The sequence below is a fragment of the Bradyrhizobium sp. AZCC 1588 genome (assembly GCF_036924735.1).
In the GTDB taxonomy this organism is placed as follows: domain Bacteria; phylum Pseudomonadota; class Alphaproteobacteria; order Rhizobiales; family Xanthobacteraceae; genus Bradyrhizobium.
The window spans coordinates 4,137,672-4,253,014 of sequence record NZ_JAZHSC010000001.1 but is presented as its reverse complement, the minus strand read 5'-3'; the positions used below and the strand labels follow the sequence as shown (position 1 = coordinate 4,253,014).

The window sequence follows — 115,343 nt, the reverse complement described above, 5'->3', positions numbered from 1 at the left end:
GGCCGGCGGTCTCGAGCCTTTCTTGGCAAGACCCTTGGCAAGATCCTTGGCAAGACCGCCTCCGGCGTGCCCGGCACTATGCCTGCACAATTCGGACCAAAACAGATTTAGCGCCCGTTGGCCATCATGCATTCGGCCCCTGAATGCGACTAAAGACAAAGGCAACGCCCATTTGTCGCCGCCGATCGGGACCAGCCGCTTCCGGCCGGAAGCCGCCACAGTCCCCTCCGTTAACCAAGCCACACCGCGTCCGCTGAACGCCATCCCGCACAGCACGTCGGACATGTCGCTTTCAATGACCCGCACGCCGAAAATGGGGGCGGTCTCCAGGATGAGATCGACCAGCCGGGCGAAATAGACGCCGGGCGAATACATCAAAAGGGGGACCGGATGCGACGCCCGGCCGGGCAGCGACGCGCCGCCCTTCGCCACCAGCGCCTCGCTGGCGTAGGGCCGCAAGAATTCGGTGCCGAGGGTGACGCGTTCGTAGCGATCCGGATCGAGATGGATCGGCTGCTGGGCGTGGTGGTAGCAGATCATCAGGTCCACGTTGTCGGAGACCAGCGAGGTGACGAGATCGTGGATGTTGCCGACGACCACCGAGCAGCTCAGCCGCCGCTCCTGTGACCAGGCTTGCCACCAATGCGGCAGCCGCGCGGTGGCCATCGCGAACGGCAGGGCGATGCGGATATGTTCGTTGCGGTGAAGCGGCTTGCCGCCAAGCTCGACGCGGCTGTCGAGCATCTGCCGCAGCAACTCGCCGGCATGCTCGCGAAAGCGCTCGCCTTGCGGCGTGAGCTGCGTCGGGTACACGCTGCGGTCGATCAGGTCGAAACCGAGCCAGGCTTCGAGCGATTTGATCCGTCGGCTGAACGCGGCCTGCGACGTGTTTCGTTTTTCGGCGGCGCGGGTGAAATTGCCGGTCTCGGCCACCATCAGGAAATCCTGAAGCCAGCGAAGCTCCATCAAGCCCCCCGCATTGCAAGCGATCGCGGCGTCGCCGCCACGATAGCCGCTCTGGGGCAACGCGTGGCTGCGGACGCAAACCGGCGCCGGTTCTCGATAGCAAATGTGAAGCTCCATGCCGGTAAACGTAGCGGGTCGCCGCCCGGGATGACCAATGCAAGCTTTGCATCGCCTCGGCTCGCCTTCGCTTCTGCGGCAGTCCCCGTCAAATCTCGCCCGTTCATGTCAGCCGTTCGACATTCGCCCATGATCGCATCTTCCTTAGCCTGCCACGCCCCCGGCAGGTTATGCAAATTTTGCATCATGCAGACTTGGCATCAAGGGCGGCGTTCGGTGGCCTTAAACCTGGTGAGCAACACCCCTTCGTCCGATCGATTCTCACGCCTCGATCGGATGATCACCAAGATGAGACCTCGAAATGAAAATCTGCGTACTGGGCGCCGGTGTCATTGGACTGACGACCGCATGGTGCCTCACTGAGGCCGGGCACGACGTCATCATAGTCGACCGGCATGCCTCCACCGCGAAAGATGCCAGCGCCGCCAATGGCGGCCAGCTCTCTTACGCGTTCGTGGCGCCGCTGGCGTCTCCGGCAACACTCAGGAAGCTGCCGTCGCTGCTGCTGTCGTCGACTTCGCCGATGCGCATCCGCGCTGGCCTCGATCCGGCCTTGATTCCCTGGGGCGCGCGCTTCCTGCTCGCCTGCCGGCCGGCAGCCGTGCGCGAGACCATTGCAGCGCAACTTGCGCTCGCCGCCTTGAGCCGGAGCGAGCTGGCGCGGCTGACGCAAAGCCTGATGCTCTCATTCGGATTGCGAACGGCCGGCAAGCTGGTGGTGTTCCGAAGCCGGAACGAGTTCGATATCGCGCGACGCGCGGTCACCGCGAAAGCCGGCGAGGACGGCCAACAGGTGTTGACGCCGGCGGAATGCCTGGCGCTGGAGCCTGCGCTCAGACTTGACGCGCACGAATTCGCGGGCGGCATCTTCACGGCCTCCGAGCAGGTCGGCGATTGCGCGGCCTTTTGCGCAGGACTGACGTTCCGCCTGCGACAGCGACGCAACGTCGAATGGGTACTCGGTACCGAAGTTGCCGGGCCGGTCCGTTCGGGCGGCCGGCTGGTCGCCGTCGACACCGGCAAGGGACATGTGCAGGCGGACCAATTCGTTTTGTGCATGGGCGCGGCATCGGGCGCTTTTGCGAAGGCGTGCGGATTCTATCTGCCGATCTATCCGCTCAAAGGCTACAGCATCACGCTTTCACCGGCGCCGGAGGCGCCCCTTCTTCGGCACAGCATCACGCATATGGAACGCAAGCTGGTATGTGCGCCGCTCCTGCGCGACGGGCACACAGCCATACGGGTTGCCGGCATCGCCGATCTCGAAAGCGACACCACGATCGACGCAGGACGCGTCGAAGTCCTGCGACGCGCCTGCGCCGAGCTGCTTGGGATCGACGCAGCCGGCGACATCGAGCCCTGGTGCGCGCTTCGTCCCATGACGCCAGACAGCCGGCCGATCATAGGCTGGTCGCCGCTTGACGGCCTCTTCATCAATTCAGGACACGGTATGCTCGGCTGGACGCTGGCGTGCGGCAGCGCGCGGCTGACGGCGGACTTGATCGGTTGCAAGCCCTCGGTCACCGCGACCGGAGCGTTTGCCCTGCGCCGCGCTGCTTAACGAGCGGTGACGTTGCGAACGAGCGGGCCGACAATCCAGACTAGTCGTGACTGCCCGAATTCGCATGGTGCGGCGGCGGCCAAATTCCGTAATCCGGGATGCCGCGGCAGACCGATTGTCGCTGGCGTCATTTCCAGCTTGTTGCGACGCGGACGGCGCGAGCCCCCAAGCCGCCAACACGCTTTTCTTCCTCGGCGATTTCAGGGATGATCGAGCCCGGGAAGAAACAAGCGGCCCTCGTGTCAAGAGAAGCTGCAGGGGAGTGTTGCATATGTTCAGACGTAGCCATTTGGCGACCGCCATTGCTGCCTTCATGCTGATATCCGCAGCCGCCGGCGCGCAAGAATATCCCACCAAGCCGATTACGCTGATCGTCCCGTGGCCGGCGGGCGGTTCGACCGACATCTCGATGCGCGCGATCGCCGAAAGCGCTTCCAAGGTGCTGGGACAGCCGATCGCGATCGACAATAAGGCCGGTGGCTCCGGCACCGTTGGGCCCGCCACGATGGCGGCAGGCGCCAAGCCAGACGGCTACACCATCGCGCAGATTCCGATCACCGTGTTCCGCCTGCCCCTGATGCAGGAAGTTTCGTGGAATCCGGACAAGGACTTCACCTATATCGTCCACCTCACCGGCTACACGTTCGGCGTTACCACCAGCGCCGAGTCGCCCTTCAAGACGTGGAAGGACGTTGTCGACTACGCCAAGCAGAATCCCGGCAAGGTGACCTATGCGACGCCGGGCGCCGGCACATCGCTGCATATCGGCATGGAGCAGATCGCGTCCATGGCCGGCATCAAGCTCACCCAGGTGCCTTTCAAGGGCGGCGCGGAAACCAACGCTGCGGTGCTGGGACAGCACACCATGCTGCAGGCGGACTCGACCGGCTGGCGCCCCTTGGTCGACGCCGGCAAGCTGCGGCTTCTGATGGTGTGGACCTCGGCGCGTTCGCCGAATTATCCCGACGTGCCGACGCTGAAGGAGCTCGGCTATCCCATGGTCTATGACTCGCCATTCGGCATCGCCGGACCGAAAGGCATGGACCCGAAGATCGTCGCCAAGCTGCACGACGCCTTCAAGAAGGCGCTGGACGATCCGGCCGTGATCGCGACGCTGGCGAAATTCGACATGGTGCCCAGTTACAAGAGCACTGAGGACTACAAGAAGTTCGTCGTCGAGGTTACCGAGTCAGAGCGCAAGGTGGTCGACAAGCTCGGTCTGGCGAAGAAGACGAACTAATTGTTGCCTAGCACGTGTCCCGGACGCGGTGCAGCGCGTTTGCGTTGCTCCGCAGAGCCGGGACCCACTGCGCCCGCAAACGCCCGCAAACATATGGGCCCCGGCTCTGCGGCGCACCACTTCGTGCTGCGCCGCGTCCGGGGAACGGCTGAAAGAGACAGATGAACGACAACGCCAACGTCAAATTCCGCCTCAACAATTCCGAACTGTGGGGCGGGCTGATCGGGCTCGCGCTCGGCGGCTTCGTGATCTGGTCCGGGCTCAAGCTCAAGCTCGGCACCATCAACGATCCCGGGTCGGGCTACGTCCTGTTCTATACCGGCATCCTGATGTGCCTGTTCGCTGCAGCGATTATCGTCGCGGCGCTCACCGAGGGCGGGCCGACCTTCGGTTCGCGTTGGCAGAATGCGCGCTGGACAAAGCCGGTGATCGTCATCGCCTGCCTCGCCGCGTTCGCCTTTGCGCTCAATCCGCTTGGCTTCCTGCTGTCGTCGATCCCACTGATGGTGCTGCTGTTGCGGCTGGTCGATCCGGTGCGCTGGCAATTGACCATTCCAATCGCTCTGTTGGTGCCGCTCGGCATGTGGTGGATCCTTAAGCGCCTGCTGCTGATCCAATTGCCCTCGGGCATCTTCGAAATCGGCTGATCGCACCATGGACACGCTCATCAACGTCGCGCATGGCTTCGGCGTCGCCCTTCAGCCAATCAATCTGATCTATTGTTTCATCGGCGTCTTTATCGGAACGCTGGTCGGCGTGCTGCCCGGCATCGGCCCGATCTCGGCGATGTCGCTCTTGCTGCCGATCACGCTGTCTGGGACGCCAGAATCCGGCATTATCATGATGGCCGGCATCTATTACGGCTCGATGTATGGCGGCTCGACCACCTCGATCCTGGTCAACATTCCCGGCGAGGCCGCTTCCGTCGTCACCTGTATTGACGGGCACCAGATGGCGAAACAAGGCCGCGCCGGTCCAGCGCTCGGCATCGCCGCGTTCGGCTCGTTCATCGCCGGCACCTTCGCGCTGATCGCGCTGATGCTGGTGGCGCCGAAGCTTGCCAGCGTCGCGATCGCGTTCGGACCGGCTGAATATTTCAGCCTGATGGTGCTCGGCGTCGTGGTGCTCACTTTCCTGACGCAGGGCTCGATGGCGAAGGCGCTGCTGATGGCTTGCACCGGCGTTGTGCTCGGCCTGATCGGTCTCGACAGCATCACCGCGCAGCCGCGCCTGACCTTCGGCCGGATCGAGCTAATCGACGGCATTGGCCTCGTCCCGGTTGTCATGGGCCTGTTCGGCGTCGCGGAGGTGCTGCTCAACACTGAACAAATCATCAAGCGCGACATCATCAACACGAAGATCACGCACCTGCTGCCGAGCAAAGCAGATTGGAAGGCCAGCGCGGGCCCGATGTCGCGCGGAACGATTATGGGATTCCTTCTCGGCATCCTGCCGGGCGGCGGCGCGGTGATCTCTTCCTTTGCGTCCTATGCTCTGGAAAAGCGGCTGTCCAAGACACCGGAGCGCTTTGGCAACGGCGCGATCGAGGGCGTGGCGGGACCCGAAGCCGCCAACAACGCGGCCGCCGGCGGCGCCTTCATTCCGCTGATGACGCTCGGCATTCCGCCGAATGTGGTGATGGCGCTGTTGCTCGGCGCCTTCGTCATTCACGGCCTGCAGCCCGGTCCCTTGATGATCACGCAGAACCCGGGTCTGTTCTGGGGCATCGTCGCCAGCATGTATATCGGCAATTTGATGCTGCTGGTGCTAAACCTGCCGATGATCGGCATGTGGGTCCAGCTCCTCAAACTGCCCTACAACATTCTGTTCCCGCTGATCATCCTGTTCACCATCATCGGCGTCTATTGCTCAAGCAACAACGTGTTCGACGTCTATGTGATGATCGCGTTCGGCATTATCGGCTATTTCATGCGCAAGCTCGGCTACGAGCCGGCGCCATTGGTGCTGGCCTTCGTGCTGGGACCGATGCTGGAGAACAATCTGCGCAAGTCGCTGATCCTCTCCCAGGGCAATCTGATGACGTTCGTCGAGCGGCCGATCTCGGCCGCCTGCCTTCTGTGTGCAGTCGTGCTGCTGGTCGCGCCGTTGCTGCCGTCACTTCGCAAGAAGCGAGAGCTGGTGGCGCTGGATGAAGAGGTGTGAGGGGCCGGAGCAGTGCCGCGCCCCGTGTCCCTGCTGCTAGTCGCCCGCTTGTTCCGCCGCTTCGCGGCATGATAGGCACCAACCATCCTCGTGTAGCCAGCAATTCTCCTCTTGTTCATGAGGGTCGCTGCGCAGCGACTTGACGCCGGCGCCGCGATCACGCGACAACGCTTCAGCGAGCCGCTTACTCACCTCAGCATCGCGTGCACCCGCGAATTCATAGAATAGAACCTGACACAAGAACCGCGCGCTGAACTTGTCAGCGCGGAGGCGCGTGACCAGCAACATGCCGCCGAAACCTTCAGCTGGTGTCATGGGAAACAATAGGCGTCCGCCGGGCTTCAATGCGTCCAGCCAGGCCGGAAGCGGATGCGTCGCTCCAGCACTGGCGACGATCACGTCCGCGGGCGTGAGAGGATGACCGGTGCCGTCGCCATTCGCGACCATGACCTGCGGCCATGGTGCGAGGGCCGCACGCGCCAGCTCCGCAAGTCGCGGCTCGATTTCGATCGCCTCCACGGCGCCATCACGACCGACCAGCTCGGCCAGGATCGCAGTGTAATAGCCCGTGCCGCAACCGAGATGCACCACATGTTCGTTGGCCGCGACATCAAGCTTGTCGAACACGAAAGCCCAAAGGCTGGGCTGGCCGTTGTTGAGGCTGCGGCTTTCGTCGAGCGCGATCAGCACATCATGATAGACGTGACATGGATCGTCATCGGGTGTGGTTCGATAGTCCGCCATGTTCCAGAAGCTTTTGATCCGCCAAGGCCCGGGGCCGACGAACCCCTCACGCGGCACGGCCGCAAAGGCCGCCTTCACCGCGGCTGAGCGCATATCGGCGACAAACCAGAGGTCTTCTGCATAGTGTCGGCGCTGGACTTCTACAGAATCGGACATCAGGGCCTCTCAACCATGGGATGAGCGGCCAGCGTAGCACATCAAGGATGCAGCCGCTGTAGCCTCATCACACTCCTGCTCGCCCGGATTGAGCTGTGGCCTATCTGTTCGTGATGCACCCGGGCTTGTCCCGGGGCGTCCACGTTCTTTGTCATCCCGCGCAAGGGCGTGGATGGCCGGGACGAGCCCGGCCATGACGCCAGGTGAGGCATTTTCGTTCAAGCCTTGCGCTTCATCTCGCCAAGGTCCCAGAACAGGCCGGCCATGATGGCGAGCGCCTCTTCGGTCACCGGCAGCAGGATGTGCTCGTCCGGCGCATGCTGCGAGCAGCCAGGGTAGGAATGCGGCACCCAGATTGTCGGCAGGCCAAGTCCCTCGGCGAACACGTCATTCGGCAGCGAGCCGCCAAAGTTCGGCAGGATCGCCGGCGACTTGCCGGTGGTCTCCCTGATCGAGTTCGCGGTCCAGTTCACCCAGGGGCTGTCGACATCGGTGCGTGAGGCGGCGAAACGTTGCGTGCCGCAGACTTCCACCATCGGAAAGCCGTTGGCGTGCAGGTGCGCGCGCACGGCGTCGATGACCTCTTCATATTTGGTGCCGACGACGAAACGAAGCTGCAGCACGGCATTGGCGCGTCCGGGAATGGCGTTGGCTGGCTTCTCGATACTGCCCGACGACATCGCCAGCACCTCCAGCGTATTCCAGGCAAACAGCCGCTCAGCAGGCGATAGCCCCTCCTCGCCCCAGTCGGGCGCCAACGCCGGTTCGTCCGCGGTCGGCTCGATCTTCACATCCGCAAGCGCCGCGCGGACGGCATTCGAGATCCGCGGCGGTTTGAGCGCGTCGAGCTTCATCCGCCCCTTGCCGTCGACGAGGCTGCCAATGGCGTTGCAAAGGATCGTCGCGGGATTGGCGAGCACGCCGCCCCAGTTGCCCGAATGGTGGCCGCCTTCGCGCAAATTGACATCGAGATGGATGCGATTGCCGCCGCGGCAGCCGAGGAAGATCGTGGGCCGATCGGCCGAGAGCCGCGGCCCGTCGGACGCCAGGAACAGATCGGCTTTCAGTTCCTCGCGATGGGCTTCGCACACCTGCCGCAGATCGGGCGAGCCGATCTCCTCGCCGGTCTCGATAATGAATTTGGCATTGAAGCCAAGCTTGCCGCCGCGGGTCTCGCGTACGGCGCGCAATGCCGCGAGGTTGATACTGTGCTGGCCCTTGTTGTCGGCGGTGCCGCGGCCATAGACGCGCTCGCCCTTGGTCGTGACCTGCCACGGATCGAGATTGTCGCGCCATTCGCCTTCCATGCCGTCGACGACGTCGCCATGGCCATAAGTAAGCACGGTCGGCAGCGAGGGATCCTCACGATAATCCGCCAGCAGATACGGCCCCTTGCCGGTCGGCGATTCGATCAAGCGGGTGGAAAAGTCGAGCGCGGCAAAGGCCGGCTGGAGGTCGTCGACGAGATAGGCGCGCAACGCCTCGCCGCTGCCGGGATTCTGGCTTTCGGTCCGATATCCAACCCTGCGGCCGAGCTCGGCGAGAAACGCGCCGGAATGAAGATGCTCGCGTACCCGCGCAACCGCGTCGGCTCTATCAGCCATATTTCTTTCCTTTGTTCGCAAACGTGTTGGGCCGCAACCTATCGGGATAAGCCGCCCGCTGGAAGAGGCAGGGCCTGTCGAATGGGCCTTGCTAAACGCAGCGAGGATGCAACAATTTCAGGCAACAGCCCGGCGTTTAACCGGGCAAATGCGCGAGGGAACTGCGCGCTGCGAGGTTCGCGTCATGACAAAACAAATCCGGCTCAACGCCTTCGCCATGAACTGCGTGGCGCATCAATCGCCGGGGCTTTGGACCCATCCGCGCGACCGCACGCTGGACTACAACCGCCTGCCCTATTGGCTCGATCTGGCAAAGACACTGGAGCGCGGCCGGTTCGACGGGCTGTTTCTCGCCGACGTGCTTGGTGTCTACGACGTCTTCGGCAACAGCCCGGACGCTGCCCTGCGCAATGCTGCACAGACGCCGGCCAACGAGCCGCTGATGCTGATCCCGGCGATGGCGGCGGTGACGCAGAATCTCGGCTTCGGCGTCACCAGCAATCTCTCTTTCGAGCCGCCCTACCCGTTTGCGCGGAGAATGTCGACGCTCGATCATCTCACGGAGGGACGCGTCGGCTGGAACGTGGTGACCGGCTATCTCGACAGCGCTGCCCGCGGCGCCGGCAAGGACAAGCAGACCGCGCATGACGACCGCTACGACATCGCTGACGAATATATGGAGCTGGTGTACAAGCTCTGGGAAGGAAGCTGGGAGGACGAGGCCGTGCTGCGCGACCGCGCGCGCGGGATTTTTGCCGATCCTTCCAAAGTGCATCGCATCCAGCACGAGGGCCGTAACTACCGGCTCAACGCCATCCATCTTAGCGAGCCGTCACCGCAGCGGACGCCGGTGCTGTACCAGGCCGGCACCTCCCCGCGCGGTCGAAAGTTCGCGGCCCAGCATGCCGAATGCGTGTTCATGTCGGGACCGTCGGCCAAGATCATCGGGCCGCGGGTGGCCGCGATCCGCGCGCTGGCGCAGGAGATCGGACGCACCCCGGCTGAAATCTTGATGTTCTCCATGATGACCATCATTCTCGGCCGCACCGAGGCCGAGGCAAAGGCGAAGTACGCGGACTATCGGGCGCACATCGCGACTGAGGGCGCGCTGGCCTTGATGTCGGGCTGGATGGGCGTCGATTTCTCGAGCTACGACCTCGACCAGGAAGTGCGTCACGTCCAGAACGACGCCGGCCGCACCGCGCTCGACAACGTCACGCGCGCCGATCCCGACCGGGTCTGGACCGTGCGCGAAGTTGTCGAGCATGTCGGCATCGGCGGCGCCGGACCGGTCGTGGTCGGCGCGCCCGAGAAGGTTGCCGACGATATCGAGGCCTGGTTCGAGCAGACCGACGTCGATGGCCTCAACGTCGCGTTCGCCACCTCGCCCGGCGATTTCGAGGATATCGCCGACATGCTGGTGCCTGAATTGACAAGGCGAGGACGGTACAAGAGCGAATATGCGAAGGGAACGCTGCGAGAGAAGTTGTTCGGTGCGGGGCGCGCGCGGCTGACGGAGCAGCATCCGGCGGCGAGATTTCGCCCGCATGTAGCGGCGGGGTAACTCGTAGGGTGGACAAAGGCGCACTTTGCGCCGTGCCCACCATTTATCCACATCGCGCTTCTGAATGGTGGGCACGCGGAGCCTGTCATCGGGCGCGCGTTCGCGCGACCCGTTGGCTTTGCCACCCTACGATTTCGCAATGACGGCTCAATTCACCGCGTTACTCACCATCACCTCGATCAGCTTCGCGCCGGGGCGGCTGAAGGCCGACGACAATACGGACTTCAATTGAGAAGGATCGGTCACCTTCGTCGCCTCCAGACCAAGCGATTTCGCCACGCCGGCAAAATCCACCGGGGGATCCACAAAATCCATGCCGACGTAATGATCGTCGCCGTGGAAGGCGAGCAGCCGTTGCTTGATGATGCGGTAGCCGCCATTGTTGACGATGACGAACGTCAGCGGCAGCTTGTGGTTTGCGGCCGTCCACAGCGACTGGATCGAGTACATCGAGCTGCCGTCGCCGGAATAACAGACCACTGGCCGCTGCGGATTGGCGAGGCTGACGCCGACAGACGCCGGCAGTCCCCAGCCGATGCCGCCGGAGGCGAGCGCGTGATAGCCGTAGCGGTCGCGGTGCGGACGCAGCGCGATGATCTGCCGCGACGACGTCAATCCCTCGTCGACCAGAATGGCGTTGTCGGGCATCGCCTCGACCACCTGCAGCGCCAGCCAGTCCGGATCTATTGGTAAAGTCTTGGCATGTTTCGCAATCTGTTCGATCAGCGGCTTGCGCCGCGCCGTCCAGTTCTTCGAGGCGAGTGCGTCCAATCCTTGGCTCGCGCGTGCCTGGAGCGCGCTGCCGCCGGCGGCCTTGAGTGCCGGCACCAAAGCGCGCAAGGTTTCCCGCACATCGGCCTTGAGCGCGATTTCCGCGCCATAATTCCTGGCGAGATCGTTATCGACCAGGCCGATCTGCACGATCGACAGCCCGTCCGGCAACGGATCGACTTCGCTGTAGACCGACATCCGCAAGGGATCGCCGCCGAGCGCGATGATGAGATCGTACGGCGACAGCGCGTCACGGGCGATCTTCTGGATGCGCGCCAGCGCACCCATGAAGCACGGGCTTTCCGACAGGAAATGGGCGCCATAGGGCGTCGGCGACTGGTAGGCTGGGCAACCCAGCGTTTCCGCGAGTTGAGCGGCCTCCTGCAGCGCATCGCTTTTCACGATCTCGTCGCCAACAATGATCACCGGCCGCTCTGCCTTGAGAATCCGCGCCGTGAGCGCCTGCAACGATTCGTCCGATGGTTTGACGCGCGTATCGACGCGGGTCGAGCGGCCAAGCTCGATGCCGGCCTCGGAGTTGAGGATGTCGCCCGGCAGCGAGATGAACACTGGCCCCGTCGGTGGCGTGGTCGCGATCTTGGCGGCGCGGCGCACGATGCGCGGCAGATCCTCCAGCCGCGTCACCTCCACCGCCCATTTCACCAGCGGCGCGGCCATCTGCACCAGCGGACCGTAGAGCACCGGCTCCGTCAGGCCGTGGCCCTGCTCCTGCTGGCCGGCCGTCAGGATCAGCGGCGTGCCGGTGAAGCTGGCGTTGTAGAGCGAGCCCATCGCGTTGCCGAGGCCGGGCGCGACATGGACGTTGCAGGCGACGAGCTTGCCGGAGGCGCGGCTGAAGCCGTCGGCCATCGCGACAACCAGGCTTTCCTGCATCGCCATCACATAGGTGAGGTCGGGATGGTCCTTCAGCGCGTGCATGATCGGAAGTTCGGTGGTGCCGGGATTGCCGAACAGATGCGTAACGCCCTCGTCCTTCAGCAGCGCCAGGAATGCCGAACGGCCGGTGATCTTGTTTTTCATTTTTCCTCCCGCCCGCCGCTTCGATGAAGTGCGGGGAGGAAACAGATGACCAAACTTGACGCGTGTAAGCAATGGAGCGCGGTCATGGCTGCTCTGCACAGACATTTTCCGTGTCCCGGACGCCCTGTAGCGCGGCAGTGGTACACTGCGGGACCCGGACACAAAATCGCGAAAACAACCCCATGCAAAGTAGAACGGGACCCGGCTCGCAGCACTCAGGCCGCTTGCCTCCGAAGCACGAGATGGTCCGTCGTCACGGCCTCATCCCGCTCTAGGCCGTGCACTTATTAAGCGACTGACTGATGTCCGCTCAACGCTCAACAGCGGCGGAATAGCGGACATAGCCCGATGTCGCAGAAGGGGCCACAAGCCGACATACGCGGGTGCGCAGAAATTCCGCTCTAATGGAATGGCCCGGCCGTGCTCCGGCCCCGCCAGCATCGACAAGGAGCGGGCGCAATCGGGCTGCAATCCGCACCGAGTTTCCGTTCACTAGGGTTTGTCATCGCGTTACCATTCCTCGAACGGCCCAGGCACTACTTGCAAAACTGCGCGGGCCGTCCGGAAGGCCGGCCAGATAAGCTGCCCTGACGCTTGACTGGATCTGCCGCCGTGTCGGCTCAGGCAAACCAGCCAAGAACTCACTGTGGGTCCCTTGGCCGAAAACAGCCGGGATCCAAAAGTCTTCAAAGTTCTCGAAGTCCATCCGAATAGTGAGTAGTGTCGCAGCCACGTCCGAGAGGCCAGCATGCTGGAAGGCGGTCTGCAGCTCATTCGGCCGTGTCATCGGACGGATCAGTAGACCTGACCTTCGCTGCTCCGCCGGCGGATGGATCGCTGCAACCGTGTCCCAGAACATTCGCCGGCTTGGCATTCCTCCGAAAGTATCCCAGACCGCTGCGGCAACGATACCGCCCCGCTTCACAACACGAACCATCTCAGAAATGGCTCTGACCGCGTCGGGCACGAAGTGAAGAACCAGAAGAGATAAGGCCATTTCGAATTGAGCCGATTCGTATGGCAAAGCCATCGCATCGCCTTGTCGTACATTGATCGATGCTGCTCCCTTCCGGGTGTTTAGCGCCTCCACAAATTCCGACGCATAGTCCAAAGCATCGATCGATGCGGCTTTTCGCCGGGCGGCGATTTCGAAGGTCAAACTTCCGGTCCCACAGCCTACGTCCAGAACCGCCCCACCCTCAACGAGCCCCGCGAAGTCAAGGAAATCTGAAGCAAGTCGTTTGCTCCACCGTCCCATGTAAGAGTCATAAGCCTCCGGATCGCGCGCCACAAAGTTCGAGGGCATTGTTCACCGCTTTTCCGTAGTTCAGGCGGACTACGCTCTTGGCTGTGAGCATCATCCAACCTCTTCAATGGCATTCGTTTTGGCATGCGTCCGCTGTGATAAGCGCCTACTCCAATTTCGCGCCGGAGCGCTTCACGACATCGGCCCATTTCGCCGATTCCTTCTTGATGAGCGCTGCGAACTCCTCTGGCGTCCCGCCAGCCGGCTCGTCGCCGATTTGCTCATAGCGCGCTTTGAAGAAGTCAGATTGGATTGCACGGTTGATGGCCGCGTTGAGTTTATCGGCGATCGGGCGAGGCGTGCCGGCTGGTGCCGCGACGCCAAACCATATCGGCGCTTCATAACCGGGAACGCCGGCCTCGGCGATCGTCGGCAGCTCGGGGAAGCCGGCCGAACGCTTCGGACCGGTGACGCCCAACGCCCGGATAGCCTTCTGCCTGGCATGCGGCGCGATGGACGTGAGGCTCTCGAACATGAGATCGACGCGCCCCGCAATGAGGTCCGTGATGGCGGCGGTCCCGCCCTTGTAGGGCACGTGCACGATGTCGGTGCCGCTCATGAATTTGAATAGCTCGCCGCTGACATGGCCCGGCGAACCGCTGCCCGACGACGCGTTCGAAAGCTTGCCGGGGTTCTTCTTGGCGTACTCGACCAGTTCGACGACGCTGTGGATCGGCAGCGAGGGCGCGACAGCAAGCAGGAGGTGCCCGGTCGTGACTAGCGCGATAGGCTGGAAGTCGCGCTCGATATCGTAAGGCGGCTTGGCGACCATATGCTGCGCGATCGCGAACGCACCGATACTGGCGAACAGCAGCGTGTAGCCGTCGGGCTGCGCCTTTGCGACCGCGTCATTGCCGATGACGAAAGCGCCGCCTGGCCGGTTCTCGATGATGATAGATTGGCCGAGCTCCTTTGACAGCTCCTGCGCGAGAATGCGTGCGCCATTGTCTGTGGCGCTGCCGGGGGCTTGCGGGACGACGATCTTTATGGCGCGCTCGGGATACTGCGCTTGAGCGGTTGTCGCAAAGGCGGCAGCGCATGTCAGGCTCGCGAACAAAAGCTGTTTTATGCACATCGGCTTTCTCCTTCGCTTGTGGTTTCACCTTCGGGGGCATGTTGAAAGATCAATGCATTATCGCTCAGCAAGGCCAGGACGACGATTGATTGCTCGCCGCCGCTGAAGGTTCACGAGCTTTGACGGCATGTGACGTCGCTTGGTTCCTCTCTCCTCGGCTGCGCGGTTCCCACCTAGTGCGTCGCTCAGCGGTCAGTGGCATGCGTGAGCCATCTTCCAAGCTGTGTGAACACTGCCGCCGGACCGAACGCTCGTCCAATGCATAATTGTGCTAGTAAAGCATGCCGCCGCGGAATAGAAATGCCACCATGGATCTGAGGCGCCTGAAAACTTTTGTTACCATTGCCGAACTTGGCACGGTGTCCAAAGCGGCGGTGCACCTGCGCATTGGGCAGCCCGCGCTGTCGCGCCAAATCAGCGATCTTCAGCAGGAGCTCGAGCTACGTCTCTTTGATCGTGTAGGACGCCGCTTGGTTCTAACGGCCCAAGGCGAGCAGCTCCTCGTGGATTGTCGGCGCGTCCTAACCGACCTCAACAGCGTGCACGAGCGGGCAGCGGCGCTTCGGCGCGGCGACAGCGGCAGGCTGAAAGTCTTAGCCCCGCCGCACACGATTGAAAGCGTGCTATCCGGGTTTCTACCGCGGTATGCTGAGAGCTTTCCGCAGGTTCATGTCGAATTGACTGAGGCCCTTGGGCCTGAGCAAGCCGCCCTACTCGAGCGCGGTGAAGCTCATGTCGGCATCAGAATTGACCCAGGTGATGATCCTCGCTTCGAGACGCGCGTCCTACAGTCCGCGGATGTGTTGGCTGTCAGTGCTGCATCCGTCGAACTCGGCAAAGCCGGTGTCGTAACGATCGAGCGGCTTATCTCATACCCGCTCCTGTTACCGTCGGGCTATTCCGTCCGCCGCCTGTTCGAGGCGGCTTGCCGCCTGGCAAAAGTCCATCCCAAGGTAATGCTGGAGAGCCGCGCATCGCATACGCTATTGACCTTGGCAGAGGCTGGGCAAGGTGTGGCGATCGTCCCATCCCTTCAGCGAACTGATCGCTACAAAGTGCGCGTCGCCCGAATAACGCACGGGGGCAAGCCCATTCGAGAACGCGTTGCGGTTCAGTGGGACAGGCGCCGTCCACTTCCGCCGTACGCCCTCACTTTTTGCGAACACCTGGCCCGCTACATCCACACCGTCTTCCCTGTCACAAAGCCTACCAAGACCAATCGCTCCGTGGGTCTTCGTGCGCGCTAACGTCAACAGTTTCGTGGTCGAATTTTTAACCGTACCCCGTGATCCCCGCGTGACGTTATGTCTTCAAAAGGCACGCATCATGGTCCGAGAAGGGTCAAGAACGACAAAGCTCAGGGTGAGCATAATAGGTCCGCTTTCGGGTGCATAGCGTCCGACCCGCTCCTTGGCGGGCCACATTGAGCCGGACTGTCTTGCCGTGATTCAAGCCCCTTATCGCCTTCGTCCAAGTCGCGTCCATCCGGCTATGGCTGGCTGCGCGTAGTGGGTCCACGCTCTAGAACATCCCTTCACGATCCGTCCGCTTCTTCTTTTTCGAGCGCTGCCAGACCACGCCGGGATATCCCTTCAGCGGCACCAAGGGCTCGCCGGTGTAGGCCCATTCCTGCAATTCCTCGATCGCGATGTGATAGAGCGGCTGGCGGCCGGTGCGGCCGGAGAACAGCGCGCGGGGGATGTTGACCATGTGCGGCGAGCGCGGACGCTCATAGACGACAGGCGTGCCGCAACTGGAGCAAAAACTGCGTACCGTTTTGGTGGCCTCGTCTTCGTACCGTGTGAGACTGGCCTTGCCCTTGGTAATACGAAAACGCTTGCGCCAGCTTCCGACATAGGTCGCGTAGGCCGCGCCATGCGCGCGGCGACTGGCCGGCGAATGATCGTGCCAGGCCCAGCGCGCCGGCACGTCGATCTCGAAGGCGACCTTGCCGCACAGGCATTGGCCCGCGGCGGGTTTGCCGAGTGAGACGGCCTTGGTTTTCTTTTTTTCTTCCAGCTCCGGTTCAGGAAACATTGTCGGCCTCTGTCCTCACGTTTCGTCATTGCGAGGAGCGAAAGCGACGAAGCAATCCACCTATCCGTTATGCCGCTCTATGGATTGCTTCGCTTCGCTCGCAATGACAGCGGGGCTTCACGCCTGCTCCAGCTCGTTATGCTCCGGATAATCCGTATAGCCTGTCACATCGCCGCCGTAGAACGTCGCGCGGTTATAGGGCGTCAGTGGGAAGCCGCGCTGCAGCCTGCGCGGCAGGTCCGGATTCGAAATGAAGATGCGGCCGAAAGCGACCGCGTCGGCATGGCCATCCCTGATCGCCGCATCGGCGGTCTCGCCGGCGAAGCCGCCGGCCGTGATCAGCACGCCCTTCCAGATCGGGCGAAACAGTACCATCGCCGACGGCACGTTCTGGTGATTGACCTCGGCGCGGCCGGCGCCGGAGGAGCGCGGCTCGATGAAATGCAGGTAGGCGAGGCCAAGCGGATTGAGCTGTTCAACAGCATAAGTGTAAAGCGGCATCGGGTCCGGCTCGCCGCTGCCGTTGGCGACACCATAGGGCGACAGCCGCACGCCGACGCGGTCGGCTCCCCATACCTCGACCACGGCCTTGGTCACCTCCATCAGGAAGCGCACGCGGTTCGGGATCGAGCCGCCATATTGATCGGTGCGCAGGTTGGTGTGCGACTGCAGGAACTGCTCGATCAGGTAGCCGTTGGCGCCGTGCACCTCGACGCCGTCGAAGCCGGCGGCAAGCGCGTTCTTCGCGGCCAGACGATAGGCGTCGATCACGCCGGGAATTTCCGACGTCTCAAGCGCGCGCGGCGTCTCGTAGGGCACCGCCTTGCCGTCTGCCGTGCCCGTCTTCAGGTCGGCGATCGGCACCGCCGATGGCGCGACCGGCAACACACCGCCCGGCTGGAAGGAGGAATGCGAGACGCGCCCGACATGCCAGAGCTGCAGGAAAATGATTCCGCCCTTGGCGTGAACCGCATCGACCACCTCGCGCCAGCCTTCGATCTGCGCTTCCGTATAGATGCCGGGAACGCCGGGGCTGCCGAAGCCCGTCGCCATCACGGGCGAGGCTTCGGCGATGAGCAATCCGCCCGGCGTCGCGCGCTGCGCATAATATTCCGCATTCAGCGGCCGCGGCGCGAGGCTCGGCTTCGCGGCTCGCATCCGCGTCAACGGCGCCAACGCGAGACGATGATTGAGCCGATAGGGGCCGACCTTGAGCGGCGAAAACAACGATGGATAATTCATGTCTCTTCCAGAACCCCGGGGTCGATACGGATATGTAACCGCTTCAGCTTGTTCGTAAAAGGTTTCGGACGCAACGTGTAGCCTCGAGGCGAGCGAGCACATCATCCAGGACAACGGCGGCCGAAGCCGCCGCCATCGCATCCGCCGACCCGAGAATGTCTCAGGCCGTCTTGATCCAGACCGCCTTGACGTTGAGATATTCCTCGACGTGCTGCTTGCCGGACTCGCGGCCGTAGCCGCTCATCTTGTAGCCGCCGAACGGCACGGCCGGGTCCATCGCCTGATAGCAGTTCACCCAGACCGAGCCGGCGCGCAGCGCCTTCGCGACCTGGTGCGCCTTGCTGACATTGGTGGTCCAGACGCCTGAGCCCAAGCCGAAGGTGGTGGCATTGGCGCGCTTGACCAGCTCGTCGGTATCCTTGAAGGAAATCGCCGAGATCACCGGGCCGAAGATTTCCTCCTGCGCGATCCGCATATTGTCCTGCACGTTGGCGAACACGGTCGGCTGCACGAAGAAGCCCTTCGAGAGCGCGCCTTCGGTCAGTCGGCCGCCGCCGGCCACTGCTTTGGCGCCTTCCTTCTGGCCGATGTCAAGGTAACCAGCGACGCGGTCCATCTGCTGCTGTGAGACCAACGGCCCGATCTGCGTGCCCGGATCGAGGCCGTTGCCGACCTGCAGCTTCTTGCCAAATTCGGCGACGCGGCCGACGAATTCGTCATAGACTTTCTCTTCGACGAACAGCCGCGTACCCGCGCTGCAGATCTGCCCGGAATTGGCGAACACGGCCATTGCGGCGCCCGGCACCGCCGCGTCGAGGTCGGCATCGGCGAACACGATATCGGGCGACTTGCCGCCGAGCTCGAGCGACACGCGCTTGAGGTTGCCGGCGGAGGCGCGGATGATCGACTGTCCCGTGACGTGAGAGCCGGTGAAGGCGACCTTGTCGACATCGGGATGCGAAGCGAGCGCCGCGCCGGCGGTCTCGCCGTAGCCGGGCACGACGTTGACGACGCCAGGCGGGACGCCGGCTTCCATGCAGAGCTCGGCGAGCCGCAGCGAGGTCAGCGGCGCCTCCTCGGCGGGCTTCAACACGACGGTGCAGCCGGTTGCGATCGCGGGACCGATCTTCCAGACGGTCGCAGCGAGCGGACCGTTCCAGGGAATGATCGCCCCGACCACCCCGACTGGCTCCTTCAACGTGTAAGAGAAGATATCGCCGGGCAACGAGTTCTCGATGGTCTCGCCGTGCAGCGCCGTGGCCTGCCCGGCGTAATAGCGGAGCATGCCGAGCACGCGCAGTTTGTTGCCGCGGGTGCGGCTGATCGGCGCGCCCATGTCCATCGTATCGAGCTGCGACAGCTCCTCGAAATTCTTCTCGACGAGATCGGCGAGCTTCAGCAACAGGCCTTGCCGCTCATACGGCCTGACCTTGCTCCACGGTCCTTCGAAGGCGCGGCGGGCCGCCGCCACGGCGCGGTTGATGTCCTCCGCGTCACCTTCGGCGACGGTCGCCAGCAATTCGCCGGTCGCCGGATTGTGGGTCTCGAACTGCTTGCCGGAGGCGGCGTCGACCCACTGGCCGTCGATCAGCATCCTCTTGTAGGAACCATCCGCGTAAGGATGGCGCGTGATCGGAATTGCCTGCGTGACTGCCATGTTTACACTCCCTTGAAGTCGGTTGGTCGCAGCTATGTTGCACATCTATAACCGTGGCATGAAACTTAATGCGGCCGAAGGATTGCGGAAAGCAGCCGATGCGAAAACCTCCCATGCCCGTTCGTACATGGTAGTCTAGGCGTCTGCCTGCGAACACATAGCTCATCTGCCCGGAGAATGACGATGCCCCATCCCGCGATGTCGCCAAATCATGTTGCCGTGATCACGGGGGGCGCCTCCGGCATCGGGCTCGCCGCCGCGATGCGTTTCGCCGGCTTCGGCATGAAGATGTGCATCGCCGACATCGGCGCCGAGCGCCTCGCCGAGGCCGCGGCCAGACTGGCAGCCGTCGCCAAAGGCGGCGCGGCCGACATCATGACGGCATCGGTCGACGTCAGCCGCTTCGATGAGGTTGCGGGCCTGGAAGCCGCGGTGCAAAAACGGTTCGGCGGTACCGACATCCTGATGAACAATGCCGGCATTGGCCCCGACAGCAACAGTTTTGGTCCGCTGGAGAACTGGCAGCGTATTCTCGCGGTGAACCTGTGGGGCATCATTCACGGCACGCAAGTTTTCGTACCTCACATGGTCGAACGCGGACGGCCCGGCCTCGTGATCAACACCGGCTCCAAGCAAGGCATCACGACGCCGCCCGGCAATCCCGCCTACAACGTCTCGAAGGCCGGCGTGAAAGCGCAGACAGAAGCGCTGCAGCACGAATTGCGGAACCTGCCGGGCTGCAAGATCAGCGCGCATCTGATGATCCCCGGTCACGTCTTTACTCCCCTGACCGCGCGCGGCCGCACCGAGAAGCCGCCCGGCGCCTGGACGCCGGAGCAGACGATCGATTTCATGATCGAACGCATCGACGCCGGCGACTTCTACATCCTCTGTCCGGACAACGACGTGCCACGGCCGCTCGACGAGCGGCGCATGCTGTGGGCGATCGGCGACATCGTAGAGAACCGCCCCGCACTGTCGCGCTGGCATCCGGATTATGCGGAGGCGTTCGCGAGATTTGTGAAGGGGCAATGAGTACCCTCTCCCCTTGTGGGAGAGGGTGGATCGAATGAGCGAAGCTCATTCGAGACGGGTGAGGGGTTCTCTCCGCGAATCGTGCACGCGGAGAGAACCCCTCATCCGGCGCTTCGCGCCACCTTCTCCCACAAGGGGAGAAGGAAGAAGCATGCCCACCATCGCGAGCGCGGCATTAAAATGGTGGGCACGTCGCTATGCTCCTTTGCCCACCCTACAAACCGAGCGCTACAGCGTTACCTGCTTGTCGCCGCATTGCTTGCAGGCGTATTTGACGCGGGTCGCGCCCTTCTCGGCCTGGACGCGGTTCGGCGCGCCGCATTTGCCGCAGACCGCCTCGATCCTGGTCTGTCCTTGCTTGACGACGATGGTTTTCTTTTCCATCGTCTCGCGGATCAGGCGTTCGGCCTCCTCACGCATCGCTTGCTTCGACATTGGCCTGCCCCGTCATGAACCCAATACGGCGGCGTCTTATCACAGTCACGATGCATTTCGCACCTCGCGAGTGAAAAATCTCGTGACTGAATATCACGTCGCCTCCGGCGTCAGCGCCAGCAGGCGCCGCAGCAGGGCCAGCGCGGTTTCGGTGGCCGGGTCGGCTGAAATCACGGGAACCGCCAGTGTGATGACGTCGACCGGATCGTGCGATAGCACGATGAGGTGCGTTGCGCTGTTGGCCGCCAGCAGCGACACCACGCGTTCGACGGCCGGATCGGACGATGTCAGGCCCCACGGCGCATCGGGCCGGCGCAGTACCCGCCGGGTCGAGAGAAAATCACGCAGCAGTTGCGGATCGTAGGTGGAGAGTTCGCTCTCCCGATGACGCCGGGCACTCTCGAAGATCGGATGACGCGCGAGTTCCGCGATCAGCGCGTCGCGCGTTCTGGCTGGCGAGGCCGCGACGGAGTTGAGAACACCGGGCACCTGGGATTCGAAATGGGCGCGCAGCGCGTCCACCATCAGGGCGATGGTGAGAACGCCCGCGATCGCAATCGCGCAAAATCGCATGACCTGCGCCGCATCGGCGTCCGGCGCGACAAACGCTGCGGCAATACCGAGAAGCGCCGAACTCGACAGCCGCAATGCCGTCATCATCAACGCCTGACGCTGCGTCTCGGCGCCGCGTTCAGCGATCAATATCGCGGTAACGACGAGCAATGCTCCCAAATGCCCCCAGCCTGACCGGGATATCCGGAAACAGCACCCTGAAATCGGTGATGATGAAGGGAATGACCAGGATCGCGCCGACGGCGAGACGGCCAACGATACGATTCTCCGATACCATCAGTGTGGCGCGGTCGCGGGTCGCCAGCAACCAGGCGCAGATGGCAAATCCAGCAAGCTGAAACAACGCGAGCAGGATGGCGGCGGGCGTCGCGAGGGTTTCCAACCCGGCAGCGCCGGCGAGACCGAGCGCGATACCGCCACTCAGAAGCGCGATCTTGGCCGGGCGCGGGGCATGACGCCGCAGGATACCTTCGGTGACGATCAATGCGCCGAGCGGGATCAGCGCGGCCGGAATCGCCGACAGGTTGTTGAGCACCACGCTGCCGATCCACCACGCGGTGCCACGCACCAGGAACAATGACGCGATAATGCCAAGCGCGACCAGAAGACGCCGCGTCAGCGGGCCCGTCGGATCGCGCCGGTGGAGCGTGATCATGGCGACGCCAAGCCCGATCGCGCCGCAGAGATTGACGATGGAATCGGCGATCATGCCAGATGTCATTTCACCCGGTGTCATCGGCCGTTCCCTCGCCACGGCCGCAAGCTGCCGAACGGACGCGTATCGTCGAGCCAGTAAACCGCCGGCAATATCAGCCGCTGCAACGCCAGCACGGCGGAGGCTGCGAGCAGCGCCGGCAGTGAACCGGCCGGCACATCCCGCTGGATGTAGCGGCGGGCGCCGGCGAGATCGATGCGGCCTAGCTGAAGAACGTCGTCGCCCCTGGCGTAATCGAGCTCGCGCGCGCACCAGGCGTTATATTGCTCGTCGCGATGTTTCGGCGCGGCTTCGAAGGTTTTCTTTAGCGCGTCCGATCCGCCGGTATAGGCATTGGTGATGACAAAGCGCGCCTCATCGAAGCCGGCTTCCTCACCTACGCCGAACACGGCGCGATGACGGGACATGATGCCGCGCGCCAGTTGCAGGTGCGCAAAGCTCTGGCGCGAGTCCGGATGGGGCGACGGAAAGACATCCGAAAAGGTCTGGCTGACCATGCCGACGACCGATGGCACCTGGGTGACGTTCGAGATCCATTTTGGACGCAGGCCGTCGCGGGCAAACAGGACGAGCGCCGTCAGGCCGTACAGCACCCAGGAGAGCCCTTGCCCCCGCTCATCGGGATCGACCATGACCAGACCGAGATGCGTGACCTCCACCGGCTCGCCGTCGAGTTCGACCTTCATGACCGACAGCGCGTTGAAGGCAATCGGCCGGCCCGTTGCTTCCTCCGAGATCAGCGTGACGATGGCGCGCGACAGCCGTTCGCGCTCGCCGGAGAAGATGCCGTAGGTGAGGCTCTCCTTCGGCAGTGTCTTGGCCGCCACGACCCGCAGTTGCGAGACCAGCTCGTCGAGTTCGATTTCGGAAAGCGACAGGCCGGGTGCTTCGACGATTCGCGTGACCAGCCCGGTATGGGTGCGCAGGGTGAGATCGATGGTCGGCTGGCGCAGCGCCTTCAGCCAAAAGGCGGCACAACCGCCGAGGCGCCCGGCCGCGGAGCGAACCCGCCCCAGAGCATGACGAATCGCCGAATTGCCGCTTGAGAAAGACACCATACCACTTGCCCGCACTCGGTCCGGATCTGTGCGCGGGGTCCGTTAAGGAGCCATGAGTGCGACACTTTTAAGGTCGCCGCAGGGTAAACGATGTGTTGGCTGCGTCAAACCTTCCTGCAAGACAGGCAAGCGGCGGCGAATGCCGAAGCATCCGCCGCCCGCCTTCACCAGCACCGCGTCACAGGCTACGCGGCCTTGGAAACTATGCAGCCTAGATAACTAAGCCGCCTTGGTAACTTCCATCAGCAGCCGTTCGGCCTTGGCATCCTCGATGCGCTTTCTGCGCCCGTGTCAGTTAATGAGTTGTGATTTTATCACCTTCAGGTTGTGGCAGAGTAAACGATACATTGAACGCCGGCATCAAATAATGATGAGAGGGAACGGTGGGGCGCCCGCCAGATTGGCCCAGCACCTTATTTATTTCATAGGCCAGCCGGTCCGGTGGATGTCGGTCGCTGGCGGCCATGATCGTGAGACAATAACGAGCAGCCGCCCATAACGACAGCGCAGCTGACGGTGAACGAGATCAGCACCGATGGCGGGGGCAAAAGTCGGAACGCAATGAAGGCGAAGCCGCAGCCCACCGTTGCTCCGGCCATCGCGCCGACGATAGTTGTCAGGGGCGCCCGCAAAACTATTGGCAAAGAGCGGGCCAGATATCCGTCGACCGGCCCAGTGATCGCCGAAGCAGACAGGCTGAGGAAGGACCACACCATGGCAACGAATGGTAGGAAGCCCGGAGATTTTGCGTTCGGATCGGCGTGCATAAACCAGGCGATGAAGAACATCGAGGCCGGAGCCAGCAGCAGGAACACGAGTGTTCTTTTCATCGAAATTAGTCCTTTTGCAACGCGAAGCTCGTGCGATCGTCAGTCGAGCGGCTAACGGACAAGCAAATGGCGAATGCTGCCGCGTGGGCTGTCTTCACGCACCGGCCTGCTCAAAGCGATGTCCTTGCCGGCCGCCATAGTCATTCGACAGCAACGAACATGCGGCCGTGACAATGGCGCCGCCGATGGCCAATGTCATCACGATTGATGGCGGAAACAGACTGCTGAACACAGCGAGAGTCTCGGCGGTGGCAGCCGTCGCTCCGACCATCGCGATCAGGTACACCCGCAAGGAAACTGGAAACGCGCTGACCAGAAATTCATCCGATATCCAGCTGATCGCCGACATCGGCAAGGTGAGGATAGATAGAACCACCGCCACGACGCATGCGAAATCAAGGTGTCTCGGGCCATCTGCAGCGACCCATATCATCAACGCCGCGAAGAACACCGTTACTGGAGCCAACACCAGGAATACGAACGCTCTTTTCATCGAAGTCATCCTTTGCCTGCCGGCGTGAAATCGGTCCCCGGTAACGGGCGACGGGTGCTGCCGAAACACCCGCCGCCCGCCCTCGCCAGCACCGCGTCACAGGTTACGCGGCCTTGGAAACTAAGCAGCCTTGGAAACTAAGCGGCCTTGGAAACTTCCATCAGCAGCCGTTCGGCCTTGGCATCTTCGATGCGGTTCACCAGCTTGCCGCTTTCGTGCATGTCGCGCACGGTCTTGGTCAGGGTGACGCAGGACTGCACCAGCATGACGATGCCCATTGCGAGATAGCCCTTGATCCAGAGATCGAGCGGCAGGAAGAACACGCCGACGGCGACCATGAAGGCCGAGGCGGCGAACGAAACGTAGGTGAAGGTGACCCAGGCACCGCTGTGGGGTTGAACATTCTGGTTCATGATAATCTCCTGTTGATATGAGTTAATCGATCAAGTTCAGTTTTAGGCAGCTTGCGTGCGTTTGGCGTTCAGCCGCGCGAGCACGTCGTCCGCGGTTGATTTCAGGCGTGGCCCAAAGCCCTGTTCGGCGAGCTTTTCGGCGGTCGCCAGCGGGCCGCTGGCGACATCGAGTTCGATCAAGGCGTCGGCGGCGGCCTGGGCCTCGATCTGCCGGTCGCGCAGACGCTTCAGCGTGTTCTCCGCTTCCGGCAGCGTGGATTCGTAAGGCCGCGCCGCCTCGACCCCGCCCCTTCGCAGCGCGCGAACCGCTTCTGACGCGCGGGCGATGCGACGGCCGCGATCAAGCTCGGTAATCCGCGCCTCGGCATTGGCAACCTGGCGCTTCATGCGCGTGATTTCAGACGCAAACAGCGTCCGCGCAGTCATCGCGGCATCGCGGTCGGCCTCCAGATTGGCGATCGCCTGCGCCGCTTCGCGGGCGAGATCTTCCCTTCCGCCATCGAGCGCGGCGGTGGCGCGGACTTCGAGATCGGCGATCCGGGCATTGGTGGCGTCGAGACGGCGACCCTCCTGCTGGTCGCCCGCAATCGCCAGCGCCAGCGAGCGCTTGGAACGTTCGACAGCCGCGGCGGCGTCGCGCATCTGCTGATCGAGAATGAGAAGCGCCGAGCGGTCTTCCAGTTCTTCTCCCGCAGCAGCCACGCTGCCCCGGAAAAGCGTCAAAACAGTTTTGAACATTGGTAGCTCCCTGTGTTATGAGCATTGCTCATGAAATGGTTGTAGCATATTTTGAGCGTTGCTCAAGAATTATTTTGAGCGTTGCTCAGGATCGGAAAATGATGTCTAAGGCATTGGAAAGACGAGCCAAACTTCGGGAATCCCTGATTGAAGCGGCGGAGCGACGGATTGCCGCAGGGGGTCTAGCGGGTCTGAAGACACGCGATCTGGCGCGGGACATCAGCATCGCCAACGGCGCGGTCTACAATCTCGTTGAAGACGTGGACGAACTGATCCTGCGGGTGGGGTCGCGCACGCTGGCGCGGTTGGACGCCACACTCACGGCTGCCGAAGACGATGGACCGTCCTCGCCTCGCGAGACGCTAGTCCGCATCGCGGTCGCCTATTGCGATTTCGCCGCCGAAAATCTCGAACTGTGGCGTGCGCTGTTCGAACACCGCATGGCGTCAGGCAAGCCGGTGCCGGATTGGGCAATCAGCGAACAGATGAATCTATTCCGCCATATCTATCAGCCGCTGGCCACGCTGTTTCCAGAACGAACGCAGGGCGAACTCGGCGTGACGGCACGCAGCCTGTTCTCCGCTGTGCACGGCATGGTGCTGCTCGGCCTCGAGCAGAAGCTGATCGCGGTGCCAGTCGAGGCGTTGCGCAAGGAGATTGCGACCATCGTCGGCGCGATGGTGGATGGGCTGGCTGCTTAAGCCTCTCAGGCTGACGGATCACATGCCGCGCCGCACGTGGAGAATCGTAGGGTGGGCAAAGCGAAGCGTGCCCACCATCACGAGCGGAGTCTTCGATGGTGGGCACGGCGCAAGTGCGCCTTTGCCCACCCTACAGAGCATCACGTCTCGATGATGACGTAACTGTCCTCGACATGCACCGGAAACGTCTCGGCCACGTAAGGCCCCTTCTGCAGCTCCCCGCCGCTCTCGACCGCGACCGGATAGGAGCGCACCTTGACCCGTTGCGGATCGAACCAGGACTGGCCGTTGCGCATGTCGAATTCCCAGCCGTGCCACGGGCAGCGCAGGAGCTCGCCGACGCGGGAGCGCTGGTAGATGCCGGGCTCCGGCGAGGTCAGCCGCGCCACGCAGGCGGCCTTTTCCAGCGGCGCGCCCTCGTGCGGGCAGCGATTGAGCAACGCGAAGAACTCGCCATTGACGTGGAATACGACGATGTCGCGGCCCTCGACGCCGAAGACCTTGTTGCCGCCGGGCGGGATATCGGACGTGCGGGCGACGATGTGGCGGGCCATGTGATCCTGTCGTTACTCAGAGCTTGTAGAGCGCACGCGCGTTGCCGTTGAAGATTTTCCGGCGCTCGGTTTCGGTCAGCGGCGTCTTGAAGGCGTAGCGTGGATCGTCGAAATCCCAGTGCGGGTAGTCCGACGAGAACAGCAGGCGATCGGCGCCGACCCATTCGATCAGGGAGCGCAGATGCTTTGCTTCATCGGGCTCGTCGATCGGCTGCGTCGTGAACCAGAAATGCTCCTTCACATATTCGGACGGACGGCGCTTGAGATGCGGCACCTCGCTGCGGAACGCCTCAAAGTGCCGGTCCATGCGCCAGGTGGCAGATGGAATCCAGCCGAAGCCGCCCTCGATGAAGACGATCTTCAAGTTCGGGAAGCGCTCTGGCACGCCTTCGAGCACGAGGCTCGTAAGCTGCGCGGCCATGGTGTGCGCGTTCGACTGGTGCTCCTCGACGTAATAGGACGGCCAGCCGCCGCCGGTCGGCGCATGCCCGCCATAGCCGCCGACATGAATGCCGAGCGGCAGCCCGAGCTCCTGCGCGCGGGCATAGATCGGCCAATAGCGGCGGCGGCCGAGCGGCTCGTTGGCGCGCGGGCAGACGTTGATCTGCACATAACGGCCGATTTTCGCGCAGCGCTCGATCTCGGCGATCGCGAACTCCGTGTCGTCCTGACCGGCGAGGATCGAAGCCTTCAGCCGCGGCTCGCGATCGGACCAGAAGGCGAGCTGCCAGTCGTTGATGGCGCGCTGGATCGCGGCGCCGAATTCCAGATTCTGCTGCGAGAAGATGAAGAGATCGAGCACCTGTAAAATGCCGAACTCGATATCGAGCGGATCGAGGTGTTGCTTGCGCATGAAATCGAGATCGGAGCCCGGCGGCCCGCCGGTCGGCGGCCAGGCGTCGCGGCGCGCGATCAGCGGCGAGGAGCGCGGATAGGGTGTGGTGCCGATATAGGGCGTGCGCAGATGGCTGCCGTAGGTGCGTAAGTACTCCTGCCAGCGCTTCGGCATGAACTGCTCGATATCGGCATGCGCATGAATGCTCGGATGCACGTCGCAATCGATGATGCGCAGCCGGCTTTGCGCGGCGACTTGCTCGGCGAGGATGGGGCGGTCGATGACGTCACTCATGCGATCCTCCTTGCGTAGACTCTTTGTTTGAGCATGATCTTTTCGGAAAACCGGTGCCCACTTTTCCGGATCATGCTGTATTCACGCGGCGAGCTTCAGCCGCGGAAAGGTCTCCAGCGGGTTGTCGGCACACATACGCGAGACAATGCTATCAGGCAGATGCGGCGGCATCGGATCGTCACCGTCGAACTGCCAGTGCGGATAATCGGATGCGAACAGGAACATCTTGTCGGAACCGATCTGTTCGATGATGTCGGCGACGCCAGCCGCATCGGGCGGGCCATCGAACGGCTGCATGGTGACGCGGACATGGTCGCGGATGATTGAGGCCGGCTCGCGCTCGACCCAGGGCACCTCGACGCGGACGCCGCGCCAGGTCTTGTTGGCGCGCCACATGAAGGCCGGCAGCCAGCTCACGCCTGACTCCATCAGCACCACCTTCAGATCGGGAAACTTGCCGAACACGCCCTCATAGATCAGGCTGAGCACCTGGGCCTGGAATGCCTGCGCTTCGGCCAGATAATATTCGTAGCGATAGGACGGCCAGCCGATCGAACTCGGCGCGGTGCGATAGGCGCTGCCGGCGTGGATCGCGACCGGCAGCTTGTGCTTCGCGGCCGCCTGCCACACCGGCCAGTAGTGCCGACGTCCGAGCAGCGTTTCGCCCTGCGCCAGCACCAGCACGGAGACGAAGCGGTTGTCGCTGGCTCTGCGCTCAATTTCTTCGACCGCCAGATCCGGCGCCTGCAAGGGCAACACGATCGAGGCGCTCAGCCTTGAATCCTTCGAAAGCCATTCGGCCGCGATCCAGTCGTTGATCGCCTTGCAGAAACCGGCCGCCATGTAGGAATCGAATACCGCCTGTGCGCCATAGACCACGTTGCAGATCGCGTGGCTCGAACCAAGCTGGTCGAACGCGCCGCGCTGCACCATCTTGAGATCGCTGCCCGGCTTGCCATTGGCCGGCCGCCAATCGGCGCGGCTGGAGAACGGCATGTTGGGCGGATAGGAGTTGAGATCGAGGCCATCGATGGCGCGGCTGACCACCTGCTCCTTCCAGTGGTCGTCGAGATACGGCAGCAGCGTGGTGCGGGTGCCGCCCACCGAGGGATGGATATCGCAGTCGATCCGCGTGGCCGCCATGGAGGTTCCTCGGATACTGGTTCTTGACGAATTCTTGGCGATCTTGATGTCGCACCGACAAATGTGCCGCCGATGCTCGGTCGGGGCAAGCGCTTTACCGAAAGGCCGCCCTGCTCTGGATGCACGCCGTGTTTCCCTTCTCCCCTTGTGGGAGAAGGTGGATCAATCGCGCAAGGCGCGATTGAGACGGATGAGGGGTCTGTCTCCGCGGAGAGAACCCCTCATCCGCCTTCGCTGCGCGAAGGCACCTTCTCCCACAAGGGGAGAAGGGAAGTGCCCGCGATTGACAGGTCAATCGATCCCAACCCAAATGTCCGCCCGAGAACAAGGAAGCAAGGACGGATCGCGTGGCCGGCAACGAACAAGAGACCTACGAATGCGACGCGCTGGTGGTGGGCTCCGGCTGTGCCGGGATGTCGGCAGCGGTCACCGCGGGGCATCACGGGCTCAACGTTCTCATCGTCGAAAAGGAGCTGCGCTTCGGCGGCACCACTGCCCGCTCCGGCGGCTGGCTATGGATTCCCGGCACTTCGCTGGCGAAGGCGTGGGGCATCGAGGAAAGCCCGGAGCAGGCGAAGACCTATCTACGCCACGAGGCCGGCAACAGTTTTGATGCCGCGCGCGTCGATGCGTTTCTCTCCGCCGGTCCGGAAGCGGTGGACTTTTTCACCAGCAAGACGGCCGTCCAATTCGACATGCCCTTGACCTTTCCGGATTACCACGCGGAAGCCCCCGGCGGCGCGCAGGGCGGTCGCTCGATGGTGACGCGGCCGTTCGATGGCCGCGAACTGGGCGAGCATATCGAGGATCTCGGCAATCCCCTCCCCGAACTCACCGTGTTCGGCATGATGCTGGGCTCCGGCAAGGAGATCATCCATTTCATGCGGGCGACCAAATCGCTGACCTCGGCGATCTACGTCGCAAAACGCCTGTCGAAGCATTTGATGGACGTGATGCGCCACGGCCGCGGCATGACCTTGACCAACGGCAATGCGCTGGCCGGACGGCTGGCGAAATCCGCGCTCGACTTGAAAATTCCCCTGTGGCTGTCCTCGCCCGTGCACGAACTGATCGTCGAGGATGGGGCGGTGCGCGGCGCGATCGTCGAGCGCCATGGCAAGCTGGTGCGTATCATCGCCAAACGCGGCGTGGTGCTCGCCTGCGGCGGCTTTCCGCATGATGCGGCGAGGCGCAAGACGATGTTTCCGCACGCGCCCACCGGCGCCGAGCATTTTTCGCCCGGCCCTGTCGGCAACACTGGCGACGGATTGCGCCTGGCGGAGACCGCCGGCGGCCGCATCGAGGATACGCTGCCGAACGCGGCTGCCTGGGTGCCGGTCTCCATCACCGAACGCAAGGACGGCTCCAAGGGCGTGATGCCGCATTTCATCGATCGCGCCAAACCGGGCGTCATCGCGGTGATGCGCGACGGCAGGCGCTTTGCCAATGAAGGCAATTCCTATCATGACTTCGTGCAGGCAATGGTGAAGGCTGCAAAACCCGACGAGGAGATCACCGCGTTCCTGCTGTGCGATCACCGCGCGCTGCGAAAATACGGCCTCGGCTGCGTGCCGCCGTTTCCGATGCCGCTGCGCCATCATCTCGCCACCGGCTACCTCAAGCGCGGCGCTACACTGGCTGAACTGGCCGATAGAACCGGCATCGATCGACAGGGGCTCGAAGCGACGATCGCCGAGTTCAACGCCTCGGCCGCGGAGGGGCGCGATCCTGCGTTTGGCAAGGGATCGCGCGCCTATAACCGCTACCAGGGCGATGCGCTGCACGGGCCGAACCCCTGCGTCGCGCCGATCAAGGACGGACCGTATTATGCGATCAAGCTGGTGGTCGGCGATCTCGGCACCTATGCCGGTATCAAGACCGACGCGCATGCCCGCGCGCTCGACGAACGTGGCCAGCCGATCACCGGCCTCTACGCCGCCGGCAACGACATGGCGAGCATCATGGGCGGCAACTATCCCGGCGCCGGTATCACGCTCGGCCCCGCGCTGACGTTTGGATATATCGCGGGCAAGCACCTCGCGGCAAATGCTTCCGAGACCGCCACGCGATGAACGGCCCTACCGGCGGGATCTGATGAGAAAAGGCGCAGCGACAGTCGAAGCCCCTGCAGCAGCAGAGCTGCAGCACACGTCGGACGCGCCGGCTCCATGTGTCGGCAAAAAAATTCCGGACCAATGTGTGCGACACCACATTGACAATCAACATTTCATGGCGCTCAATTAAAAGAATTATTCTTTATAGATACAACTGCGCACCATTTCATTTGGTAGTGGGGCAGGTAATTCATGCTCCTTCCGCGTACACACAGCCACGCGATCTCATCCGGCAAGCGATCGGGCATGCGCGCGCAGAATTCCGCTCCACGTTGCCCGCTTTGTGATTCAGGCGACGCGACGTTGAATCGCAGTGCATGGCAGGCGGCGACCACCCGCTGCGCCGTCCTATCGATAGCACCAAACTTTAGCAACCCGAAAACCCGAGGGGCTGGCTTCGATGGTAGACGAACCCGTACAATCCATTGGTGACGAAGCGGCCGAGGGTGGCCCGCAGGACGGCACTGCACTCTGCCTTTCGGGCGGAGGCTATCGCGCGATGATTTTTCATATCGGCGTGCTTTGGCGCCTCTATGAGACAGGTATCCTTCACAAGGTGAATCGCATATCGAGCGTCTCCGGCGGCTCGGTCACCGCGGGGCTGCTCGCCCTCAAATGGAATAGGCTTACCGGGAACCAAACCCCGGACATGCCACTCTTTCGTCAGGAATTCGTCGAGCCGCTGCGCGCGCTCGGGCGAACGACCATCGACGTCAAGGCCGTCATCCTGGGCCTGCTCCTGCCCGGGCGCGTGAGCGACCGTGTCGTTGCAGCGTATGAGAAGCACCTGTTCGGTTCGGCCACGCTGCAGGATCTTCCGGACAAGCCGAGTTTTGTCATCAACGCGACCAGCGTGCAGTCCGGCGCGTTGTGGCGCTTCACGAAGCCGTACATGCGCGACTACCGGGTCGGCGAGGTCCTGAAGCCCACCATCAGACTGTCGAAAGCTGTTGCGGCTTCCTCCGCGTTTCCGCCCGTGCTGTCTCCCGTCGAGATCAAGCTGAACGATAGCGCATTCACGCCGAAGTCGGGATCCGACCTGCAGCGACCTCCGTTCACAACGAACGCCGTTCTCTCGGATGGCGGCGTCTACGACAATCTGGGTCTGGAGACCGCCTGGAAGCGCTACCGCACAATCCTGGTGAGCGACGCTGGCGGAAAACTTCAGGCCGAAGAAAGCCCGAAAGCCGATTGGGGCAATCACGCCTATCGCGTGCTCGATCTCGTCGATAACCAGGTGCGATCCCTGCGGAAACGTCAGGTGATCGATTCCTTCAAACAACATACTCGTTCAGGAGCCTATTGGGGAATTCGGACCAACATTCTCGATTACGGACTGGCAGACGCCCTGACTTGTCCGTTCGATGCGACCATGCGGCTCGCCGAAACGCCCACCCGGTTGCAAGCTATGGACGATCAATTGCAGGAGCGATTGATCAATTGGGGCTATGCAGTATGCGATGCCGCGATCCGGAAACATTTCCAGTCTGCGTTGCCAACACCTGACGAGTTTCCCTTTCCAGCATCAAAGGTCTGACCATGACGGTGCTCATTCCGAGGACCTTGGCCGAATACATTCTGCTTGGACCGACCGGTGATCGCCGTCAGCTGCAGGACTCGCCGATTCTGGGCGATGTCTGGATCGCGTATGCAAGCGAGGCTGGACCGCGGGAGCTGCTGATCACACCGTACAAGACGAATACAGCAGGCCTCGTCGCAAACTGGATCGATGACGAAGTCGATCACGATCGACTGATGCATAACGCGAGTGGTCGCGAGCCTCGAAAAATCGCCTATCTGCAGGGTGTAATCGCCGCACGGCTGTACTTCGACGAGGTGCTGCGCGTCATCGTACCGACGACGAACTGGTGGAGCAGCGCGCGCATTCAAAGCGATATGGCGGTCTATCTGCAGGCCGCAAGCGGCAGTCAACGCATCAACGCCGTTCTGGATACAGTTCAGGAAATGGCGGAACACTGGAGCGATCCCAAGACAACCAAGAAATCGGCCGGAATGCTGACGGCACTCGATCGCTACGCCGCACTCGCCGGCATTATTCTTTGGGCGGCCCAAACCACCACGATCGGACCTGATGCAAAACCGGCGGAACTGGCTGCCGCGATCAAGGCAGGAAAAGGCGACATTGCGCGCCTGCTGACCGATTTGTTCTCCGAGATTCTCAGTCGCCAAGAACAGAACGATGCAAACCAGCGCAAGCAATGGAAAGATTCGCTCGTCTATCAGGTTTCGCTCAATCGGCGCGCCGATATGGGCGGTCGCTCGATCCGTCCCTTCAGTCAAGGCGGACGCCGCCCGCCTGCTCTTCACGGTCAATTGCGCAGAGATCGCGTGGGCCGTCATCGATTCCGGGATTCAGGGCGATCACATATGCTTCAAGGATGCGACCGGGAAGGAATCCAGGGTCGTTGCCAGTTTCGATTTCAGCAACTTTCGCAAGATCGTCAACCTCGACAACCTCAGGATCTTCAACGAAAACGAAGATCCGGAAGTACAGCAGGCTAAGCTCAAGCAGCTTCTGCCGGACGGGCACAAACTGCCCGAAGGGCAGAAACTGAAACAGGCCGGCGCCAAGCTGATCTCGAACCTCGTTCAATTGTCCAGGGATGCAAGGGCGCAACGCCCGATTCATTGGGAGCTGGTCGAGCCGTTCATCGAAATCAAGGTCGACACGCGCCCATCGGTAAGCGATCACGGCACGCACGTCGCCGGCATCATTGGCGCCAGGGCACCTCAAAAGCGAACCAAGGCCGTTGCGGAAGACGACAGGATCGACGGGATGTGTCCTGATATCCAGCTGTACGATTTCAGGGTGCTTTCGCAAAACAGCGACGAGAAAGATACCGAATTCGCGATTATCGCCGCCCTGCAGTACATCAGGCATCTGAACGAGCGCCACGACTATATTTCAATTCACGGCGCAAACCTCAGTCTTTCGATCAAGCACGATGTGCGGAATTACGCCTGCGGCCGAACGCCGATCTGCGAGGAATGCGAGCATCTGGTCGAAAGTGGCGTGGTAGTCGTCGCGGCTGCCGGAAACTACGGCTTTCAGAGCTTTACGACTACCGATGGTGCGTTCGAAAGCTATGCCGCGTTCAGCATCACCGATCCCGGAAATGCCGACGGCGTGATTACGGTCGGATCGACGCATCGATCCCTGCCGCATACCTACGGCGTCAGCTTTTTCTCGAGCCGCGGTCCGACCGGGGATGGAAGATTGAAGCCCGATCTGGTCGCGCCGGGCGAGCGCATCCACGGTCCTTTCCGGGACGGCTGGGGCGACCTCGACGGAACGAGCATGGCCGCACCGCATGTCAGCGGCGCTGCGGCGATGCTGATGGCGCGATATCCGGAATTCATCAAGCAGCCGCGCAAGGTCAAGAAGATATTGTGCGAAACCGCGACCGACCTCGGCCGCGAGCGCAGCTTTCAGGGCAGCGGGCTGCTGGATGTGCTCAGGGCTTTTCAGAGTATTTGAGGAGGCTGCCCATGATTTTCAGTCTGGACGTCCGGCGGGCACTTAAGGGCGATTGCCTGCTGCTGCACTTCGGCACCGAGCAGGAGCCCGGGCTCATCATGATCGACGGCGGACCCAAGTCGGTCTATGCGCCGCATCTCAAGCCGAGATTGATAGAAATCCGCAACGCACGCAAGATCAAGAAGAACGATCCGCTGCCGATCGACGTGCTGATGGTAAGTCATGTGGACGACGATCATATCCAGGGAATTCTGGATTTCACCAAGGAAGAAATCGCCAATGTGGAGACGCACAAGCCGCGTCTGCTGAACGTGTTCAGCCTGTGGCACAACAGCTTTGACGATATTATTGGCGGTCAGCCGGCGGAATTGACGGCGAGGGTGAACGCGACATTCAAGACGGAGGCCAGCACCGGAGCGGTCGAGCTGTCCGACGAAAAAGTCGGAAACGTGGAAGATATCTTCATCGACCAGAATCCCGGAGGCAATGACGCCGCGGATGCGGAACTGGTTGGAAGTTCCCTGAAGGTACTCGCCAGCATCGCGCAGGGCTTTCGGCTGAGAAAGGACGCCCAGCGGCTCGGCTATGGGCGCAACGCCGAGTTCGGGGGGAAACTCATCGTCGCGCCACAAGGCAAGGCGCCGATCAGGATAGCCAATTCGCTGGACGTCACCGTCATCGGCCCCATGCTTGAAGAGATTCAGGCGCTGCACAAAGACCATCAGAAATGGCTTGATGATCTCAAGAAGCAAGGAAAGACGGCCGAAGAGGCTCTCGCCGCCTATGTCGACAAATCCGTTCCCAATCTGTCGAGCATCGTAGTGCTCGTGGAGGCAGACAAGAAGCGGATGCTGCTGACCGGGGATGCGAGGGGCGACAAGATTCTCAAGGGGCTGCAACTGGCGGGCAAGCTCGACCAGGACAACGGCACGAAGATCGAAGTCGATCTTCTCAAGGTGCCGCATCACGGAAGCTCCAATAATCTCGACAAGGATTTCTTCAAGCGCATCATCGCGAAGCATTATGTGTTCTCGGGCGACGGCCAACACGGAAATCCGGAACGGGAAAGCATCGAGATGCTGCTGAAGGCGCGCAAGGATGGCAATTACCAGATACACCTAACGTATCCGTTGAAGGAAATAGACCGGCTGCGCGAAGATGACTGGAACAAGGAACGCAACAAGCAGATCGCGCGTAAGAAGAAGAGCGGAAAAGGTACGGTACGCGAGGAATGGTCGGCGCAAGATCACAGTCTGTTGGCGCTTTTCGATGCCGATCCACAATTCAAGGAGAAACTCAGGATTGTCGACGAGAAGAAGCCGCATATTATCGATCTAGGCGATCCGCTGGCGGCTTCCTGGCCGGAGCTGGCCAATTGACCCGCCCACGCGGACCCGAGCGATGAAGCTAGCGGCTAACACCGTTCCGGCTTCGCCGGCGTCAGAACCCGAGGGCCACACAGCGGAACGGAATATCGCAGGCGAGATTTGCACCAGCCGGCGATGCGGTGGAACGAACGTCGATCGATTAGATTGTGTCTTGATCCAACCGGAGATCGTTCCATGCGCGCGCAGCTCCTCGCCACCGCCCTCGCCATCGCCGCAATCTTTGCTCCCGCCCTCGCCTTTGCCGGCGACGCGGAATGGCGGCGATACGAGATCGCGAGCACCGGGACCAGCGTCGACATGCCGGTCTCGATCTTCACCGTCGACGCCGGACCGCCGGAAGGCGGCACAGGACGACGCTTTTTCACCGACGACCGCCGTGCCGACCTGACGGTGCAGTCCGTTCCCAATGCCCAGAACGATTCGCCCGCCACGTTCCTGGCCAAGATGCGGCCGCCTGCCGGCATCATTTATAAACGGATCACATCGGATTTCTTCGTTGTGTCCAGCATTCGCAAGGACCGGATCTGGTACAACCGCTGCAACCGCGGCAACGGCACCCTGGACTGCGTGCTGATCAATTATCCCGTCTCCGAAAAACGCCAGTGGGACGACGTGGTCACGCGGATAAGCCATACGCTGCGAAGCTAGCGCGCTCGTGACCGGATCTTAGGCAATCGGAAAAAACGGCAGCTCTATTCCGGTGCGGGGAACCGTCCGGTGCGCGCTGCGTTGCCGAGGGTGGCGTCAGTAACCGCGAGGTTGTTTCGTGAATCGCAGGGATTTCCTCGCAGCTTCTGCGTTACCATTGGTAACCAGCATGGCGTCCGGGCTTTTGTCCGCCGCCCATGCCCAGCCTGCGCCGTTCGATCGATCCATCGTCCGGCAAATGGCGCGCGACCTCGCAAGCAAACCCTACCAGGCGCCAAGCGAGAAGTTGCCCGACAATCTCGCCAATCTCGATTACGACCGTTATCGGGCGATCCGGTTCTTGCCGGACCGCGCGCTGTGGCGCGGCGAAAAATTGCCATTCGAGGTGCAGTTTTTCCATCGCGGATTTTTCTACAAGAACCGGGTCGACCTCTTCGAGGTGAAGGACGGCCAGGCGACACCAATCGCCTACCGGCCCGACCTGTTTTCATTCGGCGAGCTGGAGCCACCCGGCCCGGCAGTCGATCTCGGCTTTGCCGGCTTTCGGCTTCATGCGCCGATCAACAAGCCCGACTATTATGACGAAGTTTGCGTCTTTCTCGGCGCAAGCTATTTCCGCGCCGTTGCCAAGGGACAATTGTACGGTCTTTCGGCACGGGGGCTCGCCATCAACACCGGCGAGGCCAAGGGCGAAGAATTCCCGTTCTTCAAGACGTTCTGGATCGAGAAGCCGGCGCCGGGCGCCAACTCCATCGTTGTGCACGCGTTGCTCGATAGCGAGAGCGCCGCCGCGGCCTACCGCTTCACCATCCGCCCGGGCGACACCACCGTGTTCGACGTGGAAATGGCGATCTATCCGCGCGTCGATCTAACGCATGCTGGCCTCGCGCCGATGACCAGCATGTTCTTCTTTGGGTCGAACGACCGCAAGGACGTCGAAGACTTCCGTCCGTCGGTCCATGATTCAGACGGCCTGGCGGTTTTCAACGGCCGCGGCGAGGAGCTTTGGCGGCCGCTGCACAACCCGCGCGACCTTCAGGTCTCTTCGTTTGCCGATCTCAACCCACGCGGCTTCGGCCTGATGCAGCGTCAGAAGGATTTTTCCGCCTACCAGGACCTGGAATCGAATTTCGAGCGCCGGCCAAGCCTGTGGGCGGAGCCGATCGGCGATTGGGGTGAAGGCGAGGTGAAGCTGCTTGAAATCCCGACCAAGGAAGAGATTCACGACAACATCGCATTGTTCTGGCGCCCCAAAGCGGCGTTGCCGGCCAAAGGCGAGCACACCTACACTTACCGTTTGCACTGGGGGCCGGATGCTCCAAAGTCGACGTCACTGGCGCGATTTTCCCGAACCGGGATCGGCACACGAGGCGACAACGCTACGCTCTTCGTGCTCGACGTGACCGGCGAGCGGCTGAAATCGGTCGATCCGAAAAGCTTGCGCGGTGTCGTGACGGCCGAGAAGGCGAAGATCCAGAACATCGTTACCCAGCCAAACCCGGCGACAGGCGGCTGGCGATTGAGCTTCGAGTTGTTGAAGGAAAAGACCCCGGTCGAACTCCGCGCATCGCTCATGCAGAACGAAGAGGCGGTATCGGAGGTCTGGGTTTATCGATGGACACCTTGACGAAAGCCGGCGGCTCGCCCGGAAGGCGGGATATCCCGCCGACCGATTTCCTTCCTCCGGAATCGCCGACGGATATGACGGTGCAGGCGTTGCGGCGGTTCGAGCCGCCGCCAGCGCCCGATTTTGCGCCGCTGTGGATCCGGCGCGCCTTCGTTCTGACCGGCACGGCGATCCTGACCGCGGCAGGCTGTTATGAGATGTACCGGGTGCTCCGGGTCGGCGGTGTCACGGTCCTGGAGTCGATCATCCTTGCGCTGTTCGTGCTGCTGTTTGCATGGATCGCCTTCTCCTTCATGTCGGCGCTTGGCGGTTTCTTCGTGCTGCTGATGAGAAGGAGGGATGAGCTCGGCATCGACGCCAGTGCGCCCCTGCCCGCGATCAAAAGCCGCACCGCGATGCTGCTGCCGACCTATAATGAGGACCCCTATCGCGTGCTGGCAAGATTGCGCGCGATCTATGAATCGGTCGAACAGACCGGACACGGCGCGCAGTTCGACTGGTTCGTGCTGAGCGACACCACCGATACCGCGATCTGGATCGCCGAGGAAAAGTGCTTTCTCAAGCTTCGGCAGGACGTCGGCAGCGCCGCCGCGATCTTCTATCGCCACCGCCCCGAGAACATCGCGCGCAAGTCGGGCAATATCGAAGAGTGGGTCAGGCGGTTCGGCTCCAAATATGAATGCATGCTGATCCTGGACGCCGACAGCTTGATGACGGGCGACAGCATCGTTCGGCTCGTTGCCGCGATGGAGGCGCATCCGAAGGCCGCGCTGATTCAGACGCTACCGGTCATCGTCAATGCAAGATCGCTGTTCGCGCGCTGGCAGCAATTCGCAGGCCGCCTGTACGGTCCGATGCTGGCCGCGGGGATCGCATGGTGGCATGGCTCGGAGGGCAATTACTGGGGCCACAACGCCATCATTCGCGTCCGCGCCTTTGCGCAACATGCAGGGCTACCCGAACTCCGCGGACGCAAGCCGTTCGGCGGGCATATCATGAGCCATGACTTCATCGAGGCGGCGCTGATGCGGCGCGGCGGCTGGGCCATCCATATGGCGCCGGCGCTCCGCGGCAGTTACGAGGAATCTCCGCCCACGCTTTCAGATTTTGCCGCGCGTGACCGTCGCTGGTGCCAGGGCAATCTGCAGCATCTGGCGCTGCTGCCGACCCGCGGCTTTCACTGGGTCTCGCGGCTTCATCTGCTGACGGGGATCGGATCATATCTCACCGCGCCGCTCTGGCTGATCTTTCTTGTTTTCGGAATCCTGGTCTCGTTGCAAGCGCAGTTCGTACGGCCCGAATATTTTCCGAAAGGATATTCGTTGTTTCCGCAATGGCCGGCGCAGGATCCGGTCCTGGCAGCATGGGTATTTGCAGGCACGATGGGAATGCTGATCGTGCCGAAGCTGCTCGCCTTCATCGTGCTCCTTGCCGATCGCGACACGCGGAGGAAGTTCGGCGGCGGCCTGCTGGTGCTTGGCGGCATCGGTGCCGAGACAATCCTTTCCGGTTTGACCGCGCCTGTCATGATGATCTTCCAGTCGTCCGCTGTCGGCGAAATCCTGTTTGGGCGCGACGCTGGATGGCAGGTTCAGCGCCGGGATGATGGCGCAGTCGCGCAGCGCGACATCCTCGGCACCTATTCAGTGCCGACATTGATCGGCATCGCCATGGCCATCAGCGCCTATGCCGTGTCGCTGTCGTTGCTGCTGTGGATGACGCCGGTGATCCTCGGGCTGTTGCTTTCCATTCCGATCGCGATGCTGTCGTCATCGCCGGGTGCGAACCGCAGGTCCGGATTGTTCAGGACTCCCGAGCAGACGGCCCCGCCGCCGGTGCTGGCGCGCGCCAACGGGCTCGCGGGCGTGCCGCATTCGTCGCTCCCCTGCCCGCTGCGCGAATTGCTCGACGATGCTCGCCTGCTCGAAGCACACCTGAACAACCTCTCCGGACAGAAGCCGCGGAAGCGCGGCGACGTCGATCCGCATCTCGCGATCGCGCGCGCGAAGATCGAAGATGCCGAAACGTTCGATGAAGCGGCGGGGTATCTGAGCCAGCGCGAGAAGTTCGCGGTGCTCAATGCGCCTGCGACCCTCACCGCGCTGCTGGCGCTACCCCGCCATCGGGCCTGAAATCCGGCCTCATTCGGGTCACTGCAACCTGAGCTAGCCTTGATCGGACCGGATCACCCGCGGCGCAACCTTGGCCAATCTGGCAATTCTGCTAGACTACCCGTCAGCGAGGCAAAAATGGAAGCGCCCGGCCCCGAGCGAAGACTCGCTGCGGTCCTTGCCGCCGACATGGTCGGCTACAGCCGGCTGATGGAGGTCGACGAGGCAGGGACACTCGCACGCCTGAAAACCCATCGGCTCGAGCTGATCGATCCCTCCATCGCCAAGAACCGGGGCCGCATTATCAAGACCAGCGGCGACGGCATGCTGGTGGAATTCCACAGCGTCGTTGATGCGGTATCGTGCGCCGCCGAGATCCAGCGCCGGATGGCGCGGCGCAATGCCGACGTGTCGCCGGCGCGGTGGATCCAGTTCCGCATCGGTATCAATCTGGGCGACATCCTCATCGAGGAGAACGATATTTTCGGCGACGGCGTCAACATCGCGGCGCGTCTCGAAGTGCTCGCCGAGCCGGGCGGCATCTGCGTCTCGGGCGCCGTGCGCGATCAGGTCGGCGACCGGCTTGACGACATCGCCTTTGAGGATCTCGGCAACCAGAACGTCAAGAACATCACCCGCCCGATTCACGTCTTCCGGGTGCGCCTCGCGCTGGATGCAGCCGAGGCGCATGCAAGCGGCAAGGACGGCGCGGCGACCGGAATCACGACGAGGAAGCCATCCATCGCCGTGCTGCCGCTGGTCAACATGAGCGGCGATCCGGAGCAGGAATTCTTTGCCGACGGCCTCACCGAGGACATCATCACCGAGCTGTCGCGGTTTCGCGACCTGCTCATCATCTCGCGCAACTCGACCTTCGTGCACAAGGGCAAGGCGGTGAAGGTGCAGGAGGTCGCGCGCGAACTCGACGTCGAATATGTGCTCGAGGGCAGCGTGCGCAAAGCCGGCGATCGCGTTCGCGTCACCGTGCAGTTGATCGACGCGCAAACCGACCGGCATGTCTGGGCCGAACGCTACGATCGCAAGCTCGAGGATATATTTGCGATCCAGGACGAGGTGACCGGAGCGATCGTTGCCACGCTTCCCGGCCGCGTCGAGGCCGCCACACAGGAACGGGCGAAGCGCAAGCGGCCGGACAACATGGCGGCCTATGAGTGCGTGCTCGCCGCCAAGGTGCTGCACCACCGCTCGCGGCGCGAAGACAATGCGCAGGCGCAGATCCTGCTCGACCGCGCCATCGCGCTCGATCCGAACTATGCGCACGCCCATGCCTGGAAGGCCTGCGTGCTGGGGCAGACCTGGACCTATGGATGGTGCGAAGATCGCGACGCCACCTTCCAGCAGGTGGCTGCCGAGTTGCAGATCGCGCTGGCGCTCGATGACAATGACAGCGACGTTCACCGCATCCTGGCCGCGGTGAACCTGACGCGCGACGATCATGACAGGGGCGCCTATCATCAGGAGCGGGCGCTCGCACTCAATCCCAACTACGATCTCGTCGTGGTGCAGCAGGGCGAATTTCTGACCTGGCTGGGGCGGCCGGAAGAAGGAATCGACTGGATCAGGAAGGCGATGCGCCTCAACCCGTTCCACCCCGAGCGCTTCTGGAGCCACCTCGGTCGGGCGTATTATTGCGCGGAGAAATTTGCCGAAGCCGCCGAGGCTTTCGCGCGGATCACGCGGCCCGACTTTACCCATCACGCCTTCCTCGCCGCCATCTTCGCGCAGATGGGCGACGCCGTTGCGGCCGGCGCGCATGCCGCAGAGGTCATCAAGCTTGAGCCGGGTTTCTCGGTGGCCGCCTATCTCGCGACCCAGCACTACAAGCACGAGGCCGATCGGGCACGTCACGAGGCGGGCCTCCTCAAGGCCGGGTTACCGGCGTGAGGTCGGCAGGATCAGATCGCGATGGATGAAGTTTTGATGCTGCCGGCCCGTAGCTCGCGACGGAGAGCCTGCTTTCGCCAAGCGGCTTCGCCGTGGCAGCCTTCGCTTGCTTCGCTACGATAGGACTGAGGGTGGCTTGCCGAGCCGTAGCTTGCGAAGCAAGCGAAGGCTGGTGGGCGCGACAGGGATCGAACCTGTGACCCCTACCATGTCAAGGTAGTGCTCTCCCGCTGAGCTACGCGCCCCAGAATGGGATGACCTGTCATCCCGCTCCAGCTTTATTCGTATTGGGTGGGGTCCGTATATCGGCTCCAAAGCGCCCGGGCAAGGATGCTCGGGACTAATTTCTGGTGCCTTTTTGAACGAAATAGCCGCCGAATCAGGCCGCCAGCATCTTGTTCACTTCGCTGACCAGTTCGCGGAGGTGAACGGGCTTGGCCAGCACCTTGGCGTTCTTGGGTGCCTCCGAATCGGAATTCAGGGCGACCGCGGCAAAGCCGGTGATGAACATGATTTTGATGTCGGGGTCGAGTTCCGAGGCGCGGCGCGCCAGTTCGATGCCGTCCATTTCGGGCATCACGATATCGGTCAGCAGCATCTCGAACGGCTCCTCACGAAGCCGCTGATAGGCCGACATGCCGTTGTCGTGGGGCGAAACCTGAAACCCGGCGTTTTCCAGCGCCTTGACCAGGAAACGTCGCATGTCGTTGTCGTCTTCAGCGAGGAGGATCTTGTGCATGGCGTTCAGTCGTCGAACCTGGCTTGGAGGATCATTGCGCCCACTAAGCCCGACAGAGGGTAAATTTCGGGTGAAAGGTAACGGCTTCTTGGCGGCAGCGGGCGGCGCTATTTTTGTAGCGGCGCGCATCTGGATCGATCAACGCGGCGCTTTTCAGGCGTTTACGACACCTTCCAGGAGAACGGTGGCTTTTTTCGCTTGGCAGAATGATTACGATTACGGACAATGCATCCTTACAACGCCCTGCCCTTCCGGCAGAATCGGTCGCATGATCGGCCAGCCGAAGGGAAATGCGGACATTCAAGGGACGGCGCCCGACGATGACCCAGTTTGATGGCGAACTGTCGCCTCCCTTCGAGATCGTGGAGCCGCAGCATTGGCGGGCGCCGATCATCTTCAACTCGCCCCATTCCGGCTCGGTCTACCCGACCGAATTCCTCAACGCCTCCCGGATCGACCTCGCCGCGCTGCGCCGGTCCGAGGATTCGTTCATGGACGAATTGATCGGCGGTCTGAGCGACCAGGGCTTTCCGACGGTGCGGGTCAATTTCCCCCGCTCCTATGTCGACGTGAACCGCGAGCCCTATGAACTCGATCCACGGATGTTCACCGGCCGCCTGCCGAGCTTTGCCAATACCCGCTCGATGCGGGTGGCCGGCGGCCTCGGCACCATCCCGCGCGTGGTCGGCGACGGGCAGGAAATCTATCGCGAGCGGCTTTCCGTCGATGACGCGCTGGGGCGGATCGAGGCGCTCTACAAGCCGTACCACCGAGCGTTGCGGCGGCTGATCAACAAGGCCCATCAGGCGTTCGGGACCGTTATCCTGGTCGATTGCCACTCGATGCCGTCGGTCGGCGTGTCCAGAGATGAGCCGCGGCGGCCCGATATCGTGATCGGCGATCGCTACGGCACCAGTTGCGCGAGCCTTTTGCCCGATGTCGTCGAGCACATCATGAGCGGGCTCGGCTATTCGATCGGCCGCAACAAGCCCTATGCCGGCGGCTTCATTACCGAGCACTACGGCAACCCTGCGAGCGGCCTGCACACCGTGCAGCTCGAACTCAACCGCGCGATCTACATGGATGAGCGGCGCAGGGAGCGCAGTCCCCGCTTTGCCCAGGTGGTCACCGATTTCGCTGCGCTCGCGGAAGCCTTGGCACGGGTCCCGCTCGGCGACCTCGGCCCATTCCAGGCGGCGGCGGAGTAGAGGCTGCGTCGTCGTTCCGGGATGGTCCGAAGGACCAGACCTCAGATGCGCAATTGCGCATCGGGGAATCTCGAGATTCTCAGGTGCGCAGTTGCGCACCATAGTTCGCTTCGCGCCCCGGAATGACGTGGCACCCCAAAAGAAAAAAGGGCCGCTTGAATGAACAAGCGGCCCAAGTCTAGGGAGGAAACGCCCAAGGAGGGCAGCGATAGCGCGAGGCGCTACCGCACCGCAACAATATGCGACCGCGCTGCACAAAAGGCAAGAGTTTTCGGACCTCTTCCGGTGCAACCCAGGTCAGTCTGGCGAATCGGCAACACTGGCGGATCCGACATTTTAGTTAAGAAATATCAAGGGCTTACAGATTAATATGCGTCAGTTCCGTACTTACTGCAGTGCTGGTATGCCAAAACTCGCGACTTCGTGATGGCCGGGCTAACCAAAAATCCACGCCTGAAACGAAGCCTTTTCGAAAGCGATTCGAAAGTCTGTTCGCAAGACGAATGGGAATAACGTGCCGTTAGCGATGCGCGGCAGCCCGGATTGGGCTAGAGCTTCGGTTCTGATTGAATCAGAACCGAAGCTCTAGCTTCTTGTTTCGACGCGTTTTCTTCACGCGAACCGGTATCCACTTCGCTCGAAAACGCTATGGGCAAGAGACGGCATTTCTAGTGCGGTAAGGGACAGCCGTGACGGTCATCGATTTTACAGCCTTTATCGGGCGCCTTGCTACCGCTTCGGGCGAGACCATCCTGCCGTTCTTCCGGACCTCACTTTCGATCGACAACAAGAGCGCCAGCGATTTCGATCCGGTCACCGAGGCTGACCGCGCCGCCGAAGCCGTCATGCGCCGCCTGATCAAGGCCAATTTCCCCCAGCACGGCATCGTCGGCGAGGAATTCGGCACCGAGCGCGAGGATGCCGAATATGTCTGGGTGCTCGACCCGATCGACGGCACTAAGTCCTTCATCGCGGGCTTTCCGATCTGGGGCACCCTGATCGCGCTCCTGCACAAGGGCATGCCGGTGTTCGGGATGATGAACCAGCCCTATATCGGCGAGCGCTTTTCCGGCGATAGCGGCTCGGCGCACTATTCCGGGCCATCCGGCGAGCGCCGGCTGACGGTGCGCCGCTGCGCATCGCTGAAGGAGGCGACCTCCTTCACCACCAGTCCGCTGCTGATGAACGCCGCCGACCGCGAGATCTTCGGCCGGGTCGAAAATGCAGTGAAGCTGTCACGCTATGGCGGCGACTGCTATTCCTACTGCATGCTGGCGGCCGGCCATCTCGACCTCGTGGTCGAGACCGAACTCAAGCCCTATGACATCGCGGCATTGATCCCGATCGTCACCGGGGCCGGCGGTGTCGTCACCAATTGGGAGGGCGGACCCGCCCAGAGCGGTGGCCGCATCGTCGCCGCCGGCGACGCCCGGGTACACGAGGCCACGCTGAAATTGCTGAACAGCTAGAGACGGCCACGTCACCCAGAGTTCGGTAAGACGCGCGCGTACCGACGAACTGCTGCTTTGCTCCCGTGCAACCTTGCATCGAGCGGTTCATCGCGTACGATGCCCTGAACACGCACGTTAGATGCGGGATCGGGGAGCACTCATGAGACCGCTGAGCAAGCTGCTTGCCGGACTGACGCTGTTGTTGTTGCCGACGCTGGCCTCAGCGCAGGATTTCCCGAGCAAACCCATCAAGCTGATCGTGCCGTTCCCGGCCGGCGGTCCCAACGACATCATCGCGCGGCTGGTCGGCCAGCGCATGTCGGAAATCACGAAGCAGCCGGTCGTGATCGACAATCGCGGCGGCCAGGCCGGCGTGCTCGGCACCGATGCGATCGCAAAGGCAGCCCCCGACGGCTACACGATCGGAATCGTGAGCGCGAGCGCGCTGGTCATCAATCCGACAATGGAAAAGGTGCCCTACGACGTGGCGAAGGATTTCGCGCCCATCACGCTCGTGACGACAGTGCCGGAAATGCTGGTCGTCGCCAGCAACGTGCCCGCTGGTGATATGAAGGAACTGATCGCGCTCGCCAAGGCACAGCCCGGGAAACTCAATTTCGCTTCCGCCGGTGTCGGCGGCATGCCGCATCTTGCTGGCGAACTGCTCAAGCTGACGGCGGGAATCGACATCGTGCACGTGCCCTACCGGGGCGCTGCGCCCGCCATCAACGATCTGCTCGGCCAGCAGGTGCAGATGGCGTTCCTCGATCTGCCGGTGCTGCTGCCGCATATCAAGGCGGGCAGCCTGCGCCCGATTGCCCTTGGCGCGCCGAAACGTGCGCCCACCTCACCTGACGTGCCGACCACCGCGGAAGTCGGCATGCCGGATCTCCTGATCGAAAACTGGTACGGCATGATCGCGCCGGCCGGAGTGCCCGAGGCGATTGTCGCCACGCTGAACCACGTCGCCAACGAGGCGATGAACGATCAGCAGGTGAAGCAGAAGCTTGCAGATCAAGGCCTGACGGTTGCCGGCAACACGCCGGGGCATTTTCGCGACTACATCGGAACCGAGGCCCAAAAGTGGGCGCGCGTCATCAAGGCTGCCGGCCTCGCCACCGGCAAGTAACGCCGGGCCATCCCAGACGTTCAGCATTCGCTTTCCTCAACGTGGCGCAGATTTGCGGAGGTGCTCGGCCAATTGCTGCGCCGGCTTGGGCAGCGCCCGAAAGCTCCGGGCGCAGATCACGAGCCGCCGGTTGGCCCAGGAGTCCCTGATCCTGATGACATTGATCTTCGTCGATCGCGCGCATCGCTTTGCCGCGACTTCAGGCATCACGCCAATGCCGATGCCGGCGGCGACCATCTGGCTAATCGCATCGAAATTGTTCAGCCGTGCACGAAAGCGCAGCCGCGCACCGAGACGCGCGGCGTGTCCGCTGACATGGGCATGGAGCGCGATCGAACTGATCAAGCCGACGAAATCGCGCTCCACTACTTCGGCGAAATCGACCTGCCGCCGATTAGCCAACTCGTCGTTCCGCGCGGCGACCAGCACCAGCCGGTCTTCGCTGAACGGCATCCGCTCGATATTGTCTGCAAGCGCGTGTTCGGCCGCAAGCCCGAGATCGGCGGCACCGATGACGATGGCGCGGGCAATGTCGCTGCTTTCGCGTTCCTCGACGTCGATCGAAATGTTAGGATGTGCCGCCAGAAAGGCCGCCAATGTCTTCGGCAGATATTCCGAAAGTCCCGACGTGTTAGCGAGCAAGCGGACGGTGGCCTTCATGCCGCGGGCAAAGTCGGCGAGATCGCCGCGCATGGTCTCGACATTGTGGAGCACGATCCTGGCATGGTCGAGCAGGCTTTCGCCGGCCGGCGTCAGTTCGACGCCGCGGCGGCCGCGCCTCAGCAGCGAAACGCCGAGCGCTTCTTCCAGGCCCTTGATCCGCTCACTCGCCGACGCCAGCGCAAGATGGATCCGCTGCGCGCCATTGGTGATGCTGCGGGCCTCGGCGACCGCGATGAAAAGCTGAAGATCGACCAGATCGAAACGCATGGGGAAATCCTGGGCGTGACTCGCAGCAGGCCGTCAATGCCAGCGAAGCGAAGCAATCCACTTCTCCGCACGGGGATAGGGGATAGATGGATTGCTTCGTCGCTATCGCTCCTCGCAATGACGGAGGCCAGATAGCCTTCGCCCTAGCCGAAGGCTGTCTCCGTAATCTCCAGATTGTGCCTGATACGCCGATAGGTCAATGTCCGCCCATGTTCGATTCCCTGCTCATTCTCATCGCCGCGGCGTTCCTGCTGGCCGGCTTCATCAAGGGCGTGATCGGGCTCGGCCTGCCGACGGTCTCGATGGGCCTGCTCGCGGTGACGATGCCGCCGGCGCAAGCGATTGCGATCATGATCGTGCCGGCGATCGTCACCAATATCTGGCAGACCTTCAGCGGCCCGTACTTGCGCGACATCATGCGGCGGCTGTGGCCGCTGATGGCCGGCACCGTCGCCGGCATCTGGCTGAACGCGGGACTGTTGACCGGGCCCTACGCGCCCTATGGCACCGTCGTGCTCGGCACGCTGCTGGTGATCTACGCGGTCCTCGGTCTCAGCAAGCTCCACTTCAAGGTTGCGCGCCGCGACGAGAAATGGATCGGCGGCATCGTCGGCCTGGTCACCGGCGTGGTGTCGGCCGCCACCGGCGTTCAGGTGATTCCGTCGATGCCTTATCTGCAGGCGATCGGGATGGAGAAGGACGAACTGGTGCAGGCGCTCGGCGTGTTCTTTACCGTCGCCACGGTGGCGCTCGCCTTCAATCTCACCGCCGCGGGCCTGCTGACGGCGGCGACTGCACTGCCCGGCGCCGTCGCGATGGTGGCGTCCTTTACCGGCATGTTCATCGGACAGGCGGTGCGGAATCGTATGCAGCCGGACGTGTTCCGCCGCTGGTTCCTGATCGCGATGATCTTGCTCGGCCTCTATCTCGCCGGCAGCGCCTTCGTGAAAATCCACGGCTGAAGCATCAGCGCGCCTCCAGCATCGCCACGCGGATACCGAGATAGACGAACAGCCCGCCGAGTGCGCGGTTGATCCAGGCCACCGCGCCGGCCGATTGCCGGATGCGGCCCGCGGCCCGGGCCGCGAAGGCGGCGATGCAAAAGCACCACAACGTGCCGCTGGTGATGAAGATCAGGCCGAGCACCAGGAAGGCCAGCGTCTTGTGAGCAGACTCCGCCGCCACGAATTGCGGCAGGAACGCCAGAAAGAACAGCGCCACCTTCGGATTGAGCACGTTGGTCAGGGCGCCCTGCCAGAACACGCGGGCAAGCGATGTCTCGCTGCCTGCCGAGCCATTGCCTGCCACTCCCGCCTCCGCCAGCGGGCGCGAACGCGACAAGAGCATCTGGACACCCGTAAACAGCAGATAGGCGGCGCCGACCCATTTCAGGACCGCAAAGGCCGCAGACGACGCCATCAACAGCGCCGACAGGCCGATGGCGGCGCCGAACACGTGAACGAGGCAGCCGGCACTGATTCCGGTCGCCGCAGCCGCCCCGCCGCGCCATCCGAACTGGATGCTGCGGCCGATAATGTAGGCCGTGTCCGGCCCCGGGGTGATATTGAGCAGCAGGCCCGAAAGGATGAATAGCCAGAGTTGGTGAATGCCGAGCATCTCTATCATCATTTGACGGTTCCCCTGGGTGTCCCCGCGGCCCTATTGCGCACATGCCAATCCCTTAGGGATTGCAATACTATCATGAGCAAATCGGGCTTCCACCAGATTGCGCATATTTTATAAACATTGGAATTGGTTGGCTGACCGCGTAGTGGTTATCCTGCCCGTTCGGGTGTCATTGGGGATATAGTGGGGATATGGAAAGACGCCTGGCAGCCATCGTCTGCGCTGACGTCGCCGGCTACTCCCGAATGATGGGAGCCGACGAGGCGGGGACGCATGCCACGTTCAAGGCCCATCGAAGCGCGATCTATCCGATCATCCTCAATCATGGCGGCCGGCTGGTGAAGAACACCGGCGACGGCTTCCTCCTGGAATTTCCCTCTATCGTCGGCGCCATCGAGGCCGCGGTCGCGATGCAGATGGTGATGGCGGAACGCAACGAACACCTGCCCGCCGATCGCGCCATGCAGTTTCGCATGGGCATCCACATGGGCGACGTGATGGCCGATGAGGACGAGGTGTTCGGCGACGACGTCAATATTGCCGTCCGCCTCGAATCGGTCGCCGCGCCCGGCGGCGTGGCGGTTTCGGGCAAGGCCTGTCATGAAGCGGGCAAGCGCCTCAGCGTCACATTCGTCGACGCCGGTCCCTACCGGTTCAAGAACATCGAGGAGCCGATCCATGTCTGGACCTGGCAACCCGACGGTGTCGACAGCGGGCCGGCCCGTAAAGCCGCGTCCGAGATATCGGCTACCAACCTGCCTGCCCAATATCGCACCGCGATCGTGGGCGTGCTGCCGTTCACGAATTTGAGCGAAAGCGCGGACGAGTATTTTTCCGACGGGCTGACCGAGGACTTGATCCACGCGCTATCACTGCAATCGTTCTATCGGGTGCTGAGCCGCAACTCGACGTTCTCGTTCAAGGGAAAGAACGTGAGCACGCGCCTGATCGCGCGCGAGATCGACGCCACCTACCTGATCCAGGGCTCGGTGCGCCGCGCCGCCAACAAGATCCGCGTCACCGCCGACTTGATCGCGCCCGAAACCGGCGAGCAATTATGGACCGGCCGGTTCGACCGCGACATGGGCGACCTGTTCGCGATGCAGGACGAACTCACCACCAGCCTGTCGGCGGCGATCGCGGCCGAAATCTACCGGGCGGAAGCGTCCGCCCCGCCCCGTTCCTCGTCGAACGACATCAGCGCCTGGGATCGCTTCCTCAAGGGGCTGTCCTACTACTACCTGCACACCAAGGCGGACTACGAAACCTCGATCAGCCTGTTCAAGGAAGCCATCGCGCTCGATCCGACGCTGTCGATCGCCCGCGCCTATCTCGCCACCATCCAGATCCAGGGCATTCAGTTCGGATGGATCAAGAGCACGCGCGAATTGTGGGACTCCGCGATGTGTCTCGCGGAGAGCAGCGTCCGGCTCGATCCCCGCTCGTCTTTCGCGTTTCAGATTCTGGCTTATCTGCACGCGGTGGAAGGACACTACGAGGCGTCAATGGATGCGGCAAAGCGCGCAGTCGGGCTCAATCCGTACGACATGGGTGCCCGCGGCGTGCTCGGCTTTTGTCATCTGATGAGCGGCGAACACCGGCAAGCCATCGAACTGTTTACGATGGCAGCGCAGCAAGGCAACAACGACCCTCGATATCAGTGGGCCGCCGTGAACGCGTTCAGCCATTACCTGCTCGGGCAATATGACGCTTCGCTGTCCTGGGCGCGCGAAGAGCTTTATGTCAATCCCAATCATCTCCAGGCGCTGGCGATACGGGCGGCAGCGCTCGCGCAATTGGGACGAACCGCGGAAGCCAAGAGCGCGGCCGAGGTCCTCCTGAGCAACTATCCAAACCTGACCGTCGACCGGTACTTGCGGAACTTTCATTGGAAGTCGGCGGCCGACATCGCCCATTATCGCGACGGCCTCGTGAAGGCCGGTATCCCCTTCAGCAGATTGACCGTCGTCGACTCCGCTCCGAAGCTTGCCGCGGATTCTTGACGGGCGGACGGCGCCTCGGTTGACACGGCGTCGAATTCCGCCAAACTTACCTACACCCTGAAGTAGCGCGCCGCCGAATTCCATTTTCAGAACCGTCATCCCCTCCGCGTCGGGAGCGGCCATTTTCATATTCGGCGCCTTTGAGGATTTGAGCCATGTCGGACCAACGCATTGCCACCGCCCCGGGCGCTGCGCCCGCCGGGCAGTTACCCGTTTCGCCCAATAATCCCTGCCCCTTTCTGCGCGCATTGGTCGCCAACGGCTATGTCGGCGGCCATGTCGTGCCGCTCTCGCAACTCTCCGAAATGATCGGATTGGCAAGCGGCGAAACCGGCTCTGCCCAAAAGACGGTGCGGCTGAAAGCCTCGATGATCGCCGTCATTGCCAACGGCCTCGGGCCGCTGCGCGTATTCAAGAGCGCAAAGTCTGGCGCCGTGCTCGACGAGCTGCGCAACGGCCCGCTCGACAAGCATGGCGGCGGTTCACGCATTCTCGATGCCGAAGCAAACGTCCATGAGGACCAAATCGAACGGCTCGCCAGCTTCGGCAAGGACTGCAAAAATCCCGCTGGAGGCATCGAGATCGGACTGACAGCGAAGGAGATCGAGGCCTTCATGGCAGACAATATCAAGCGCGACGGCGATGCGGCGCGCTGGTACTTCCCGATCCTGATGAAGGGCGAATGGCCGGTCCTGCTGAAAATCCTCGGCAAAGGCGAAGGCGAGGCGCGCTACCTCAGCGTCGCCGAAGTCAGGACGCTGTTCGTCGAGCGGCGTTTGCCTGAGCGGATCACGGATCGGCTGCCGAAGCCGGCGGCTGCCAAGATATGAGCTCTCGTGTCCCGGACGCGGTGCAGCGTGTAACGCTGCGCCGCAGAGCCGGGACCTGCTGCGGCAACATATGGACCCCGGATCAGCAGCGCACCACGCCGCTCGCCATAGCGCGTCGAAGACGCGCGTGAACGCGCTTATGGCGCTGCGCAGCATCCGGGGCACGCCGGCGCGTACTGCGCAATCACTTGAACAGCGGCGTGCCCGGCACGAACGCATCAAACGCCGCCCAGAATTGCGAGCGGTAGCGGTCCTGCTCCTGCAGGATCTCGTGCTTGGAGCCCGCGATCACCAGATGCGAGCCGGCGCGTAAGTGATAGGCGAATTCCTCGATCGCCGCCGTTGAGACGATGGTGTCGTTGCTGGCGGCCAGCATCAGGATCGGCTGGCGGATTTCGGACGGGTAGTTCATGCCGCGAAAGATATTCATCGCCCGGAACGCGGTATCGGCCCAGGCCACCGTCGGCGAGCCGATGCCCAGCGTCGGGTCTTCTTCCAGGATCGCGGCGTTGCGGGCGTAGCGCACGGGATCGCTGGTGAAGGGGTTGTTGATGAAAGATTCCGTTCCGGTCAGCGCATCGCTGCCGCCGGGCACGTAGCGGCCGCCCTGCCCCATCAGCCGCATGATCCGAAGCAGCGCCCGGGTCGGAAACGATGTCGTGCGCCCCGGCAGGTCGATCATCGGCGCCGACAGCACCATGCGGTCGAACCAGCGTTTTCCTGCATGCGCCACCCGCAGCATGACCGCGCCGCCCATCGAATGCGCCAGCGCGAAATACGGCGGCGGACAATCCGGCAGCACGACCTGCTGCACGAAGGTCTCGACGTCCACTTCGAAATCGGAGAAGTCGCGGACATAGCCTTTGCGCGGATCGCGCAGGCGGCGCGAGGAATGCCCCTGGCCGCGCCAGTCGATCATCGCCACCGCAAATCCGCGATCGCGCAAGTCCCGCACCGTCTCGAAATATTTTTCGATCTGCTCGCTGCGCCCGGTGAAGACGCAGACCGTGCCCTTGCGGCCCGCCGGCGGCGCCCAGCGTGCAAACCTCAGTTCCGCGCCGTCGGGCGTCTTGATAGTGCCCGAGACGACGTCCTCCGGAACCGGATTGGCAGGAATCGAGACGAGCGTCATGTCGGGAACCGGCTAGGTGAAAAGGGCTGAAAATCAAGGCGGGAGCGTAAAAAAGGGCCTGTTTCGCCCCTCTTGAACGCCGTTTCACCCCTCCCATATCACTTCTGTGCAGGCCACTACCAGTGTTTCGGAACCAAAGCCAAGGGCTTCAAAACCTAAGGCTCCAAAAACTGAGGCTGCACAGGACTAAAGCCCGGCCCGATGGCGGGCGGGTAATTGCAACAGTCGCTCAATGGAGGACTACCCTATGCGTACCTACGATCTTACCCCATTTTATCGTTCCACCGTCGGCTTCGACCGCTTCTTCAACCTGCTCGATCAGGTTACCTCCGACGGCAGCCCCGGTTATCCGCCCTACAACATCGAGCGCACCGGTGAGAACGCCTACCGCATCAGCGTTGCGGTTTCCGGCTTCTCGCAGGGCGAACTTTCGATCGTCGCGAAGGAAAACACGCTGACGATCAAGGGCGAGAAAACCGCCAACGAGAACGGCAAGGACAAATCCGAAGTGCTCTACCGCGGCATCGCCGCGCGCGCCTTCGAGCGCGTCTTCCAGCTTGCCGATTTCGTGCAGGTGAAGAACGCCTCGCTCGAGAACGGCTTGCTCCACGTCGATCTCGTCCGCGAGATCCCCGAGGCCAAGAAGCCGCGCAGCATTCCGATCAATTCGGGCGCGCAGGCCCCGCAGGTGGTCGACGCTTCGGTCGCCGCGTAACACGGTAGGTTCAGCCGGTATTGGCTGAACGCGAAAACGCCCCGGGCACCGGGGCGTTTTTTTGTGCGCATCACGAAGACGGCGCAATCCGGCTCCGCTCATTAACAGCGAATTTAAATGATGTCCGCTTCTGCAACGACCATCTGACCGCGTGCCCCGCCACCGGCGCCGGACAGCACGAATAGCGCATCGCAATGAAAACGCCCCGGAAAGATCGGGGCATTTTTTATTGCTGTCGTCCCTGCGTTCCAGGGACGACGACAGAGTTACTTCAGAGAGTTACTCCAGCCCCTGCACGTCAGGCATCGCCTGCGTCGGCGCAATCTGCGGGGCGGGCTTGGCCGGGACCGCACCCGTCACCGCCGGCGATGCTGCGGCCTGAACTTCGGTCGGCTTCGGCGCAGGCGCTGCAGCCTGCTTGACCGGCGCCGCTGCAGGTTTGGCGGCGACCGGACTGGCCTTCGGCATCGGCACCGCGCGGCTCGCGACATGGGAGGCCGGCCGCTGCGGCCGCGGCGCGGCCTGGACATTGGCCGGGGTGGCCGGCGCATGGGCCTGCGGCGGCGGAGCCCCCGGAGCTGCCGGAAGCGCACTGTGCTCCTCGTAGAAATTATCGCCCATCCGGGACGACGGCACGAAACGGATGATCCGGCCGTTGCGTGCGTCGATCACCAGCCGGCCGTCCTCGCCGCCGCGGTCGAGCGCCGCAATCGTGTAAACGATGCCGCGCAGCCTCGGGATACCAAGCGGCGAAAATCCGTTATCGCGCAAGACGGAATAGACTTCCGTCGACGGCAACAGTCCCGGACCGTATCCATACTGCGGCGCGGCTCCGTAGCGCGGCCCGGGCTCGTCGTACGGCCCGGGAACCGGTTGCGGTGCCACCGCATAGGGAGCGTCGAAATCCGATGCCGCCCTGTATGGCGAGCGCCCGATCTCATAAGGCCCGGGCACCTGCGCCTGCGCGCCGCCCACAAGAAGGACCAGTCCCGCCGCCAAAGATCCCGTGAACAACTTCATCACCGAAAGCTCCTGTAAGCCCCGCAGCCTCCGGACCGTAGCCGGAGCATTTTGCTCGCTCGCCGACGGCCCAGGGCGAATTTCATTGCGAAATCCGGCGGTCCTTGGGCCGGATCGGGGCGCTGCTGCCGCAAACTCCAGCGGGCGGCTTTTCCCCCGGGCCACCAAGCACAGATCCGCATGCGGGCGAGGACTTTCACGCGCTTGTGTGATAAAGAAAAATTTGGCATGGTCGAAGTTAGGACAGTATCACTGTCTCAATTGCGGAGCCGTCCCGGCACAGGGATTGCAACGAAACCGTGGCGACACGAGCTCCAGGGCAGTGCAGGCAAGGCCGTTCCTCAGGGACGTTGAACGCCCAAGCCTGAATTTAAGAAATTGCGGCTCGCGGCGGACGAGCGGTGGCCCGGTGGGTGCCGCAAGCGTCCAAGGTGCGCCGACGATGCGGTGAGGCCCTTAGCCTTTTTGAGAGGAATGAGATGAGCGGGTCGGAATTCGAGCGCGAAAACATCGTGACAGAAACCCTGTCGGCGACCGCGGCTTCGAAACCGGCCGATATTGCGCGCGAGCATGACTGGCGCCCGCCGGCCGAGGGCCTGTACGACCTCGGCATGGAGAAGGATTCCTGCGGCGTCGGCTTCATCGCCAACATCAAGGGCCGCAAGTCGCATCAGATCGTCTCCGACGCGATCAGCATTCTCTGCAACCTCGAACATCGCGGCGCAGTCGGCGCCGATCCGCGCGCCGGCGACGGTGCCGGCATTCTGGTGCAGATCCCGCACGCGTTCTTTTCGCGCAAGACTGCCGAGCTCGGCTTCAAGCTGCCGGAGCCCGGCCACTACGCGATCGGCGCGCTGTTCATGCCGAAGGAGACGGCGTGGCGAAAGGTGATCCAGAGCATCATCGCCGAACAGATCAAGGAAGAGGGTCTCGTGCTGCTCGGCTGGCGCGATGTGCCGTCCGACAACGCTTCGCTCGGCGAAACCGTCAAGCCGACCGAACCCTACCACATGCAGGTCTTCATCGGCCGCAACGGCACGGCGAAGACCGAGGACGAGTTCGAGCGCAGGCTCTACATCCTGCGCAAGTCGATCTCGCAGGCGATCTACCAGCGCCGCGACCGCGGGCTCGCCGGCTATTACCCGGTCTCGCTGTCGTGCCGGACGGTGATCTATAAGGGCATGTTCCTCGCCGACCAGCTCGGCAAGTACTATCCCGACCTGCACGAAGAGGATTTCGAGAGCGCGCTGGCGCTGGTGCATCAGCGCTTCTCGACCAACACCTTCCCGACCTGGTCGCTGGCGCATCCGTACCGGATGATCGCCCATAACGGCGAAATCAACACGCTGCGCGGCAACGTCAACTGGATGGCGGCGCGGCAGGCTTCCGTTCACTCGGAGCTCTACGGCAAGGACATCAGCCGCCTCTGGCCGATCTCCTACGAAGGCCAGAGCGACACCGCCTGCTTCGACAACGCACTCGAATTCCTGGTGCAGGGCGGCTACTCGCTGCCGCACGCCGTCATGATGATGATTCCGGAAGCGTGGGCCGGCAATCCGCTGATGGATGAGCAGCGCCGCGCCTTCTACGAATATCACGCAGCCCTGATGGAGCCGTGGGACGGCCCTGCCGCGATCGCGTTCACCGACGGCCGCCAGATCGGCGCCACGCTCGACCGCAACGGGCTCCGTCCCGCGCGCTATCTCGTCACCAAGGACGACCGCATCGTGATGGCGTCCGAAATGGGCGTGCTCAAGATCCCGGAGGATCAGATCGTCACCAAGTGGCGGCTGCAGCCCGGCAAGATGCTTTTGGTCGACCTCGAACAGGGACGCCTCATTCCCGACGACGAGATCAAGGCGACGCTGGCCAAGAGCCACCCCTACAGCGACTGGCTGCATCGCACCCAGCTCGTGCTGGAGGAATTGCCCGATGCGCCCGTCAAGGGCATGCGTTCTAACCTGCCGCTGCTCGACCGGCAGCAGGCGTTCGGCTATTCGCAGGAAGACATCAACATCCTGATGACGCCGATGGCGGCCACCGGCGAGGAAGCCGCCGGCTCGATGGGCAACGATACGCCGATCTCGGCGCTGTCGGACCGGCCGAAGCCGTTGTTCACGTATTTCAAACAGAATTTCGCGCAGGTCACCAACCCGCCGATCGACCCGATCCGCGAGGAACTCGTCATGAGCCTCGTCTCGATCATCGGGCCGCGGCCGAACCTGTTCGACCTGCAGGGCATGGCCTCGACCAAGCGGCTCGAGGTGCGCCAGCCGATCCTGACCGATGCGGACCTGGAGAAGATCCGCTCGATCTCCGATGTCGCTGATACCCATTTCAAGTCGCGCACGCTCGACACCACATTCCATGCCGGCTTCGGCGCGGCGGGGATGGAGCAGGTGCTCGACGAACTCTGCGCGCGCGCCGAAGGCGCGGTGCGCGAAGGCGTCAACATCATCATCCTGTCCGACCGCATGGCGGGCACCGACCGGATTCCGATCCCCTCGCTGCTCGCCTGCGCCGCCGTGCATCATCATCTGATCCGCACCGGCTTGCGCACCTCGGTCGGCATCGTCGTCGAATCCGGCGAGCCGCGCGAGGTGCATCATTTCGCATGCCTGGCCGGATACGGCGCCGAGGCGATCAATCCGTATCTGGCGTTCGAGACCATCATCGCGATGAAGGACCGCCTGCCGGGCGCGCTCGACGACTACGAGATCGTCAAGCGCTACATCAAGTCGATCGGCAAGGGCCTCCTGAAGGTGATGTCCAAGATGGGCATCTCGACCTACCAGTCCTATTGCGGCGCGCAGATTTTTGACGCCGTCGGGCTGAAGGCCGATTTCGTCGCGAAGTATTTTGCCGGCACCCACACCCGCATCGAGGGCGTGGGCCTGGTTGAAATCGCCGAGGAAACGGTGCGGCGCCATACGGACGCGTTCGGCGACGCGCAGGTTTACAAGACCGCGCTCGATGTCGGCGGCGAATACGCCTACCGCACCCGCGGCGAGGACCACGCCTGGACGGCTGAGTCCGTCTCAGCGCTGCAGCATGCCGTGCGCGGCAACTCGCAGGAGCGCTATCGCGCGTTCGCGAAGATCCTCAACGAGCAGTCGGAGCGGCTGTTGACGCTGCGCGGCCTGTTCCGGATCAAGACCGCCGAGGACGAGAAGCGCAAGCCGGTGAAGCTCGACCAGGTCGAGCCGGCCTCCGAGATCGTCAAGCGCTTCGCCACGGGTGCGATGAGCTTCGGCTCGATCTCGCGCGAGGCGCACACCACGCTGGCGATCGCCATGAACCGGATCGGCGGCAAGTCGAACACCGGCGAAGGCGGCGAGGAGGCCGATCGCTTCAAGCCGATGCCGAACGGCGATTCAATGCGCTCGGCGATCAAGCAGGTCGCGTCGGGCCGTTTCGGCGTGACGACGGAATATCTCGTCAACTCCGACATGATGCAGATCAAGATGGCCCAGGGCGCCAAGCCCGGTGAAGGCGGCCAGTTGCCCGGCCACAAGGTCGACGCGACGATTGCGCGCGTGCGGCATTCGACCCCCGGCGTCGGCCTGATCTCGCCGCCGCCGCATCACGACATCTATTCGATCGAGGATCTGGCGCAGCTCATCTACGACCTCAAGAACGTCAATCCGGACGGTCAGGTCTCGGTCAAGCTGGTTTCCGAAATCGGCGTCGGCACGGTGGCCGCGGGCGTTGCCAAGGCGCGCGCCGACCATGTCACCATTGCGGGCTTCGAAGGCGGCACCGGCGCCTCGCCGCTCACCTCGATCAAGCACGCCGGCAGCCCGTGGGAAATCGGGCTTGCCGAAACCCATCAGACGCTGGTGCGCGAGCGGCTGCGCAGCCGCATCGTGGTCCAGGTCGACGGCGGCTTCCGCACCGGGCGCGACGTCGTGATCGGCGCGCTTCTCGGCGCCGACGAGTTCGGTTTCGCCACTGCGCCGCTGATCGCGGCCGGCTGCATCATGATGCGCAAGTGCCATCTCAACACCTGCCCGGTCGGCGTCGCGACCCAGGATCCGGTGCTGCGCAAGCGCTTCACCGGCCAGCCCGAGCACGTCATCAACTATTTCTTCTTCGTCGCCGAGGAAGTGCGCGAGATCATGGCGCAGCTCGGCTACAAGAAGTTCGACGAAATGGTCGGCCAGACCCAGATGCTCGACCAGTCCACGCTGGTGGCGCACTGGAAGGCCAAGGGGCTCGACTTCTCAAAGCTCTTCGTCCGCCAGAAGGAAGAGAAGGGCCAGAAGATCTATCACGCCGAAGCCCAGAACCATCATCTGGAGAAGGTGCTCGACCGCCGCCTGATCGAGAAGGCGCAGGCCGCGCTCGACCGCGGCGCGCCGGTGAAAATCGAGGAAGAGATCAACAACACCGACCGCTCGGCCGGCGCGATGCTGTCCGGAGCAGTGGCGAAAATCTACGGCCATGCCGGGCTGCCGCATGACACCATTCATGTCAGCCTGAAGGGCACGGCAGGCCAGGCGTTCGGCGCGTGGCTGGCCAAGGGCGTCACCTTCGATCTCGAAGGCGAAGGAAACGACTATGTCGGCAAAGGCCTGTCGGGCGGCCGCATCGTCGTCAGGCCGCCGCGGAATTCCGGCATCGTGCCGGAAGAATCCATCATCGTCGGCAATACGGTGATGTACGGCGCGATCGAGGGCGAATGCTACTTCCGCGGCATCGCCGGCGAACGCTTTGCGGTGCGCAACTCCGGCGCTATCGCGGTCGTCGAAGGCGCCGGCGATCATTGCTGCGAATACATGACCGGCGGCATCGTCGTGGTGCTGGGCAAGACTGGCCGCAACTTCGCGGCCGGCATGTCCGGCGGCATCGCCTATGTGCTCGACGAGGCCGGCGACTTCGCAAAACTCTGCAACATGGCGATGGTTGAACTGGAGCCGGTGCTCTCGGAAGAGATGATCAACCAGAACACCTACCACCATTCCGGCGATCTCGAAGCGCATGGCCGGGTCGACGTGTTCCAGAACCTGCTCGACTCCGACATCGAGCGGCTGCACGTGCTGATCACGCGCCACGCCAAACTGGCTGGCTCGAAGAAGGCCGCCGAGATCCTCGCGAACTGGAAAGTCTGGCTGCCTAAATTCCGCAAGGTGATGCCGGTGGAATACCGCCGCGCGCTGAAGGAATTGAAGGTGAACGCCGACGCCGAGCCGAAAATCGCGATCGGGGCTTAAACCTTAGACCCTCATGGTGGGAGGCGCGAAGCGCCGTCTCGAACCATGAGGCCAACACACGGGCCTTCATCCTTCGAGACGCGGCGCATGCCGCTCCTCAGGATGAGGGTCGAGCGAACAGACGAAAGAGAGATGCAGGGGCATCAGGGTTTAATGGGCAAGATCACAGGTTTCCTCGAGATCGACCGGAACGAACGCAAGTACACGCCGGTCGCCGAGCGGTTGAAGCATTATCGCGAATTCGTCATTCCCCTGAGCGAGAAGGACACCCGCGACCAGGCTGCGCGCTGCATGAATTGCGGCATCCCCTATTGCCATGGCACCGGCTCGGTAGCGCCGGGCACGCCGGGCTGCCCGGTCAATAACCAGATCCCCGATTTCAACGACCTCGTCTACCAGGGCAACTGGGAAGAAGCCTCGCGCAACCTGCACTCGACCAACAATTTCCCGGAGTTCACCGGCCGCATCTGCCCGGCGCCGTGCGAGGCGTCCTGTACGCTCAACATCGACGACAACCCGGTCACCATCAAGACGATCGAATGCGCGATCGTCGACCGCGCCTGGGACAGCGGCTGGCTGAAGCCGGAAGTCGCACCCGCCAAGACCGGCAAGAAGGTCGCGATCGTCGGCTCCGGCCCTGCAGGCCTTGCGGCCGCGCAGCAGCTCGCGCGCGCCGGCCATGACGTCCATGTCTACGAGAAGTTCGCCAAGGCGGGCGGATTGCTTCGTTACGGCATTCCCGACTTCAAGATGGAAAAGCACATCATCGACCGCCGCGTGGCGCAAATGGAGGCCGAGGGCGTGACGTTCCATTACGGCGTCCATGTCGGCGGCACGTCACAAGGTGCGATCGATCCGCGCGAGCTGCTCAACCAGTATGACGCGGTAGCCTTGACCGGCGGCGCCGAAGCCGGCCGCGATCTGCCGATCCCCGGCCGTGATCTCGACGGCATCCATTTTGCGATGGACTTCCTGCCGCAGCAAAACCGCCGCGTCTCCTCCGAGCCGCTCGGCGACGCGAAGGACATTCTCGCCGGCGGCAAGCATGTCGTCGTGATCGGCGGTGGCGACACCGGCTCCGACTGCATCGGAACTTCGTTCCGGCAGGGTGCGAAGTCCGTGACTCAACTCGAGATCATGGCGGCGCCGCCCGAGCACGAGAACAAGGGCGTGACGTGGCCGAACTGGCCGTTGAAGATGCGGACCTCGTCGAGCCAGGCCGAGGGCGCGAGCCGCGAATTCGCGGTCCTGACGCAAAAATTCTCGGGTGTCGACGGCAAGGTGCAAAAGCTGCACTGCGTGAAGGTCGACGACAAGTTCAAGCCGATTGCAGGCACCGAATTCGAGCTCGAAGCGCAGCTCGTGCTGCTCGCCATGGGCTTCGTGCATCCTGTGCACGAAGGCATGCTGAAGACGCTCGGCGTCGACCTCGACCAGCGCGGCAACGTCCGCGCCAACATGGCCGACTACAAGACCTCGCTGCCGAACCTCTTCTCCGCAGGCGACATGCGCCGCGGGCAGTCGCTGGTGGTGTGGGCAATCCGCGAAGGGCGCTTGTGCGCGCGGGCGATCGACCAGTATTTGATGGGGACGACGACGCTGCCGCGGTAGCACAACACTCAAAGCTTTTTGTGTAACCTCGTGTCCCGGACGCGGTGCAGCGTGTAACGCTGCTCCGCAGAGCCGGGACCCATGGCGCCGCTCGCATGGACCCCGGATCAGCAGCGCATCACTTCGTGCTGCGCAGCATCCGGGGAACGCACGCGGAGAGCCGAGCGCCTAATGCTGCAATCTCACCCCCAGCATCACCACCGTCGACGCCGTGCTGTTCCCCGCCAAATTCGAATCCAGCCAGTCGCGCCGCAGCGTGCCCCTGAGCCAGACATTGCGGTTCATCTTGTAGATGGCCTCGCCTGACACCGCGTAGATCTTGTCGCGCCTCGGATTGCCCTGATAGTCGAGCGAGCCCCAGGTGAACTTGCCGATCGCGGTCAGCCAGCGGCGGAAGTCGTGGTCGACTTCGACGGTGTAGACATGCGTCAGCACGCCCGACGTGCCTGGCAGCGTGGTCTCCGTGATCGTGGTGTCGGAATAGAATTTTGCCGTCGTCAGCGGCGTTGCGGTCCAGACCAGCGAGGACGAGACGAGCAGGCCTTCCAGGCGATCGAGCCTCGGATCGACATAGTCGCGCGCGGCGTAGCCGACGGCGATTTCGCCGGTCAATAGCCGCGAGAATTCGAAGCTGGTGCCGCCCTTGACGTAGCCACCACTGGAATCGCGCGCAAATCCGCTGCGGTCGAGCCTGACGTCATGCACGCGGCTGTCACCTTGCACTTCCACGAACGGCTTTATGCCCGGCTTTAAATCATAGCTGACGCGGCCGACGACGCCGTACTGGCTGAAGTTGCGGTCGTCGTTGGTCGTTGAAGTGCCGTCGGTGAGTTTTGAGTTGGTGTAGTCGGTGCGGTCGACGGTGGCGCCGGCGGAAACCTGCAGCCGGTTGAAGCTCTGGTCGACGCCGACAGTGGTGCCCAGCGTGGTGTAGATCGGATATCTGGCGAGGCCGGCCTGCACGTTCGGGCTGCCGGGATTGTCGGTCGAGACGAATAAGCGTCCCTGCGCGGTCAGCCTCGTGTCGCGGCTGACGTCGAGCCGGCCGTCGACATGGCCGATGAAGTTGGGCCGGTCGACATCGAGCGGCGCCGACAGCGGCGTGCCATCCGCGTTCGGCGCGAGATTGCTGCCGTAGCCGGTGAAGGAGCCGCGCAGATCGGCCACCAGCGCATGACGCTCCCAGTCGGAGACCGCCAAGAATTCCGGCGCGATCACATAGAACGGCTTGCCTTGCGCGGGGACGAGCCGGCCGGGATTGGTGTCGTAGCCGCCCGAGAATTCGACCGCGGATTTGATCAGGAAGCTGCCGGCGTAATCGCCGACCGCGCCGAACGGATCGTCATCGATCCTGAGACGCTTGCGCGGCGGCTGACCCATCACCGTGCCTGCCATTGCCGGCGGGATCGGAGTTTTATGCGCCGACTCCGATGGAGGAATCGACAGCCGCAGCCGCGTGTTCGACGCAATTGGCGGCGGCGGACTGCCGGGTCCGACCGGCGGCTTCGGCTTCACTTGCCCCGGATAGTATTTCGGCTTCTTGCGCTTGCGGTTGAGCGAATCGTAGCCGATGTCGGCTGCGCCGCTGGCGGCCGGCAGACCGTATTTCGGGATCTGCCCGATCCGCGACGGCGCGGGCTTGTCGCTCTCCTGCAGCTTCGGGCTGTTAAGGGGATCGTTCACCTCTGCCGCCGTCCGGCGCAGCGGCGAATCCGGCGGCGGCATCTGGCTGGTGCGCCTTGAGCTGAACAGGTCCGGCGTGAGGGTTTGCGCTCGCACTGCGGTTCCGGTCAGGGCGATCAGCGCAAGGCACGGCAAGGCTGCGCGGAAGAGGCGCGCGCGGCTGTTCCGGCCCGATGCTGGCCCCGCCATCACGATAAAATATACCCCAACAAAAACAGATACTTGGTGGACGAACGCCGAACGCTCGCGGAACACCTCGTTAATGGAGTTAAAACAATTATGGTTAATGAGCCGTTGAGGGCGGCAGCCCCGCGTCGCTTCGCCGGACGGCCCATGCTATGCAGGGGTTCGGGGCGCGAAGCCCCTCCTTCCCTGGGACAGACATGGCCAATCCGAATCCGCTGATGGTACAATCATCCGGCTCTGAACCCGCTGATGCCGCCGTCCAATCGGCGCTGCGCACGCTCGATGCCGAGGGCAGCGGCATCGCCGCGATCGCGGCGGCGCTGCAGTCCGATCTCCGCGCACCCTTTGTCGCCGCCACCGATCTGATCCGGAACGCCAAGGGACGGCTGATCGTCACTGGGCTCGGCAAGTCGGGCCATATCGGCCGCAAGGTCGCCGCGACCTTCGCCTCCACCGGCACGCCCGCCTTCTTCGTCCACGCGGCCGAAGCGAGCCATGGCGACCTCGGCATGATCACGCCGGACGATGTTATCCTGGCGCTATCGTGGTCCGGCGAGCAGCCAGAGATGAAGAATCTGATCACCTATGCCAAGCGCTTCCGCATTGCCGTGATCGCCATGACGGCGGAGCGCGAATCTTCCCTCGCCAAGGCGGCCGGCATCGCGCTGACGCTGCCGAAGGCACGCGAGGCCTGCCCGCACAATCTCGCGCCGACCACCTCTTCCCTGATGATGCTGGCGCTCGGCGACGCGCTGGCGATCGCGCTGCTGGAAGGCCGCGGCTTTACCTCGGTCGATTTCAGCGTGCTGCATCCCGGCGGCAAGCTCGGCGCGCTCCTGAAGTACACCCGCGACCTCATGCATACCGGCGACGCGGTGCCGCTGAAGCCGCTCGGCACCAGCATGTCCGAGGCGCTGGTCGAGATGACGTCCAAGGGCTTTGGCTGTGTCGGTATTGTCGATGCACGCGGCCACATCGTCGGCATTGTCACCGACGGCGACCTGCGCCGCCATATGGGGCCGCAGCTCATGTCGGCCACCGTCGACGAGGTGATGACGAGGAATCCGAAGACGATCGACCGCGACGTGCTGGCCGGTGAGGCGCTGGAGATCCTCAACTCCTCGAAGATCACGACGCTGATCGTGACCGACGCCAATAAGCCGATCGGCATCGTGCACCTGCACGATTTCCTGCGCGCGGGCGTGGCGTAACTCCCGACCTCTCCCCGTCATTGCGAGGAGCGCAAGCGACGAAGCAATCCACCTATCCGTTATGCCGCGAGATGGATTGCTTCGCTTCGCTCGCAATGACGGGGTTAGACCTTCGGAAACCGCGCCACCTTCTCCTCCAGCGGCAGCGCCAGTCCGTTCGCGAGATACGAGACGGTGCGGTAGAATCCGCACAGCAGGATGATCTCGAATATTTTCGCCTCGTCGTAATGCGCCGACAGCGCTGCGAATTCGGCGCCATCGAGCGTGGCGCGCTCATGCAGCGCATCGACGGCGGCGATCAGGGCCTGCTCTGCCGGCGACCAGCATGCGTCGGTGGCGGCGCCGAGCACGGTGGCGCGGACCTGCTCTTCCGTCAGATGCGCGGCTTCCGCGAACGTCGTGACATGCACGCCCCATTCGTACTCGCAGCCCGTTCGCGCGCAGGTGCGGTCGATGACGATCTCGCGCTCCCGCAAACTGAGCGGCCCGCGATCCAGCAGGCTGCCGGCGCGGAATTTCTCCCAGGCGCGGGCGTTGCCCGCCATGACGCGAAACAGCACGAGCGGCGGCGCGCCGCGCATGATGCGGTCGAACTGCTCGGCAATGTCAGGTGCATAAGGCGGCTCAAGTGGCGCGATGCGCGGCACGGTTTGTGACATGGCCAACTCCCTTGCTACTAATACAGTAGCAATGCTACAGTTTTTGTAGCATATTGCAAGGAGATGATGGAGCGCTAAGCCACCGCCACCGTCAGGCTGGCGCCATCGGCCTGCACTACCCTGACGCGGCTGCCGGCCGGCGCGTCGGGGCCGGCGACGCGCCAGATCGTGTCGTCGATCCGCACGGTGCCGGTGCCGCCGACGATCGGCTTTTCCAGCGTGAACTCTCGGCCGATCAGCGCCTTGGTCCGGTTGTTGAGAAACGGGTTGCTCAGGCTGCGGCTGCCTTCGCTGCGCGCAAAGTGCCGCCATGCCGGTACCGCGGCAACCGCGAACACCGCAAACATCAGGAGCTGCGTCTGCCAGGACGGGCTGATCGCAAACGAGACGAGCCCGACCAATAGCGCCGCGAGCCCGAGCCAGAACATGAAGACACCCGGCGCGAGCAATTCCAGCGCCATCAGGACGAAGCCGAAGATCAGCCAATTCCAGGTGCCTAACGTCGAGAATATGTCGGTCATGACACGAACCTCTAATCGATCCTCCAGATCAAGCTCTCACCGCTGCGGCGTGACCGGAGGCGGGGTCGGGCCAGCGTTCGGCACCGACGATGTCCGCCGTGCGGCGGCCGCAGCGGAAGCTGCGCTCTCGCCAAACGTCGCCTTGGCGATCTCGCCGATGCCGGCGAGCGAGGACAGCACGGAAGTTGCTTCCAGCGGGATCATCAGGATCTTCTGGTTCGGCGAATCCGCAAACTGTCCGAACGCCTTGATGTACTTGTCGGCGATAAAATAGTTCAACGCTGCGACATCGCCCTTGGCGATGGATTCGGAGACCATCTGCGTCGCCTTGGCTTCCGCCTCCGCCAGGCGCTCGCGCGCTTCGGCGTCGCGGAATGCGGCTTCGCGGCGGCCTTCGGCCTGCAAAATCTGACCCTGTTTGGCGCCTTCGGCGCGCAGGATTTCCGACTGGCGCTGGCCCTCGGCCTGCAGAATGTCGGCGCGCTTGACGCGCTCGGCCTTCATCTGCCGGCCCATCGCTTCCACCAGGTCGGCCGGCGGCACGATGTCCTTGATCTCGATGCGGTTGACCTTGAGCCCCCATGGCGAGACGGCCGCATCAACCACGCGCAGCAGCCGCTCGTTGATCTCGTCGCGATGCGACAGCACCTGGTCGAGGTCCATCGAACCCATCACCGAGCGGATGTTGGTCATGGTCAGAACGATGATGGCCTGCTCGAGATTGGCGACCTCGTAGCTTGCTTTCGCGGCGTCGAACACCTGGAAGAACGCGACGCCATCCACCGTCACGGTGGCGTTGTCCTTGGTGATCACCTCCTGCTCGGGAATGTTGATCACCTGCTCCATCATGTTCATCTTGCGGCCGACGCGGTCGAAATAGGGAATGATGAGGTTCAACCCCGGCGACAGCGTGCGGGTGTATTTGCCGAACCGCTCGATGGTCCAATCATAGCCCTGCGGCACCGTTTTGACGCCCGCGAACAATGTGGCAATGACAAGTAGAACAAGGGCAATCGCGAAAATGTCGAAGCCACTCATAAAGTCCCTCCAAAGCCGGCAAAGGTGCGTTGCCCGGCGCGATCTCTCATTTGTCTGCAACGGCGTAGGCCCGGTTCAGCCGGCTATTCTCAGTTTACGGTTATATAGCTAGGGAATCGTTTGCGGGCCACCAGATGTTCGTGGGCTCCGAACGGCGAGTTGGTTGTTGAGGTGGTTAAATCCAGCCTTGAAGCTCGCGCAAAACGAGTTGGCGGATCACGTCCATGCCGGGCTCGCTGTCGTTCAGGCAGGGAATTGCGGAAAATTGCTCGCCGCCGTTGTGCTTGAAAATCTCGGCGTTTTCCTGCGCGATCTCCTCCAGCGTCTCCAGGCAATCGGCGGAGAAGCCGGGCGTCACCACCACAACGCGTTTCACGCCGTCTTTCGCCAATTTTTCGATGGTCTTGTCGGTGTAGGGCTGCAGCCACTCGTCGCTGCCGAAGCGCGATTGAAATGTCAGGACCAGCTTGGAGGCATCAAGGCCCAACCGCTTGCGCAAGCTTTCTGTCGTTGCGATGCACTGCGCGTAATAGGGATCGCCCTTGTCGACATATTTCTGCGGCATGCCGTGGAACGACGCCACGATCAGTTCGGGCTGGAATGGCAGGGCCGCCAGGTGTTCTGACATCGAGACGGCGAGCGCTTCGATGTAATCGGGATTGTCGTAGTAAGGCGGGCTCACCCGCAGCGTCGGCTGCGCGCGCATGTCGGCGAGCGCGCGAAACACCTCGTCGCAGACCGTCGCCGAGGTCGCCGCGGAATATTGCGGATAGAGCGGCACCACCAGCAGGCGATCGCAGCCTTGCGCAGCCAAGGCATCGATGCGCGAGCGGATCGACGGGTTGCCGTAGCGCATCGCCCAATCGACCACGACGTGCTCGCGATCGGCGATCGCCGCCGCGAGCTTTTCGGCCTGCGACCGCGTGATGGTCTTGAGCGGGGATTCGCCTCTCTCGGCGTTCCAGATCTTCTGGTAGTCGCGCGCCTTTCTGGCCGGACGCACCCGCAGGATGATGCCGTTGAGAATCGCTTTCCAGACGAGGCCCTGATCCTCGATCACGCGCGGGTCGGAGAGGAATTCCTTCAGATAGACCCGCACCCCCTGGGCATCGGCGGTGTCGGGCGTACCCAGATTGACCAGCAGCACGCCGATGCGTTGCTCCAGGGCTGCCGGCGCCGCTGCATTTCTGGGGGGAACGACCGCGGTCATGATTTCGATGGCTTCGCGCGTTGCACCATCCTTGTCAAGATAACCGCCGGTTCGCTACGCTTCCCAACTGGCGGCTGGGCGCGCGTGCGCGGGGAGGAACCATGACGATCGCCGAGTGGTGTGTTTTCGGAACGCTGATGCTGTATTTGCTGACGATCGCATCGGTCAAATGGGCCGCCTACGGCCGTTTCGACAATGCCAAGCCGCGCGACCCCGCCTTCTACCAGGACCCGATCCGCGCCCGTGCACTTGGCGCGCATCAGAACGGCATCGAGGCCTTTCCGTTCTTCGCAGTCGCCGTGCTGCTGGCGGAATTTCGGCTCGGGCCACAGCGCCTGATCGACGAACTCGCGATTCTGTTCGTGATCGTGCGGATCGCCTATGTCTTCACCTATCTCGGCAACCGCCCAACGCTGCGCTCGATCCTCTGGACGCTGGGGTTCGCAATCAACATCGCGATCTTCTTCATGCCGGCGATCAAGGCGTATCTGCCGGCGTAGTGTGACATTGGGGGTCATACTGGTCTCTCATCGTCATTGCGAGGAGCGCAAGCGACGAAGCAATCCATGTCTCGGCAAGCGGCGCTATGGATTGCTTCGTCGCTTCGCTTCTCGCAATGACCCGGAGATAGCGGCGCGCCCGGTTTATCGCCGCGTGCAGGATCAGTTTTAGGCGCGCGCCTTAGCACCCTTTGATACAGCGGCAGGATTGGCTGATCGCTTTTTAGTTGTATCGCATTAAGATTCCCTTAGAGCGTCATCCGGTACATTAGCCCGCCACCTGAGAAACGGTGCCAAGACTGAGCTTTCCGTTTGCGGATTTCGCGCGAGAGAGCCATTGCCGCTTCCGCGGCGAACAGAGGGGGTGAAGTTTGCTTAGAGTTGCTGATCCGAGCCTAGCAGGCTCCATTTCGCCGGCTGACGACGCTCCGCAACACGTCACGGCCGAGGCAAGCAGGTCGGGACGCACGGTCGTTCGACTGTTGCTGGCAAGCTGCCTTATGCTCTTCCTCGAGCTGGCGTTGATCCGATGGCTCGGCGCGAACGTCATACACCTGTCGTATTTTTCGAATTTCGTGCTCCTGGGTTCGTTCCTCGGTATCGGCGCGGGCTTCCTCATCAGCAGGAAAAGCTGGTCCATATGGTCGGCATCGATGCCGCTGCTGAGCATTCTCGTCGTGGGCGCGCTCTGGTTCCCCGTCACGATCGAACGGGCCGGGTCCGACCTAATCTATTTCACCGCGCTCGAAACCAGCGGCCCGCCCGCTTGGCTCGCACTGCCGATCATTTTCGCGATGGTGGCAGTCATCATGGCGGGGCCAGCCGAAGTCGTGGGTCGCTGTTTCGGCAAACTGCCTCCCCTGACGGCATACCGCTACGATCTGATCGGATCGCTTCTCGGGATATCCGCGTTCACGGCTCTGAGCTTTCTGCATGCGCCGTCGGCGGCTTGGGGTTTCATCGCGTTCATCCTCTATCTGGCGTTGGCCAGCCCGTCCCGCCGGATTGTGACGTGCGCGTGGGCGCTGATGCTGGTCGGCAAGCTGTTGCTGGAGACGCTGGCTCCCGGCGTAAGCTGGTCTCCCTACTACAAGGTCACTACCAGGGAAGTCGACGTGGCGGGCTCGAAGCTGCTCGACATCGGCGTCAACGGAGTGCCCCACCAGGTGATGGCCCCCGCGAAGTGGAAGTTGGAGCAGGGTGAAGAAATTTACAGGACGCCCTATCTTCGGCTGCCCGGAAATCCCCTCGATGACGTTCTGATCATCGGAGCAGGGTCCGGGTCCGACGTGGCGATCGCCCTGAGCAAGCAGGCCCGCCATGTCGATGCAGTCGACATCGACCCGCGAATTCTCAAGATCGGCATGGAGCAGAACCCCGACCGGCCATACGCCGACAAGCGGGTGAAGATGCACACGAATGACGGACGGGCATTTCTCGAAAGCACGGACCGCAAGTACGACCTTGTTCTCTTCGCGCTGCCCGACTCGCTGACACTGGTCAGCGGGGCCTCGCAGATCCGGCTCGAGTCATTCCTGTTCACGCAGGAAGCGCTGGCGTCCGTACGCGAGCACCTGAAACCCCACGGCGCCTTCGCCATGTATAATTACTACCGCGAGCGCTGGCTCATCGACAGGCTGGCCGGAACTGCCGCCACGGCATTCGGGCACGCTCCATGCGTCGACACATTCGTCCATGCGCAAGCGGTCATCACGATCGGGATGACAGCCGCGGACCAGCGCTGCGAAACGACCTGGACCCCGGATTCGCGCGATGGCGTGGTTTCTCCGGCAACCGACAATACGCCGTTTCTCTATTTCAAGGGCGGCTCTTTCCCTCCGCTCTATACGATTACGCTACTCGCTGTTCTCCTGACGTCCCTCGTCGCCGTACGCACGCTGGGGGGGCCGCTGCGGGACATGCGCCCCTATGCCGACCTGTTCTTCATGGGGGCGGCGTTCCTGCTGCTGGAGACCAAGAACGTGGCGACCTTTGCGCTCCTTTTCGGCACCACGTGGTTCGTCAACGCGCTGGTCTTCGCCGGCGTCCTAGTCATCGTGCTCGCTGCGGTGGAGACGACGCGGAAGTTCCGGACGCCATCACTGCCCGTAGTCTACGCCGGGGTCGCCGCATCTCTGGCCTTGGCCTGGGTCATCCGTCCCGAGTGGCTGCTGCCTCTCCCCTTCGCGCCCAGGCTGCTGGCTGCGACCCTACTGGCATTCCTGCCGATCTATCTGGCGAACGTAGCCTTCTCGAAGCGCTTCCAGAGTTCGTCGGACGCGCAGTCCGCATTTGCAATCAACCTGCTGGGAGCGATCGTCGGCGGTTGCCTGGAATATGCAGCGCTGATTACCGGATACAACAATCTCCTGATCGTGACGGGCCTGCTCTACCTCGCGGCTTTCCTCCTGATGCCCCGAACCGTCGCTCGTTCCGGATGACGGGACATCTTGGGTTCAGGGTGGGCACGTCGCTTACGCTCCTTTGCCCACCCTATGACTTCGCGCCGCGGCCCCTCCATGTCATTGCGAGCGCAGCGAAGCAATCCATTGTCCCTCGCCCGCGGATGGATGGATTGCTTCGCGGAGCCTGTCATTGGCCGGCGCTTTGCGCCGACCCGTTGGCTCGCAACGAAGATAGTTTCGCGCTCCCGCAACGCACATCTCACGCCGCGAGATGCTTCTCCCGCGTCGCGATCAGGTCGCGGATCGGCTTTGCTATCGGGACGGGACGATGGGTCTGCTGATCGGTGTTCACCCAGACGATCTCGCCGGTCACCAGCGCATCGCCGCCGCCTTTGAGGAAAATCGCAAGCTCGAAGGTCATGCTCGAATTGCCGATCCGCGCCACGCGCGCGCCGACCTCGAGCTCCCAGTCGAAGCGGACTGGCGCCTTGTACTCAATGACGGATTTGACGACGTGAAAATCGACGCCGGATTGCCTCGCATCGGCATATTGATCATAGCCGAGCGCGCGGAAATATTCCGTGATGGTGGTGTCGAAATAGGTCAGGTAATGCGCGTTGAAGACGACGCCCTGGCCGTCGATCTCGGAGTAGCGCACCCGGAACGGGTGGAAGAACCAGAATTGCTCGCGTGACATGGGATCCCCGGCTTTACGTGTTCTGCCGCCTGCATAGCGCAGCGAACCAATTTCATAAAGCCGGGCAACTTGCGTTACCGAAATAGAGTTGCGGAATCTAGCGCGGTAGATTGTCGTCCCTGCCTCCGTGCGCAATCGCGCACTCGGCGCAGGGACCCGTACGCCGTGCCGCAAGTTTTGAGAGACCCTGTTCGACGGCTTTCGTCCACCAACTTAGTCCTGTGGTTATGGGCCCCTGCGCGTTCGCAGGGACGACAGTTCGTAGCGTGGATCAGAGACACGTCGCGCGTTCGGCGGCGAGGTAGCCGAACAACAGGCCGAGGCCGAACAGCAGCACCAGGCCGGCGGCGCCGAATTCGATGCCGCGCATGATCAGCGCGCCGCCGCCCTCGCGCCCTGCGCTCAACCGCTTTGCCAGGCCCTTCGCCGATACGGCGATCACGGCGATGGCGGCGACCGTGATCGCGGTCCCGAGGCCCATCACGAAGGTCGCGGCGATGCCGGCCAGGAACAGGCCCTGCGCCAGCGAGAATACCAGCACCAGGATGGCGCCCGAGCAGGGCCGCATGCCGACGGCAAAGATCGTCCCGAGGCCGCGCCGCCAGCCGCCGGGACCGGCGAGTTGGTCCGGTGTCGGCCCGTGCGAATGGCCGCAATGCTCATCATGAACATGGGCATGGCCGTGGTCATGACCATGGCCGTGATGATCGCCGTGATCATGATGATGGTGATGGGCATGGCCGTGATCATGATCGTGATGATGAGCCGCGGCCGATGCCATCGCCAGCTCCGGCTTCGCCTGCAGCGCGCGCATAAAACCGCCGCCCTTGGTCCAGACCAGCCGGGCGCCCAGCGCCGCGATCAGCGCGTAGCTGACGATCTCGATCGCCTTCTCCGCAGAGCACATCGTCTTGGCGGTGGAAGAGAGCAGCCAGGCGAAGACGGCCACGATCGCGACCGCCACCAACGCCTGCAGGAACGCCGAGGCGAACGACAACACGATGCCGCGCCGCGCGGTTTCCTCATTGGCGACGAGATAGGACGAGATCACCGCTTTGCCGTGGCCGGGGCCGGCGGCATGAAAAATGCCGTAAGCAAAGGAGATTCCAAGCAGCGTCCAGACTGCGCTGCCGTCCGATTTCGCCGCGCGGATGGTAGCGGACATTTCGCGGTAGAATTCGGATTGCTTGGCCAAAATCCATCCGATCACGCCGCCGACCTGCGGCTCGGCCGCGGGACGTGGACCACCGAACGGATTCTGCGCCATCAGCGCATGCAAGGCAGCATCGAAAATCGCAACGGCCGCGATCGCCGCGGCCGTCATTGCGATCCCTCGCGCGAGGCTCGTGGGGAGCATCCGCCTCATGGGCAGTTCACCATGATCTTGTTGGCGAACATCGCGCCATAATTGGAATTGTCGCCGTTCAAGAAATTCTGCTCGTTCAGGCGCTGGGTGTTGGCGGTCTCGTCGTTCGGCCGCTGGAATTGCATCTGGCAGGCGGCGGGCGCGCCGATCAGCTTGACCGGATCCTTGTCTTCGAACTTGAAGTCGATGAAGTAGGAGGGATCGAATACTTCCAGCGCCAACTGCTTCGAGGTCGCCGGCGCCTTCAGCGGCAGCACGAAATGCAGCGTCAGCGCGCTGTCCTTGTATTCGAGGTAATAGTCGACCGGCTCCTCGAATTTCGCCTTCTTGCCGTCGGCCTTGGCGAAGGTGAAATAGGCGAAGTCCTTCAGCGACTCGACGTTGGTCTGTGCCAGCGGCGCCAGTTCCTCGCGGGTATAGACGCCCTTGGTCTTGGTCGCGACGCCCTGCAGCGCGTAGGTCGAGAACATGTCATCGAACGTCCAGGCGTGACGCACACCCGTCATCACCCCGTCGGGCGCGTAGACCACCTCGCTCCTGGCGGTGATCCAGACATGGGGATGGGCCTCGGCCGCGGCTGTGCCGAACGACAACGCGACGATCAAGCCGAACAGTACACGCAACACGTTGTCCCCGCGAAAGCGGGGAGCCATACGCCGTGTCGTCTCTGTTTGACAGTGTGACAAAGGCTGTTCCTTCACAACGAATACCAGAGGTTATAGGTCCCTGCGCCAAGTGCGCAATTGCGCACAAGGCAGGGACGACTCGTGGAAGCGGCGCCGGCCAATCAGGCCGCCGGCGTTGCTTCGAGCAGGCCGCGCCGGCGCAACAACGCGTCGGCCTCCGGCTCGCGGCCGCGGAAGGCGATATAGGCGTCCTCGGGGTCGCGCGAGCCGCCCGACGAATAGATGTCGTCGTGCAGGCGTTTTGCCACCGCGGGATCGAAGATGTCGCCGGCCTCCTCGAACGCGCCGAAGGCGTCGGCGTCCATCACTTCCGACCACATGTAGCTGTAGTAGCCCGATGCGTAATGATCGCCGGAGAAGATGTGGCCGAATTGGGTCGGCCGGTGCCGTAGCGCGATTTCGGCGGGCATGCCGATCTTCTCCAGCTCCGCCTTTTCGAACGCCGCCACGTCGCGGCTGGCGGCGGCTGGCTGGGTATGGAATTCGAGATCGACCAGCGCCGAGGAGACGAACTCCACGGTGGCAAAGCCCTGGTTGAATTTTCGCGCGGCGAGGAAGCGCTGCAGCAGGTCGTCCGGCAGCGGCTCGCCGGTCTGGTAGTGCTTGGCGAACTGCCGCAGCACCTGCGGCTGCTCCTGCCAATGCTCGTAGAGCTGCGAGGGCAGCTCGACGAAATCGGTGAACACGGATGTCCCCGACAGCGAGGGATAGGTCACATTGGACAGCATGCCGTGCAGGCCGTGGCCGAATTCGTGGAACAGGGTGCGCGCATCGTCCGGCGACAGCAGCGACGGCTGGCCGTCCGCGCCCTTGGCGAAATTGCAGACATTGATGATCAGCGGGGCGACGTCGACGTCGAGCTTCTGCTGGTCGCGCAGCGAGGTCATCCAGGCGCCGGAGCGCTTTGAGGGCCTGGCGAAATAATCGCCATAGAACAGCGCCTTGTGCTTGCCGGCGGCGTCCTTGACCTCCCAGACCCGGACGTCCGGATGCCAGACCGGAATGTCCTTGCGCTCGGAGAAGGTGATCCCGAACAGGCGGGTGGCGCAGTCGAAGGCGGCCTCGATCATGTGGTCGAGCACCAGATAGGGCTTTATCGCCGCGTCGTCGAAATCGGCCCGCCGCTGCCGCAGCTTTTCGGCGTAGTAGCGCCAATCCCACGGGGCGAGCGCGAAGTTGCCGCCCTCCTCCGCGATCAGCCCCTGCAGCGCGTCGCGGTCGGCGAGCGCCTGCTCCCGGGCCGGCTTCCAGACCCGCTCCAGCAGGCTGCGCACCGCCTCCGGCGTCTTGGCCATGGAATCCTCCAGCCGGTAGGCGGCGTAGGTCGGAAAGCCCATGATCCTGGCGGCCTCCTCGCGGAGCGCAAGGATCTCGACGATGGTGGCGTTGTTGTCGTTGGCGTTGCCATTGTCGCCCCGCGCAGTGAAGGCCTTGAAGACCTTCTCGCGCAAGTCGCGGCGGGATGAGCTCTTCAGGAACGGCTCGACCGAGGAGCGCGACAACGTCACAATCGCCTTGCCCGCCATGCCGCGCTCTTCAGCGGCGGCCTTGGCCGCGGCGACGAAGGCCTCGGGAAGGCCGTCACGGTCGTCATCGCCGAGCTCCATGAACCAGTCCTGCTCGTCGCCGAGCAGATGATGGCTGAACGAGGTGCCGAGCTGGGCCAGCCGCTCGTTGATCTCGGCCCGGCGCTTCTTGGCGACCTCGTCGAGGCCGGCGCCGGCGCGGTAGAAGTTGGTGTAGGTGCGCTCCAGGAGCCGCATCTGTTCGCCGCTCAGGCCGAGCGTGGCGCGGTTCTCGTGCAGCAGCGCTATGCGCCCGAACATCACCGCGTTCATCATGATCGGGTTCCAGTGCCGCGCCATCCGCAAGGAGACTTCCGTGTCGATCTCCAGGATCGCCGGATTGGAGTGCGCCGAGACCAGGTCGTAGAACACGGCAGAGACCTTCGCGAGCAGCTTGCCCGAGCGCTCCAGCGCCGTGATGGTGTTGGCGAAGTCCGGCACCGAGGGATCGTGGGTGATCGCCGCGATCTCGGCGGCGTGATCGGCAAAGGCCTGCGCGAAGGCGGGCAGGAAGTGTTCCGGCTGGATCTCGCTGAAGGGCGGTGTCTCGAACGGCGTCTGCCACGGCCGGAGCAGCGGGTTTTCGCCAGCTTCCGAAGGGGCCGCCGTCTGCAGGGTTTCTGACATCACAATTCCCGTTTTTGCCTCGTTTTCTTGGGCTGAAACCGGTACCGATTTCGCTCGAAAACGCTCCAGAAGATGCGGCAATCTATAGCACGCGATGCGGCATTTTTGGGCCTTTTGCGCTTGATAGCGAGGGCCTTTTCGGAGAGATTGCGCCCCCAGAACAGGACCTTTTTCATGAGCCCACAGCCCGCCTCCACATCCTCCCGCCAGATCGTCTGGCCGAGCGTCATCACCGTCATTTCGGCGGCGATCCTTATCGGCGCGGAAGTGTTCGGCGCGGCGTTTGCCGGCGGCTGGGCGCTCGCGATCCTGTTCGGCCTCGACGACACCAGCGCGCACATCCTCCAGGCGGTGCTGTTCGGCATCGGCGTGATGATCATGGTGGCGTTTATCCGCGGCGCGCAGCGCATCGAGCCGTTCTTCAAGCGCGTCAGGCGCGCTTGAAGAAAGCGCTGCGGCACAGGCGCTAAAGCGTTCATCGCCTGCCTGAGAAAATCTTAACTTCCATTCATGTTTGTCGTGAGCCGTGCGCGCTGCGAACGCTTTCGTAAGCACACGTCGGGGAAATTTGTCCCCAGCCTAAAAAAATTCTTGCGCAGCAGAATCAAAAGTCTTATTTCCAGCCTTGCCCAATTTCGCACGTGCCTGTGGTCGTGTGTCAGTCGGTAGGTATCCGGACAAGAGGCCGGACAGCCGCCAAGGGATGAAGAACCGAGGGTCGCTCCTGTTCGAGTGGCCAGCATCTCTCTCAAGAGATGCCGTTGAAGGTCTCTCCATCTTTTGCAACCGTGACTGGCAGCCGGAGGCGAACCGGCGCACCCCGCTCTCAACGGGGGACGCGACTTAAAGCAACGACGGATCGGGCTTTTTTGGTCTCTACCGGCATTCCACCGCCGGCGCGGGCTACTGAAAAGGCTTGTCCTTCATTGCCAGGTGAGCGGGCGGGAAAATTCCCAACCAATCCACGGCAGCACAATTCGGTTCTTGAGTTCGAGGCTTCGTCGCGTCTCCATCGTGCGGCAACGCCAAAGCACTCACGTCCGAGATCAAATTTGAACGGGACCCGTCGCTGGGCCGTTTGGAGGGTGCTATGACCGAACGTATTCAGGAATTCCTGCGTAACCGCCGCAGCGAGGGCCAGGACACCGAGCCGTGCCTCGTCGTCGACCTCGAGGTCGTGCGCGACAATTACCAGACCTTTGCCAAGGCGCTGCCCGACAGTCGCGTGTTCTACGCGGTGAAGGCCAATCCGGCCCCCGAAGTGCTGTCGCTGCTCGCCTCCATGGGCTCCTGCTTCGACACCGCAACCGTTGCCGAAATCGAAATGGCGATGGCTGCCGGTGCGACGCCGGACCGCATCTCCTATGGCAACACGATCAAGAAGGAGCGCGACATCGCGCGCGCCTTCGCGCTCGGCATTCGCCTGTTCGCGGTCGACTGCGCCGCCGAAGTCGAGAAGATCGCGCGCGCCGCTCCCGGCGCAAAAGTGTTCTGCCGCATCCTCTATGACTGCGCCGGCGCCGAATGGCCGCTGTCGCGGAAGTTCGGCTGCGACCCGGAGATGGCGGTCGAGGTGCTCGACCTCGCCAAGCGCCTGGGGCTGGAGCCGGTCGGCATCTCGTTCCATGTCGGCTCGCAGCAGCGCAAGGTGAAGGCGTGGGACCGCGCGCTGGCGATGGCCTCGACGGTGTTCCGGGACTGCGCGGAGCGCGGGATCAACCTGTCCATGGTCAACATGGGCGGCGGTTTCCCGACCAAGTACCTCAAGGACGTTCCTCCGGTCGTGCAGTATGGCCGGTCGATCTTCCGTGCGCTGCGCAAGCACTTCGGCAACCAGATCCCGGAGACCATCATCGAGCCGGGCCGCGGCATGGTCGGCAACGCCGGCATCATCGAGACCGAAGTCGTCCTGATCTCCAGGAAGAGCGACGAGGACGAGGTGCGCTGGGTGTATCTCGACATCGGCAAGTTCGGCGGTCTCGCCGAGACGATGGACGAGTCGATCCGCTACGCCATCCGCACGCCGCATGACGGCGCGGAGATGACGCCGTGCGTGCTCGCAGGCCCCACCTGCGATAGCGCCGACGTGCTGTACGAGAAGATGCCGTACCCGCTTCCGGTGACGCTCGAGATTGGCGACAAGCTGTTGATCGAAGGCACCGGGGCCTACACGTCGACTTACTCGTCGGTGGCGTTCAACGGCATCCCGCCGCTCAGGACCTACCACATCTGAGCTGCCTCTTTTTGAGGCTTGAATAACGAGAGCCGGTGCGCCGGCTCCCTCCCCTGACATTGCCAATCAATGACAACGCTTTGCGCGGCTTGATCGCCGTTGCGAGCGGGGACTGACGTGCCATGACTGCCTTGCGGAAGACCACTGTCGCCCTCACCCCGAAAGCCACTCCGTTCGCGATCCGTGCGGAGCGAGCGTCGGACGTCGCCGCGCGCGAAGCGCTGCTGGATGCCTGCTTTGGCGACAACCGCCATATGCGCGCCTGCCAGCGCCTGCGCGACGGACGCGCGCCCGCCGAAGGCCTCAGCCTTTCGGCCGTGAGCCAGGGCCGGCTGGTCGGTACGTTGCGGTTGTGGCACGTCAGCGCCGGGGGCATCCCGGCGCTCATGCTCGGCCCGCTGGCGGTGGAGGCATCCTCTCGCCAGCTCGGGGTCGGGGCTGCGCTGATGGACCACGCGCTCGCGGCGGCGAAGGCGCGTGGCCATCGCGCGGTAGTCCTGCTCGGCGATGCGCCCTACTACGCCCGCTTCGGCTTCTCGGCCGCGAAGACCGGCGAGCTGTCGCTGCCAGGCGCCTTCGAGCGCGACCGCCTGCTCGGCCTGGAGTTTTGCGAAGGCGCGCTTGACGGCGCCTGCGGCATGATCGTTCCGACCGGTGCACGCTTGCCGCAAACAAAGGCAGTGCGGGCCAGGAAGGCGAAGACCTTGCTCCTGCCGCGCGTGGCCTGATCGTCAGGGACATTCTCGTGCGTCGCTGGAGCGCCGGCGCGCCGCCGGCCTCCGACTTCACCCGGCATTCCCGGTGACGTCGCCAGGGGTTGCGCGCGCCGGGGAAAAGCCCTTAAACCGCGCCCATCCCGCCGCCGGATCATTCCCAGGATCGTTCCCAAGATCGAGGTTCCGATGCCCCGCCGCCTGATTTCCACCGGCTCGCCGTTCGAGAAGACCGCCGGCTACAGCCGCGCCGTCATCGACGGCGATTTCGCCTTCGTCGCCGGCACCACCGGCTACGACTACAAGACCATGGTCATTCCGGCCGATATCGCGAGCCAGGCCCGCAACTGCTTTGGCAACATCGAGGCGGCGCTCAAGGAAGGCGGCTTTGCGATGGCCGACATCGTCCGCGCGACCTACTACATCACCGACATTGCCGATGCGGACGCCTTCTTTGCGGTCTGCGGCGAAGTCTTCGGCGAGATCCGTCCGGCCACAACCCTGCTGGTAGTCGCTGGCCTCTACAAGCCCGAGATGAAGATCGAGATCGAAGTGACGGCGAAGCGCCGCACCGCCTAATCCCCTTCAAGACACATCGTAATTTTTCCGGAGACCCACTTATGAGCCCGTCCGCGCCAATCCATGCGAAAATTTCCGGCCCGATCGTCATGATCGGCTTCGGCTCGATCGGCAAGGGCACGCTGCCCCTGATCGAACGCCACTTCGATTATGACAAGTCGCGTTTCGTCATCATCGACCCGCATGAGGATGGCGAACTGGCCAAGCAGCACGGCGTGCGCTTCATCAAGCAGGCGGTGACCCGCGACAATTACCGCGAGGTCTTGGTGCCGCTACTGACCGCCGGCGGCGGCCAGGGCTTTTGCGTCAACCTGTCGGTCGATACCTCGTCCGTCGACATCATGACGCTGTGCCGCGAGATCGGCGCGCTCTACATCGATACCGTCGTGGAGCCGTGGCACGGGTTCTATTTCGACAAGGCGATCGGCCCCGAGAGGCGCTCCAATTATGCGCTGCGCGAGACGCTGCTGGCGGCCAAGCACAAGAGCCCGGGCGGCACCACCGCCGTCTCCACCTGCGGCGCCAATCCCGGCATGGTGTCCTGGTTCGTCAAGCAGGCGCTGCTCGACATCGCCCGCGACACCGGCGTTGAGGTCAATGAGCCGAAGAGCCGCGAAGGCTGGGGCCAGCTCGCGCAAAAACTCGGCGTCAAGGGCATCCACATTGCCGAGCGCGACACGCAGCGTTCCAAGAAGCCGAAGCTGATGAACATGTTCGTCAACACCTGGTCGGTCGAAGGCTTCGTCTCCGAAGGCATGCAGCCGGCCGAGCTCGGCTGGGGCACGCATGAGAAATGGATGCCGGACAACGGCCGGCAGCACACCGAGGGCTGTGGCGCGGCGATCTATCTGTTGCAGCCCGGTGCCAACACGCGCGTCCGCTCCTGGTGCCCGACGCCAGGCGCGCAGTACGGCTTCCTCGTCACCCATAACGAGTCGATCTCGATCGCGGATTATTTCACGGTGCGCGATGGGACGAAGGTGGTCTACCGCCCGACCTGCCATTACGCCTACCACCCGGCGAATGACGCTGTGCTGTCGCTGCACGAGATGTTCGGCGCAACCGGCAAGATGCAGCCAAAGTGGCACATCCTCGACGAGAACGAGATCGAGGACGGCATCGACGAGCTCGGCGTGCTGGTCTACGGCCACGGCAAGAACGCCTATTGGTACGGCTCGCAGCTCTCGATCGAGGAAACCCGCCGCATCGCGCCCTACCAGAACGCCACCGGCCTGCAGGTGTCCTCGGCCGTGCTGGCCGGCATGGTGTGGGCGCTGGAAAACCCCGAGGCCGGCATCGTCGAGGCCGACGATATGGATTTCCGCCGCTGCCTGGAAATCCAGATGCCGTATCTCGGCCCGGTGAAGGGATTTTACACCGACTGGACGCCGCTGTCGGACCGGCCCGGCCTGTTCCCGGAGGATATCGACACGTCGGATCCCTGGCAGTTCAGGAACGTGCTGGTGCGGTAACACCGCAACACAGCAACACAGGCGCGCTGCAGCTCCCCCGCTGCAGCGCACATTGTTCTTCCACGGCCTCGACCGGCGTAGAACTACGCACCGGAATCCGGTGCCGTGTAACAGTCGATTAATCCAATCGCGCCATCCTGAAGGGTAAATTTCTGCGAGGGCCCTGGGCCGTCGCCCGGGTTTTTGAGCGGCGGCTCCCTTCGATGGAGCGAGCAACATGCGCAGCATCATTGCCATCGTGCTATCAGCGGCGGCGCTGGCGTCGTGCACGCCCGACAGCGGCAGCAATGCTGACGTCACGGGCTCGATCGACAATTGCGCCCGCAAGCTTTTCAGCCAGTACAATCCCAAGGACAAGAAGCAGTGCGTCGCGGTGTGCATCGCCTGCGAGCGCGGCGTGGTGACGACCTGCTCGACCGCCTGCACGCTCAGGGGCGCACAATAGTCGCATGGCTCAGAGCGTTTTCAAGCGAAGTGGACACCGGTTCGCGTCAAGAAAATGCGTCAAACAAGAATCTAGAGCCCGGTTCTGATTCAATCAGAACCGAAAGGCTCTACGCGACGCCGCCGAGATAGAGCCGCTTGACGATATCGTTGGCCTTCAATTCATCGACCGACTGCGCAGCCACCGCGATCTCGCCGTGAACGATGATGTAGCCGCGGTCGGCGATCCGGATCGCCTGGTTGAAATTCTGCTCCGCCATCAGCACCGTCAGGCCGACGCGCTGCTTGAGCTCGCCGATCTTCGCAATGGTCTGCGACACCAATAGCGGCGACAGCCCGACAGACGGCTCATCGATCAAGAGCAGCCGCGGCGACGACATCAGCGCGCGCGCAATCGCCAGCATCTGCTGCTGTCCGCCGGACATGGTGCCGGCGAGTTGGCTGCGCCGCTCCTTCAGCACCGGAAAGGTGTCGAAGACGAGTGTGAGATTCTGCTGGATGGCGCTGCGGGCCATTCTCCTGAACGCGCCGAGCATCAGGTTTTCCGTCACCGTCAGCTTGGGAAACAGCCGCCGCCCCTCCGGCACCAGCGCCACGCCGAGATCGACGATCGCCTCGGGCGAGAGCTTTGTCAGGTCATGCGCTACGCCGTCAATCGACAGCGCAAGCCGGCCGCTATCCGGACGCACCAAGCCCATGACGCACTTCATCAGCGTGCTCTTGCCGTTGCCGTTGGTGCCGAGCAAGGCCACGGTCTCGCCGGCCTCGACATGCAGCGTGACGCCGCGCAGCGCCTTGACGGCCCCGTAGCCGGCATCGAGGCCTTCGATGGCAAGGCTAAGTGCCAAGATAGGCCTCCTGCACCCGCTTGTTGGCCATCACCTCGCTGGGTGCGCCGAGCGCGATGATTTTTCCCGCGTCGAGACACATCACCCGCTCCGAAAAGCGCATCACCGCCTGCATGATGTGCTCGATCATGATGATGGTGATGTCTTCCTCGCCAAGGCTGATCAGCAGATCCAGCACCTCATCGACTTCGGAAGACGACAGCCCGGCCATCGCCTCGTCCGAAATCAAAAGCTTCGGACGCACGGCCATCGCGCGGGCGAGCTCCATCTTGCGCAGCTCCACCTGGCTCAGCGTATCGCTCGCGGCGCCGGCTTTCGAGGCCAGCCCCATCCGCGTCAGGATCGACATCGGGATTTCTTCCTCCGCCGCGGCTGAACCCGCGGCAGCGAAGTCGAGCCCGACCATGAGGTTTTCCAGCACCGTCATGCTCCTGAACGGCCGCGGAATCTGGAAGCTGCGGGCGATGCCACGGCGCGCGCGTAAGTGCGGCGGCAATTGCGTGATGTCCTCGCCGCAGAACACCACGCTTCCGACCTGCGGCTTCAACGCCCCGGAGATGCAGTTGATCAGCGTGGTCTTGCCCGAGCCGTTCGGGCCGATCAGGCCGAACCGTTCGCCCTTTCGGATATCGACGCTGATATTGTCGAGCGCGGTGAAGCCGCCGAAGGTCTTTGTCAGAGTCCCCACCTGCAGCAGAGGTGCGTCGAGGGCTGCTGTATTCATTGCTTGCCTCCCGCGCGCAGACGGTAGCGCGGCCGCAACAGCCCAATGATGCCCTTTGGCGCGCCGACCACGAACAGCACCAGCATGATGCCGAGCACCAGCACGTTGACCTCCGAGGAGATGGTTACGGCGAGAAGCTGCTGCGTCGAGCCGAGCAGGATGGCCCCTAACACCGGGCCGATCCAGTGCGCGGTACCGCCGATCAGCGCCATCGCCAGCGCCGAGACCGAGTAGCTCAGGTTGAACGCCGAGGATGGATCGGCATATTGCAGGTACATGGCGGCGGGCGCACCGGCCGCGGAGATCAGTGCGCCTGAGATCATGCAGGCGATCAGCTTCAACTTCAGCGTCGGCACGCCGGTGCATTCGGCCGCGAGCTCGTCGTCCCTGAGCGCCTGCAGGCCGCGGCCGATCCGGGAATTCTGAACGTAGCGCGCGATCGCGATTGCGATGACGACCAGGACGGCCTGCACGAAAAACAGCATCTTCACATAGCTGTCGAACGGCGCCATCACCGGCGGCCGCTGGATCTGGATGCCGGCCGCGCCACCGACGAACCGCCAGTTCATCACAAAGGTCTCGATGATGATCGCCAGCGCAATCGTCGCGATCGAGAAGAAGATGCCGCGCATCCGCAAAGTGAGGAGGCCAACGCCAAAGCCGAGCGTCATGCCGACGACGGCGGCGGCTGCGATCTGCACCACGAGCGGCGCGCCTGTCGCCTTGAACAGGGCTACCGCCGTGTAGACGCCGACGCCGAAAAAGGCGTTGGTGCCGAAATTGACGTAGCCGGCATAGCCGCCGAGGATGCTCCAGGCAACCGCAAGCGCGATGAACTGCAGGATGACGTAGCCGGCAAAAAACGGATATTCGTTGCGGACGATCTGCGTCATCGACAGCACGGCGACCAGGAAGACGGCGACGGCGGCCCAGAATGCGATGCTGTGGCTGCGCTTGTTCATCGGCCGAGCAGACCTTGCGGCCGGACGGCGAGCACGCCGAGCAGCATTGCGAACGAGATCGCCGGCGCCCAGGAGGCCCCGAACAACGTCAGCACGATGGATTCGGCGACGCCGAGGATGATGGCGGCGATCAGCGTGCCGCTGATGCTGCCGAGCCCGGCCATGACGACGACGCAGAAGGTCCGCCCGATATAGGCGCGATCCAGCGTCGGCTCGACCGGCGCCACGATGATCAGCAGCGCGCCGGCGATGCCAAGCACGGCGGTGGCGATGCCGAAGGCAAATTGCTTGATGCGGACCGGATTGGCGCCCATCAGCCGCAGCGCCTCCTCGTCCTGCGCGACCGCGCGGATCGCGCGGCCCATGAAGGTCTTCGACAGATACACGGCAAGCAGCACCGTCAGCGCCAGCGCCACCGCGAACGCCACCAGTTGCCGGATCGGTATCCGAAACTCGCCGAACCGCCACGACTTGCCGATATAGGTCGCGGAAACCGAGCGCTGGTCGACGCCGAATTGCAGGATGATCAACACCTCGATGATGAAGGCGATGCCGAAGAAGAACGCAATGCCGCGGACGGCCGCGTCGCTGCCGCGCCGCTCGAAGGTTTCGTAGTAGATGCGGTAGGCCAGCAGGCCGAACAGGAAGAACAGCGGCGTGATGGCGAGGCCCGCCAGCAGCGGGTCGATGTCGTAGCTCTCGTTGAGCTGGTACACGCCATAGGACGCCAGCACCAGGAACGCCGGATGCGCGACGTGGGGAACGTCGAGCAAGCCGAACGAAACGGACAAGCCGACGCTGACGGCTGCATAGAAACAGCCGAGCAGCACGCCAAGCACTACTGCCCCAAGCAGCAGGTCCATCGAATACAATTCAAGTCCCCCCTTGGCCCTGAGCCGGAAAAGCCACGAGGCCTAGTTTCGGGCAGCCTCGAAGGGACTGATGAGCTCTCCGGTTTTCAATTTATCAGGAAATAGAATCACCTGCTTGCCGGAGGAGCGGAACTGTTCGATATCCTTGTCCTTCACACCGCGGAACTGGGCCTGCAGCGTCGCCGTTTCCTTGCGCTCGCCATCGGCCGAAAAAGCGATCGGGCCGACAATGGTCTTGTGCTCGTTCTCGCGCAGATATTTCGCGATGCCCTTCTGGTCGAGCGACTTGGTCGCGCCGACCGCCGCCTCGATCATCTGGCCCATCGCATAGCCGAACGGCGCCAGATAGTAGCCGAGCGGATCGACCTTGGCCTCGACGGCGCGCTTGGTGTATTTGTCGAAAAATTCCTTGGTGCCGTCGAAATACATGCTCTTTTCCGGCAGCCAGGTATTGTAGTTCACGACGCCGTTGAGCAGCGAGCCGAGGTTCGACATCACAGCGGCAAATTGCAGGCCGACCATGCCGCCGCCGAAAATCTTGACGCTGTCGCCGATCCCGATCTCGTTCACGGCGCGCAGGATTCCGGCCGAATCCGGCGGATAGGACGCGACATAGACGATGTCGGGCTTGGCCGCTTTCAGCGCGCGAATGATGGACGAAAATTCTACCGTGTTCGGCGGATAGGTCTGATCGAAGACAATCGGGATGTTGCGCTTCTTGGCGACGTCCCGCGCGGTGAGCGCGAGGTTCTGCGCGAATTCCTGATCCGCCGTCAATAGCGCCATGTTCTTGCCGCCGGCCTTTTGCGCCAGGTCGAGGAACGAAGCCGCCCAGCTATCGGCCGGCCCCCAGGGTGCATTGTTGAACCACATGTCGTGGCCGACCTTGCTGTTCACCTGGAACGAGAAATTCCCCATCAACAAGAGGCCGCGCTGCTTGACGAACGGCATGATCGGCGCGGTCGGTACCGTTGCATAGGGCGCGAACAGCAGGTCGACCTTGTCGACGTCGACCAGCTTGGCGTAGATCGCGGGCGTCTCCGATGCGCTCGACTTGTCGTCATAGACGACCAGTTCGACCTTGCGGCCGAGCAGCCCACCCTTGGCATTGATATCGTCGCGCCAGATCTCGATGCCGAGCAGCGACGCCTTGCCGCCGCCGGCGAGGCCGCCAGTCTGCGGCATCGACATGCCGATCTTGATCGGCGGCTGCTGGGCAAGAGCGCTCGACCCGTGCCCTACCACCGCGACGGCCATTGCGCCGCCCAGGAATGTTCTGCGTTTCATCGCTTCCCCCTTATGTCGTTGTATTTCTGCGTCCGCCGGATCTTCGCCCGGCTGCGGTGAAGTGGATCGTGTCAGTCTCGGGCTAGCCGCCGGCACCCGCCGGAGCCGGTTCGCTTTTGGCTTGTTTCATGATCGCGGACGGATCGGCGCCGACGCGCCCGCTGGTCTTGTCAGCGGCGCTTTCGCGCGACAACCGCATGTCGAAGCGGATGCTCGGCATGCCCTTGATCGGGCAGCCCGGATCATTGGCCACCACGTCGACGGCAAGATCGCCGGACGAGCCGAACACGACATCATCGGCCAGATGGGGATCGTCACGCAGATAGAGCGCCGTGACCAGCTCACGATAGCCGACTGCGCCGACCAGGAAGTGAATATGCGCCGGCCGCATGCCATGCCGCGCCTGCGCCTTCACCATCGCGCCGACCGGGCCATCCATCGGGATCGAATAGCCGAGCGGCTTGACAGTGCGCAGCACATAGAGGCCATCGGCATCGGTGGCGAACACACCGCGGTAGTCGACCGAGGTCGCGCTGGCCTGGATGTCATAGAGGCCATCAGCGCCGGTCTGCCAGATCGAGACGGTGGCGCCCGCGACCGGTTTGCCCGCAGCATCTGTGACGCGGCCATACAACACGCACTCGCTGCCGGGATTCGGGTTCTTGGCGATCGAACTGCCGGCTGCAAGCGTCGGCGTGGCCTCGCGGTAGAACGGGCCAAGCAGGCTGGTGTGGGTGGCTTCCTCGAGCGCGGTTGCGTCGTGCAGTCCGTTGACGAGCGCCGAGAGGCCGAGCGTATCGGATAGCAGGATGAATTCCTGCCGTTCGGGCGAACACATCTTGCCGGCGGCAGTCATGAATTCGATGCCCTTGATCCATTCCGCGGGCGTCAGGTTGACCTCGCGGGCGAAGGCATGGAGATGTTTTACCGCCGACGCCATGATCTCCTTCAGACGAGGGTCAGGCGTCGTCGCCATCTGGTCGAGCACGGCGTCCGTGATCGTTTCCGGCGTTAACTCACGCATGCATCACTCCCTGAGCTGCCGGCTGTTATTCGACCCTGCCGGCTGTTTTGCAGCAAGCCTAACCGCTTGTCGGGGATCAACACAAGGCGTTCGAAGGCGAGGCCTGCGCCCTCTCCTACGAATTGATACGGGCGAACAGGGTCACATGGCCCACACATTTGCGCATCGAACGAGCGCGGCGGGCTTCAGCCCACGATTTTGCGATTGCACAATTGGCGCAACGGCAGTGGGATCATTTTTCCTTTTCGCGTATCGGCGGTGCAGTCTTCTCCGCCGGCGCCGGCGGCAGCGCGGGCTGAGCGCCCGACTTCTGCGCTTCCGGGTCGGGACGGGCCGGCTGCGGCGGAACGTCTGATGGCCTTTGCCCGGTCGTGCCCGGTTCGGACGGCGCAGGCGGCGCGGGCGGTTTCGTTTCCGCGTCTGGCGTCGATTGCGTTGGCGGTGTCGCCTGCGCGACGTGCTGGGAATCGCGCGCCACGATCTCGCTCAGCGACAGCGCCGAAATGATTAGCCCGACCGCGATCAGCGTGGACGCGCCAAGCATTTCCCTTCGGTATTTGCGCTGACGAGCATCGGCAGGCATATCGTTCGACCCACGAAATGGTTCGTGGGCTCAACGGCCGGCAAGGCGCATAGTTCCGCGGGGAACCTGCTTGGTACCTGTCCGAGGGCCTAGAATTCCAGCATCCCGGCGTCGCCGTCCTCGGTGCCGAAGGCCAGCAGCGTGCCCTTCGCGTTCCAGGCCAGCGCCGAAACCGGCTCGCTGCCGTTGCGGCGCACCAGAATTTCCGCGCCGTCCTCGAGCCGCACGATCAGCACGGTGCCGTCACTATAGCCTGCAGCCATGATGTCCTGCTTCGGGTGACAGGCCACCATGGAAACGCGCGCCTGCAGCGGTGCCAGCATCGCGGGCTCCTTGCCCATCGGACCGTCCTTGCTGGCGAACGCGGCCATGATGTCCTGCTTCGGATGACAGGCCACCATGGAAACGCGCGCCTGCAGCGGCGCCAACATCGCGGGCTCCTTGCCCATCGGACCGTCCTTGCTGGCGAACGGCCAGATGATCACGCTGTCCGCACCCGACGTGGCGAGCCCCTTGCCGCCCGCGCTCCACGACATCGAGCGGACGCGGCCGGGATAGCCGCTCATCCGCATGTGCCTGATATCGGCGAGCCGCCAGCCATGCAGCGCCGGCTCATGCATGGCGGTGACCAGGAATTTGTTGTCGGGGCTGAAGGTGACGGCGAGGTGCGAGCCGGCCCATTCCAAAAATTCCGGCTTCGCCGCCATGTTGGGAAACCACAGCGTCACGCCGTTGTAATGGGCGACCGCCACGCGCAGGCCTTTTGGCGCGAAGGCGAGGCCGCCCACGGTCGACGGCGCATCAAAAGTCTTCTCCTCGCCCTTGCTGCTGCGGACGAACGCCGTCTTGCCAGCCGACCAGGCAAACGCGCCATCGGGATGCAGCGCGACATTGTCGATCCAGCGCCGCTTTGCATCGGTCGCGAGCACCGACGTCTCACCCTTTGCGTTCAACGCAACGAGCTTGCCGTCGTCGCCACCGGTGACGACGCGCTTGCCATCGGACGCGGTGCAGAGGATGGCGCCGACGTGCACGACCACATGGGAGATTTCGCCGGTGGCATCGGCGATTGCGACTTTTTCCTCGGCACACACGAAGGCAGCGCGCTCGCCGAGGAAATGCACGGCGGAGGCGGGAGCACCGACCGCGACGGATTTCACGCGGTCGGTCAGTGATGCAATGGTGAGCTGTTCGGAAGACATGATTTCCGTCTCACGCAACAATGCAGCTTTCGAAACCTTCGCGGATCGTCTTTTCCGGCAACTCGCGGCCGATAAAGACGACGCGGCTTTCGCGCGGCTCGCCTTCCTTCCATTGACGCTGATGATCGCCTTCCAGCATCATGTGCACACCCTGGAACACATAACGATCGTCGTCGTCGGTGAACGAGAGGATGCCTTTCGAGCGCAGGATCTTCTGGCCCTCTGTGGCGACAAGGTTTTGCAGCCACGGCATGAATTTGGTCGGGTCGAGCGGCTTGTCCGACCGCAGCGACAGCGATTGCATTTCCTCGTCGTGATAGTGCTTCAATCCGCCATGGCTGTGGCTGTGATCGTTGTGATGATGGTCATGATCATGATGGTGATCATGATCGTGGTGGTGATGATCGTCGCCGGCGTCGAGGAATTCCGGCTCGATCTCAAGAATGCGATCGAGATCGAACGCGCCGCGCTCCAGCACGTCCGATAGCGCGACCTTGCATCGCTCGGCGCGGTGCAGCTTTGCATATGGGTTGATGCCGCGAATTCGGGCCTCGACTTCGGCCAATTCCGGTTTGGAGACGAGGTCGGTCTTGTTCAACACGATGACGTCGGCGAACGCGATCTGGTTCTTGGCTTCCGGCGCGTCCTTGAGACGATCGCTCAGCCATTTGGCGTCGGCTACGGTGACGACCGCGTCGAGCCGCGCGTTCTTCTGCACGTCTTCGTCGACAAAAAAGGTCTGCGCCACCGGCGCCGGATCGGCCAGCCCCGTGGTCTCGACGATGATGGCGTCGAACTTGCCCTTGCGCTTCATGAGGCCGTCCATGATGCGGACGAGGTCGCCGCGCACGGTGCAGCAGATGCAGCCATTGTTCATCTCGAACACTTCCTCATCGGCGCCGATGATGAGGTCGTTGTCGATGCCGATCTCGCCGAATTCGTTGACAATGACGGCGTATTTCTTGCCGTGGTTTTCCGACAGGATGCGGTTGAGCAGCGTGGTCTTGCCGGCGCCGAGATAACCCGTCAGCACGGTCACTGGAATTTTTTGGGACGAAAGTTCAGACATAATGGCTCCGGAGCGGAAATGGCTTTACGCACCGGCAGCAGGGAGGCCCCTGCCCTATGGGCTCAGCGCGCTGGTCAGGGCCTTTATATTGTGCCTGACCATCGCAATGTAAGTGGGAGAATCGCCCTTTTCGCCGGTCAGGCTGTCGGAATAGAGCGTTCCGCCGACCCTGGCGCCGGTCTCGGCCGATATCCGGCCCATCAGGCGGGGATCGCTGATATTTTCGAGAAAAACTGCCGGTATTTTGGTCGCCCTGATCTGGGTGATGATCTTTGCGACATCGCGGGCACTGGCCTCGGATTCGGTCGATACGCCGACCGGCGCAATGAATTCGATGCCGTAGGCGGCGGCGAAATAACCGAACGCGCCGTGGGTCGAGATCACCTTGCGGCGGCCTTCCGGAATTTTGGCGACCGTCTCGCGCACCTCGCGGTCCAATGCGTCGAGTTGCGCCAGATAGGCGCTGGCGTTGGACTTGAAGGTTTCGGCACTGGCGGAATCGGCGGCCACCAGCGCGTCGCGGATATTGGCCACGTAGATCTTGGCGTTGGCAACCGATTGCCAGGCATGAGGATCGGCTACCGAGCCGAGCTTGAGCGGCGTAATGCCGGTAGTCGCGGTTACGACGGTCGCCTTTCCGCCGGCGGATTTGACGAGCCGTGACAACCAGCCCTCGAACCCAAGACCATTGACGAACACAAGCCTTGCACCCGCAACCCGCTTGGCGTCCGACGGCGCCGGCACATAAACATGCGCATCGCCGTCGGGCCCGACCAGCGTCGTGACCTCGACGCGATCGCCGCCGACCTGGCGGACGAAATCGCCGATGATCGAGAAGCTCGCAACGACGTTGAGGCGGTCCTCGGCGCGGGCCGGGCCGCCGGCCGCGAGCATGGCGAGAGCGATAAGCCAGTACCGGATCATGACTACGCCTCGAGATGACGGCCGGGAAACATCTGCCGGACCAAACCGCTGACAGGGCCGAACAACAGCGATGCGACATACAGCACCGCCGCGATCAGGATGACCGCGGGGCCTGAAGGAATTTTGGTCTGGAACGACAGCACCAGCCCGGCATAGCCCGAGACAATCGCGCTCGCGACCGCGATGCAGATCATGCCGGTGATGTCGCGCGACCAGAACCGGGCGATGCCGGCGGGCAGGATCATCAGGCCAACGCCGAGAAGCGTGCCGAGCGCGTGAAAGCCGTTGACCAGGTTGATGACGACCAGCGCCAGGAACGCCAGATGCGCGGGCGCGCCGGCGCGAGAGACGGTGCGCAGGAACACCGGATCGACGCATTCGATCACGAGGGGACGGTAGATCACCGCCATCACCAGGAGTGTAATCGTGGCGTTGAAGGCGATCACCAATAGCGTCTGGTCGTCCATCGCGAGGATGTTGCCGAACAGCACGTGCAGCAGGTCGATATTGGTGCCCTTGATGGAAACGATGGTGACGCCGAGCGCGAGCGACACCAGATAGAACGTCGCGAGCGAGGCGTCTTCCTTCAGCTCGGTGTTGCGCGCGACGAGGCCGGCGAGCAGCGCGACGGTAAAGCCCGCGATCAATCCGCCCGTCGTCATCGCGAACAGGTTCAGCCCCGAGACCAGGAAGCCGATCGCAGCGCCCGGCAGGATCGCGTGCGCCATGGCGTCGCCGACCAGGCTCATCCGCCGCAGCATCAGGAACACGCCGATCGGCGCGGCACCGAGCGCAAGCGCAATCACGGCGGCGAGCGCGCGGCGCATGAACTCGAATTCGATGAAGGGCGCGAACAGCGCGTCGTACAGCATCAGGCCGCCCGTGATGGCATATCGGCGGCGCAAGCTGCGGCACTGTCGTCGAAGGCTTCGCACATCTTCATCGCCACGAGCAGATTTTCCGGTGTCAGCACTTCGGCGGTCGGCCCCCACGCAACCGGCCCGCGCGCCAGCAGCAGGGTTTCCGGGAAGTGGCTTCGCACCATCTCCAGATCGTGCAGCGCCGCCAGCACGGTGCGCCCCTCGCCATGCCAGCGCCTGACCAGCGCGATCAGGTCCGCCGAGGTTTTGGCGTCGATGGCGTTGAACGGCTCATCCAAAACGATGAGGCGCGAATCCTGCAGCAGCACCCGCGCAAACAGCATGCGCTGCATCTGCCCGCCGGACAGCGTGCCGATCGCGCGGTTTTCGAAACCGTTGAGCCCGACCGCGGCGAGCGCCGCCAGGATCTTCTCGCGCGCGGCCTTGCCGATGCCGCCGAACGGGCCCGTCGAACGCCACAGGCCGCTGCCGACGAAATCGAACACCGAGATCGGAAAGCTGCGGTCGATGTCGACGCTCTGTGGCAGATAAGCGATGTCCCTGCTATCGAGACCGCCGAGCCCAATCGCGCCGGACAGCGGCTTGAGGATGCCGGCCACCCCCCGGAACAGCGTCGACTTGCCGGCGCCGTTCGGCCCGATAACCGCCATCAGCGCGCCCGGCGCGACCTCGCCGTTGAGGTGATGCACCGCCGGATGCCGGTCGTAGCCGAGCGTGACGTTACGGAATTTGATCTGCGCGGTCATGCTCACCTCATCGCGACCACGACAACGGCCCACAGAGCGACGCTGACGGCGAGCGCTGCGGCAAGGCGGGCCGACACGGTCATCCGCAGGATCGACCAGGGCGCGGCCTGCGCCGGATGCGGCGTCGCCGGACCGTGGCTGTGGGCGTGAGCGTGATGCGCGTGGTCGTGAGAGTGAGGCATGGGTCGACGTTATAATATAACATTACGGAAGTCCACGAGGTGGCCTGACCAAGGACCGATATTCTCCAATGCCCCTGCCCGTCATATCCCGCGAAATGGGCATCCAGAGCCCAATCCTGGTTTACATTTATGCCCTCACGGCTTCCCAATCACCATCGCGATCGCGGCCGCCAGAAACGGAAACGGCACTGACACCGCGGCGCGAAACCAGACGAAGCGGGCCGGCATGAACGGGATTTCCCAGAGGATCATGCGCTGAAAGGCGAACAGCGCCCAGGCAACGACATAGGCGATCACCTGTGGCGTGCCGCCGCCGACTTTCAGCGCCACCGCGCCGATCGAAAAACCGACCACCGGGCCTCCGGGCGTCGCCGCCCCCGCAATCACCGCGGTCAGCACGCCGAGCCAGCCGCTGTCGGGGCCGAGCCAGCCGGTGATGACTTCCGGCGGGATGACGGCAGCGATGTAGCCCGAGCCGATCACGCCGAGTGCAATGCGCGGCACGATGTTGATGAAGTCCATCGAGCCTTCGCGCACCGACGACACCAGCACGACGCGGCCGCGCCGCCAAGCCATGAAGCCGAGAATGGCGACCGAGCCCCACAGCGTGAAGTCGATGATCAGCGCAGACGTCGTCACGACGGCTCGCCCTTCGGGTACATCCGCACGAACACGAAGCGGCCGAGCCAGCCTGCCAGCACCGGGATCGGCAGCGAGATCACGATGCGCCACAGCGTGAAGTCGGTGCCGAGAATCGGTAGCTCCCAGGCGACCGCGCGGCCGTAACCGATCAGCGTCCAGCTCACGACCATGGCGATGGTGGCGCCGAAATCGGCGCCGACCGTCAGCAATGCCGCGGCCACCGGATAGGCGGTGAACGGGCCGCCCGGCAGGATCGCGCCGAATGCCGTTCCGATCAAAAGCCCCTTCAGGCCCGATTCCGGGCCGAGCGATCGCGAGACTTTGTCGTGCGGCAGAATTTCCGCGATGAATCCGCCGAGCAGGCAGCCGGCCAGCACGCGCGGGATGATTTCGCCGAACAGCCAGAGGTCATGGGTGAGAATATTGAGCACGCCGTCGATGCCGTCGCGCCGCCACACCAGCCCAGCGCAGATCGCGACGAGCGCGCCGATCACGATCATCGACCAGCCGACCGGCTTCCGGGCACGCCGGGGTTTTGGCTCGGCGTCGTCGGCTGGCGCCGGGTCTGTTAGCGGAGGTTCTGACAAGGCCGTGCGTTGGCGGGTGAAGCTAGTCCATCCTGCTTAGTCCCGCGCGTGTGGCGAAGCAAACGGAAGCTCGCACGATACCCATGCGCTTCTCAGGGACGCCCATGCGAGGACGTCACGCAGCCCGTGATCGTTTGGCGGTTGGTTCAGGTGAACTGACGCACCAGTGCGAGGCCGCCGAACAGCCCGGCAATCGAGAGCATGACGGAGCCAATCACGTAAAGCGCCGCGAGCCCAAGCTCGCCGCGCTCGTAGAGCAGCGCGGCATCGAGCGAATAGGCCGAGAACGTGGTGTAGCCGCCGAGGACGCCGGTCATCAAAAACAGCCGCCAGGGCTGCGAGGCTTCGCCCTTGAAGGCGAGATAACCCGCGATCAGCCCCATCGCGGTCGAGCCGGTGATGTTGATGATGAAGGTGCCCCAGGGAAAGGCGGTGCCGAGGCAGCGGGCGCAAGTGAGATTGATGAGATGACGCAGCGTCGCGCCAAGGCCGCCGCCGAAAAAGACCAACAGATAGCTCATCGCAGCAATTTTTCCACGTCACAACATCCCGGCAGAGTGGTTGTGCCGCACGGGAGCCCTCCCCGCAAGGATTTGAAGGTACAGCGCCAACGAAAAGGGGCGGTAGCCGCACTACCACCCCTTCGATGTCTACTCCGCTGTCATTCCGGGGCGGCGCGAAGCGGCGAACCCGGAATCTCGAGATTCCGGGATCGATGCTTTCGCATCGCCCCGGAATGACTGTGCCTTAGGCTCCGGCCTTGCCGAACAGCTCGTCGACATAGTCCCAGTTGATCAGGTTATCGCAGAACGCCTTGAGATAGTCGGGACGGCGGTTGCGATAGTCGATGTAGTAGGAGTGCTCCCAGACGTCGCAGCCGAGAATCGGCGTCGCGCCGTAGACCAGCGGGCTCTCGCCGTTCGCGGTCTTGGAGATTTCGAGCTTGCCGTTCTTGACCGACAGCCAGCACCAGCCGGAGCCGAACTGGCCAACGCCGGCGGCCGCGAAATCGGCCTTGAACTTCTCGAGCCCGCCGAGGTCTTCGGTGATCTTCTTCTCCAGGCGGCCGGGCAGCTTGCTGCCGCCGCCATTCGGCTTCATCCAGTTCCAGAAATGCAGGTGGTTGTAATGCTGGCCGGCATTGTTGAACACGGCCGGATTCTTGCCGAACGAACCCTTGACGATCTCCTCAAGGGACTTGCCTTCGAATTCAGTCCCCTTGATCGCGTTGTTTCCGTTGGTCACGTAAGCTTGGTGATGCTTGTCGTGGTGGTATTCCAGCGTTTCCTTGGACATGTGGGGCGCAAGGGCGTCGTGGGAATAGGGGAGATTGGGCAGCGTGAAGGTCATGGGGTGATGTCCGAACTGATGGGAGAACGTGGTCTAACGGGAACCCTTATAGAAGGTTCCATTGCGCATAAACACCGCAATTTGGCAAGAACGGGAAGGCTTCCGGTAACGCCGCGTCCCGCGTGCAGCGTATGACGGGCATGGCAGCCGCGCATCGGCGCTGTATGGTGATGAAATGAGCATCGAAATCGACGTCCTGAACGGGGACTCCTCATGGCCGCGCGCCGAACCGCTGATGCAAGCGGTATGGCCGCGCGAGATTGTCGAAAAATTGTCCTGGGGTCACGTCAAATGGGCCCATGCCGATCTGCGCGTGCTGATTGACGTACCTGAGGACGCGGAGAGGTCGGGGCTGGCCTGCCATGTCGGCATCTATTTCCGCACCGCGACCTGGGACGGTCGCAAGGTCCAGATCGGCGGCATCGGCGGCGTCTCGACGCGGGAGGATTGCCGGGGACGCGGCTATGCCACGCTGGCGCTCAACGCCGCGATCAGGACCCTGCGCGACCACGAAGCGGTGCGGTTTGCGATGTTGTTCTGCGAGCCGCACAATGAAGCGTTCTATCAGGCGCGCGGCTGGCACGCGTTTAATGGCGAGGTCTATGCCGAGCAGCCGGAGGGACGAATTCGCTTCGAGGCCATGGCACCGTTCGTGTTCGATTTCACGCACAAGCCGCGCGATGGAATAATCGACCTATGCGGCCTGCCATGGTGACCTCTGCGCGGGGTGCGGGTGGCTTGCACGCGGCCAGCCAGATAATATGTCATCCATAATCTATTCGATTTGGATCACCGGTGACGCATGACCATTGACGCCCCGCTCGACATGCGTCCCACCGCCGCCGTTCCGTCCGCCCCGGCCAACGGCCTGCTCGCCTCGCCGATCCTGCCGACGCTGCTGACACTTGCGCTTCCCAACGCGATCGCCATGGTCGGCATGACGCTGGTTGCGGTCGCCGAGACCTCCTATATCGGCCGGCTCGGTACCGAGCCGCTCGCCGGGATCGCGCTGGTGTTTCCCTTCGTCATGCTGACTCAGATGATGTCCGCGGGCGCGATGGGCGGCGGCGTTTCCTCCGCCATCAGCCGCGCGCTCGGCGCCGGCGACCGCGACCGTGCGGCGACATTGGCCCTGCATGCGGCGATGATCGGCGCCTGCGCCGGGCTGTTCTTCACGGTAACGATGCTGGCATTCGGCCGCGCGTTTTACGCGCTGCTCGGCGGCCGCGACGGCGTGCTCGAACAGGCCATGCAATATTCGAATGTGCTGTTCTCCGGCGCGATCGCGATCTGGCTGGTCAACACGCTGGCCTCCGTGGTGCGCGGCACCGGCGATATGCGGATTCCATCGATCACGCTGATCGGCATCGCGGTGGTGCAGATCGCCGGTGGCGGCGCGCTGGGCCTTGGGCTGTTCGGACTGCCCGGACTCGGCATGCGTGGCGTTGCCGCAGGCCAGCTCGCCGCTTTTACGCCTGGGGCTATCTTCCTCGTCTGGCACCTCGTCAGCGGCCGCAGCCGGCTGACGCTGAACTTCAATGGCTTCAAATTCCAGCGCGACATGTTCTTCGACATTCTCAGGGTCGGCGCAGTGTCCTGTCTTTCGCCACTGCAAACCGTGCTGGCGGTGTTGATCTTCACCAAAATCCTGGCCGGCTATGGTACCGAGACGCTGGCCGGCTATGGCATGGGCTCGCGGCTGGAATTCCTGTTGACGCCGATCGCCTTCGCATTCGGCGTCGCCTCGGTGCCGATGGTCGGCATGGCCATTGGCGCGGGCCTCGTGACGCGCGCGCGGCAGGTGGCGTGGACCGCGGGCGCTGCGGCCGGCATCACCGTCGGCGCCATCGGACTGATTGTCGCGGCAAAGCCGTCGCTCTGGGTTTCGATGTTCACCGGCGATCCCGGCGTCACCGCCGCCGCCAATGCCTATTTCACCTGGGCAGGCCCGGCATTCGCGTTTTTCGGGATCGGCGTCAGTCTCTATTTCTCTTCGCAAGGTGCTGCGAAGGTCGGCGGTCCCGTGATGGCCGGCACCGCAAGGTTGCTGATCGTCGGGGGCGGCGGCTGGTGGCTGGCCTCCATGGGCGCGCCGGCATCGGCCTTGTTCGCACTGGTCGGCGCAGCGATGGTCGTTTATGGCCTCGGCACGGCGCTGTCGATCCGTCTGACCCGCTGGGGCAAATGATAACGGCAAGTTGCACTCAATCCGACGTTGCACAAATCTGATTTATTGCTATGCAGGCCTGCTTTTTCGTAAGGAATGATTCATGGCTTGCAGAACGGCTTTCATCATCGCGATCTCGGCGGCATTGCTGGCCGCGCCATCCGCACTTGCGCAAGGCGCCGAGCCGACCGGCGTCTGGCTGACCCAGGCGGGCGATGCCAGGGTGAAAATCAGCAAATGCGGCGGTGGAATTTGCGGCGTGATCGTCGCCCTGAAGGAGCCGATCGATCAGGCCACCGGCAAGCCTCAGGTCGATGACAAAAATCCGAACCCGGCCCTGAAGCGGCGGCCTATGATTGGCCTTCCCCTGTTCAGCGGCATGAACCCCAGCGGTCCCAACAAATGGTCGGGCCAGATCTACAATGCCGACGACGGCGGCACCTACGCCAGCAGCGTCTCGGTAACAGGCGCAGACACGCTCAAGGTCGAAGGCTGCGTCGGCGCGCTCTGCGGCGGGGAGAACTGGACGCGCGTGGGGCGGTAGGGCGTGTACACCTCCGCATACGCATCGGAAGCCGGGGAAATCAACCCGGTGATCTCACGGTATTCTTGGGGTAGCTACGTTGGTCTTTGGATTGAAAGTGGGCGTTCAGCCCGTCCAATGTCTTCATAAGGCCCGTCGTCTTGCTTCCTTCGCTTGTATCTTGCATCGCTGAGCCAATATGATGGCAGCCGTAGTGACCCAGCAGTGCGGAATGCGAGACTGATTTTCATATGCGGTTGAAGGCTGCGGTCGTCAGTACGGTGGTTTTAGCGGTGACGGCCTTATGGCTGCTCGTACTGCGAACCCGCTTTCCATATCTGGACCAGATCCCCGTATACGATGCCGATGTCACGACTTCCAGCGCCAGGATGTGGGCGCACAATTGGTGGGTCAACGGCCCGCTCAATATGTGGTTTGCGACCCCCTACTCGCCATTGTCGGTGGAAACGCCGACCCTGGCAGATGTGACGCTGTATCAATCGTGGCCGCCGGGCACGTTCGTACCGATTTATCTGCTCGCCGAGATATTGAAGATCGAACCAAGTGTGCCGCTGATCAACTGGTTCAACGTGGTGACCCACGGCATGATCGCCCTGGCGGTGGCGTTCACCGCCTTCAACATCGCCCGATTCAACAGATTGCACATTGTAGCTTGCGGATTCATCGCCGTAGGCGTCGCATTTCCGGTTTTGTATCCTCACGGGCTGGTTTATTTTTTCTCGCAAATCTACTGCGTTACGATTGCGATCCTGTTGTACGCGGCAGCGTTCATTTTGCTCGAATCGTTTTCGTATGTCGTGGAATCGCCGCGTCAGCGGAACATCCTGTTCGCGATTCAGCTTCTCGTCATCTATTTAGCGTTTTTCGTCGACTGGCTGTCCTACACGCTTTTCGCGTCATGGCTGCTGATCCGCATGGCCGGCGCGCGCTTCGGCTTCGTAGAAGGCTTTTCGCGACGGCAACTTGTGGGTCTGGCGCTGTTGCCGGCCAGTGCCTTCGGCATCTATCTGTTTTGGCGATTTTTCACGCCGGGTTCAATCGCCAGAACCCAGGGATTGGCGGCATCCCTCTATGAGCTCACCTGGAAGATCGCCTATCGGATGAACCTGACCGACGCTCATCCGATTACGAATTTCACTGCGACATTCATAGAAATGCATTCGGGTTGGTACTTTCCGCATGTTCTCCCGTTAATCGTTGGCGCCACATTGGTGACGGCGACCTTGCTTGCACTGTCGCTTCGTCTCGCGGTCGATCCGGTTGAGCGTCGCTCGATTTTCGCGATGGCTTCGTTGCTGGTTTTGGTGACGGTCCCGTTTTACGCACATATGCTCCTGCTCTATCAGCACACGGCCATTCATAGATGGGCCATCGCAAAAGTGATGTTTGCCTACGCCCTCATTCCGTTTGCACTTCTTCCCGTCAGCGCCGTCGTTTTCTTGCGGCTGTACCGACATCCCGGCGCAACAAAATTCCGCCTCCAAAGCCGCGCTGCGATGGTGGGCACATGGCTTGCGATCGGCAGTTGTTTTTGCGCGGCCGTTTCCGCACGGGCTTTCGGCGGCCCATCCTTGATAGGAAGAATCGACCCTGATCGCTACCATTTGTGGAACGACATCAGCCAGAACACCGAGTACCGCGACGTGGTCTTTTCTCCTGTCCTTCAGGCTGCTCCGATTGGTGTCGAAATTGGAGTAGCCAATAAGGTCGTCTTTCCCGCAAGAAACTTCGAGGATGTTGAACAAAGAACCGATCGCATTTGCGGCGCGTTCAATGTGGTTGTCGTATTGCCGCCGGGAGCGGACATCGGAGAATTCAGGTCGCGCGAACCTGCCCAGGTGATCGAAACCAGAAATATCCGGTTGCTCCGATTTGCGGACTACCCCAGCAAGAAAATCGGTTGTGATTGACGATTTCGCTGAGCGGTTTCGCAGAACCTTCTCCCCCGAACGTTACGGGAAGCCGGTACCACTTCGCTCGAAAAGGCTGTGGGACCTGAAACTAGGCTGCCATCGCTTTCAGCGCTGACGCCGCCGAGGCGTAGCCGCCGCGGGCGCCGTCGATGAAGTGGACGTGATCGCTGCGCATCACCGAGGGCGCGAAGCAGGTCATCATCGCGGCGTCCTGCCGGTGCAGGCCGTAGCGCACGATCTTGGCTGAAGCCGCCTTAGCCAGGATCTCCGTCAGCGCCCGTTCGAGCTCGACCGTGCAATCGAGAATCATCCGCAAGCCGTCGTCATATTTGCGGAAGTCGGAATTCTCCACCACCTGCTGCACGTAATTCTTCGGCACGAAATTGCCGACCTTGATGCCGAACCGCATCACCACATAGGCCCAGAGCGTGACGGCGAGCACGACGGTGCGCCGCTTCAACAGCGGCCCGCCGCGCGCGGCGCGCGCCTCATATTCGACGCCGGCCGGCGGCCAGCGCAACGGAGGACCGTCGGGCGGCACCGGCCGGCCCGCATCCGGGCTCTGCTCGACCAGCTTGATGACGTCCTCGATCACCTTGCGGAAGGCGTGCGGATCGGCGCCTTTGGCCGGCACCACCAGCACCGACAGAATGAGCCCGCGGGAGGAAGGAATTTCCTCGAACCGGCACGATAGCCCGGACAGATCAGGCTGCGTTCCCGGCTTCGCCGGCGGGACGGCGAATTCGCCCCGCTTCATTGCGGCATCCGCCCATCCCAGCCCACCGCCGGAAAACATCGCATAGGACAGATTGGACGACGGCCCAAAGCGGGCGACTTTGATATCGAGGCCCTGCGCGCGAATGTCCTTCACCGGCACCAGCGCCACCCGCATCATCAGATCGAGATCGGCGCTGACCCAGGCCGCGGTCGCCGCCAGCGCGTCGCGCGCGCGCGAAAGATCGGCCGGCGACACCGCAAAGCTCGCGCCATCGCCGCCGAACACGAACGGAAACTCGCGGCCATCAAGCGCATTGGTCACGGCCGCAATCACGGCGGCGCCGGCCATGTTGACCGCCTTGTAGCGCTGATTGGCGATCGCCCTGGTCGACTCGACGATGTCGGCGACACCGACGGTCCAGTCGTCCGGCAACGGCGTATACAGCGCCGGGTCCATCAGGCTGCCGAAGCCGCGAAAGACCGGGATCGCGCCATAGAAAATGTCGGTGCCATCAGACGTCGTCATGGCGATCTGCGCTACCCCGCGTTCGCACCTTTCCTAGCAGATACGGCCAGTCTTGGAATTCGGTTCAAGCAGGCAACCGAATGTCCTACCCCTTTGCGATCCCCCGCAGCACCAACTGGTTGAGCCGATTGGCAAACGCCGCCGGATCTTCCGGCAGTTCGCCGTCGAGGATCTGCGCCTGCTCCAACAGCAGGAATGACAGGTCCCTGGCTGCATCCTTGTCGCCGGCAATCGCCGCGACCAGGGGATGGCGCATGTTGATTTCGAGGATCGGCTTGGTGGTCGGCGCCTTGTTCTGCATTGCCAGCAGCCGCTCGAGCATGCGGTCCTGTGCACCGCCGCCGGCGACGAGGCACGACGCGCTCGAGGTCAGCCGCTGCGATGCGCGCACGTCGGAGACGTGCTCGCCGAGCGCGTCCTTGATCATCGCGATCGTCGTGGCTTCATCGACGCCACCTTCGTCTTTCTTGTCCTCGGCCTTGTCATCCAAAAGCGGGACCAGTCCGAAATCGATATCGCCCTGGCTTAAGGATTTTAGCGGCTTGCCGCCGAAATCGAGCGACGCGGAGGTCCAGAACGCGTCGACCGGATCGGTCAGCAGCAGCACCTCGATGCCGCGGGCGGTTGCGGACTCCAGTTTCGGATTCGACTTCAGCCGTTCGACGCTCTCGCCGGTGAGATAATAGATGTCGGTCTGGTTCGGCTTGAGATCCTCGACATATTGCTTAAGTGAACGCTCCTCGCCCTTTGTCGTGGTGAAGCGCGACAATGCGAGCAGCTTCTCGCGGCGCTCAAAGTCCTCCCAGATGCCTTCCTTGATCACAGGGCCGAACGCGTCCCAGATTTTTGCGAACGCTTCCGGCTCCTTTTCGCCGAGGCTTTCCAGCTCCGATATCACGCGGCCGGTAACGGCCTTTCGGATCTGCGTGAGCTGCGGATTGTTCTGCAGCATCTCGCGCGAGATGTTGAGCGGCAAATCTTCGCTGTCGATCACGCCGCGGATGAAGCGCAGATAGGCCGGCAAGAGATCGGCGTCGTCGGCGATGAAGACGCGGCGGACATAGAGCTTGACCTTGCCCTTGCGCGCCTGGTCGAACAGGTCGAACGGCTTTGTCGACGGCGCAAACAGCAGCACCGCATAGGACTGCCGGCCCTCGGCGCGATAATGCAGCGTCATTGCCGGCTCGTCGAACGCGCCGGCGATCTGCTGGTAGGACTGCTTGTAGTCCTCCGGCGAGAGTTCCGATTTCGACCGCTGCCATAGCGCGCTGGCCGAATTGATCTGGCGCGGCTCGCCCTCCTCCGGCACCAGTTCGATCGGAAACTGGATGTTGTCGGACCAGGCGCGGACAACACGTTCGATCTCGTAGGTCTCGAGATATTTGGATGCGTCTTTCTTCAGGTGCAGGACGATCTCGGTGCCGCGCGTGACGCGCATGGCGTCTTCGTCGCTGGCTTGAGCGATTTCAAATCCGCTGCCGCCGGAGGACGACCAGACGAAGACCTGATCGGAACCGGCGCGGCGGCTGGTCACGACGATGCGCTCGGCGACCATGAACGCCGCATAGAAGCCGACGCCGAACTGGCCGATCAGATTGGCGCCGTCTTTGGCCTCGGTGAGGCGCGAAAGAAACGACTTTGTGCCGGAGCGCGCGATGGTGCCGAGATTGTCGATCAGCTCCTGGCGGTCCATGCCGATGCCGCTGTCGACGACGCTAAGCGTATTGGCCTTCTTGTCCGGCGCGATACGGATCTTGGGCGGCGCGCCGTCGGCGATCAGCTCGGGCGCTGATATCGCCTCATAGCGCAGCTTGTCGCAGGCGTCAGATGCATTCGAGATCAGCTCGCGCAGGAAGATATCGGTCTCCGAATAGACCGAGTGCACCATCAGGTTCAGAAGCTCGGCAACCTCGGCCTGGAACGGCTGGGATTCGGGGGCAGTGGTGGTCGTCATACGGGGCTCGCAATGCAAACAGGGCAGGACGGGAAGCCCTGATATAACGATGCCATCTGGGGTGGCAAGATTGCGACGACGCGCCAAAAGCCTGTTTGCCCCCTTACCGCTCGACGAAGGCGCGCTGGAACTGATCCAGAATCGGCTTGAAAAGGTAGCTGAGCATGGTCCGGCTGCCGGTCTGCATGAACACTTCCGCGGGCATGCCCGAGCTGAGCTGCAGCCCGGCGAGCCGGCGGCGCTCCTCTTCCGGCAGCATGATCCGGACCGTGAAATAGGACGTGCCGGTCTGCTGGTCGCGGGTGGTGTCGGGCGAGACGTACGACACCTGACCGATCAATTGCGGCGTCACCCGCTGGTTGAAGGCCGAAAAGCGGACGAAAGCCTGCTGGCCCTTGCGCACCTGATCGATATCGTTCGGCTGCAACCGCGCCTCGATTTGCAGATCGTCGGAATCCGGCACCACTTCCATGACGGTGTCGCCGCCGCGAACGACCCCGCCGATGGTGTGCACGGTAAGCTGATGAATCACGCCCGACGTCGGCGCGCGCATCTCGATGCGCTCGAGCACGTCGCGTGCCGCGATGCTTCGTTCGCTGAGTTCGGCCTCCTTGCCCTGCGCCTCGCCGAGCTCCTTGACCACCTCCGTCCGTACGTCCTGGTCGAGCCTGACCATCTGAAGCTTTGCCTCGTCGATCTTGTTTTTGGTCTCGGCGATCGTGGAGATTAGCTGGCCGCGTTCGCCTTCGATTCTCGCGCTCTCGCGCTGCAGGGTCGTGAGCCGCGCCAGCGGTACCAGACGCTTGTCGAAAAGGTCCTGAACGCCGGTGAGTTCGCCGGTGATCAATTCCAGTTGCTTGGCCTTGGACGCAACCTGCGCGTCGAGGCCGACGATCTCGTCGCCAAGCTGCGTTACCTTGCTCTGCAACAGCTCCTTCTGGCTCTCGCGCGCCGTCACCCGCGCCCTGAACAGCGAAGCCTCGGAGGCCAGCAACGTTTTGACACCGGGATCGTCAAGCCGCGCCGACATCTCGGCCGGTATCGCCGGCCGGGGCAAACCATCGCGCTCGGCGGTCAGCCTCGCGATCTTCGCCCGCATTTCATCGAGCTGCTTGCTCACCACCTGCAGGCTGGCTTGCGCCTGCGTCGAATCCAGCCGCAGCAACAGATCGCCGGCGTTGACCCGCATGCCGTTGTGGACCGGAATCTGCGCGACCACACCGCCGGTCGGATGCTGGATGGTCTTGACGTTGGACTGCACCACCAGATTGCCCGGCACCACGACCGCGCCCGACAGCGGCACGAATGCCATCCAGCCGCCTGCCAGCCCGCCGACGACAAGCAGCGCCCGCAAGCCCGTGCGCAATTCACGCTCGAAGGCGCGCGCCGCCCGCAGCACGATGCTCTCGCCCGGCGCGTCCGCTACATCAGCCGACCCGTCGCGGTTGGCAAGGAAGGCAGCCCCTGCGGTCAGCCCATTGCGGACGACCCGCGTCACGGAACGCTCGCGCGGCACGGCGCCCGCAACGGCCGGCGGCGCCAATTGGGGCGCCTCGATGCGAGGCGGCTCCCGCCGGTCGTCGATCTGCAAAAGCTCCGGTCTCGACCTCGGCATGTTCATGAGCGACGGATCGTCCGGCGCGATGATTGGACCGCGCGCCTGCCGTTCGTTCGACCATGGATTGCCGCGCGCGCCGGCCGCCGGTGGCGGAGCCATGAATTGCGGCTCACGCGCGACGCGTCCGCCGCGCGGCGCCGGAGGTTCGGTATCGAGAACGTCGGACCGGGATCCAAAGGGGCCGAGCCAATCCAGCACCCGTCCCATCTTGCCCTTTTTCTTCGACCGCTTCGGCCGGGCGGGACGCGAACGCCGCGCGCCCGGACGTGGTTCGTCATTCGCCGGCCGACGAAGCGGCGGCCGCTGGTCCGGCAGATTGTCGAGCTCGAACGCCTGCCGCAATCGCTGCAGTTCGAGGATCAGCGCTTGGCCTTGCGGCGCCACGATCTCGTCGTCCGCTCCGCCGATCCGGCGTCGCACCACTCTTTCATCGGTGTGTCCGTGATCGAAATTCTTCATGATGAAACACTCTCGGCAAGCGATGCGCGCTGATCTGCCTTTGCCTGCGGTGGGCCTGGCGGCGATCCCGGCGCCCCCTTGCCGTTGGCGTTGCGGACGCGCGCGAAGACTTCTTCGCGCGGGCCGAACGCGATCGCCTTGCCCTCATAGAGCACCATCGTCATATCAAGCGCGGAAAGCGCGCTCGGGCGGTGCGAGATGACGACTACGATGGATTTGTTCTGGCGCATGATGGCGATGGCGCGGGTCAAGGCGTTCTCACCGTCGGCATCCAGATTGGCGTTGGGCTCGTCGAGAACGATCAGAAACGGATCGCCGAATACCGCCCGCGCCAGGCCAACGCGCTGCTTCTGTCCAGCCGATAGCGAGATGCCGCCCGCCCCTATTCGCGTCGCATAACCTTCCGGCAGGCGCAGGATGATGTCATGGACGCCGGCGATCTGGGCAGCTTTTAGGATGGCGTCGGAAGTTGCGTGTTCGTCGAAACGGCAGATGTTCTCCGCCACAGTGCCGTCAAACAAGCCGACGTCCTGCGGCAGATAGCCGACGTGCCGGCCGAGATCCTCGTTGCGCCATTGATCGAGGGAGGCGCCGTCAAGCCGTACCGCGCCGCGATGCGCCGGCCAGATTCCAACCAGCGCCTTGGAAAGCGAAGTCTTGCCCGACGCGCTGGCGCCGAGCAGCGCCAGCCCCGCGCCGGCCTTGAGCGAAAACGTAACGCCAGACACGATCGGCATGTCGAAACCGGGCGCCGCCACCGCGAGATTCTGCACGGACAATTCGCGGCAGGGGCGCGGCAGCATGACCGGCGGCGCCGGAGGCGGCGCGGTCGCCTTGCAGATGTCGCGCAGACGGGCGAGGCCCTGGCGGGCCGCGGCCAGTTGCTTCCAGGTGCCGAGCGCGATTTCAACCGGGGCGAGCGCGCGCCCCATCAGGATCGACGACGCGATCATGACGCCGCCCGACGCCTTGTCGACCACGACGAGATAGGCGCCGATACCAAGCATTCCCGATTGCAGAATGTAGCGCAGCACCTTCGCGGCCGAACCGAGATTGGCATAGACGTCGGTGGCGCGGATGTTTTCCTGCAGGTAACGCTCATTCGCCTGCGACCAGCGCGCCGTCAACCGATCCGTCATGCCGAGCGCGCGGACGATTTCCGCGTTGCGCTGCGTCGCATCCGCCAGCACCTGGCGCTGCGCGTTCATGTCCATCGCCGCCTTGGCCGAATTGCGCGAGATCCGCTCGGTCAGCAAGGTCATCGCAATGATCGCCGCAGTACCCAGCAGCGCCGTGAAGCCGATGGCGGGGTGAAACAGAAACAGCCCGATCAGAAAGACCGGGATCCACGGCATGTCCAGGAATGCGGTCGGCCCCATGCCCGACATGAAGGTGCGCACCTGGTCGAGATCGCGCAGCGGTTGCTGCATCAGGACCGGCTTGACGCCGCGCAGCGGCAAGGTGGCGAGCGCCGAATGGATCGAGCCTTGCAGGCCGGCATCGAACAGCGTTGCGACCCGGCACAGCATCCGCGACCGCATCGCGTCGAAATATCCCTGCACCAGGTAGGCGAACAACACCATCAGGGACAGGCCGAACAGGGTCGCGAGGTTACGGCTCGGAATTACCCGATCGTACACCTGCAGCATATAGAGTGGGCCCGACAGCATCAGGATGTTGATGACGCCGCTGAATACGGCGACGCCGATCATGCGGCGCGCACTGGCGCGCAGCGCATTCGTGACGGGATCGTCAGCGGCCAGCGTCGAACGCAGGCCCGACACTGCGCGGGGCGCCGACGCTGCCCGCGCTCGGTCCTGTGTCTGGCCCTGAGCGATACTCATTGAACTGCCCTTTGACCCGCTTGATCGGGTCTCCCTGCAGGTCTCCTTGCCGCGCGATGCGGACCATTTTTCGGCAAGAATACGACGAATGCCGATTGTTCAAGTTCGCCCTTGGGTCGAACGGTGGCAAACGCTCGGTTGTTGCCGAAACGACGTGCACAACTCCGGCTAAGATGCCGGCACCGAAGACGCGGTGCGTCAGACAAGGGCCGCGACGTCCTTTCTCGCGCGCGCTTCATTCGTCGTTTTCCCGCACGGCGTGCGTCATGGATTCGTCCGTCTATCACCTTGCTTCGGCGCTCATTGGTCGCTGTGTCGGCCGAATGACGCCATGAAGCTAAATGATCCTTCACTATGCGCGACGTCCCGCCCCCTGGCGGATGGCCGTGCCTATGCATCAATGGATTCGACTGGACAACAGGGGACGAACAATGGCTCGCTTGGCTCACGGGGATCAGCCCGACGCTGATCTCGATCTCCCGATCGATGAAGTCGCCAGCCCGCCAGTCGCTCCGGCTTCCCCGTCCACGACACCGCTCGAAGAACCGCCGCCGGCCAGCCAAACGACGTCACGGCCTGTCGGTTCGAATTTCTCCGACCTCGGCTCAACCTTCAACAGCATGGCTCGGACGCCGGTGGATGCCCCGCAGCAGAACGCACTCGGCGACGGCGTCCAAGCACCCGGCAGCATTGCAAATCACACCAACGATCTCACCGCGGTGCAGAACAATCTGCTGGCCGAGCTCAATGCAGGCCAGTTTTCCGGCGCCGCGCTCGGCCATGTTCAGGCGATGCTGTCCGACATCACCAGCGCCATTTCGGCGGCCAACGCCTCGGTGAGCGCGGCAGGCTCGTTCGGCAACGCCGCCGGCGCAGAACAGGCGCTTCGCGCCAGCCAACTCAGCGTCATCAATGCCGTCAGTACCGATCCCGTGCTGGCTAATCCGGCGCCGCCCGCGCCGCTGCCCACCGGCACCACCGCCACCGCGCCTCACAATCTCGCGGAGATCGGCGCGATCTTCGACGACGTGGCCAGTCAGATCCTCGGCGGGGTCAATGACGGTAACCGGGCGCAGATCACCGATGACATCAATGCTGTGATATCGGACATGCAGGCGCTGATGACCGCCAACCCGGAGCTGTTCGACGGCCTGACCGGCGTCCATGCCGATGAGATCGTGCAGCAACTCCAACTCGAGCTCGTCTATATCAACGACCCCGGGATAAGCCCCACGGCGGCACAGGCCAGCGTCGACAACATCCTCGACATCCTCGACATCATCCAGAGCGATGCCAATCTGGCTGATATGGCAGCGCAAGACGGCATCGGCGGCTTGTCGCCGCTTCCGGATGCCACCTCGCCGGCTCCGAAGTATCTCGACAATGATGTGCAGACGGCGTTCGTGGCCAATTTCATTGCGCAGTCCAATTCGCTTGGAAAGCAAGCCATCGACCTCGTGGGAAGTCAAGACAGCGAGGCGATCGCCGCGCTGATCGGCAATCTCAGGGCATTCGAGAAGAGCGTCACCGATTTCGACGCGGATCTGGGCGGCATCCTCGGTGCCGAGATTGCCGCGATGATCAAGGGATTGCAGACCGGCAACGCGACGCTGGTCGTCGCTGCCGCGGACCAGATGCACGGCAATGCGGCCGATGCCGGCGGCAACAATATCCCTGTTACCGGCGGCACTTACAATCCGGACGGCCTGACGATCGCCGAGGTGCTGGGGACGCCGGCCGCGGAGACGCCGGTCATCGAAACGCCGGCGGCGCTGGCCGCGGCGGCTAGCCCGGACGTGCAACAAGTCGCAGCCCCCACCATCAGCGGCGAGCCGGTGATGGTTGCGACTGCCGACGTGGAGACCGGGGGCGTGGACCAAGCCAATTCGGACATGCCCGAATTCGCACATCATTTGCATCACATGTGGGGATAGCGGCGCGCGGCGCGGCCTCCGGCGTCGCGGATGCTCTCGCGGCGCTGGAGGTCAATGCATCACATCAAGAAGCGCGTTCGCCGATCCGGCTCACGCGGCGGGGCGCACAGAAGACCTGTTCATCGGCCTGCGCCCGCAAACGATCTAGACGATGACCTCAACAACGGCTTTGGGATCATCATTGGTACGACGGCGACATCGGCGGTTGGGGAAACGACGCCAACAGTTGCTGTTCGGTAAGTGAAGTAGCGGGGCGTATGTGTGAGGCAGCGTAAGACGGACTATGGGACCATCATTCTACACTGGACGTTCGTGGCTGCATTCGCCGTTGCGCTCGTCACCGGCTTACGCATTGCGACGGAAACGCCCGACCGGACCTGGATCAACTGGTTCGACGCCGTGCTGCCGCGCGACAGCGTTTGGATCGCCCATATGCAGGCGGCGGTCGTCCTGGTCGCCGTGGCGATCGGCTACGTCGTCTACATGCTACGCTCCGGCCTCGGACGCCGCGTCCAGCTCGACAAGGTTCGCCTGCGCGGATTGTTCGGCCGCGGACAGGCCAGGTTAAGCGCCGTGATCGCTCTGATGTACTGGATTTTCTTCGTCACGATGTTCGGTTTGCTGGTCAGCGGCGGCGCGCTCTATTTCGGCTTCTACTCCGGCTACGACGTGGCGATGCTGCATTGGGTGGGGACTTGGGTGATCCTCGCCTTTGTCGCCCTTCATGTCCTCACCCAATACAAAAGCGGCGGCATCTCGCAACTGCTGCGCATCTTTCGTCCAGCTCCGCTGCCGGCGCCGCCGCCGCGGCTCGATGCCGTCGAGCTCTTGGGACTGCTGGCCGAGCGATCGGCGCGCCCGCCGGAATCCGAAGTCCCACCGCCCGAGGTTTCATCGCATCCACTGCAGCCCGGCGCAGAGGCGCGCCGCGATCGGACGCGTGAGCCGGATCCGGCGCCGCGATCCCATGCCGGGCCTTCGAGATCGCGAAACCCGACCCTGCAAGCCAATCCGTTCGTCGTGGCGGCCGCCGCTGCGATCACCGGCGCTTCGCTCCTCGTGGCTACCGATCGGCTGGCGGTGGACGGTGTTCAGATCCGCCGCATCAATCCCGCCGACGCGCCGGTCCTCGACGGCGATACGTCCGATCGGGCCTGGCGCGGCGTCAAGCCGTTCTCGCTATTGACCGGAGAAGGCGGAAATTTCGACGGCAAGGGCGAAACCAGAATCGAAATTCGCGCGGTGCATGACGGCACCTATGCCTATTTCCTCTTCACCTGGGAAGATTCGACGCGCTCGCTAAAGCACCTGCCGCTCGTCAAGCAGGCCGATGGATGGCACCTGCTTCATTCCGGCTTTCAGCTTGGCGACGAGCATCAGTACAACGAAGACAAGTTTTCGGTGCTGCTGACCACGTCGGATGTCACGCTGGCGGGCGGGCGAACCTTTCATCCCGGGCCGCAGCCGGTCGCCGGCGCGCCGGCCACCATGAGCGGCCGCGGACTGCATTACACGGCATCCGGCTATGCGGACGTCTGGCAATGGAAGGCCACGAGCGGCGCGACCGGATGGATGGACGATACCCATTTCGGGCCGCCGCTCGATCCGACCCCGATGCAGGCGGCAAACGTCGTTCCGTACAAGGGCGGGTTCGCGCCTGACCCCGGCACGGCAAACTACCGGGACAATTTCACCGTCGAGGCCGACACGTCAGGCGGCCCGCGCCGCAGCCGGCTGATCGCTCCGCTGCGCCTGCCCAAAGTCGTCGCCGACACGACGAATGCGATGGGGGATATCGACCTCGATCCCAATCACGGCGAAAGCGACGGCGCGCGATGGTTCATGACCGAGCAGGATTCCCTACCGTATTCGACCAACGTCGACGCCCGCATCCCAACGGGCACCGTGATCCCGGGCGTCATCCTGGGCGGCGAATTTTCAGGCGACCGCGCCGACATCAGAAGCGCAGCCCGCTGGGCTTCCGGCCACTGGGCGCTCGAGGTGAAGCGCCGGCTCGACACCACAAGCCAGTTCGACGTGCCGATTAAAACCGGCATCTTCATGCGGGTCGCCGCTTTCGATCATAGCCAGATCAGGCATACACGGCACGTCCGTCCTATTCGTATCGAGGTGGAATAAATGTCAAGGATTTGCAAAGTCACGATCAACAACGAGCCGTATTTGGCCAATCGCGGCGAGCTTCTGCTCGACTGGGCGTTGATGAACGGGGTCGATCTTCCGCATGATTGCCGTTCCGGAATTTGCGGCGCCTGCCGCGTGCGGCTCGTCGACGGCCAGGTATTCGGCGGCCATAGCCGGGGCGACGACATGATCCATGCCTGCCAGGCCAGAATCGTTTCCGATCTCGAAATTGCGATCGAGGCAGCTCCAGAGCCGGTGGCACTGTCGGCGGAAGTGGCGCAGACCGTTCAACTCGCGCCCGACGTGGTGGGTGTCGACATCGAGCTTGCGAAGCCGCTCGACTATCTTCCCGGCCAGTACTGCAAGCTGCAGTTTCAGGGATTCCCGGCAAGGTCCTACAGCCCGACCTATCCGCTGGAAGGCCGGCCCCACGATCGCATCCTGCACTTTCACATCCGAAAGGTCGCGGACGGGCTGGTATCCTCGGCACTCGGCCACGACATCCGCGCCGGACATCGCGTCAAGCTGACGGGGCCGTACGGTCGCGCCTTTTTCAGGCAAGGCCATTCGGGGCGCATCGTTCTCGTCGCCAGCGGTACCGGCTTCGCCCCGATGTGGTCGGTCGCGGTCGCTGCGATCATGGAGCAGCCGCAGCGCGAAATGGTCTTCGTGGTGGCGGCCCGGAGCGTCCGTTCGCTCTACATGCACGCGGCGCTGTGCCGGCTGGCGCTGTTTCCCAACGTGACGCTGATTCCGATGGTGTCGGAGCCGCAAAATATCTCGCATGCCGTTCGCAGCGGTCGGCCAACCGATCATTTGCCGAAACTCACGCCTGATGACGTGGTCTACACCGCGGGCGCGCCGGCGATGACCGATGCGGTGGCGCGGATTGCGAAGGCTGCGGGCGCCCGATGCTACACCGATCCCTTCGTGCAGGAGCCGCGGACGGTGGAGCAGGCTGGCCTGATGTCGCGCCTCACGGGCTGGCTCAGCGAGCCGAAGAGCGCCATCCCGTTGCAGCCGGCGCAAACGGCGGCGCCGATGCCGCGAGGCGTATCCGCAGTTGGCGCGGGTAACCGCTAGCCGCGGCATTCCCCGGATGCAGCGCAGCGCGCCGCGCTCGCGGCGTGGTGCGCTGCTGATCCGGGGTCCACGTGCTGCGGCGTGGGTTCCGGCTCTGCGGTGCAGCGCTCTGCGCCGCACCGCGTCCGGGACACGGGACTGTCTCAGCCGGAGATCGCTCTGATATACCGCTGAACGGACATTTCGAACACCGCCTTGGCATTGCCTTCGATGTTGCGGCCCCACCATGCACCGTAGATGCGGTCGAACGCCAGCGGCTCGACCGCACGTGCGATCCGGCGCACGGCTGCGGCATTGAGCGGGATGTAATTCGGATAGCTGTACATGAAGCTGAGCGAGCGGCGGTCCATCGCGACCATTGCCACGTCCCCGGTGAGCAATGCGCCCTGCCCTTGCGCACCCGCGCGCCAATGCATCACTGTGCCGCCGGCAAAATGTCCGCCGGTCCGCACCAGCAGGATATCGTCCGAGAGCCGGTGGCTGTCGCCGGTCCACGGCACGATTGTCCGATGCGGCCGCGTGACGAAAGCGCGGTCGTCGCCATGCAGATAGACCGGCACGCCGCCGAACGCTTCGCTCCAGTCGGCGACCGCGCCATAGTAATGCGGGTGCGAGACGGCAATCGCCTTCAGGCCGCCCAGCGAACGGACGTAGTCGATCGCCTCGGGCGTGGCTAGCGGAACGCAATCCCACATCACGCAGCCATCCGCCTCGCGCACGAGTAGCGCGCGCTGCCCGATCGCAAAACTCGGCTTGAGCCCGATGCCGGCAATGCCGAGATCGTCACGCCAGACGAGCTTGTGATGTTGTGCCAATTCCTCGCGCGTGAGCCACGACTGTCCCTTCCAGTTCACATACTGCCGCTCGTCCTCGCAGACCGGGCACGCGGCCGGTGGTGCAGCACTTTCGGGAAACTGGGCGCCACATTGTTCGCAAGTCCATGGCGGCATCGGCATCACTCCTGTCGGAAGCAGTGATAACGCAAAATGGGAAGGCCGGCCAATGCGAGACGCGGATCAACAATTAGTAACCGATCGCCGCCCCATCGCTGCGCGGGTCCGAACCGCCGCTCAGCATGCCGTTCCGCCGGTCGATTGTGATGCCATGCGCGTGGCCTGCCATTTCGTTCCAGGGCTCCCAGCGGTTGATGGTGTGACCGCGCTGTGCGAGCGCATCAATCGTACCTGTCGGGAACCGTCCCTCGATATGCAGCGTGTCGCGCGCCTCGCCGAGCGCGAAGCGGCCGGAGAGAAATCGCGGCATCTCGATCGCTTCCTGGATGTCGAGACCGAAATCGACCATAGCGGAATAAAGCTGGAGCTGGATTTGCGGCTGGCCATCCGCGCCCATGCAGCCGAGCACGCTCCAGAGCTTGCCGTCGCGTTTGGCCATCGAGGCGATCAGCGTATGCAGCGGGATCTTGCCGGGCTCGAGGCGATTGGGATGATTGCGATCGAGCGAGAAATACGCGCCGCGATTTTGCAGGATGACGCCGGTGTTTCCCGCGACCATGCAGGAGCCGAATGCGCCATACAGGCTTTGAATCAGCGACGCTGCGTTGCCGTCGCGGTCGACAGCGGCGACATAGACCGTGTCGCCGGCGAGGCTGCCGAAGGACGGGACCATGTCCCATTTCAATGCCGACCTCCCGTCTATCAGCCGGCCGCGCAGGTGCGCGTATTCCTTCGATATCAGCCGCTCGACCGGCGCCTCGACAAAGGAGGGATCTGCTAGAATCTGATCGCGGTCGTGATAGGCAATCTGCTTGGCCTGCACCATAAGATGCACATGATCGGGCCCGAGGAAATCCTTTCGGTGCAGTTCGTGCGGCTCAAGGAGGTTGAGCATCTCGAGCACGGTAAAACCCTGCGTCGGCGGCGGCGTGTTGAAGACGGTGACGTCGCGGTAGCGGCCAGCAAGCGGCTCGCCCCAGATCGCCTTTTGCCGGCCGAAATCGGCCAGCCGAAACAGGCCGCCTTTCTCTTCCGAAAAGCGCGCCATTTCAGCCGCGACTTCCCGTTGATAAAAACCCGACCATCCGCCATCCGCGATCGACTGAAGCGTGCGGGCAAGGTTTGTATTGGTCAGCCTCGTCCCCGGCGGCGCCGCCGCCCCTTGCGGAAAGAACAGCGCGGCGGCCTCGCGATCCCCAAGCAGATCATCGCGCATCATCTCGATAAAGCTGGCGAGGCGGCCGGTGACCGGAAAGCCATCGCGGGCATAACCGATGGCGCTCTCGAGCACGCGCCGCAGAGGCAATCGCCCGTGGGCGCTATGCGCCTCGATCCAGCTCGCCACGGCGCCCGGCACCGTGAGCGTCGCCGGCACGATTCCCCGCAGCGGGATTTCCTTCAACCCTCGCTGCTCGATCGACGAAAGCGTAGCCGCGGCTGCCGCCTTGCCGCCGCCATTGAGGTAGCGGATCTCGCCGCTGGCGCCGTCGTGAATGAGCCAGAACGCGTCCCCGCCGAGACCGGTCATGTGCGGATAGACGACGGCCAGCACCGCGCTGGTCGCGATCGCGGCATCGATAGCAGAGCCGCCGGCGCGAAGCACGTCGATGCCTGCCGCCGAAGCCAGCGAATGCGGCGACGTCACCATGCCGTTTGACGCCAGCGTCACCGGCCGGCCGGTACGAATGTCCAATTCGGGCCCCTGGAATATGCCAAGCCGTCAGGCGCGAATTCGCCTGATCATGTACCTGCGATTCATGGTCAGGTCTCCTTGCTTGATGAAAGAAACAGCAAACCTGCGGATCGTCAGCCGCAGCACGAATCCTTGTCACGGTTGTCCCGGCTCGCGGC

The 115,343-nt window shown here is 63.1% G+C and carries 100 protein-coding genes and 1 tRNA gene (2 of these 101 cut by a window edge); 42 read left to right on the top strand and 59 right to left on the bottom strand.

Features of this window, described 5'->3' with window-relative positions; translation table 11 throughout:
* A protein-coding gene (locus V1277_RS19910; protein WP_334417763.1) for a LysR family transcriptional regulator crosses the window boundary here: on the bottom strand, positions 1–966 show its 5' portion. Its footprint begins 27 nt before the window's first position; 966 of the gene's 993 nt are visible here — the first part of the coding sequence; the start codon lies at positions 964–966; the stop codon falls past the left edge of the window.
* A 418-nt stretch (positions 967–1,384) separates the two neighbouring features.
* Between V1277_RS19910 and V1277_RS19905 the strand changes: the two genes are divergently transcribed.
* From V1277_RS19905 to V1277_RS19890, 4 genes are all read left to right on the top strand, one after another.
* Complete coding sequence (locus V1277_RS19905) at positions 1,385–2,644, top strand: FAD-dependent oxidoreductase (protein ID WP_334417762.1); 1,260 nt, start codon at positions 1,385–1,387, stop codon at positions 2,642–2,644.
* 271 nt (positions 2,645–2,915) lie between these two features.
* A complete protein-coding gene (locus V1277_RS19900; RefSeq protein ID WP_334417761.1) occupies positions 2,916–3,884 on the top strand; it encodes a Bug family tripartite tricarboxylate transporter substrate binding protein in 969 nt (322 codons plus the stop codon).
* A gap of 161 nt (positions 3,885–4,045) precedes the next feature.
* Entirely contained in the window at positions 4,046–4,531 is a 486-nt protein-coding gene (locus tag V1277_RS19895; RefSeq protein WP_334370285.1) for a tripartite tricarboxylate transporter TctB family protein, read from the top strand.
* 7 nt (positions 4,532–4,538) lie between these two features.
* On the top strand, positions 4,539–6,047 hold the full coding sequence (locus V1277_RS19890) for a tripartite tricarboxylate transporter permease (RefSeq protein WP_334417760.1): 1,509 nt from the start codon (positions 4,539–4,541) through the stop codon (positions 6,045–6,047).
* Positions 6,048–6,083: 36 nt separating this feature from the next.
* Here the strand turns inward: V1277_RS19890 and V1277_RS19885 are convergent, their stop codons facing one another.
* Positions 6,084–6,884, bottom strand: coding sequence for a protein-L-isoaspartate O-methyltransferase family protein (locus V1277_RS19885; RefSeq protein WP_334417759.1), 801 nt, complete (start codon positions 6,882–6,884; stop codon positions 6,084–6,086).
* 281 nt (positions 6,885–7,165) lie between these two features.
* Positions 7,166–8,551 (bottom strand): M20 family metallopeptidase, encoded by a 1,386-nt coding sequence (locus V1277_RS19880; RefSeq protein ID WP_334417758.1) that lies wholly within the window; start codon positions 8,549–8,551, stop codon positions 7,166–7,168.
* Positions 8,552–8,735: 184 nt separating this feature from the next.
* Between V1277_RS19880 and V1277_RS19875 the strand changes: the two genes are divergently transcribed.
* Positions 8,736–10,115, top strand: a complete 1,380-nt coding sequence (locus V1277_RS19875) for an LLM class flavin-dependent oxidoreductase (RefSeq protein WP_334417757.1) — start codon at positions 8,736–8,738, stop codon at positions 10,113–10,115.
* A gap of 147 nt (positions 10,116–10,262) precedes the next feature.
* Here V1277_RS19875 and V1277_RS19870 read toward each other — a convergent pair whose 3' ends face one another.
* From V1277_RS19870 to V1277_RS19860, 3 genes are all read right to left on the bottom strand, one after another.
* Complete coding sequence (locus tag V1277_RS19870; protein ID WP_334417756.1) at positions 10,263–11,927, bottom strand: thiamine pyrophosphate-binding protein; 1,665 nt, start codon at positions 11,925–11,927, stop codon at positions 10,263–10,265.
* 502 nt (positions 11,928–12,429) lie between these two features.
* Positions 12,430–13,185 carry a class I SAM-dependent methyltransferase gene (locus tag V1277_RS19865; RefSeq protein WP_334420414.1) on the bottom strand — a complete coding sequence of 252 codons (756 nt, stop codon included), beginning with the start codon at positions 13,183–13,185 and terminating at the stop codon, positions 12,430–12,432.
* Between the two features lie 154 nt (positions 13,186–13,339).
* Positions 13,340–14,308 carry a Bug family tripartite tricarboxylate transporter substrate binding protein gene (locus V1277_RS19860; RefSeq protein WP_334384053.1) on the bottom strand — a complete coding sequence of 323 codons (969 nt, stop codon included), beginning with the start codon at positions 14,306–14,308 and terminating at the stop codon, positions 13,340–13,342.
* Between the two features lie 308 nt (positions 14,309–14,616).
* Between V1277_RS19860 and V1277_RS19855 the strand changes: the two genes are divergently transcribed.
* On the top strand, positions 14,617–15,555 hold the full coding sequence (locus V1277_RS19855; protein WP_334417755.1) for a LysR family transcriptional regulator: 939 nt from the start codon (positions 14,617–14,619) through the stop codon (positions 15,553–15,555).
* Between the two features lie 274 nt (positions 15,556–15,829).
* Here V1277_RS19855 and V1277_RS19850 read toward each other — a convergent pair whose 3' ends face one another.
* From V1277_RS19850 to V1277_RS19840, 3 genes are all read right to left on the bottom strand, one after another.
* Positions 15,830–16,345 carry a GFA family protein gene (locus V1277_RS19850; protein ID WP_334417754.1) on the bottom strand — a complete coding sequence of 172 codons (516 nt, stop codon included), beginning with the start codon at positions 16,343–16,345 and terminating at the stop codon, positions 15,830–15,832.
* A gap of 117 nt (positions 16,346–16,462) precedes the next feature.
* Positions 16,463–17,587 carry an alkene reductase gene (locus V1277_RS19845; RefSeq protein WP_334417753.1) on the bottom strand — a complete coding sequence of 375 codons (1,125 nt, stop codon included), beginning with the start codon at positions 17,585–17,587 and terminating at the stop codon, positions 16,463–16,465.
* A gap of 160 nt (positions 17,588–17,747) precedes the next feature.
* Positions 17,748–19,244: an aldehyde dehydrogenase family protein gene (locus V1277_RS19840; protein ID WP_334370297.1), complete on the bottom strand. Its 1,497-nt coding sequence runs from the start codon at positions 19,242–19,244 to the stop codon at positions 17,748–17,750.
* Between the two features lie 183 nt (positions 19,245–19,427).
* Between V1277_RS19840 and V1277_RS19835 the strand changes: the two genes are divergently transcribed.
* Positions 19,428–20,279: an SDR family NAD(P)-dependent oxidoreductase gene (locus V1277_RS19835; RefSeq protein WP_334417752.1), complete on the top strand. Its 852-nt coding sequence runs from the start codon at positions 19,428–19,430 to the stop codon at positions 20,277–20,279.
* A 228-nt stretch (positions 20,280–20,507) separates the two neighbouring features.
* Here V1277_RS19835 and V1277_RS19830 read toward each other — a convergent pair whose 3' ends face one another.
* From V1277_RS19830 to V1277_RS19795, 8 genes are all read right to left on the bottom strand, one after another.
* Positions 20,508–20,714, bottom strand: a complete 207-nt coding sequence (locus V1277_RS19830; RefSeq protein ID WP_334417751.1) for a hypothetical protein — start codon at positions 20,712–20,714, stop codon at positions 20,508–20,510.
* Between the two features lie 93 nt (positions 20,715–20,807).
* Positions 20,808–21,446 carry a hypothetical protein gene (locus V1277_RS19825; protein WP_334417750.1) on the bottom strand — a complete coding sequence of 213 codons (639 nt, stop codon included), beginning with the start codon at positions 21,444–21,446 and terminating at the stop codon, positions 20,808–20,810.
* Positions 21,406–22,023, bottom strand: a complete 618-nt coding sequence (locus V1277_RS19820; RefSeq protein ID WP_334417749.1) for a hypothetical protein — start codon at positions 22,021–22,023, stop codon at positions 21,406–21,408. Before V1277_RS19820 ends, V1277_RS19825 begins: the two co-directional genes overlap by 41 nt.
* The gene (locus tag V1277_RS19815) at positions 22,020–23,060 is read right to left on the bottom strand and encodes a hypothetical protein (protein ID WP_334417748.1); all 1,041 of its coding nucleotides are present in this window, start codon (positions 23,058–23,060) and stop codon (positions 22,020–22,022) included. The genes V1277_RS19820 and V1277_RS19815 overlap by 4 nt, the downstream gene beginning before the upstream one ends.
* Positions 23,061–23,482: 422 nt before the next feature.
* Positions 23,483–23,890 (bottom strand): hypothetical protein, encoded by a 408-nt coding sequence (locus V1277_RS19810; RefSeq protein ID WP_334417747.1) that lies wholly within the window; start codon positions 23,888–23,890, stop codon positions 23,483–23,485.
* A gap of 94 nt (positions 23,891–23,984) precedes the next feature.
* Positions 23,985–24,383 (bottom strand): hypothetical protein, encoded by a 399-nt coding sequence (locus tag V1277_RS19805; RefSeq protein ID WP_334417746.1) that lies wholly within the window; start codon positions 24,381–24,383, stop codon positions 23,985–23,987.
* Between the two features lie 137 nt (positions 24,384–24,520).
* A complete protein-coding gene (locus tag V1277_RS19800) occupies positions 24,521–24,796 on the bottom strand; it encodes a YiaA/YiaB family inner membrane protein (protein WP_057841492.1) in 276 nt (91 codons plus the stop codon).
* A gap of 42 nt (positions 24,797–24,838) precedes the next feature.
* A complete protein-coding gene (locus V1277_RS19795) occupies positions 24,839–25,534 on the bottom strand; it encodes a PspA/IM30 family protein (RefSeq protein WP_334417745.1) in 696 nt (231 codons plus the stop codon).
* A 101-nt stretch (positions 25,535–25,635) separates the two neighbouring features.
* Here V1277_RS19795 and V1277_RS19790 point away from each other — a divergent pair, with 101 nt between their 5' ends.
* Positions 25,636–26,235, top strand: coding sequence for a TetR/AcrR family transcriptional regulator (locus tag V1277_RS19790; protein ID WP_334420413.1), 600 nt, complete (start codon positions 25,636–25,638; stop codon positions 26,233–26,235).
* A gap of 140 nt (positions 26,236–26,375) precedes the next feature.
* On the opposite strand, the gene V1277_RS19785 is transcribed toward V1277_RS19790, so the two are convergent.
* The 3 genes from V1277_RS19785 to V1277_RS19775 form a co-directional block, all read right to left on the bottom strand.
* A complete protein-coding gene (locus V1277_RS19785) occupies positions 26,376–26,789 on the bottom strand; it encodes a Rieske (2Fe-2S) protein (protein ID WP_334417744.1) in 414 nt (137 codons plus the stop codon).
* Positions 26,790–26,805: 16 nt separating this feature from the next.
* A complete protein-coding gene (locus tag V1277_RS19780; protein WP_334417743.1) occupies positions 26,806–27,918 on the bottom strand; it encodes an amidohydrolase family protein in 1,113 nt (370 codons plus the stop codon).
* Between the two features lie 81 nt (positions 27,919–27,999).
* Positions 28,000–29,061, bottom strand: a complete 1,062-nt coding sequence (locus tag V1277_RS19775; protein ID WP_334417742.1) for an amidohydrolase family protein — start codon at positions 29,059–29,061, stop codon at positions 28,000–28,002.
* Positions 29,062–29,408: 347 nt separating this feature from the next.
* On the opposite strand from V1277_RS19775, the gene V1277_RS19770 reads away from it, so the two are divergent.
* From V1277_RS19770 to V1277_RS19735, 8 genes are all read left to right on the top strand, one after another.
* The gene (locus V1277_RS19770) at positions 29,409–31,133 is read left to right on the top strand and encodes an FAD-dependent oxidoreductase (protein ID WP_334417741.1); all 1,725 of its coding nucleotides are present in this window, start codon (positions 29,409–29,411) and stop codon (positions 31,131–31,133) included.
* A gap of 442 nt (positions 31,134–31,575) precedes the next feature.
* A complete protein-coding gene (locus V1277_RS19765) occupies positions 31,576–32,712 on the top strand; it encodes a patatin-like phospholipase family protein (protein WP_334417740.1) in 1,137 nt (378 codons plus the stop codon).
* A 663-nt stretch (positions 32,713–33,375) separates the two neighbouring features.
* Positions 33,376–34,674, top strand: coding sequence for a S8 family peptidase (locus V1277_RS19760; RefSeq protein WP_334417739.1), 1,299 nt, complete (start codon positions 33,376–33,378; stop codon positions 34,672–34,674).
* Positions 34,587–36,053 carry an MBL fold metallo-hydrolase gene (locus tag V1277_RS19755; protein ID WP_334417738.1) on the top strand — a complete coding sequence of 489 codons (1,467 nt, stop codon included), beginning with the start codon at positions 34,587–34,589 and terminating at the stop codon, positions 36,051–36,053. Before V1277_RS19760 ends, V1277_RS19755 begins: the two co-directional genes overlap by 88 nt.
* Before the next feature lie 183 nt (positions 36,054–36,236).
* The gene (locus tag V1277_RS19750; protein ID WP_334417737.1) at positions 36,237–36,710 is read left to right on the top strand and encodes a hypothetical protein; all 474 of its coding nucleotides are present in this window, start codon (positions 36,237–36,239) and stop codon (positions 36,708–36,710) included.
* A gap of 169 nt (positions 36,711–36,879) precedes the next feature.
* Positions 36,880–38,337 carry a glucan biosynthesis protein G gene (locus tag V1277_RS19745; RefSeq protein WP_334417736.1) on the top strand — a complete coding sequence of 486 codons (1,458 nt, stop codon included), beginning with the start codon at positions 36,880–36,882 and terminating at the stop codon, positions 38,335–38,337.
* 74 nt (positions 38,338–38,411) lie between these two features.
* A complete protein-coding gene (gene mdoH, locus V1277_RS19740; protein ID WP_442894587.1) occupies positions 38,412–40,469 on the top strand; it encodes a glucans biosynthesis glucosyltransferase MdoH in 2,058 nt (685 codons plus the stop codon).
* Positions 40,470–40,586: 117 nt separating this feature from the next.
* Positions 40,587–42,353 carry an adenylate/guanylate cyclase domain-containing protein gene (locus tag V1277_RS19735; RefSeq protein WP_334417734.1) on the top strand — a complete coding sequence of 589 codons (1,767 nt, stop codon included), beginning with the start codon at positions 40,587–40,589 and terminating at the stop codon, positions 42,351–42,353.
* 170 nt (positions 42,354–42,523) lie between these two features.
* Here the strand turns inward: V1277_RS19735 and V1277_RS19730 are convergent.
* Positions 42,524–42,598 (bottom strand) — tRNA-Val (locus tag V1277_RS19730).
* Positions 42,599–42,732: 134 nt separating this feature from the next.
* On the bottom strand, positions 42,733–43,092 hold the full coding sequence (gene cpdR, locus V1277_RS19725; protein WP_027539837.1) for a cell cycle two-component system response regulator CpdR: 360 nt from the start codon (positions 43,090–43,092) through the stop codon (positions 42,733–42,735).
* On the opposite strand from cpdR, the gene V1277_RS19720 reads away from it, so the two are divergent.
* The 4 genes from V1277_RS19720 to V1277_RS19705 all read left to right on the top strand — a co-directional run bounded on the left by V1277_RS19720 (position 43,091) and on the right by V1277_RS19705 (position 46,880).
* Positions 43,091–43,426: a hypothetical protein gene (locus V1277_RS19720; RefSeq protein WP_334417733.1), complete on the top strand. Its 336-nt coding sequence runs from the start codon at positions 43,091–43,093 to the stop codon at positions 43,424–43,426. The two genes, cpdR and V1277_RS19720, sit on opposite strands and share 2 nt — an antisense overlap.
* Positions 43,413–44,300 (top strand): N-formylglutamate amidohydrolase, encoded by an 888-nt coding sequence (locus V1277_RS19715; RefSeq protein ID WP_334417732.1) that lies wholly within the window; start codon positions 43,413–43,415, stop codon positions 44,298–44,300. The genes V1277_RS19720 and V1277_RS19715 overlap by 14 nt, the downstream gene beginning before the upstream one ends.
* A 689-nt stretch (positions 44,301–44,989) precedes the next feature.
* On the top strand, positions 44,990–45,769 hold the full coding sequence (gene hisN / locus V1277_RS19710; protein ID WP_334417731.1) for a histidinol-phosphatase: 780 nt from the start codon (positions 44,990–44,992) through the stop codon (positions 45,767–45,769).
* A gap of 142 nt (positions 45,770–45,911) precedes the next feature.
* Positions 45,912–46,880, top strand: coding sequence for a Bug family tripartite tricarboxylate transporter substrate binding protein (locus tag V1277_RS19705; RefSeq protein ID WP_334417730.1), 969 nt, complete (start codon positions 45,912–45,914; stop codon positions 46,878–46,880).
* A gap of 36 nt (positions 46,881–46,916) precedes the next feature.
* Here V1277_RS19705 and V1277_RS19700 read toward each other — a convergent pair whose 3' ends face one another.
* Positions 46,917–47,810: a LysR substrate-binding domain-containing protein gene (locus V1277_RS19700; RefSeq protein ID WP_334417729.1), complete on the bottom strand. Its 894-nt coding sequence runs from the start codon at positions 47,808–47,810 to the stop codon at positions 46,917–46,919.
* A gap of 209 nt (positions 47,811–48,019) precedes the next feature.
* On the opposite strand from V1277_RS19700, the gene V1277_RS19695 reads away from it, so the two are divergent.
* The gene (locus V1277_RS19695; RefSeq protein WP_334417728.1) at positions 48,020–48,772 is read left to right on the top strand and encodes a sulfite exporter TauE/SafE family protein; all 753 of its coding nucleotides are present in this window, start codon (positions 48,020–48,022) and stop codon (positions 48,770–48,772) included.
* Between the two features lie 4 nt (positions 48,773–48,776).
* Here V1277_RS19695 and V1277_RS19690 read toward each other — a convergent pair whose 3' ends face one another.
* Positions 48,777–49,427, bottom strand: a complete 651-nt coding sequence (locus V1277_RS19690) for a LysE family translocator (RefSeq protein ID WP_334376926.1) — start codon at positions 49,425–49,427, stop codon at positions 48,777–48,779.
* 200 nt (positions 49,428–49,627) lie between these two features.
* Here V1277_RS19690 and V1277_RS19685 point away from each other — a divergent pair, with 200 nt between their 5' ends.
* Positions 49,628–51,439, top strand: a complete 1,812-nt coding sequence (locus V1277_RS19685) for a tetratricopeptide repeat protein (RefSeq protein ID WP_334417727.1) — start codon at positions 49,628–49,630, stop codon at positions 51,437–51,439.
* 155 nt (positions 51,440–51,594) lie between these two features.
* Positions 51,595–52,269: a hypothetical protein gene (locus V1277_RS19680; RefSeq protein WP_334417726.1), complete on the top strand. Its 675-nt coding sequence runs from the start codon at positions 51,595–51,597 to the stop codon at positions 52,267–52,269.
* Positions 52,270–52,453: 184 nt separating this feature from the next.
* Here V1277_RS19680 and V1277_RS19675 read toward each other — a convergent pair whose 3' ends face one another.
* Positions 52,454–53,401, bottom strand: a complete 948-nt coding sequence (locus V1277_RS19675; protein ID WP_334417725.1) for an alpha/beta hydrolase — start codon at positions 53,399–53,401, stop codon at positions 52,454–52,456.
* Between the two features lie 247 nt (positions 53,402–53,648).
* Here V1277_RS19675 and V1277_RS19670 point away from each other — a divergent pair, with 247 nt between their 5' ends.
* On the top strand, positions 53,649–54,116 hold the full coding sequence (locus tag V1277_RS19670) for an Hsp20 family protein (protein ID WP_028350462.1): 468 nt from the start codon (positions 53,649–53,651) through the stop codon (positions 54,114–54,116).
* 279 nt (positions 54,117–54,395) lie between these two features.
* On the opposite strand, the gene V1277_RS19665 is transcribed toward V1277_RS19670, so the two are convergent.
* On the bottom strand, positions 54,396–55,136 hold the full coding sequence (locus tag V1277_RS19665) for a hypothetical protein (RefSeq protein WP_334420412.1): 741 nt from the start codon (positions 55,134–55,136) through the stop codon (positions 54,396–54,398).
* A gap of 479 nt (positions 55,137–55,615) precedes the next feature.
* On the opposite strand from V1277_RS19665, the gene gltB reads away from it, so the two are divergent.
* Positions 55,616–60,349, top strand: coding sequence for a glutamate synthase large subunit (gene gltB / locus V1277_RS19660; RefSeq protein WP_334417724.1), 4,734 nt, complete (start codon positions 55,616–55,618; stop codon positions 60,347–60,349).
* Positions 60,350–60,502: 153 nt separating this feature from the next.
* Complete coding sequence (locus tag V1277_RS19655; protein ID WP_334370322.1) at positions 60,503–61,960, top strand: glutamate synthase subunit beta; 1,458 nt, start codon at positions 60,503–60,505, stop codon at positions 61,958–61,960.
* 168 nt (positions 61,961–62,128) lie between these two features.
* On the opposite strand, the gene V1277_RS19650 is transcribed toward V1277_RS19655, so the two are convergent.
* Positions 62,129–63,832 (bottom strand): outer membrane beta-barrel protein, encoded by a 1,704-nt coding sequence (locus V1277_RS19650; protein ID WP_334417723.1) that lies wholly within the window; start codon positions 63,830–63,832, stop codon positions 62,129–62,131.
* 194 nt (positions 63,833–64,026) lie between these two features.
* Here V1277_RS19650 and V1277_RS19645 point away from each other — a divergent pair, with 194 nt between their 5' ends.
* On the top strand, positions 64,027–65,040 hold the full coding sequence (locus V1277_RS19645) for a KpsF/GutQ family sugar-phosphate isomerase (protein ID WP_334417722.1): 1,014 nt from the start codon (positions 64,027–64,029) through the stop codon (positions 65,038–65,040).
* Between the two features lie 104 nt (positions 65,041–65,144).
* Here the strand turns inward: V1277_RS19645 and V1277_RS19640 are convergent, their stop codons facing one another.
* The 4 genes from V1277_RS19640 to hemH all read right to left on the bottom strand — a co-directional run bounded on the left by V1277_RS19640 (position 65,145) and on the right by hemH (position 68,468).
* Positions 65,145–65,699 carry a carboxymuconolactone decarboxylase family protein gene (locus V1277_RS19640; protein WP_334417721.1) on the bottom strand — a complete coding sequence of 185 codons (555 nt, stop codon included), beginning with the start codon at positions 65,697–65,699 and terminating at the stop codon, positions 65,145–65,147.
* 74 nt (positions 65,700–65,773) lie between these two features.
* On the bottom strand, positions 65,774–66,220 hold the full coding sequence (locus V1277_RS19635; RefSeq protein WP_334370326.1) for an NfeD family protein: 447 nt from the start codon (positions 66,218–66,220) through the stop codon (positions 65,774–65,776).
* A gap of 36 nt (positions 66,221–66,256) precedes the next feature.
* Positions 66,257–67,258 (bottom strand): SPFH domain-containing protein, encoded by a 1,002-nt coding sequence (locus V1277_RS19630; protein WP_334417720.1) that lies wholly within the window; start codon positions 67,256–67,258, stop codon positions 66,257–66,259.
* Between the two features lie 175 nt (positions 67,259–67,433).
* Positions 67,434–68,468 carry a ferrochelatase gene (hemH, locus tag V1277_RS19625; protein ID WP_334417719.1) on the bottom strand — a complete coding sequence of 345 codons (1,035 nt, stop codon included), beginning with the start codon at positions 68,466–68,468 and terminating at the stop codon, positions 67,434–67,436.
* A 101-nt stretch (positions 68,469–68,569) separates the two neighbouring features.
* Between hemH and V1277_RS19620 the strand changes: the two genes are divergently transcribed.
* Together V1277_RS19620 and V1277_RS19615 are read left to right on the top strand one after the other, a co-directional pair.
* Entirely contained in the window at positions 68,570–68,968 is a 399-nt protein-coding gene (locus V1277_RS19620; RefSeq protein WP_334370329.1) for an MAPEG family protein, read from the top strand.
* 500 nt (positions 68,969–69,468) lie between these two features.
* Positions 69,469–71,409, top strand: coding sequence for a hypothetical protein (locus V1277_RS19615; RefSeq protein ID WP_334417718.1), 1,941 nt, complete (start codon positions 69,469–69,471; stop codon positions 71,407–71,409).
* A gap of 223 nt (positions 71,410–71,632) precedes the next feature.
* Here V1277_RS19615 and V1277_RS19610 read toward each other — a convergent pair whose 3' ends face one another.
* The 4 genes from V1277_RS19610 to V1277_RS19595 form a co-directional block, all read right to left on the bottom strand.
* On the bottom strand, positions 71,633–72,070 hold the full coding sequence (locus tag V1277_RS19610; RefSeq protein WP_334417717.1) for an acyl-CoA thioesterase: 438 nt from the start codon (positions 72,068–72,070) through the stop codon (positions 71,633–71,635).
* Positions 72,071–72,341: 271 nt separating this feature from the next.
* Entirely contained in the window at positions 72,342–73,394 is a 1,053-nt protein-coding gene (locus V1277_RS19605) for a nickel/cobalt transporter (RefSeq protein WP_442894502.1), read from the bottom strand.
* Between the two features lie 38 nt (positions 73,395–73,432).
* The gene (locus V1277_RS19600; RefSeq protein ID WP_334417715.1) at positions 73,433–74,089 is read right to left on the bottom strand and encodes a DUF1007 family protein; all 657 of its coding nucleotides are present in this window, start codon (positions 74,087–74,089) and stop codon (positions 73,433–73,435) included.
* A 134-nt stretch (positions 74,090–74,223) separates the two neighbouring features.
* Positions 74,224–76,314, bottom strand: coding sequence for a M3 family metallopeptidase (locus V1277_RS19595; RefSeq protein WP_334417714.1), 2,091 nt, complete (start codon positions 76,312–76,314; stop codon positions 74,224–74,226).
* A gap of 174 nt (positions 76,315–76,488) precedes the next feature.
* Here V1277_RS19595 and V1277_RS19590 point away from each other — a divergent pair, with 174 nt between their 5' ends.
* The 6 genes from V1277_RS19590 to V1277_RS19565 all read left to right on the top strand — a co-directional run bounded on the left by V1277_RS19590 (position 76,489) and on the right by V1277_RS19565 (position 81,756).
* Entirely contained in the window at positions 76,489–76,758 is a 270-nt protein-coding gene (locus V1277_RS19590) for a hypothetical protein (RefSeq protein WP_334370336.1), read from the top strand.
* 646 nt (positions 76,759–77,404) lie between these two features.
* Entirely contained in the window at positions 77,405–78,547 is a 1,143-nt protein-coding gene (locus V1277_RS19585; protein WP_213288903.1) for a type III PLP-dependent enzyme, read from the top strand.
* A 122-nt stretch (positions 78,548–78,669) separates the two neighbouring features.
* Positions 78,670–79,275 carry a GNAT family N-acetyltransferase gene (locus tag V1277_RS19580; RefSeq protein WP_334417713.1) on the top strand — a complete coding sequence of 202 codons (606 nt, stop codon included), beginning with the start codon at positions 78,670–78,672 and terminating at the stop codon, positions 79,273–79,275.
* A gap of 174 nt (positions 79,276–79,449) precedes the next feature.
* Positions 79,450–79,839, top strand: a complete 390-nt coding sequence (locus V1277_RS19575; RefSeq protein WP_334417712.1) for a RidA family protein — start codon at positions 79,450–79,452, stop codon at positions 79,837–79,839.
* A gap of 41 nt (positions 79,840–79,880) precedes the next feature.
* Entirely contained in the window at positions 79,881–81,311 is a 1,431-nt protein-coding gene (locus V1277_RS19570; RefSeq protein WP_334417711.1) for a homospermidine synthase, read from the top strand.
* A gap of 217 nt (positions 81,312–81,528) precedes the next feature.
* On the top strand, positions 81,529–81,756 hold the full coding sequence (locus V1277_RS19565) for a hypothetical protein (RefSeq protein WP_334417710.1): 228 nt from the start codon (positions 81,529–81,531) through the stop codon (positions 81,754–81,756).
* Between the two features lie 109 nt (positions 81,757–81,865).
* Here the strand turns inward: V1277_RS19565 and V1277_RS19560 are convergent, their stop codons facing one another.
* The 17 genes from V1277_RS19560 to V1277_RS19480 all read right to left on the bottom strand — a co-directional run bounded on the left by V1277_RS19560 (position 81,866) and on the right by V1277_RS19480 (position 95,638).
* Positions 81,866–82,603 (bottom strand): ABC transporter ATP-binding protein, encoded by a 738-nt coding sequence (locus V1277_RS19560; protein WP_334417709.1) that lies wholly within the window; start codon positions 82,601–82,603, stop codon positions 81,866–81,868.
* Entirely contained in the window at positions 82,593–83,327 is a 735-nt protein-coding gene (locus V1277_RS19555; protein ID WP_334417708.1) for an ABC transporter ATP-binding protein, read from the bottom strand. Before V1277_RS19555 ends, V1277_RS19560 begins: the two co-directional genes overlap by 11 nt.
* Entirely contained in the window at positions 83,324–84,289 is a 966-nt protein-coding gene (locus V1277_RS19550; RefSeq protein WP_057841532.1) for a branched-chain amino acid ABC transporter permease, read from the bottom strand. Before V1277_RS19550 ends, V1277_RS19555 begins: the two co-directional genes overlap by 4 nt.
* The gene (locus V1277_RS19545; protein WP_249734431.1) at positions 84,286–85,152 is read right to left on the bottom strand and encodes a branched-chain amino acid ABC transporter permease; all 867 of its coding nucleotides are present in this window, start codon (positions 85,150–85,152) and stop codon (positions 84,286–84,288) included. The genes V1277_RS19550 and V1277_RS19545 overlap by 4 nt, the downstream gene beginning before the upstream one ends.
* 51 nt (positions 85,153–85,203) lie before the next feature.
* Positions 85,204–86,448, bottom strand: coding sequence for an amino acid ABC transporter substrate-binding protein (locus V1277_RS19540; protein WP_334417707.1), 1,245 nt, complete (start codon positions 86,446–86,448; stop codon positions 85,204–85,206).
* 82 nt (positions 86,449–86,530) lie between these two features.
* Positions 86,531–87,472, bottom strand: a complete 942-nt coding sequence (locus tag V1277_RS19535) for a dioxygenase family protein (protein WP_334417706.1) — start codon at positions 87,470–87,472, stop codon at positions 86,531–86,533.
* A 232-nt stretch (positions 87,473–87,704) separates the two neighbouring features.
* On the bottom strand, positions 87,705–88,016 hold the full coding sequence (locus V1277_RS19530; protein ID WP_334370345.1) for a hypothetical protein: 312 nt from the start codon (positions 88,014–88,016) through the stop codon (positions 87,705–87,707).
* Positions 88,017–88,144: 128 nt separating this feature from the next.
* The gene (locus V1277_RS19525) at positions 88,145–89,257 is read right to left on the bottom strand and encodes a WD40 repeat domain-containing protein (protein WP_334417705.1); all 1,113 of its coding nucleotides are present in this window, start codon (positions 89,255–89,257) and stop codon (positions 88,145–88,147) included.
* Positions 89,258–89,267: 10 nt separating this feature from the next.
* The gene (locus tag V1277_RS19520; RefSeq protein ID WP_334370347.1) at positions 89,268–90,326 is read right to left on the bottom strand and encodes a CobW family GTP-binding protein; all 1,059 of its coding nucleotides are present in this window, start codon (positions 90,324–90,326) and stop codon (positions 89,268–89,270) included.
* 54 nt (positions 90,327–90,380) lie between these two features.
* Positions 90,381–91,250 (bottom strand): metal ABC transporter substrate-binding protein, encoded by an 870-nt coding sequence (locus V1277_RS19515; RefSeq protein ID WP_334417704.1) that lies wholly within the window; start codon positions 91,248–91,250, stop codon positions 90,381–90,383.
* 2 nt (positions 91,251–91,252) lie between these two features.
* A complete protein-coding gene (locus tag V1277_RS19510) occupies positions 91,253–92,122 on the bottom strand; it encodes a metal ABC transporter permease (RefSeq protein WP_213289001.1) in 870 nt (289 codons plus the stop codon).
* A complete protein-coding gene (locus tag V1277_RS19505; RefSeq protein WP_028350500.1) occupies positions 92,122–92,877 on the bottom strand; it encodes a metal ABC transporter ATP-binding protein in 756 nt (251 codons plus the stop codon). Before V1277_RS19505 ends, V1277_RS19510 begins: the two co-directional genes overlap by 1 nt.
* 2 nt (positions 92,878–92,879) lie before the next feature.
* Positions 92,880–93,059: a hypothetical protein gene (locus V1277_RS19500; RefSeq protein WP_334417703.1), complete on the bottom strand. Its 180-nt coding sequence runs from the start codon at positions 93,057–93,059 to the stop codon at positions 92,880–92,882.
* Positions 93,060–93,194: 135 nt separating this feature from the next.
* Positions 93,195–93,635 (bottom strand): hypothetical protein, encoded by a 441-nt coding sequence (locus V1277_RS19495; protein ID WP_334420411.1) that lies wholly within the window; start codon positions 93,633–93,635, stop codon positions 93,195–93,197.
* A gap of 59 nt (positions 93,636–93,694) precedes the next feature.
* The gene (locus tag V1277_RS19490; protein ID WP_334417702.1) at positions 93,695–94,288 is read right to left on the bottom strand and encodes a permease; all 594 of its coding nucleotides are present in this window, start codon (positions 94,286–94,288) and stop codon (positions 93,695–93,697) included.
* Positions 94,289–94,434: 146 nt separating this feature from the next.
* Positions 94,435–94,809, bottom strand: a complete 375-nt coding sequence (gene crcB, locus V1277_RS19485) for a fluoride efflux transporter CrcB (protein ID WP_334417701.1) — start codon at positions 94,807–94,809, stop codon at positions 94,435–94,437.
* Between the two features lie 226 nt (positions 94,810–95,035).
* Positions 95,036–95,638 (bottom strand): superoxide dismutase, encoded by a 603-nt coding sequence (locus tag V1277_RS19480; RefSeq protein ID WP_065743750.1) that lies wholly within the window; start codon positions 95,636–95,638, stop codon positions 95,036–95,038.
* A gap of 175 nt (positions 95,639–95,813) precedes the next feature.
* Between V1277_RS19480 and V1277_RS19475 the strand changes: the two genes are divergently transcribed.
* The 4 genes from V1277_RS19475 (at position 95,814) to V1277_RS19460 (ending at position 100,259) form a co-directional block, all read left to right on the top strand.
* Entirely contained in the window at positions 95,814–96,353 is a 540-nt protein-coding gene (locus V1277_RS19475; protein ID WP_334417700.1) for a GNAT family N-acetyltransferase, read from the top strand.
* Positions 96,354–96,440: 87 nt separating this feature from the next.
* On the top strand, positions 96,441–97,826 hold the full coding sequence (locus tag V1277_RS19470; RefSeq protein ID WP_334417699.1) for an MATE family efflux transporter: 1,386 nt from the start codon (positions 96,441–96,443) through the stop codon (positions 97,824–97,826).
* An 82-nt stretch (positions 97,827–97,908) separates the two neighbouring features.
* Positions 97,909–98,349: a DUF2147 domain-containing protein gene (locus V1277_RS19465; protein ID WP_334417698.1), complete on the top strand. Its 441-nt coding sequence runs from the start codon at positions 97,909–97,911 to the stop codon at positions 98,347–98,349.
* Between the two features lie 230 nt (positions 98,350–98,579).
* Complete coding sequence (locus tag V1277_RS19460; protein WP_334417697.1) at positions 98,580–100,259, top strand: hypothetical protein; 1,680 nt, start codon at positions 98,580–98,582, stop codon at positions 100,257–100,259.
* 91 nt (positions 100,260–100,350) lie between these two features.
* On the opposite strand, the gene V1277_RS19455 is transcribed toward V1277_RS19460, so the two are convergent.
* From V1277_RS19455 to V1277_RS19440, 4 genes are all read right to left on the bottom strand, one after another.
* Positions 100,351–101,505 carry a DUF3095 domain-containing protein gene (locus V1277_RS19455; protein WP_334417696.1) on the bottom strand — a complete coding sequence of 385 codons (1,155 nt, stop codon included), beginning with the start codon at positions 101,503–101,505 and terminating at the stop codon, positions 100,351–100,353.
* Positions 101,506–101,590: 85 nt separating this feature from the next.
* Complete coding sequence (gene htpG / locus V1277_RS19450) at positions 101,591–103,459, bottom strand: molecular chaperone HtpG (RefSeq protein ID WP_334417695.1); 1,869 nt, start codon at positions 103,457–103,459, stop codon at positions 101,591–101,593.
* 103 nt (positions 103,460–103,562) lie between these two features.
* Complete coding sequence (locus V1277_RS19445; protein ID WP_334417694.1) at positions 103,563–105,536, bottom strand: HlyD family type I secretion periplasmic adaptor subunit; 1,974 nt, start codon at positions 105,534–105,536, stop codon at positions 103,563–103,565.
* On the bottom strand, positions 105,533–107,248 hold the full coding sequence (locus V1277_RS19440; RefSeq protein ID WP_334420410.1) for a type I secretion system permease/ATPase: 1,716 nt from the start codon (positions 107,246–107,248) through the stop codon (positions 105,533–105,535). Before V1277_RS19440 ends, V1277_RS19445 begins: the two co-directional genes overlap by 4 nt.
* Positions 107,249–107,811: 563 nt before the next feature.
* Here V1277_RS19440 and V1277_RS19435 point away from each other — a divergent pair.
* The 3 genes from V1277_RS19435 (at position 107,812) to V1277_RS19425 (ending at position 112,539) form a co-directional block, all read left to right on the top strand.
* Positions 107,812–109,314 carry a hypothetical protein gene (locus tag V1277_RS19435; RefSeq protein WP_334417693.1) on the top strand — a complete coding sequence of 501 codons (1,503 nt, stop codon included), beginning with the start codon at positions 107,812–107,814 and terminating at the stop codon, positions 109,312–109,314.
* A gap of 261 nt (positions 109,315–109,575) precedes the next feature.
* The gene (locus V1277_RS19430) at positions 109,576–111,453 is read left to right on the top strand and encodes an ethylbenzene dehydrogenase-related protein (protein WP_334417692.1); all 1,878 of its coding nucleotides are present in this window, start codon (positions 109,576–109,578) and stop codon (positions 111,451–111,453) included.
* On the top strand, positions 111,454–112,539 hold the full coding sequence (locus tag V1277_RS19425; protein ID WP_334417691.1) for a 2Fe-2S iron-sulfur cluster-binding protein: 1,086 nt from the start codon (positions 111,454–111,456) through the stop codon (positions 112,537–112,539).
* Positions 112,540–112,682: 143 nt separating this feature from the next.
* On the opposite strand, the gene V1277_RS19420 is transcribed toward V1277_RS19425, so the two are convergent.
* The 3 genes from V1277_RS19420 to V1277_RS19410 form a co-directional block, all read right to left on the bottom strand.
* Positions 112,683–113,489, bottom strand: a complete 807-nt coding sequence (locus tag V1277_RS19420) for an MBL fold metallo-hydrolase (RefSeq protein ID WP_334417690.1) — start codon at positions 113,487–113,489, stop codon at positions 112,683–112,685.
* 73 nt (positions 113,490–113,562) lie between these two features.
* Complete coding sequence (gene ggt, locus V1277_RS19415) at positions 113,563–115,185, bottom strand: gamma-glutamyltransferase (protein WP_334417689.1); 1,623 nt, start codon at positions 115,183–115,185, stop codon at positions 113,563–113,565.
* 113 nt (positions 115,186–115,298) lie between these two features.
* Positions 115,299–115,343, bottom strand: partial view of a primary-amine oxidase gene (locus V1277_RS19410; protein WP_334417688.1) — the 3' end only. The gene runs 1,932 nt beyond the window's last position; 45 of the gene's 1,977 nt are visible here — the last part of the coding sequence; its start codon lies beyond the right edge, outside the window; its stop codon occupies positions 115,299–115,301.

What these genes read in the sequence shown, in the direction of transcription:
- V1277_RS19905 (WP_334417762.1), top strand. Translation starts at nt 1,385, where the DNA reads ATGAAAATCTGCGTACTGGGCGCCGGTGTCATTGGACTGACGACCGCA.
- V1277_RS19900 (WP_334417761.1), top strand. Translation starts at nt 2,916, where the DNA reads ATGTTCAGACGTAGCCATTTGGCGACCGCCATTGCTGCCTTCATGCTG.
- V1277_RS19895 (WP_334370285.1), top strand. Translation starts at nt 4,046, where the DNA reads ATGAACGACAACGCCAACGTCAAATTCCGCCTCAACAATTCCGAACTG.
- V1277_RS19890 (WP_334417760.1), top strand. Translation starts at nt 4,539, where the DNA reads ATGGACACGCTCATCAACGTCGCGCATGGCTTCGGCGTCGCCCTTCAG.
- V1277_RS19885 (WP_334417759.1), bottom strand. Translation starts at nt 6,884, where the DNA reads ATGCGCTCAGCCGCGGTGAAGGCGGCCTTTGCGGCCGTGCCGCGTGAG.
- V1277_RS19880 (WP_334417758.1), bottom strand. Translation starts at nt 8,551, where the DNA reads ATGGCTGATAGAGCCGACGCGGTTGCGCGGGTACGCGAGCATCTTCAT.
- V1277_RS19875 (WP_334417757.1), top strand. Translation starts at nt 8,736, where the DNA reads ATGACAAAACAAATCCGGCTCAACGCCTTCGCCATGAACTGCGTGGCG.
- V1277_RS19870 (WP_334417756.1), bottom strand. Translation starts at nt 11,927, where the DNA reads ATGAAAAACAAGATCACCGGCCGTTCGGCATTCCTGGCGCTGCTGAAG.
- V1277_RS19865 (WP_334420414.1), bottom strand. Translation starts at nt 13,185, where the DNA reads ATGGGACGGTGGAGCAAACGACTTGCTTCAGATTTCCTTGACTTCGCG.
- V1277_RS19860 (WP_334384053.1), bottom strand. Translation starts at nt 14,308, where the DNA reads ATGTGCATAAAACAGCTTTTGTTCGCGAGCCTGACATGCGCTGCCGCC.
- V1277_RS19855 (WP_334417755.1), top strand. Translation starts at nt 14,617, where the DNA reads ATGGATCTGAGGCGCCTGAAAACTTTTGTTACCATTGCCGAACTTGGC.
- V1277_RS19850 (WP_334417754.1), bottom strand. Translation starts at nt 16,345, where the DNA reads ATGTTTCCTGAACCGGAGCTGGAAGAAAAAAAGAAAACCAAGGCCGTC.
- V1277_RS19845 (WP_334417753.1), bottom strand. Translation starts at nt 17,587, where the DNA reads ATGAATTATCCATCGTTGTTTTCGCCGCTCAAGGTCGGCCCCTATCGG.
- V1277_RS19840 (WP_334370297.1), bottom strand. Translation starts at nt 19,244, where the DNA reads ATGGCAGTCACGCAGGCAATTCCGATCACGCGCCATCCTTACGCGGAT.
- V1277_RS19835 (WP_334417752.1), top strand. Translation starts at nt 19,428, where the DNA reads ATGCCCCATCCCGCGATGTCGCCAAATCATGTTGCCGTGATCACGGGG.
- V1277_RS19830 (WP_334417751.1), bottom strand. Translation starts at nt 20,714, where the DNA reads ATGTCGAAGCAAGCGATGCGTGAGGAGGCCGAACGCCTGATCCGCGAG.
- V1277_RS19820 (WP_334417749.1), bottom strand. Translation starts at nt 22,023, where the DNA reads ATGACACCGGGTGAAATGACATCTGGCATGATCGCCGATTCCATCGTC.
- V1277_RS19815 (WP_334417748.1), bottom strand. Translation starts at nt 23,060, where the DNA reads ATGGTGTCTTTCTCAAGCGGCAATTCGGCGATTCGTCATGCTCTGGGG.
- V1277_RS19810 (WP_334417747.1), bottom strand. Translation starts at nt 23,890, where the DNA reads ATGAAAAGAACACTCGTGTTCCTGCTGCTGGCTCCGGCCTCGATGTTC.
- V1277_RS19805 (WP_334417746.1), bottom strand. Translation starts at nt 24,383, where the DNA reads ATGAAAAGAGCGTTCGTATTCCTGGTGTTGGCTCCAGTAACGGTGTTC.
- V1277_RS19800 (WP_057841492.1), bottom strand. Translation starts at nt 24,796, where the DNA reads ATGAACCAGAATGTTCAACCCCACAGCGGTGCCTGGGTCACCTTCACC.
- V1277_RS19795 (WP_334417745.1), bottom strand. Translation starts at nt 25,534, where the DNA reads ATGTTCAAAACTGTTTTGACGCTTTTCCGGGGCAGCGTGGCTGCTGCG.
- V1277_RS19790 (WP_334420413.1), top strand. Translation starts at nt 25,636, where the DNA reads ATGTCTAAGGCATTGGAAAGACGAGCCAAACTTCGGGAATCCCTGATT.
- V1277_RS19785 (WP_334417744.1), bottom strand. Translation starts at nt 26,789, where the DNA reads ATGGCCCGCCACATCGTCGCCCGCACGTCCGATATCCCGCCCGGCGGC.
- V1277_RS19780 (WP_334417743.1), bottom strand. Translation starts at nt 27,918, where the DNA reads ATGAGTGACGTCATCGACCGCCCCATCCTCGCCGAGCAAGTCGCCGCG.
- V1277_RS19775 (WP_334417742.1), bottom strand. Translation starts at nt 29,061, where the DNA reads ATGGCGGCCACGCGGATCGACTGCGATATCCATCCCTCGGTGGGCGGC.
- V1277_RS19765 (WP_334417740.1), top strand. Translation starts at nt 31,576, where the DNA reads ATGGTAGACGAACCCGTACAATCCATTGGTGACGAAGCGGCCGAGGGT.
- V1277_RS19760 (WP_334417739.1), top strand. Translation starts at nt 33,376, where the DNA reads ATGCAAACCAGCGCAAGCAATGGAAAGATTCGCTCGTCTATCAGGTTT.
- V1277_RS19750 (WP_334417737.1), top strand. Translation starts at nt 36,237, where the DNA reads ATGCGCGCGCAGCTCCTCGCCACCGCCCTCGCCATCGCCGCAATCTTT.
- V1277_RS19745 (WP_334417736.1), top strand. Translation starts at nt 36,880, where the DNA reads ATGGCGTCCGGGCTTTTGTCCGCCGCCCATGCCCAGCCTGCGCCGTTC.
- mdoH (WP_442894587.1), top strand. Translation starts at nt 38,412, where the DNA reads ATGACGGTGCAGGCGTTGCGGCGGTTCGAGCCGCCGCCAGCGCCCGAT.
- V1277_RS19735 (WP_334417734.1), top strand. Translation starts at nt 40,587, where the DNA reads ATGGAAGCGCCCGGCCCCGAGCGAAGACTCGCTGCGGTCCTTGCCGCC.
- V1277_RS19720 (WP_334417733.1), top strand. Translation starts at nt 43,091, where the DNA reads ATGGCGTTCAGTCGTCGAACCTGGCTTGGAGGATCATTGCGCCCACTA.
- cpdR (WP_027539837.1), bottom strand. Translation starts at nt 43,092, where the DNA reads ATGCACAAGATCCTCCTCGCTGAAGACGACAACGACATGCGACGTTTC.
- V1277_RS19715 (WP_334417732.1), top strand. Translation starts at nt 43,413, where the DNA reads ATGACCCAGTTTGATGGCGAACTGTCGCCTCCCTTCGAGATCGTGGAG.
- V1277_RS19705 (WP_334417730.1), top strand. Translation starts at nt 45,912, where the DNA reads ATGAGACCGCTGAGCAAGCTGCTTGCCGGACTGACGCTGTTGTTGTTG.
- V1277_RS19700 (WP_334417729.1), bottom strand. Translation starts at nt 47,810, where the DNA reads ATGCGTTTCGATCTGGTCGATCTTCAGCTTTTCATCGCGGTCGCCGAG.
- V1277_RS19695 (WP_334417728.1), top strand. Translation starts at nt 48,020, where the DNA reads ATGTTCGATTCCCTGCTCATTCTCATCGCCGCGGCGTTCCTGCTGGCC.
- V1277_RS19690 (WP_334376926.1), bottom strand. Translation starts at nt 49,427, where the DNA reads ATGCTCGGCATTCACCAACTCTGGCTATTCATCCTTTCGGGCCTGCTG.
- V1277_RS19685 (WP_334417727.1), top strand. Translation starts at nt 49,628, where the DNA reads ATGGAAAGACGCCTGGCAGCCATCGTCTGCGCTGACGTCGCCGGCTAC.
- V1277_RS19680 (WP_334417726.1), top strand. Translation starts at nt 51,595, where the DNA reads ATGTCGGACCAACGCATTGCCACCGCCCCGGGCGCTGCGCCCGCCGGG.
- V1277_RS19675 (WP_334417725.1), bottom strand. Translation starts at nt 53,401, where the DNA reads ATGACGCTCGTCTCGATTCCTGCCAATCCGGTTCCGGAGGACGTCGTC.
- V1277_RS19670 (WP_028350462.1), top strand. Translation starts at nt 53,649, where the DNA reads ATGCGTACCTACGATCTTACCCCATTTTATCGTTCCACCGTCGGCTTC.
- V1277_RS19665 (WP_334420412.1), bottom strand. Translation starts at nt 55,136, where the DNA reads ATGAAGTTGTTCACGGGATCTTTGGCGGCGGGACTGGTCCTTCTTGTG.
- gltB (WP_334417724.1), top strand. Translation starts at nt 55,616, where the DNA reads ATGAGCGGGTCGGAATTCGAGCGCGAAAACATCGTGACAGAAACCCTG.
- V1277_RS19655 (WP_334370322.1), top strand. Translation starts at nt 60,503, where the DNA reads ATGGGCAAGATCACAGGTTTCCTCGAGATCGACCGGAACGAACGCAAG.
- V1277_RS19650 (WP_334417723.1), bottom strand. Translation starts at nt 63,832, where the DNA reads ATGGCGGGGCCAGCATCGGGCCGGAACAGCCGCGCGCGCCTCTTCCGC.
- V1277_RS19645 (WP_334417722.1), top strand. Translation starts at nt 64,027, where the DNA reads ATGGCCAATCCGAATCCGCTGATGGTACAATCATCCGGCTCTGAACCC.
- V1277_RS19640 (WP_334417721.1), bottom strand. Translation starts at nt 65,699, where the DNA reads ATGTCACAAACCGTGCCGCGCATCGCGCCACTTGAGCCGCCTTATGCA.
- V1277_RS19635 (WP_334370326.1), bottom strand. Translation starts at nt 66,220, where the DNA reads ATGACCGACATATTCTCGACGTTAGGCACCTGGAATTGGCTGATCTTC.
- V1277_RS19630 (WP_334417720.1), bottom strand. Translation starts at nt 67,258, where the DNA reads ATGAGTGGCTTCGACATTTTCGCGATTGCCCTTGTTCTACTTGTCATT.
- hemH (WP_334417719.1), bottom strand. Translation starts at nt 68,468, where the DNA reads ATGACCGCGGTCGTTCCCCCCAGAAATGCAGCGGCGCCGGCAGCCCTG.
- V1277_RS19620 (WP_334370329.1), top strand. Translation starts at nt 68,570, where the DNA reads ATGACGATCGCCGAGTGGTGTGTTTTCGGAACGCTGATGCTGTATTTG.
- V1277_RS19615 (WP_334417718.1), top strand. Translation starts at nt 69,469, where the DNA reads ATGCTCTTCCTCGAGCTGGCGTTGATCCGATGGCTCGGCGCGAACGTC.
- V1277_RS19610 (WP_334417717.1), bottom strand. Translation starts at nt 72,070, where the DNA reads ATGTCACGCGAGCAATTCTGGTTCTTCCACCCGTTCCGGGTGCGCTAC.
- V1277_RS19605 (WP_442894502.1), bottom strand. Translation starts at nt 73,394, where the DNA reads ATGACGGCCGCGGCGATCGCGGCCGTTGCGATTTTCGATGCTGCCTTG.
- V1277_RS19600 (WP_334417715.1), bottom strand. Translation starts at nt 74,089, where the DNA reads ATGGCTCCCCGCTTTCGCGGGGACAACGTGTTGCGTGTACTGTTCGGC.
- V1277_RS19595 (WP_334417714.1), bottom strand. Translation starts at nt 76,314, where the DNA reads ATGTCAGAAACCCTGCAGACGGCGGCCCCTTCGGAAGCTGGCGAAAAC.
- V1277_RS19590 (WP_334370336.1), top strand. Translation starts at nt 76,489, where the DNA reads ATGAGCCCACAGCCCGCCTCCACATCCTCCCGCCAGATCGTCTGGCCG.
- V1277_RS19585 (WP_213288903.1), top strand. Translation starts at nt 77,405, where the DNA reads ATGACCGAACGTATTCAGGAATTCCTGCGTAACCGCCGCAGCGAGGGC.
- V1277_RS19580 (WP_334417713.1), top strand. Translation starts at nt 78,670, where the DNA reads ATGACTGCCTTGCGGAAGACCACTGTCGCCCTCACCCCGAAAGCCACT.
- V1277_RS19575 (WP_334417712.1), top strand. Translation starts at nt 79,450, where the DNA reads ATGCCCCGCCGCCTGATTTCCACCGGCTCGCCGTTCGAGAAGACCGCC.
- V1277_RS19570 (WP_334417711.1), top strand. Translation starts at nt 79,881, where the DNA reads ATGAGCCCGTCCGCGCCAATCCATGCGAAAATTTCCGGCCCGATCGTC.
- V1277_RS19565 (WP_334417710.1), top strand. Translation starts at nt 81,529, where the DNA reads ATGCGCAGCATCATTGCCATCGTGCTATCAGCGGCGGCGCTGGCGTCG.
- V1277_RS19555 (WP_334417708.1), bottom strand. Translation starts at nt 83,327, where the DNA reads ATGAATACAGCAGCCCTCGACGCACCTCTGCTGCAGGTGGGGACTCTG.
- V1277_RS19550 (WP_057841532.1), bottom strand. Translation starts at nt 84,289, where the DNA reads ATGAACAAGCGCAGCCACAGCATCGCATTCTGGGCCGCCGTCGCCGTC.
- V1277_RS19545 (WP_249734431.1), bottom strand. Translation starts at nt 85,152, where the DNA reads ATGGACCTGCTGCTTGGGGCAGTAGTGCTTGGCGTGCTGCTCGGCTGT.
- V1277_RS19540 (WP_334417707.1), bottom strand. Translation starts at nt 86,448, where the DNA reads ATGAAACGCAGAACATTCCTGGGCGGCGCAATGGCCGTCGCGGTGGTA.
- V1277_RS19535 (WP_334417706.1), bottom strand. Translation starts at nt 87,472, where the DNA reads ATGCGTGAGTTAACGCCGGAAACGATCACGGACGCCGTGCTCGACCAG.
- V1277_RS19530 (WP_334370345.1), bottom strand. Translation starts at nt 88,016, where the DNA reads ATGCTTGGCGCGTCCACGCTGATCGCGGTCGGGCTAATCATTTCGGCG.
- V1277_RS19525 (WP_334417705.1), bottom strand. Translation starts at nt 89,257, where the DNA reads ATGTCTTCCGAACAGCTCACCATTGCATCACTGACCGACCGCGTGAAA.
- V1277_RS19520 (WP_334370347.1), bottom strand. Translation starts at nt 90,326, where the DNA reads ATGTCTGAACTTTCGTCCCAAAAAATTCCAGTGACCGTGCTGACGGGT.
- V1277_RS19515 (WP_334417704.1), bottom strand. Translation starts at nt 91,250, where the DNA reads ATGATCCGGTACTGGCTTATCGCTCTCGCCATGCTCGCGGCCGGCGGC.
- V1277_RS19510 (WP_213289001.1), bottom strand. Translation starts at nt 92,122, where the DNA reads ATGCTGTACGACGCGCTGTTCGCGCCCTTCATCGAATTCGAGTTCATG.
- V1277_RS19505 (WP_028350500.1), bottom strand. Translation starts at nt 92,877, where the DNA reads ATGACCGCGCAGATCAAATTCCGTAACGTCACGCTCGGCTACGACCGG.
- V1277_RS19500 (WP_334417703.1), bottom strand. Translation starts at nt 93,059, where the DNA reads ATGCCTCACTCTCACGACCACGCGCATCACGCTCACGCCCACAGCCAC.
- V1277_RS19495 (WP_334420411.1), bottom strand. Translation starts at nt 93,635, where the DNA reads ATGGCTTGGCGGCGCGGCCGCGTCGTGCTGGTGTCGTCGGTGCGCGAA.
- crcB (WP_334417701.1), bottom strand. Translation starts at nt 94,809, where the DNA reads ATGAGCTATCTGTTGGTCTTTTTCGGCGGCGGCCTTGGCGCGACGCTG.
- V1277_RS19480 (WP_065743750.1), bottom strand. Translation starts at nt 95,638, where the DNA reads ATGACCTTCACGCTGCCCAATCTCCCCTATTCCCACGACGCCCTTGCG.
- V1277_RS19475 (WP_334417700.1), top strand. Translation starts at nt 95,814, where the DNA reads ATGAGCATCGAAATCGACGTCCTGAACGGGGACTCCTCATGGCCGCGC.
- V1277_RS19470 (WP_334417699.1), top strand. Translation starts at nt 96,441, where the DNA reads ATGACCATTGACGCCCCGCTCGACATGCGTCCCACCGCCGCCGTTCCG.
- V1277_RS19465 (WP_334417698.1), top strand. Translation starts at nt 97,909, where the DNA reads ATGGCTTGCAGAACGGCTTTCATCATCGCGATCTCGGCGGCATTGCTG.
- V1277_RS19460 (WP_334417697.1), top strand. Translation starts at nt 98,580, where the DNA reads ATGCGGTTGAAGGCTGCGGTCGTCAGTACGGTGGTTTTAGCGGTGACG.
- V1277_RS19455 (WP_334417696.1), bottom strand. Translation starts at nt 101,505, where the DNA reads ATGACGACGTCTGATGGCACCGACATTTTCTATGGCGCGATCCCGGTC.
- htpG (WP_334417695.1), bottom strand. Translation starts at nt 103,459, where the DNA reads ATGACGACCACCACTGCCCCCGAATCCCAGCCGTTCCAGGCCGAGGTT.
- V1277_RS19445 (WP_334417694.1), bottom strand. Translation starts at nt 105,536, where the DNA reads ATGAAGAATTTCGATCACGGACACACCGATGAAAGAGTGGTGCGACGC.
- V1277_RS19440 (WP_334420410.1), bottom strand. Translation starts at nt 107,248, where the DNA reads ATGATCGGCGTCGCCGTATTCAGCGGCGTCATCAACATCCTGATGCTG.
- V1277_RS19435 (WP_334417693.1), top strand. Translation starts at nt 107,812, where the DNA reads ATGGCTCGCTTGGCTCACGGGGATCAGCCCGACGCTGATCTCGATCTC.
- V1277_RS19425 (WP_334417691.1), top strand. Translation starts at nt 111,454, where the DNA reads ATGTCAAGGATTTGCAAAGTCACGATCAACAACGAGCCGTATTTGGCC.
- V1277_RS19420 (WP_334417690.1), bottom strand. Translation starts at nt 113,489, where the DNA reads ATGCCGCCATGGACTTGCGAACAATGTGGCGCCCAGTTTCCCGAAAGT.